Raw genomic sequence first — 115,343 nt, forward strand, 5'->3', positions numbered from 1 at the left:
CGACTACCTTTGCATCCACCTCCCACTTTTCCTTGCAAAAAACTTTAGAGAGCCAAGGTCTTCAAAAGGACATCACCCTTCTAGATATGAAATCCACAGACATTATGGCTGCTTGGCAGAGAGGCAATATCGATGGAGTTTATACCTGGGAACCCACCCTCAACAATATCCAAAAACAAGGAGGGCTTACCCTCCTTACCTCTAAAGATTTAGCAGAAGCAGGCTATCCTACCGCTAACATCATGGTAGGCCGAAAAGACTTTATCACGGATCATCCCAATATCACACAAACGCTCTTACAGTGCTTAAGCGAAGCTAAAACTTTTTACCACCAACAGCCGGATCAAGCAGCTCAACAAATTGCCAAAGCTTTGGAGATATCCCCAGAACTAGCTCAATTACAAATGAGTGGCGCTGACTGGCTTTCTCTTGACCAAGAAAAACAATATTTAAGCAATCCCACGCGGCCTGGAAAAATCTTTGATGTGCTCAAAAATATCAGTCAATTTCTCTATCAAACCCACATTCTTCCTAAAGAAGTCACGGATGAAACCATACATCAATTTATCAATGGCCATCTTTTAGAAAATCTTACTGAAAAAGGAGGCGAACAACATGAGTAAAGACTCCCTTGTCACTTGTCAAAATCTCACAGTCATCTATCCCAATAGCCAAACGATCATCTTAGACCACTTATCCTTTACCATTGAAAAAGGAGAATTTATCTGTGTCCTAGGACCTTCTGGCTGTGGTAAAAGTACCCTTTTAAACATCATCGCCGGTTACCTTTCTCCCACCAAAGGACAGGCTCTTTTTAAAGGGGAAGCTATTCAAGGTCCCTCCTGGCAACGCGGGGTAATGTTCCAACAGCAAGCCCTCTATCCATGGTTAGATGTTTTTGAAAATGTCGCCTTCGGATTAAAAGTTCGCCAGCAATCTACACAGGAGATTCAACAAAAAGTGCCCACTCTATTAAAAATGATCGGCTTAGAAGACTACACCCATGATTATATCTTCAACTTATCAGGGGGGATGCAGCAACGTGTTCAACTCGCTCGTGTCCTCGCTAACGATCCTGAGTTAATCTTAATGGATGAACCTCTAGGTGCTTTAGACGCCATTACACGAACAAAAATCCAAGCTTTACTGAGAAAGCTCTGGCATCAAGGAAATAAAACCTACTTCATGATTACACACGATATTGATGAAGCCCTATCCCTCGCTACCAAGATCATCGTTCTTAGCAAAAATCCTGGTCGAATCATCAAAACTTACCAAGTCAATTACACATCCAAAGCCTATACTGCCTCTCATCCGAATGAATATATGGATAATCGTTATTTACAATTAAAGGATGAAATTTACGATATGCTTGCTCAAGAATAAGTAGAAATTTTCTGAAAAGGATTATTTATTCAGTCTTAATTAACTGCTTTTTCCTAAGAAATTTAGTACAATAAAAGTGATAGTTCCTTTAATTTTTGATCAGAAAAGAGGTGTTTTTATTGCTCGATTTACGTTATTTGACTTTTTTAGAATTAGCGAAACATTTGAATTATACCAAAGCTGCGAAAGCTCTAAACTATACACAACCCACCATTACCAAACATATTCAATATATCGAAAATGATTTGAATACGAAGTTAGTCTACACCCAAGGACGGGAAGTAAAATTAACAGAAGAAGGGATCTACTTAAGAGATCGACTTTATGAGTTACTCGAAACCATCGATACCATCAAGCAAAGAATTGAAAAAAATAATAAAATTTCCATCAATCTTGGCACCAGTCGAACAGTTGGCGAATACTATATTCCAAACTATACTCCCCTACTTTCTCAAAACAAATTACACTTTAATTTGCTCGTTGAAAATACAGATACCTTGCTCAAAGCCTTAGAAGAGCGAAGCATTGACTGTGCGCTCATTTCTGGTCCGGTTTTTGAAGGAAATGGAATGTCTAAATTACCTTTCTTCCAAGATGAGATTATCTTAGTCTGTGATAGTCACCATCATTTAGCCAATAAAACCATCAATTTTGAAGATCTTTACCATCAAAAACTGATGATCCGCGAAAGAGGATCTGGCTTACAGCAGTCCTTAACGATTACTTTCTCCAATATGGGGGTCCCTTTTTCAAAATTTAACAACTTAATCTACATTGGAAATATCAGACTGCTCAAAGAGGTCCTTTATCAAGGCGAACGGATCGGTTTCCTCTATCGAACTTCCGCTCAAGCAGAACTAGACAGTGGCAAGCTAGCTCAAATCCATATTCGAAATTTAAAACTTCTTCAAAATTATTACTTAGTCTACTACGATAATAAAAAAGCACGCGCTCTCATCCATCAATTGCTCAAATATATTCAAGCAACCCCTAAAGAAAAGGCGATTAATCCTTAAAAAATTAACCGCCTTTTTGCTATTTATTTCAAAACAAAGAGAGGACGCACCACTTCATGAATCCGTTTAGAAATATAAGGATTATTCATGGTATACAAATGAATGTCGTCCACGACTTGCGCTCTTAAATCAACAATCTGGTCAACTGCTTCCGCTATCCCAACATCCCACATAGCAACCGAATTATCCCCATATCTCTCCAGTATCCGATGAAATTTAACAAGTAAATTGACTCCACAAAGGCTCACGATCCGATCGATTTGTTTTTGGCATGACCCCTGCTTTCATAAATACACAGATTCCAGCCGCCTTACATCATTCCTTGAAGTCATAGAAAAAATTATTGTCGAAAAAGAATTGCGCAATCAAATGATCTCCCCCTGCATCCCCCTTCTCTTTCAGATAGAGAATATCCTCTTAGCGCTAAAATACTCTCTATTTCCATAAGCTTGAGTTGGGATAACTTCTCTAGTACTTATTCTTTTTTCAAAATCATTCCCGGTAGAGGAAAAACCTCATAAGAAAAAACCGCTTATTCTTTAAATAGATCCTTTATTTTCATTTCTGACCTCCTTTACCGCTTGCACGAGATGACTGAGACTTTCCTTCGTTTCCTTTTCACCCCGTGTCTTCAATCCGCAGTCAGGATTCACCCAAAGTTTCTCAATAGGGATCTTATCCAACATCTTGTAGAGAGCGGTTTTAATTTCTTCTACAGAAGGGACGCGTGGGGAGTGAATATCATAGACCCCTGGCCCTACTTCTGTCTGGAAGTGGTTAGCCTTCAAGCCATCTAAAATCAATAAGTTTGAACGAGACGCTTCAAAAGTGATCACATCAGCATCCATAGCATCGATTGCTGGGATAATATCTGTAAATTCGCTATAGCACATATGAGTATGAATTTGGGTGCTTGCTTGCACCCCACTGTGCACCATTCTAAAGGCAGGGATCGCCCAATCTAGATACTCACTGTACCAGTCACTCTTTCTAAGAGGGAGTTTTTCCCGCAAAGCCGCTTCATCGACTTGAATAATCTTGATTCCATGAGCTTCCAAATCGAGGACTTCATCCCGAATAGCTAAAGCAATTTGATAAGCGGACTCTTTAAGGCTGATATCTTCACGAGGAAAAGACCAGTTTAAAATCGTTACCGGGCCCGTTAACATCCCCTTCACAGGCTGCTCTGTTAAACTTGCTGCATAGGTCGTCCATTTCACCGTCATGGCTTGAGAACGAGAGATGTCTCCCCAAATAATAGGTGGCTTCACACAACGCGTCCCATAGGATTGCACCCACGCTTTTTCGGTAAAGACATAGCCGTCTAACTGCTCGCCGAAATATTCCACCATATCATTCCGTTCAAATTCACCATGTACCAACACGTCTAAGCCGAGTTCTTCTTGAAGAGCAATACATTCTTTAATTTTTTGGCGATTAAACGCTTCATAAGTAGCTTGATCAATTTTCCCTTTTTTGAAGTCAGATCGATTCTTCTTCACTTCTTGTGTTTGTGGGAAAGAGCCAATCGTCGTAGTCGGTAAAATAGGGCCGTTAAAAGCTTCTTTTTGAATTTTTTCCCGTTCTCCAAAAGCAGGTTGCCGCGTAAATAAATCTTCTGTAATCGCTGAAGTTCTTTGGCGAACCTGAGGATTATAAGAATCTGGTCGATTCTCAAATAAGGCCTGATTCTTCAAATAACGCGCATCTTTCACATACTCCTCACTCTGAATCAACGCTTTTAAGTCACGAAGTTCCTCTAGCTTTTCTTCTGCAAAGGCAAAGTGTTTCCGATAGGTTGTTTTTAATTTTTCCTCATGCTTTAGGCTATAAGGCACATGAAGAAGAGAAGAAGAGGTATTTAAAACAACTTTAATTCCCCTATTCCGCCAGGCTTGAAGCTTTTCTAAAGTCAGTTGGTAATTATTCCGCCAGATATTCTTGCCATTGATCAAGCCTGAAAAAAGGAGTTTATCTTTTGGAAAGGAATGCTTATCTAATAAATCAAAATTTTGACGTCCTTCTACAAAATCCAGCCCGATCCCATCAAAATCTAAAGCTAATAGTTCTTCATAACAATCTCTCACATCACCAAAATAAGTCTGAACTAAGACCTTCACTTCACCCTTTTGCGCTAAGATTTCACTATAGAGTTCCTGAAGCAAATGAATATCTTCTTGACTGAGATCATACACAACATTCGGTTCATCCAATTGCACCCATCCTGTGCCTAAACTTTGGAAACCTTTCAGCAAGTCTTGATAAGCCACACAAATTGCTTGGACATAGTCCTCAGCCTTTTGACTGCCCACATATCTTAATTTCTTCAATAAGGTAAACGGACCAATTACAACTGGTTGCGTCTCAATTTCCAATTCTTTGGCCTCTTCATATTCTAAAAATGGCTTTTTGCCAACGAGTTTGACTTCTGTCTGATCGTCTATTTCAGGAACCAAGTAATGGTAATTGGTATTAAACCACTTCTTCATTGGGAGAGCCTTCACGTCCCCCTTATCTCCTTGATAACCTCTCGCCAAAGCAAAATAGGTGTCTAACTCACTGAGGGCTAAATTACGATAGCGTTCTGGAATAATATTGAACAAAACTGCCGTATCTAGTAACAAATCATAAAAAGAAAAATCATTCGATGGGATGAAATCTATCCCATTCACTGCTTGAAGTTGCCACTGACTCTGACGAATTTGACAAGCGGTCTTTTGCAGAGCTTCTTCTGTGATTTCTTGCCTAAAATATTTTTCTGTTTGGAATTTTAATTCGCGTAGACTCCCAACACGTGGATAACCAATAATGGATGTTTTCATACGTTCTCCCTCATTTCTAAAAATTTGCTGCTTTCGGTGAATCGCTTCATGCTTGATAATATAGCAAGCTGCCATCTAAATAGGTAATATCTGTTTTCTTCCGATTATTATCGTAGATCCCTATCAACCCTTCATTCTTCCAAATAAAAAATCACAAGCTTCCTCTGTTCAACAGAGTAACTTGTGATTTCCTATAAAAGCTTGTCTACTCCAGAAGAAAAGTCTTATTCTTTTTTCTTTTGCTTAGCAAGCATTCGTTCGTATAAATCATCATAGAAAGGTTTGGAACCTATCGCTTCTGACAGAGTATACGCCAAAAGACTAACTAAGGCTAACGCCAAATAATAATGGAAGGCGCCTCCTGTCATCTCCACGATCAGAACTACCGCTGTAATAGGGGAACGAACAATCGCTGCAAAGTGCCCACACATTCCCAACAAGGAGAAAATAAGCACCATCTCAGGCGCAATAAAGCCAAGATTGCAGAGAATACTTCCATAAATATTTCCCATTAAAGAACCGATCACTAACAAAGGAACCAAACTCCCACCAGGTGTTCCTGCCCCAAAAGCTAAGAACAAGAGAAGGAGTTTCACTCCATAGAAATAAACTAAACGCATCCAAGAAGGATTTCCTTGTAGAGGCATTAAAATAATGGATTCTCCCGCTCCAAAAAGCTCCCCATCCATCAAAAGAAAGAGGGCTGTCACTACAAACGGAAAAACAAATTTCAAATAATTATTGAAAGGAAGACGTCCATAGAACTCTTTCCCATCTACAATGACCACATTGAACAATACTCCAGATAAGCCGGCCAATAACCCTAAGACTACTAAATAGCCATACTGGGCTAAGCTAGTCACTTGGAAATTCGGAATATTAATCAAAGAGGGGCGATTGCCCATCCACAAATCTGAACAAAAAATAGCCGCAAATACTGTAAGGGCGGAACTCAAGAACACCCTTCGATTGGTTCGCTTATAAATTTCTTCCACAGCAAACAGCATGCCTGCCAAAGGCGCATTAAAGGCCACCGCTAGGCCAGCCCCCGCAGAAGCCCCTACAAAATATTTCTGTTCTTCCTTTCGCCCTGTAATTTCATGAACGGCTTGTCCAACTAAGCCCCCCATTTGAACAGAAGGACCTTCTCTCCCTAAAGTAAGCCCCGAGCCTACCGTCAAAAGACTCGTCAGGAACTTGAGAGGAAGCACCTTACGCCAATTAACACTCCATTTGTGTTCGATCAAGCCATAAATGACAGGAATTCCCGACCCTTTCACGTGAGCATCCTGTTGATCCATAAAATAGACCACAGTCGCTAAACCTACAAAGAGTAGCACAAAGCCTAACGAAGCTATCCAACTTCCCTGACAGACTTTAAGCAAAGTAGTCATTCCTTTAGAAAGATAATGAATACCTAACTTGTAGCAGGTAATCACTATTCCACATAGCACCCCTGTCACTAATAGCCAAAACAAAGTCGAAAGGTGAACAACTTCCATTTCTTCCTTCGTTTTCAAATTGTGTTCCAAGTTTTCCATCTCCTTTAATCTTGAATGTCTAACACAATTGGTGCGTGGTCCTGACGACTCCCAGAATCCACCATTTCTGATTGCACGACCTTATCTAAGAGCCGATCACTCACTAAGAAATAATCAATTCTCCAGCCTGAATTATTGATTTTACTGGTTTTTACGCGCTGGGCCCACCAAGTATACGCCCCCTCAAGATCAGGATGCAGAGTACGAAAAGTATCTGTAAAGCCCGCCTCCAATAAGTTCGAAAAACCTTGCCGTTCCTCATCTGTAAAACCTGCAGACTGATGATTATTTTCGGGATGAGCCAAATCAATCGGCTTATGTGCCACATTGAAATCTCCTGTAGCAATCACTGGTTTCTGGCAATCTAATTTTTGTAAGTACTTCCTGTACTTTTCATCCCAGACTTGTCGATCCGCTAACCGTTTCAACTCATTCCCCGCATTTGGCGTATAGACTTGCGTAAAATAGAAATCTTCAAATTCTAAGCAAATCAACCGACCTTCTTCATCCATCGGCGTCGGCGCTCCTATGGCCGGATAAGTCACCTCAAGCTTATAGGATTTCTTATACAGCGTCATATTACCAGCATAACCCTTCCTTGCAGGTTCTCTTGAACTCGTCCACACATAGTCATACTCCGGAAACCACTCCAACAAATATTGCTCATGCTTTTTTGTCGGCCCTTTAGGAGAAAGTTTCGTCTCTTGAATGGCAATCACATCCGGATCATAACCCTTAATCGTCTCCAACACTTTCCGTGATAACTGTGCTCTCGCTGAATCACTTGTCAAAGCCGCATTCAACGAATCAATATTCCAAGAAATAAATCGCATGCCTTCAAACTCCTTTTTATCCGTTTCCCTCCGCGATGACTTGAAGGGAATACACCATTCTATAAATCTAAACTCATTTGTTCATATTCTAAAACAGGGGGCTGATAGTCCCCCATCTGCTTCTCGATCCATGCCATCAATAAATGCACCACATACTCCTTTTCTTGTACTGTCATCTCACGATAAGGAGGGATATGATGCCATTTGGCTAAGCAACCTCGACAACAACATGCCGTTGCATGCTGAGCAAGGAAAACAGGATGCCCCTTCATGGGCGTTTGTTTTCCATCATTTTCCAGATAGGCAGGAGCTAACCGTTTGTTGATAAAATCTTCGGCATGTCGTTGAACAGTCACCATTCCCTTATGATACACATAAGCCTTATCAGCATCCGTCAAATGAAACCGCCGCCTAAATTTAGATTTTTCTAAACGTAGAAGCACGTCTTCAATTTGCATATTTCTGCCCCCTTTTTTCGCTTCTTCTAGTATAAAACGATTCCATCTTTTACGCACTTTATTTATTCGCTATCTGCACAAAAAATATCTCTCCAAAGATACAGTTGCACCTTCAGAGAGATATGATGAATAGAAATTAAGCTTTTTCAAGCCAGAAGTAACCGATGACTATACCGATGACAGCTAGTAACAGCCAGCCAAAACCTTGTTCAAAAAAAGGGAGGTAAGCATCAATAACAAAATCAACGTGGAATTGTTCAGATAGCACTGTCAAAATTGTTCCGATCAAAGTTCCCAAAGCTGCCCCCTTGAACACGCTGTCTTTCTTAATCCGATTGCCAAAGAGGGACAAGATCGTTAAAACAATTGTCACTGGGAAAGTCACAGTCAAGACGGGAACCGTCAATTTCACCAACATGTCAAATCCGAAATTAGCAATGATTCCGCTCAATAAGCATGCATAAAACACTAACCGCTTATAAGACATCTTAACAGGTAAAACTTCTTCAAAATAATTCGCCGTTCCCGCGATCAATCCAGAAGCTGTGGTGAAACATGCCAGCCCCACCGTAAGTGCAACAATCGTTCCTCCTATTTGCCCAAACAAGAGGGTGGAAATCTTATAAATCAACGTCGATTGAGAGGCCGATTGATCAAAAATTTGAGAAGACGTTGATCCCAAATAAGCCAATCCAAAAGTAATGAGCACTAACAACGCCGCACAAATAATCGTCGACTTCTTTACCACCTCTATCATCTCTTCTTTTTGACGATAGCCACGACTATAAGCGGTCGCAATAATAACCAATCCGAGATTTAAAGATCCAAATAAGTCCATAGAATGATAGCCCGTAATAATTCCCTCTTGAATCACACTTTCTGCATGCGGTGTCGCTGCCAATTCTCCGGCCGGTGTAAATACTCCCTTGAAAACTAATACGGCTATAGAAATTAACAAAATAGGCGTCAAAATATTTCCAATAATACTCATAACCTTCGAAGGAACCGCAGTTAAATAATAGACCAAAATAAAGAAAATAGCTGTAAAAATAAGCACAGACATCTTCGAATTCGATAATCCAAAGAGTGGAGCAATCACATCAAAGGTCGCTGCAGAAGAGCGCGGTACCACAAACAAGGGGCAGATACACAGCATGACCACCAAATTCAGAAAATGGGAGGCTTTTCCCCCGATGCGCCCAGTAATGGCACTCAATCTTCCGTCTGATTTCACCATCACGATAATCGCTAACATGGCCATTAAAATATCTGAAATTAAATAAGCTAAGGAAGCAGGCAACCATTGTTTGCCCGCAATCATTCCTAAATAAGGAGGAAACAAAACATTCCCAGATCCGAAAAACATTGCAAACAGAGCGAAGCCCATTACCAAAATATCATAATTTTTTCTCTTTTTCATAGGTCTCTTCTTTCTTTTTTAGAATTTACATAATACTCTTTTAAAAACACTTCTGAGTGCTAGCTCTTATAGTACCATTTTTTGACCAAAGAGAACACAAAATATTTTGAAATGTCTATACTTCAATCAATTAAAACTTATTAAATTCCTAAAAAAATTTGCATTAAACAAAAAAACACCTCTCTTTTGAGAGGTGTAAAGGAAAAAAACAAAAATGAAAGGATGAGCAACCTTTCGATTGCTACGTATACAGTGTACCATGAAAGTCAGAATAATGTAAGCCCTTTCAGTTTAAAAATATTAACTTTTTTATCTAACACCCCTTATTTTTTTGAAAAACAAGGACTTTTAGATACTGACTCTCTGGACTATGAGCAGGAGTAGGGAAATCTTCCCCAAGCCCAAAATGCTTGATCTCTTGTAAATGATTCCCTTGACTTCCTTGTAAAATAGCTTGACGAAAAGCCTTCAAGGAAAAGTTAGCAGCATTTGTTGAGCAAATCAAATGTCCTCCCTCATTTAACAAAGGAAGCGCGCCTTCGACTAAAGCCTGATAATCTTCTTTCACTCGGAAAATCTTCTTCTTATTTCTCGAAAAGCTAGGTGGATCCATGACAATGAGATCATAGGTTAAATGATGCCGCTTAGCATAGCGATAAAAGTCAAAAACATCCATCACATAAACGGCGTGGTCTTCACTTCTTATGCCATTAGCTGCAAATTGTTCAGCAGTCAACTCTCGCGTTCGATTGGCTAAATCCACACTACATGTCGAGAGAGCTCCTCCCATCGCTGCTGCCACAGAAAAAGCCCCCGTATAAGAAAATGTATTGAGTACTCTTTTACCGGCAGCTAGCTCCGTCATAAGGTAAAAACGAACCTGCCGTTGATCAAGAAAGATCCCTGTCATCCAGCCTTGGTTGAGATGGCAGCAATAATTGATCCCATTTTCTCGAATGAAAAGAGACTCTTCAGGGGGCTCACCGATCAGCTGTTCATGAGGGGTTTTAGCCGATTGGAAGCGATTCTTTCCTACCATCCCTCGCATTTCTGGATAAACCTTTTGAAAGGCGGCTACGATCTGTTGGCGATAGCAATAGATGCCCTGGGAATACCATTGCGTGACCACATAGCCGTTATACCAATCCATCGTCACGCCACCTAACCCATCTCCTTCGCCATTGAAGGCCCGCCAAGCATTGGTCAAAGGATTTGAAAAGAAAGCTTGCCTTTTTTCTCTAGCTTTTAAAAACAACTGATAGAACCACGCAGCGTTTAAATCTTCTTCATTTTTTAAACTGAGCACCCAGCCAATTCCCTTGTTCTGAGCTCCAAGGTAAGCTTTAGCAAAGCAGTGATTCTGATGATCAACTAACCCAATTACTTCGCCAGGCTGACCCTTGACCTCCTCAAGAAAATCTTCAACCTTTAACAAACAGTGCCCTGCCTTAATTTGTTCCTGGCTTTTCTTTTTTACACCATATTTCTTCATGTTTCTGTCTTCGTCCCTTCTTGAAATACTGATAGATATCGTAACTGAGATGGCCAAGAATAACCCCCATCGTATTAAAAATCACATCATCAATGTGGGCAACCCCCGTTTGAAAAATCAATTGAAAGCATTCAATCCCTAAACTTAAACTCATCCCGATCCCTACGACTCTAAAGAAAGAGTACCGTGTCCGCATAAAATAAGGGAGCCAATAGCCTAAGGGAATGAACCACAACACATTGCCGAAAAAGTTATACCAATAGGAGAAAGGCGAATCTGCCCCATATAATTTAATCGTATCTGAAAAAGGCAAGTAGTGTACCTGATTCCAAGGAATAGGATGGACCGGATGAATGGCCCACCACTTCCACTTATAGCGTAAAGCGGTTAGGTGAAGAAGAAGAATCACATAAGTCAAGAAAATAATGTTCCTCTTCCATTTTTTTAAAGGAAAAGTTCTCTGAGGAGACTTCTTCTTCCACCAGCTATACACACCCATCATCACTACTAACATTCCGAATACATAAAGTAAGGTTTTATCCAAGCTAAACAAAAACAGGCGAATTAAGGGAAGGTGATTAATCTTCCCCTCAAATAAAACCTCTAACTTTGATAAAACAACTCCTAATACAATCATTTTTTCCTTTCTTCTGTCCGCTCTTTATTCTCGGGCTGAGCCGGGAACATCAAGCGGAAGGTTGTTCCTTTTCCTTTTTGACTCGTCACATTAATCCTTGCATTATGGGCCTCCATAAGTTCTTTGACAATGGATAGGCCTAAACCAGATTCTCCATATAAGTTACTCTTTCTTGATTCATCCGCCTTATAGAATCTCTCCCAGATATTCTCCATTTCTTCATCTGTCATACCAATGCCTGTATCAGTAATCTCAATTTGACAGGCTCCTTCTTCAATATTCTTGGCTTCAATCTGAATAGTTCCTCCACTGGTAAACTGAATAGCATTATTCACAATATTGAAGATAATTTGTCTAAAACGGTCCAAATCTGCATACACTTGCGTCCCTTCTGCGACCTCTAATAAGAGCGTATCTTCCTTCTTGGCAGCTAACTCTTGGGCTTGAATCATAAAGTCTTCAAAAAAAGCCTTCAAAGAAAAAGTCACTGGCCGTAGACTAATTTCACGCGCACGAATTTTTTCATAATCAAGATTTTCATTGACCAAGCGAATTAAACGTTGGGTTTCATGATAGAGAAGTTTCAGTGATCGTTCTTCCTTGTCTTTTTTGAAAATATGGTAGCGTAGCCCTTCCAATAGGCCATTCATCGTGGTTAACGGGGTGCGTAATTCATGAGCAATATCCATAATTAACTGGTGACGAATTTTTTCTTGGTGATCAATCTCTAACTTAGAGGCCTGCAAACTTCCAATCATCTGATTGAAATCATTCGCTAAAGCATCAAATTCATCGTGCCAACGATGAGGATAGTCAATAAAGCTATACTCCCCTTGAATGACTGAATGTGTTGCCCGCCGCAAGCGGTTAATACGCCAAGAATGATAGCTTGCCAACATGTAGGCCAATAGAATTGCTAAAAGCGAAGCTACCCCTACTCCGCACATAATGCTTACCTTTAAATTTTGAACACTGTTATGAATAGTGGCCGCATCTTGACCAATCATTAAGTATCCCCTATAAGTCTGTGTTTTCTCATCTACTAATGGGATCGCCAAAGCAAAAGCATCTGGATTTTCCGCGTCAAATCCCATATCAAAAGGAACTAACCCATAACTCCCCTCAGAGAGCATCTTATGAATTTTGGGTTGATCCAACCGATAGTCTTCACTTTGATCCTTTTCATCGTCTATTATAAGCGGATACTGCCGTTGATTATTCGCATCATACCAATAAAATTTAAGATTAAAAGGTGCCTCCAACCAATCTCTTGTCTCTTCTAATAATTCAACAGATATCCTTTCGCCTTTAATATTTTGATAAACCATTTCCAGTTGAGAGGCTTCTCGGCTATAAATTTGATCCTTAGTAATCCGAAAAGTTACCATACCGACCGCCAAAGCTGTTACAAAAACGACCGCCGTAAAGGAGAGGACTTGTTGATACAAATACCTCACAAACTATTCCTCCGTTTCTTCATACTTGTAGCCGATACCCCAAACAGTCCGAATAACAGATGACCCCCGTTTTTCTAATTTTTGTCGTAATTTTTTTATGTGGGCATCCACCGTTCGTTCATCTCCATAAAAGGGGTCTTCCCAGAGTTGCTTGAGTAAATTTTCTCGAGTAAATACTTGTTTGGGATAGTGAGCAAAAAGTGCCAGCAAGTCGAATTCTTTCGGTGTCAAATTATTGATCGCCTGTCCATTAAATATTACCTCTCTTGTCGTCAAATTCATCTTTAACAACTTCGTCTCAATTAATTGATCTGCCAAAAGACTAGAAGGCGCTCCTGTCGTTTGCACCCTTCTTCTTTCCACCGCTTTTAATTTAGCCACTAAAGCCAACGGACTGAAAGGCTTAGTGATATAATCATCCGCTCCTAACCCTAAACCTAATACTTCATCGCTCTCACTGTCTCGTGCTGTCAACATGAGGATATACACCTTCTTGTTAGTGGAGCGAATCTCTCGGCAAATAGATACACCATCTTTAGACGGTAAATTCAAATCCAAAATAAGAAGATCTATTCTATCTTCATGAGATTTAAAAAAATCATAACCTTCTTGCCCATCGTTGACATAATCAACTTGCCAATTCTTTTCCTGTTCCAGAAACATGGACAACATTTCTGCCACATTTTCATTGTCTTCAATCATTAAAATTCTCATTCTCTCGCCTTCTTTCCCGTTTTATTCTCTTGTTATTATAGCGATAATGCGCACTAAAACCTAAGGAGGAGATTTAAAAAATAATCGTCCCTTTTATCGGACATATTCAATAACCCAATAAAAGGAGGTGAAATGATGAATCAAGTGCAACTGATCGGAAGGTTAGCTCGCGAAGTCACACTGACTGTTACAGAAAATCACAATAAAGTTTTCAAAAATGTCTTGGCTATCTCCAGATATGGTACCAACCAAGAAACTGATTTTATTCCTATTACTGCATGGAATGTTACCGCAAGTCTCTTTGAACAATATCTTCATAAAGGGGATGAAGTAGGAATTGTAGGATCCTTACGAAGTCATTCTTACCTCAATAAAAATCAACAAAAAGTTTCTTACACCGATGTTCTTGTTCAAGAAGTCTTTTTCTTAAAGAAAAAGCAAGCCGACAAACAACCCGTTCAAGAAGTCAACGTTGAAATTACTAAAGCTTAACTTTCCTAAAACTTTTCCTTCAAAAAAGGTCAGTTGCTCTTCACTGACCTTTTTCGTACTTTCCAGTCAAAGGCTTACTCCTCTTTTAAAGCTTCCGCAATTTGATTGAGTCTTCTTAAGCGATGGTTTACCCCAGATTTTGAAACCGGACCACTAGGAATTAATTCCCCTAATTCTTTAATCGTGGCTGAAGGATTTTCCAAACGTACTTGAGCCATTTCCTGTAATTTCTCCGGCAATTTTGCTAATCCTACACTATTTTGAATCCGCTGAATATTTCGGATCTGTCGGGTAGCTGCATCGATCGTTTTATTCATATTAGCATTCTCACAATTTACCATCCGATTTACCGTATTACGCATATCTCGCGTCACTCGAACATTTTCAAATCGTAAGATGGCTTGCGTTGTCCCAATCAAAGCCAAAAAGTCTGAAATTTTTTCAGCCTCTTTTAAATATACAATGTAGCCATGCCGCCGATCAGTTAAGCGCGCATTGAGCTTGTAACTATTCATTAATTTCTTGAGTTGCTTGGCTTGTTCTTGATCTTCACTATAGATTTCCAAATGATAACTCGAAGTTTCTGGATTATTAACAGACCCTCTCGCCAAAAAAGCACCTCTTAAGTAGGCGCGAATCGCTTCTTCACTTGAAATAATTCCTTGAGGAGCAATTTGCCAAAGGCTATCTTCTCCCATAATCCCTAATTCTTCTAGTAAACGTTCCACATGCGTCTTTACCCGCACAATATAAACATTATTCTTCTTTAGCTTCATTTTTTTTCGAACAATCACTTCACCATAACACTTAAAAAAATCTCTTAAAAGCGTATAGATCCTTTGAGCAATAGCGGCATTTTCGGTTTGGGCATTAATCGATAATTCTCTAGAAATAATTTGTAAACTCCCATTCATATGGATTAAGGCCGACAATTCTGCACGCGCCTCTTCCTTGTTCACAGTAAGTTGGGTTAATTCTTTTTTTACACTCGCTGCAAAAGAAATCATCTGCCTCTCCTTCCCTTTTTATAAATGACGATAAATTCTCATAATGGCAGCCACTAACTTATTTTGATCATGATAAATTCCATTTTTCCTCAAATCGAGAAAGTCTTCCGCTATAATCTGGGCAGAACTCTCTTTCAAACCTTGACGGTCATGTCTCACCTGAACCAAATAATCTAAAACTTCATTATGCTCAATATAATCATACGGAACAGTGAGGGAATTAATCAAGGCAACATCGATATATTTTCCACCTAAATGTTGATTAATTACCCGCAAATGATCTGCATCTGAAAAATGCTCCGTTTCTCCTAATTGCGTCATAATATTGCAAACATACGCCACCTTAGCTGGCGTAGTTTGAAGAGCTTGACGAATTTCCGGAATCACTAAATTGGGTAAAATCGACGTATACAAGGATCCAGGCCCCAATACCACAATATCCGCTGACTGAATAGCTTGAACAACACCTCGGCCTGCCTTCACTTCAGTCCGTTGAGAAATAGCTTCAGTTGCTACACGCACATCTACCCGTTCAATGGGGCGCTGATCGGCCACAATAGTAGTTTCTCCTTCTACACAGGAACCGTCTGCATAATAAGCTTGTAAAATCAAAGGATCTTCGCAAGCTGGTAAAACACGTCCATTCACCTTTAAAGCTCCACTAATTAATTTTAAGGCACTGTACACGTCTCCCCGCATCTCTGTTAAAGCAGCAATCACTAAATTACCAATCGCGTGCCCGGAGAATTCCTTATCTTTTGAATCGAAGCGATACTGAAAGACTTCCTTATAAATATTATCCACATTAGATAACGCCACTAAACAATTTCTTATATCCCCTGGAGGAATCGTATTTAAGGACGTCCTCAGCTTTCCACTGGACCCTCCATCATCGGCCACAGTGACTACTGCTGTTAAATCACAGTGAGCCTCTTTCAATCCCGAAAGCAAAATAGGTAAGCCAGTTCCTCCTCCAATAACTGTAATTTTAGGTGCATGATACGTACTTTTCCTCATGAATGATTCACCGTTCCTTGTCTCTTGTCCTTATCCCGATGTGAGAGATGCACACGATAATGCGTTTGAGTAGAAATATGATGCGCAATGCGACGAGCAAGCGACACCGAGCGATGTTGCCCTCCTGTACAGCCAATAGCAATCGTTAAGCTTGCCTTCCCCTCATCTTCATAGAGAGGGAGAGTAAAATCAATCATTTCTATGAATTTTTGATAGAACTCTTGGGTTTCTTTTTGTTTCATGACATAATCATACACTCTCTGATCTTCTCCCGTTAAAGGGCGAAGATCATCGATGTAGTGAGGATTAGGTAAAAATCTAACATCCATTACAATATCCGCATCAATCGGTAATCCATACTTAAAGCCAAAAGACATCACTTCTACGCTCAAAGTCTTTTGATTATTATGCGAAAATTCACGGATTAAAGTTTCTCTCAATTCTTTAGGTTTTAAGCTGGTCGTATCAATCGTAAGGTTCGAAAGCGTGCGAACAGGAAGAAGGCTTTCTCGTTCCTTACAGATGCCGGCTAATATGGTGCCGCCTTCTTGCTGAAGCGGATGATTTCTTCGAGTTTCTTTGTAGCGAGCGACTAAGTTCTCATCTCTTGCATCCAAATACACTACCCGCAAATCTACATTAGGATTCTTATAGAGGAGGGTCACCGCATGAACAAATTCATCGAAAAATTCCCGAGATCTAAGATCAATGACTAGACATACCCGCGAGATATCCTGAGATTTCTTGATGAGTTCACTCAAAGTCGGTAATAAAGAAGGTGGCAAATTATCTACACAAAAATAGCCCATATCTTCAAAACTTTGCAAAGCTACGGTTTTTCCTGCGCCACTCATTCCCGTAATGATCACCATCTGTATGGGTTGGATATCTGGCACTTTTTGATTACTTTGTTTTTCTTCTGTCATCCTTCTTCAGCTCCTTTTCCTAAATCCAAAGATAAGTAAAAAGTTGCCTCCTCTCTAGGAAACAACTTTTACTGGTTATATCCTTATTTTGATAATTCTTTCATTACTTGCGCATATCGGCTGACTTTTTCTTCTCCTTCTTCTTTAGAATCTGCCCTGGCGCCAATATAAAACTTGATTTTCGGTTCTGTCCCACTAGGACGTACAGCAATCCATGAGCCTTCTTCCAAATAATACTTCAAAACATTTGATCGAGACATCTCAAATGTTTCTACCTTACCCTCTGCATAACGTTTTTCTCCTGTGAGGAAGTCTTCTGTCCAAACCACTTTCGTATTTGCAATAGAAGATAAGTTCTCTTCACGTAAACCAGACATGATTTTTTCAATCTTTTCAGCCCCTGCTTGTCCTTCTAATTTCACTGGAATGGTCTTTTCTAAGAAATAACCATATTCCTTATACAAGTCCATCAAACCATCATAGACTGTCTTGCCTTGAGCCTTATAGTAAGCCCCAACTTCTGCAAATAAGAGAGCAGCTTGAACCGCATCTTTATCCCGGGAAAATGGTTTGATGAGATAACCATAACTCTCTTCAAATCCAAACAAGAAAGTATGCTCACCCGTTTCTTCATATTGATGAATCTTTTCAGCAATAAACTTAAAACCTGTTAAGGTGTTGACCGTTTCAATATTGAAAGACTTGGCAATGATAGCTGGAAGTTCACTAGAAACAATGGACTTAACAATAACGCCGTTAGCCGGGAGATGGCCTTCTTGCTTTTTAGCAGTCAAGATATAGTGAGTTAAGAGAGCACCAATTTGATTTCCAGTAATAATTTGGTAAGAACCATCTGGCATTAAAGCGGCAGCTCCCATCCGATCCGCATCTGGATCTGTTGCAATTAATAAGTCTGCGTGATGCTTTTTCCCGTAACGCACAGAATAAGTGAAGGCTTCTGGATATTCAGGATTGGGTTCATCCAAAGTGGAGAAATCTGCATTAGGCTCTTTTTGTTCCTCAACATAGATAATATTTTCAAATCCTGCTCTCTCAAGCATCTGTTCCATTAATAATTGACCCGTCCCTTGAAGAGGTGTATACACAATAGTTACCTTATCTTTCATATCATCAATGATAGCAGGATTAATAATGACTTCTTTTAATTCTGAAAGGTAAGCTTGGTCCACATCGTTTCCGATAACTTGATAGAGACCTTTTGCTTTCATATCCTCTAAGTCAGCAACCTCAATCTTTAACATATCGACATCTTTAACATAATTGACTAAAGCGTCTGCATCCTCTGGAGGCATTTGACCCCCATCTTGGCCGTATACTTTATAACCGTTGTAGTGTTTATTGTTATGACTCGCAGTCACCATAATGCCTGTAAAAGTATGTAAATGGCGAATAGTGAAGGATAATTCTGGAGTTGGACGAACACCTTCAAAAATATAGCACTTAATGCCATATTTTCCTAAGACTCTAGCCGCTTCGTTGGCGAATTCTAAAGAACGATGGCGTCCGTCATAAGCAATGGCTACCCCACGATCAATCGCTTCTTGCCCATAGTGCTTCATCACTTGAGCCAAACCTTCCGAAGCTCTTCTCACCGTATAAATATTCAACCGATTAATCCCAGGACCAAGTAACCCCCGCATCCCGGCTGTTCCAAAATTAATGTCTTTATAAAAAGCTTCTCGAATAGCTTCTTCATCGTTTTCCATTGCCGTAAGTTCTTGACGAACCGATGCGTCTAATTCATCAAAATTCTTCCATTTTTCATATATTTCTTTCCAAGACATGATAACACTCCTTTAAGTTTATCTAGTATCATTGTATCAAAGTTCAGTGTTTGTGAGTAATTGATTATTATAAAAAGGCAAATTAGAAAAATTAATGGAAAAAGACTATTCTATATCGTTTTTAGTTTTGCTCAGTGTTGTTCAAAGTTTCTACATACTGATAGACTTCTTGCCCGACAATTCCACCATCTCCGACAGCTGTTGAAATTTGACGAAGCTTTTTAGAACGAACATCTCCACAAGCAAAAATTCCCAGAACAGAGGTATGCATATCTTCATCTGTGAGAACCCATCCTTGGTCATCGGTGATGCCAAGATTTCGGAACCCTTCTGTATTCGGCAATACGCCTACATAAATGAATACACCGCCAGCAGGAAGATCCTGTTCTTCTCCTGTTTGGGTGTTTTTCACACAAACACTCGTTACTTTTTTGCCGTCTCCCTTGATCTCTGTAACGACAGCATTCCAAGTAAAGGTCATCTTCTCATTGGAAAAAGCACGGTCTTGTAAAATTTTTTGTGCCCGCAATTGGTCACGACGATGAATAATATTTACACTCTCTCCAAATTGAGTGAGATACAGTCCTTCATCTACTGCAGAGTCTCCTCCCCCCACCACTTGAATAGGTAAGCCCTTAAAGAAGGCACCGTCACATACTGCACAGTAGCTGACGCCTCGCCCTGTATACTCTTCTTCTCCAGGAACATCTAGGGTTCTATGTACAGATCCTGTTGCAATAACCACTGCCTTAGCTTGATAGGTACCGTTATCACACACCACCGTGTGATAAGGATTTCCCGGTTGGATAGATTGAACAAGCCCATAAATATAATCCGCACCAAACTGCATAGCTCCTTCATAAAATTTATTCGCTAAATCTGGTCCAGATACGCTCTTAAAGCCCGGATAATTTTCTACATTAGCTGTATTAATCAATTCTCCCCCAGGTACCCCTCGTTCTAATATCGCTACAGAAAGGTTGGCGCGCGACGTGTATAGGGCGGCTGTTAATCCAGCAGGTCCTGCTCCAATGATGATGACATCATACTTTTTTACTTCTTCAGTCACTAATCTTCCTCCTCAAGCAAGCTTTCTTCCAAACTTAAAAGGTATTTCTTTAAATCTTCCTGAACATCCGGATGTTTCAAGCCATAGGAAATAACCGTCTTCATATACTCTAACTTGTTGCCTACATCATAACGTCTTCCTTTGAACTCTAAAGCAAATACGCGCTGGGTTTTATTTAGGCGGTCAATGGCATCCGTCAACTGAATTTCATTACCCGCTCCAGGCTCTTGAGATTCCAATAAGGTGAAAATCTCCGGTGTTAATAAATATCTTCCGATAATAGCTAAGTCGCTTGGCGCATCTTCTGGAGAAGGTTTTTCCACAAATTGACGTACGTTATAAATGCCTGGTTTATATTCCGCTTCAGGATCGATGATTCCATATTTGGAAGTTTCTTCATGAGGGACACGCATGACAGCAATGTTAGAAGCAGAGGTTTCCTCATAAGCATTCATTAATTGTTTGGTCAGAGGGACCTCATCTTCCATCAAGTCATCCCCCAACATCACGATAAAGGGTTCATCCCCAACAAAGGCCTTAGCTTGCAAAACGGCATCTCCCAACCCTCTCGGATAAGATTGACGCTTGAAGAAAAGGTTTAAGCCAGTCGTTGATTGTACTTTTTCAAGGAGGGCATCTTCTCCCTTTTCATGTAAGTTCGCCTCTAATTCGATATTCGAATCAAAATGATCCTCGATCGGCCGTTTGGATTTCCCTGTAATAATTAAAATATCCTCAATTCCAGAAGCCAAAGCTTCTTCTACAATAAATTGAATCGTTGGTTTATCTACAATAGGAAGTATTTCTTTTGCCATAGCTTTCGTCACAGGTAAAAACCGCGTCCCTAATCCCGCTGCTGGAATAATCGCTTTTCTTACTTTTTTCATGATATCTCCTCATTACTTCTTTTGATCCTGAAAAGTGGATTCATTTTTCCCGGATCTTCCCATTAATTCTAGAATTGTTTCTCGTAAATTGCGTCCTTGGTAAACCACCTGATAGGTCGCCTCTGTGATTGGCATTTCAATACCTTGACTTTTGGCTAATTCATAGGCAGACTTCGTGGTATGGATGCCTTCCACCACCATCCCCATATGATCCAAAATTTCCTGAGTGGTTTTGCCTTGCCCAAGTTGGTAACCCGCTTGCCAATTCCTCGAATACTGACTCGTACAGGTCACAATAAGATCTCCTAATCCGCTCAATCCCGAGAAGGTCAAAGGATCCGCTCCCATAGAAACACCTAGTCGAGTCATTTCTGCCAGTCCTCTTGTCATTAGAGCTGCTTTCGCATTATCCCCAAAACCTAAGCCCATAAGTGCTCCACTACATAAAGCAATGATATTTTTCAAAGCACCGCCTAATTCCACACCAATCACATCGGCATTCGTATAGACTCTTAAATAAGTATTCATAAAGAGAGATTGAATGTGAGCAGCTGCTTCAAGATCCGAAGAAGCCGCCGTTATTGCCGTTAGATCTTTTTTAGCGACTTCTTCTGCATGGCTTGGACCAGAAAATACCACAGGTCCCCGATACTTCACTGACAAAAGCTCTTCTTTAAAAATTTGACTAATCCGTAGATGAGTCCCTAGTTCAATTCCCTTGGCTGCATGAAAGAGAACAGGCTGCTCCCCAGCTTGATTTTTCTTCAAAAAATAAGGGCAGCATTTCTTTAAAACCTCTCTCATGGCATTCGTAGGGACTACAAATCCAACCATTTCTCCAAAAGCGATAGCTTTCTCTAAATCGCTCGTCACTTGCAATTTTTCATTTAACAAAAGATTGGGAAGGTAGTGAGCATTTCGATGGGTTGTTTGAATCTCATTCACTTGCTCCTTGCGATACGTCCAAAGCATCACTTGGTGGCCATTCTCTACCAAAAGATTGGCTAGAGCAGTGCCCCAGGATCCTGCCCCTAGGATAGTAATTCGTGATTGTTGCATTCTAAAACTTATCCTTTCTATGACTTTCTTACTTTTTTAAAAGGCCCATGAAATTGAGAATAGTAAGGTGCTTTTTCCTGATGATATCTTCGATAAAGGAAAAGGCTTCCCCCCACTATAAACAAGATCAGAGACAACATTTGAGAGACTCTGAAAGGACCTAAATATAAGGAATCTGTTCGCAACCCTTCAATAAAGAATCGCCCAAAAGCGTACCAGATAACATATAAAAGCGCAGTATCTCCTAAACGTAAAAAGTTTTTCTTTCGACGTAAGAAAAGAAGTAAACCTACTCCCAGAAGATTCCAAACCGATTCATAGAGGAAAGTAGGATGATAATAGCTTCCATTTATTAACATTCTGTCCACAATAAATGAAGGTAAATGCAAGACTTCCCGTAAAAAACTTTCTGAAGCAAGTCCTCCATGTGCTTCCCTATTCACAAAATTTCCCCAACGCCCAATCGCCTGAGCCAACAAGAGATAAGGTGCTGCTACATCCGCTAAAAAACGCACAGAGAACCCCCACCTTCTTGCATACACATAGGCCGTTATTACAGCAGCAATAATGCCTCCGTAAATGGCTATTCCTCCATTCCAAATGGCAATAATTTGGCCCAGATGCTGACTGTAGTACTCCCATTCAAAAAGGACATAATAAATTCTAGCTCCTACAAAACCTAAAGGGATCGCCCACATCAATAAATCCATGACACGATCACTATCAAAGCCTTTTCTCTCCACTTCCCTAAGCGCTAATTCTACACTCAGTAACATCGCGCAAGCAATAATAATAGCGTACCATCGTACAGGAAGTCCTAAGAGGTGAAAAGCTACTGGATTAATTTGAATCATATTATTTTCCATGTTGTCCCTCTCGCCTATCTTCTGTTGAATTTTTAGCAATTAAATTTTTTAAACGTTCTTCAAATTCTTTGCCGGAATTATAGCCCATACGGTTGGCCCGAAGATTCATAGCGGCCACCTCTACAATATTAGAGAAATTCCTCCCGGTTCGTATAGGAACTGTAATGCGTGGGACTTTTACGCCAAGAACAGACACCATTTCTGGCTCACTTCCTAGGCGTTCATAATCTTCGCCATCTTTCCAAAATACCATATTGACAATTAAATTTAATTGTTGATTTTGTCGAACCGCCCCTGCTCCAAACAAGGTCATTACGTTAATAATCCCCAGGCCACGAATTTCAATCATATTTTGTAAAATAGGAGGTGCCTCTCCGATTAAGGTATATTCATCACGTTTATGGAGTTCAATCCGATCATCCGCTACCAAGCGGTGTCCGTTTTTAATTAATTCTAGGGCGGTTTCAGACTTTCCAATCCCACTTTCTCCGACAATCATAATGCCTAAACCATAGACATCAACAAGCACGCCATGCTTCGAAATACGTGGAGCTAACCGTTCTTGAAGAAAAGTCGTGATGTTAGAAAAGAGTTGCGTGGTCACTGCCCGTCCCTTAAGGACAGGAATATGATTCTCTCTAGCTGCTTGAAGGACCTCATATTCAGGCTTTAACCCTCGAGAGAAAATGAAAACAGGAGTATCTACTCTCGCCATCCTTCTCATCACCAATAACCGCCCATCGCTAGTCATTTTCGATAAATAAGAATGCTCACTGCGTCCAAACAATTGCACCCGTTCGGAAGGATAATAATTAAAATAGCCAGATAATTCTAATCCTGGACGAGAAATATCACTCGTTGTTATTTCTCGCTCTAAATATTCTTCACCAGAAATCACTTCCAAAGAAAGTTCTTCTTTTAATTCTCTGACTGTGACCACTTCCATACCGCTTCCTCCTTTTTGTGCATTTCTCGTTTATTTTACCATAGCTCTTAAAAATTTAAATCTCCCTTTTTCCACTTACCGATCTTCCCAATCCTTGGGAGGAAAAAGACGAAAGAATAGCATTTGAACTAAGCCATACACGGCTGCTAAAAGGCTGCCATAAAAGATACTATTGACCATAAAATATCTTTCGCCCATAAGAATAGCTGCCAAATAAAAAATAAAACCATTCAAAATAATCTTAAAGAACCCTAGTGTCACGAATGTTAAGGGAAAAGCAAAAAATTTTAAAACAGGATAAACTAACTTATACAAAACTGCAATAACAACCGCTAAAACAAAGGCAGTTTCCAGATTAGCTAGATACACCTGAGGCCATAAGAATTGACACATCTTGTACAGAGTAAAAGCTTCAATCATTAATCGAATCAGCCGGTACATCATGATTCTTCATCCTCCACTTTTTGGGCCTTCCGAATTCCTTTACGATTAAGGTCTCGATACATAGGCTCTTCTGATTCCCTTTTCTTTTTTTGATATTCTTGATCTTGGTAACGCCCCTTGACCTCTTGTACGCTTTCTCTAGGAATCAGTACCGCTAGGAGAGTATACAAAGCGCCTATGATTAAAGCATGCCGAGAGAATAACAGGCTTACTATTATAAAACCTCTTAACCAAATCGATGGAAAGCCAAAATATTGAGCAATCCCTCCACAAACTCCTTCTAATACAGAATCTGTTAACGAACGTCTTAACTGTTTTTTAGGCATATTATTCCTCCTTTTCCTGCTTACCTTTCTCATAAGATTACTCTTATTTTATCATATGTCCTTTAGAAGGGGAGAGTGTCCCCCTTTCTTTAGGGAATTTTATGAGTCTAATCCTACCCAACGGCAGCAACTTCCCTGAGGCGTCATTTGGACTTGTAATTGGACAGGAAGTTCTTGCTTCAACTCTTCTCGATGAGAAATAAGTCCAATTAAGCGTCCACTCTGCTGATGCAAATCAACCAAGGTATCCATGGCTTTTTGTAAATTTTCTTGATCCAAAGTTCCAAAACCTTCATCAATAAAAAGCATACCAACTTCTACTACCCCTGCCTGTTCTTGAATGATATCACTCAATCCCAAAGCGAGAGATAGAGCCGCTTGAAAACTTTCTCCGCCTGAAAGGGAATGAACACTGCGCTCACTCGCGCTGTATGCATCATAAACGTTCAAATTTAATCCCTTCGCCTGATTGCCTCCAATCTTTTCATCTGCTCGACGAAACAGATATTGCCCACTCGTCATCCGATAAAAATGGCGATTCGCCCTTTCAAGAATTCGATCAAAATACACGCCTAAAAAATAACGTTCAAAAGAAATTCTTTGACTTTGATTTAATTCCCCATTGGCTACTTCACTAAGCGTTTTTAATTGTCCATAAGCTTTCTCCTGACCATGGTAAGTGGCTTGCAAGTGATGAAATTGTTTAAGGGCTTCCTCCAATCGAATAATAAAATGTTCCGCTTGATCCACTTGTCCTTTTAGTTGGCTCACTTTTTTTCGATCTTGTCCTAATTCTTCTTGATAAGTAGCTAAAGTGCCTTGAACATGATAGTCTTGAAGAGATTTTTGATTTATCTTTTGACGTTGCTCTAATTCATAGACTTGATGCGAATAGGCAGACAAGCTCCTTTCTACCGCTGCCCAATCTTCCGTCAGTTCATGTAAAGCTTTCACTTCTTCTTCCTGGAGTTTGACCTTCTTTAAACCTTTTGAAATATCCTGAGCGAAAGAAAGTTGGGTATCTCGATTGAACGATAAAGCTTGATCCAAATAATCTTTCTGTGCCTTTAAAACGACTTCTTCTTTTGCTAACGTATGATCCTTATTTTGTAAGGCTTCCTTTTTATCCAAATAAAGTTTTTTCTGGGTTTGAACTTGGAGCAATTTGTCCTGTAAGGATTGTCTTCCTTCACCCGATAGCTTCTTCTTTAGAGTCATTAAATGCGCATACTTTCTGTCTTTTTCTTCTCGTCTTGCTTGACTTTGCCCTTGCAAACGCTCATAGCGCTGTTGGCAGGTCTTCGCTTCTTCTTGAAGTCTTTGATAAGCCGCTTCTAACTTCTTGCGTTCTTGAACGCCTTTCTGTGCTTGCTGAATTTTTTCTTCTATATTCTCTACAGCCTTCCACGCTTGCTCTTGGTCTTTCTTTATTTCTTCTTCGCTTTTAGAAAAACTTTTACTCTCTACTCTTCCTTTCAAGCGTTGAAGGACTTCTGCTTGTTCTTGATAAGCTACTTGCGCTTCTTTCATTCGCCTTTCTGCTTGATCTACATTCTCCGCTCTCACTGTTTCTTCTACTAATTGAGCAGGACGTGGATGCGTCCGGCTACCACATACCTGACAAGGTTCGCCCTCTGTCAAGTCTTCCGCCATGATTCCCGCTAAATTCCGCTGGTAAATCTGCTTCAATCGGACATACTTCTGCGCTTCCTGCTTAAAATTAACTTCTTTTTGTTGAAAAAGTTCCAAACTTTTTTGATATTTTTTTTGATCCGTAATTGCTTCGTAATAAGCCTGTAATTCTTCATCTAAGGTCTGACAAGTAGATCGGGCTTCTTGCAGAGAGAGAGGCAAAGTGCGAGACAGCTGCTCTTGTTCTTCTAACTGTTGAAGTGATTGGTCCCAGTTTTTCATTTGCTGCTGATAAACAGCCAAAGTTTCTTGAAGCTTTGTTGCTTCTTCTTCATCTCCTTGAAGTAACTGATCTAACTTTCCTACTTCTAAAGATTCATCATGGTAAGCTTCCCATTGACGCAAGTCTTCTTGCCATCTTTTTTCTTCTTGTTCTAATTGAGGCAAACTCTCTAACCGGTCACCCCACGCCTGCTTATCCTTCCTTTGCTCAGCCTGGGCGACCTCATGTCTTTCTTGACGTTGCTTCCACTTTTGAAGATCAGCTTGTAAGCCTTCCTCTTCCTTTTCAACCCTCTCCTTCTCCCTCAAACGTTGGTAAAGCGCTTGAGTATTTTGATAGATTTGATAGCGCCTGTTTTCTTCTTGGTACCACTCCTTCTTCTCATCTAAAGTAAGTGAATCTGACTGAATTTTGGCCGCTTCCTCCAAAATTTGAAGGCATTTTTCTTTATAGTTACAAGTTTGGAGAAGGTCATCTAAAGTTGCTTGAAGTTTCTCTTTCTTTTCTTGCTCTTGGCCAAGAGAAGTGGTTGCTTGATCAAATAAAGTTTCCAGATTTTCCCCAACTTTTCCCTGAGAAGAACTTTCCTGCAGAATCGTTTTCAAATGATCACTAACCAAAGTCATTTGTTTTTGTAAAGCGGTTAAGTCTTGTTTAATACTGTTATAATCTTCTTTCAGATTACCTTGAAAGACGTTGAGTTTTTCTGTATGAAAGATCTTTCTAAAAAGAGCTTCTTTCTCTCGACTCGAAGCTTCCAGCAACGTTTTAAATTCTCCTTGGGGTAATAAAACGATCTGGGTAAATTGATCCTTACTCAACCCCAGAATCTTCTCTATCTTTTGATTGAGCTCTTTATTTTTTCCTTTGATAAGCTGCCCATCACACATCACTTCAATGATTTCACTTGGATACTTTTTACTGCGCCCCTTTACCGCAGATGGCCCCTGCTGGCTAGGCTGCCGGTAGATTTCATATTGATGAGTGCCTTGCATAAAAGTTACCCGAACATAAGCCAAGTCCTGATCTGTGGCATAACGAGATTTCAATTCCCGCACTTCACGCGAACTTCCACTAGCGACCCCATACAGACCGTAAATTAAGGCATCGAAAATCGTCGTCTTTCCCGCTCCGGTGTCTCCACTAATCATAAATAAGCCATAACTGCTCACCCGATCAAATCGAAGGATAGTCTTTTGACGATAAGATCCAAAAGCATTCAATTCTAAACTGGCTAGTCGCATGACTCTCCCTCACTCTCTTCGGCTTCTTCCCAAGCTTTTTTGACATATTCCCATTGTTTTACGGTGATCTCTTGCCCGAGGACCTCTTGATAAAAGCTATCAAAAGTTTCTAAAGGCGTTTTCATCACCTTTTCCACTTGTAAATATCGAGTCACTTCCTGCAACTTTTCCTCTTGATAGAGAGAAGGATATTCTAAACTCATCACATGAGGATAATTTTCCCGTAATCGATTCATTCCCTCATGAATCGGATGGGCATCTTCCAACTCAAAATACACATAGTCTTCACTCTTATGCCTCATGGCTTCCTCAAAAGTTGTTGCATAGACTCTTAAATCATGTATCGGTTGAATCGGACATTTCTTGACATTGATAGCTGTTTTGGTCAAATCAATTTCCAAATAATGCTTATGGTGATTAGCTTCTGACTTCGAATACTTCAGAGGAGAGCCACTGTATCTCACCCGATCTGATTTCACTTTCTGTCCGCCATGAAGATGACCTAAAGCGACGTAATCAAAACCTTCAAAAACCTCTAAAGGGACATACTCTGTCATTCCAATACTCAACGGACGTTCAGAATCCGAATAGATGAGGCCGCCTCTTTCATCTTCTAAAGAATCAGCAGTCACATAGCCGTGATAAACGACAATGTTCAATCGATCAGGGTTCCACACCGAGCGAATCGCTTCCACTTGTTTCTGAGCAGCCTTTTGTAGACTCGTAATCGAAGAATCTTTATAGATTTCACGAATAAATCCATGTTCAGAAAAAGGCAACAAATAAATATCTGCTTCTCCTATCTGCACACACTCGGGTTGTTTTTGGGGCAAGCCTGCCAGATACACGCCCGCTTTTTGATAGGCAGCTTTTCCATAAGCGATCCTTTCCCCTGCATCATGGTTACCACTCATGACACACACTGGCATGGATAATTCATTCATCATTCTCTCCAGCAATTGATCAGCGGCTCTAACCGTCTCACGATTAGGCAAAGAGCGATCATAAAAATCCCCCGCAATGATAACCACATCCGCAGAGCTCGTCTTCCATTCATCAATTAGTCGATTAAAAACAATTATTTGATCAGCTAACATTGACCGTTCATTGACAATCTTTCCTAAATGCCAATCTGAACTATGAATGATTTTCATCAACATTCCCTCTTCCTAAAAAAGGGGGCAAAATCCCCTTTTTTCTCTACGCTTTCTTCTTATGAGAAGATGAAGTGAGTAAAGGTTTCAAATACTGACCGGTATAAGAAGCAGCTACTTGACTGACTTCCTCTGGTGTCCCTTGAACAAGTAAGCTGCCGCCTTTTTCGCCACCTTCTGGGCCTAAATCTACAACATAATCTGCCGATTTGATCACATCCAAATTATGTTCAATCACCAAAACCGTGTTTCCTTCTTCTACCAAGCGCTGTAAAACTGCTAGCAATCGTTTAATATCATGGACATGGAGACCTGTCGTCGGTTCATCCAAAATATACAAGGTCCGTCCGGTCGCTACACGTTGTAATTCACTCGCCAATTTCATTCTTTGAGCTTCTCCCCCAGACAAAGTAGGCGCAGGTTGTCCCAAGGTGACATAGCCTAGCCCCACATCGACAATCGCTTGCAATTTGCGTTGAATTCTAGGGATTGCTTTAAAGAATTCCAAAGCTTCTTCAATTTTTAAATCCAATACTTCCGCAATATTCTTTTCCTTATAGCGGACTTCCAAAGTTTCTGCATTATACCGCGTCCCTTTGCAGACTTCACAAGGGACAAAGATATCCGGCAAGAAATTCATCTCAACCTTTACAATTCCATCTCCCTTGCAAGCTTCACATCGGCCCCCCTTCGTATTAAAACTAAAGCGACCTTTTTGATAGCCACGCAATTTGGCTTCATTGGTTTGAGCAAACAAATCTCGAATGTCGTCAAAAACGCTCGTATAAGTTGCTGGATTAGATCTTGGTGTTCGGCCGATAGGACTCTGATCGATAGCGATCACTTTATCTAAATCCTCAAAGCCTTCAATGGACTGGACTTTCCCTGGGAAAACTTGCGCATGATTCAATTCTCTTAGTAGGTACTTTTTAATAATTTCATTGACTAAGGTCGATTTTCCTGAACCGGATACCCCACTAATGACATTGAAACATCCCAAAGGAAAGTCAACATCTATTCCCTTAAGGTTGTTTTCTTGAGCTTTTCGAACATGTAACCAGCCTTTATCATGAGGGCGTCTACTTGTAGGAACTTCTATTTGGAGCTTGCCGCTGAGGTATTGTCCCGTTAAAGATTCGGAAGACTTAGCCACTTCTTCCGGTGTTCCAGAAGCAACCACTTCTCCTCCGTGTTCTCCCGCGCCTGGCCCCATATCAATTAAATAATCACTCGCCCGCATGGTCTCCTCGTCATGTTCCACCACAATCAAAGTGTTGCCTAAGTCTCTCATCCGTTTCAAAGACTTAATTAAGCGATCATTATCCCTTTGATGCAAACCAATAGAGGGTTCATCTAAGACATACATAATTCCTGATAAATTAGATCCAATCTGCGTAGCTAATCGAATTCTTTGAGCCTCTCCTCCTGAGAGAGTGCCTGCTGAACGATCCAAAGTCAAGTAATCCAAGCCTACTTCTTCCAAGAAATGCAACCGGGCTTGCAACTCTTCTAAAATAGGATGGGCAATGTGTTCATCTTGCTTAGTTAAATGTAAAGTCGTTAAGAATTGAATCACTTGTCCAATCGATAAGGCAGTAACTTCAGAGATATCTTTTCCTTCTACTTTTACCGATAAAGCCCTTGCATTTAATCTCTTTCCCTGACAAGACACACAAGGGAGTTCTGCCATATACCGTCCCATCACTTCCCGCATCCGATGGCTGACGGTCTGTTGATATCGGCGAGCGACATTTGTCATCACCCCTTCGAAAGGCATATTCTTATCAGTCACCTTGCCAAAATCATTCGCATATTGGAAATGAAATACCTGATCATCCTCTGACCCATATAACAACAGTTGCTGCTGGCCTTCTGTTAATTTTTCAAAAGGCTGATCCTTTGGAATATGAAAAGCCTCACAGGCTTGCTGCAACATCGCCGGATAAAATCCGCTCGATTTAGAATTCCAAGGAACTAAAGCTCCCTCCTCTAAAGTCTTTGAAGGATCTGGGACAACCGCGGCTTTATTCACCTTCATTTTTGAACCAATGCCATCACATTCTGGACATCTCCCAAACGGCGCATTAAATGAAAACAAACGCGGCTCTATTTTTCCAACTGTAAATCCACATAAAGGACAAGCATAGTGTTCAGAAAAAAGGATCTCTTCTCCCTCAATCACATCTACTAAGGCATAGCCTTCTGTTAGTCGAAGCGCCGTTTCTAAAGAATCAGCGAGTCGGGCGCGAATCCCTTCTTTGAGCACAATACGATCTACCACCACATCAATATTATGTTTTTGTGCCTTATTTAAGGGAGGCAAATCTCCTATATCACATAATTCACCATCAATTCGAACTCTCACATAGCCTAATTGTTGGATTTTTTCTAAAAGGCGCTTATGTTGGCCTTTCTTTCCGTACACAACAGGTGCTAAAATCTGAAGTCGACTACGTTCAGGTAAAGCCAATACTCTCTCTAACATCTGATCCAAAGATTGACTTTCAATGGGCCGATGATCTGTTGGGCATACTGGATGACCTACACGGGCGTAAAGCAACCGTAAATAATCGTTAACTTCTGTAATCGTTCCAACCGTCGAACGCGGATTGCGATTCGTCGTCTTCTGATCAATCGAAATTGCTGGACTCAATCCTTCAATACTATCCACATCCGCTCGTTTGACATTTCCTAAAAATTGGCGTGCAAAAGCAGATAAACTTTCCACATAGCGTCTCTGCCCCTCAGCATATAAGGTATCAAAAGCCAGAGAACTTTTCCCTGAACCAGATAAACCCGTAATCACTACAAATTGATTTCTAGGAATAGTCACATCAATTCCCTTCAAATTATGTGACCGTGCTCCCCGCACGACAATCTCTTCTTTCAAAACTGTCCCTCCTTACTAACAGACGTTCATCAAACAAACGTTCTTAGGGGTATTCTACCATAATTCCCCCTTCTCCTAAACGAAAAGCTTCTCTCCTCTTAAATTCAAAAAACAGATCTCCCTAACAAAAGAAAGATCTGTTTTCTATATTTTTTAAGCTAATTCTATTTTTTAATGAAATCCAAGGCTTCTTGTAAATGGTTTTTAACTTTATCGATGCCTAAAACTTCCATCATCAAGCCAATCGAAGGCCCATGTTCAGAACCGGAAGTTGCTACACGAAGAGGCATGTAGAGATTCTTTCCTTTAATACCGGTATCTTTTTGAACTTGCTTAATGGCAGCCATCACTTGTTTTTCTTCAAACGGTACAATGGCATCTAACTTACTTTGGAAATCTTCAAGAACAGTCACTGCGGTTTCTTCATGAAGAATTTCTTGTCCTCTCTCATCAAAAGTTACATGATCTTTGAAGAAGAGCTCTGATAAATCAACGATTTCATGAGCATAACTCATTTCGTCCTTGTAAAGGGAAATCAATTTCTTTGTCCACTCTAATTCTTTTTGACCGGCTTCTTTGCTGATCCGTCCAGCGGCTTGAAGTTGAGGAAGAGCTAATTGGGCAACTTCTTCTTCTGTGGCCTTCTTCATGTAACGGTTATTGATCCATTGTAATTTCTTGTTATCAAATGCAGCAGGAGAACGGCTCAAGCGATTCGGGTCAAACATTTCAATAAATTCTTTAGGTGAGAAGATTTCTTCTTCCCCTTTTGGTGACCAGCCCAATAAAGTAATAAAATTAAACATAGCTTCTGGTAAGTAACCTAAGTCCCGGTATTGTTCAATGAATTGAAGAATTGATCCATCACGTTTCGATAATTTCTTACCTGTTTCTGAATTTGTAATCAAACTCATATGGCCAAAGTGTGGATGTTTCCAACCAAACGCATCATAAATCATCATTTGTTTAGGCGTATTGGCAATGTGATCATCCCCACGTAAAACATGTGTGATCTCCATTAAATGGTCATCAATAACAACGGCAAAATTATAGGTAGGAATCCCATCATTCTTCAAAATAACGAAGTCGCCACCAACATCTTCTCCGTGAATAGTAATGGTTCCTTTTACCATATCTTCAAAAGTATAGGTAGAGTTGTCCGGAATACGGAAGCGTACTGTTTCTGGACGACCTTCCTTTCTTGCTTGATCAATTTCTTCTGGCGTACGGTCCCGCCATTTACCAGAGTAACCAGGGGTTTGGCCGTTTGCTTTTTGTTCTTCGCGTTCTGCTGCTAATTCTTCTGGCGTGTCAAAAGCATAGTAAGCGGCGCCTGATTCGATCAATTGATCAATGTATTTTCTATAGATGTCATTACGTTCAGATTGGCGGTAAGGCCCATATTGTCCTGGATTTTCAGGAGATTCATCCCAATCCAATCCTAACCATTTCAAGTTTTCTAATTGACTTTTTTCACCGTCTTTAACATTCCTTTTTTGGTCAGTATCTTCAATTCGAATAATGAAGTCTCCACCCACGTGACGAGCAAATAAATAATTAAAGAGAGCCGTTCGTGCATTTCCAATATGTAAATATCCCGTTGGACTTGGCGCATAACGCACTCTAATCTTATCTGACATAAAATTGCATCTCCTCATTGTACTTAAAATTCAATCGTTCCTATTCTATCATACCTTTCCATGTTTTTAAAACAATCCATTAAAAATCCCCTTATTCAATAAAAAAAGTCCTTACTAGATGCCCAGTAAGAACTTTCTCGTTTAATATTTGGCTTTTTTATTTCAAAGTCACCGTACAAACAATATCACTAACTTGAACATGCCCAGATGCTTCATAATCTAAGTTAGCTATTTTATCTTGGCCATTCGTAAAAACTAAAGCGCAGGTCGTTGAAGCTTCTTCTGACTGACGAATCATTTCCACATCCATTGTGGATAGTAAGTCTCCCACTTCTACACGATCGCCTTCTTTTACATTGGAAGAGAATGGTTTTCCTTCAAGGTTTACCGTATCAAACCCTAAATGAAGGAGGACTTCTATTCCGTCATCTGTTGTAATTCCAATGGCATGCTTAGTTGGGAAAACAGTATTCACTCTGCCAGCTATAGGGGCTTTTACTCTGCCATCCGTTGGTTCTAAGGCAAAACCATCTCCTAACATTTTTTGAGCAAAGACAGGGTCGCTAACTTCTTCTAGTGGAACAAAATCTCCCTCAACAAAAGCTCTTACGTTCACTTTTTTAGGTTCTTCTTTCTTTCTCTTTAAGAATTCAAACATTTGCTTCTCTCCTTTTTATTGGTCCTAAACAATCGTTTCTTATCTGAAAAGATTTAAACATATCGTCAGAACAAATCTTTGCTAATGAAATCGGTTGCTTCCCTATTATTTTACCTGAATTAGAGAAAATACCACACATCATTTTGAGTAAAATTTTTCTTTTTAAAGACTCTGGCTTACTTTCTTCACACTCAAATATTTACATTTCTATTAATCATTTTTTAATATCGCATAAATTTATTGAATATGGTTCTATAAAATAAATAACCCCTTAACTCAAGTAGCTAAGGAGTTAAAATATTATTATTTTTATTTTCTTTCCTTAACAGGTAACTCTTTGTAACTTATAAGCTGGATATGATTTTGTTTTACCCATAATTTGATAACTTCATTATTAAAAAGGTTGGCATCTATGCATCTACCAATAGTCAAACTAGATTTTTTTAATAATCCAAAATCTACATAGCCTGGGTGACCTAATAACTCATACGTGCGATTAGACTCAATACTTTCTTTTGAAAAATTTAAAATTAACTCATCAGCATTTTGTATTTTTGGATATAAACAACATTTATGCGGAATTTCGTAATTCGTGCGATAATATATTTTCTCTTTTTTAGAAATATGTGTTAATTCTCTAATAGGCACTTTATATTTCACGGCTAGATCTTGAAGCACCTTTTCTCCTCCAGGCACTGCTTCTATGCCATGATGCGAATTAATATGATCTGGAATCTTGCCTGTTAATTGAATAAAGCGATTTATTTGAGCTTCACATTCTTTTTTTAACTCTTCTTCATTTATTTCTGATTGATCCGCAATTAAAATTCGCTTATTAAATGCTCCATTCAACTGAGTAATAGTATTCAAATGTTCGAGTATAGGCATTCCAACTGTAACATTCAAATGGATACCTAAAGATAAGGCAGAATTCTTTTTCCACATTCTCACCGCCTCTTCAGTATCCGGCATATTAACCATCAATGAAGCAGAAGTCATAATTCCTTTAGTATAGCTATCAATAATGGCTAAATTACATCCATGAGAAAGTCCAAAATCATCTCCATTAATAATTAAATTCATATTTACTATCCTCTATTTTCTTCTACGATGTCTTTTGATTTTTTATCATCAAACCCCAGTACAATTCCTAAAATTAATGCTAGAACAAAAGATATTCCACACCCTATCATGCCATGTACAAAATCTTTTCCAAAAGCTAATCCAGTCAAAAAATTAGTAGCTCCAAAGAAATAAATACTTACATGCAACATTCCATTCACAATACCTCCAACGAAGCCTGCAATAACTTGAATCAGCATTGCCTTTTTATATCTTAATAACATCGAAAAAATAGTTGGTTCACTAATACCACCTATAATTAAAGTTACCGCGTTAGCACTTGCTATTGCTTTTTGTTCTTTCTTACATTTAATTAAATAAGCAATAGCTAATCCCATTAAGGCATAAGATCCCGATTTAGAGCCCACTAAAATAATGTTGTCATAGCCCATTGTTGCAATCATTGTTGTAGCTAATGCAATTAAGGCTTGATGCATTCCAGTAGCTACTAAAAAATACCAAGCAGCTCCAATTAACCCAATCGCTAATGCTCCTACTAAATTATATAAAGAAGTAAAGAAATCAGCTAATAATTTACCTAATAAATTAGCTAACGGCCCGAGTATACAAAGCGCTAATGGTAACATAACTAATACAGTACAAGCAGGGACAAGAATAATTTTTAATGATCTTGGACAGTGCTTATCAAAAAAGTAGTAAACATATGACATTACCCAAACAATTAATATACTTGGTAAAAATTGGGAAGAATAATTAACTAATGTCATAGGAATTCCATATACAGAAAATGAAGCTCCTTTAGTTACTAACGCTATTAAGTTAGGGTGAATTAAAATAGCCCCTAACAATAAAGCGATCGGCGTCGATGTATTAAATTTTTTAGATGCCGCCCAAGCTACAAAAATAGGGAAAAAGTAAAAGCCACTATTTCCGACAAAAGTTAATAAAGTCATTAACGGCGAGGTGGCTGGTAAAAGATTAAGCATTCCTTTTCCCAACACAGCCGTAATTAACTTAATAATCCCTGATACGGTAATAATTGGCAAAATAGGTGTAATACACCCGGAAACAACATCAATAAGAATGTTAGGTAAATCTTTTATTTTTTCTGACAGGCTTCGCTTGTCGTTGCAAGGCAATTCTGTAGTTTGGTCTTCTATTTTTGTAATAGAAACAAAGTGTTTATATACTTTATCCACATTTTGACCAATAATAATTTGAAATTGCCCTGCAGAAAATTGACACCCTAAAACATTTTTAATATTTCTAATATTTGTTTGATTAACTAAACTTCTATCTTTTAAATTAAATCGTAATCTTGTCATGCAGTGGGTTACTGAAATAATATTATCTTTTCCTCCAATATCGGATAAAATTTCATTACATGTTTGCTCATAACTCTCCATAGCAAATTTCCTCCTAAAAAATAAAACCTAACTAAATTAAGTCAACTAATTTAGTTAGGTTATGCGCTTCTAAAGCTTACAATCCTTCTCTATCATAAAGTCTATTAATATGTAATATCAGATAAAGTAAATTTTCGTCATTTAATTTACAATTTAAATTACTTTCCAAATAATCACTAACAACCCTTACACATCTATAAACATCCTTAAAATCTCTCTTCATCTGATAAAAGAGTTTCTCACTGCTCTGATTTAACGTTCTTTGTTGATCTTTACATTTTATTAAATATTGAAGATGCATAACAAAACGTTCATAAGTAAAACTTTCTCGATCAATTACTATATCTAACTGATCTTCTATTAAAAAAGTAATATTATCTATTAATTTGGACATTTTATCCTTTTTTATTATTTTATTAGTCATAACTTGTGCATTAATAAAATGCATTGCTATATTAAATTTCTCTTCCATAGGCAGTCTAACATTTAAACGCCGTTCAATTAATTTCATTGTCCAATCTGACAACTTCAACTCTTTTTCATACAACCGCTTCAGTTCAAAAGCTAGCGGATTTCCAATGATTATACCCTGTCTACTTCTATATATAGCAAAATGTAAATGATCTGCTAATACAAACGCAAAAGAATCACTAATATCCGTCTTTAAATATACCTTTGCTTTATCCACTATTTCAACCGATACTTGAAACAAATCTTCAGAAACTTCATCCATTAAAGCAACTATAGAAGGATTAATATCATAAAAGGTTCTGTCCACCAAAGTCAAATCTTCCAACTCATAAGGTGTCTTTTTAAAACCTATTCCCTTTCCCAAGGCAATCAGTTCATTATTACTAGAGTCTAAACAAATAGCAACATTATTATTTATTTTCTTTATTACCTTCATTCTGTACTATCCTTTTAAAAGTCAACAACTACATATTTACTTTCGGTGATGCCTTAGAATAAAGTTACAATCCTAATAAATATTTTCTAATAAAGCAATATGTGCACGCTTTCATTATACTCCAAAAATTTTCCCTGTACACATTTTTCTTATACATCTCCAATTATTTAACATGACTTTTTCTTTTTAAAGACTCTGGCTTACTTTCTTCACACTCAAATATTTATTCCTTAAAATTAAACTTTCCCATTGACAGAAACCGCTTACTCTTGTATTCTTAAAGTACACGGGGAGCTAGTAAACCAGCTGAGAGGGAAGTGCGACTTCCGACCCACGAACCTGATACGGATAATGCCGGCGTAGGAACAATAAAGTGAAAGATCTGGCAACCGTATAGGGTTGTCTTTTTTGTTTTTAGTCACACAACTTTAGAAAGGAAATGTTCAATGACTCAATCATCTGCTTTATTTGATGGCTACGCTAACGCTTATGATCAATGGTTTATCACCAATGACAAAGTTTTTGTCAGTGAATTAAAGCTACTCCATCACTGTTTAAAAGATATCCCTCACGATAAAATTTTATCAATAGGATGTGGAAGCGGGCTATTTGAAGCTGCACTGCAAAAAGAATACGGCATCACTGTCGAAGAAGGTGTAGAACCTTCCACAGATATGGCTGATATCGCTAAAAAAAGAGGCCTTCATGTCACCATTGGCGATGCCCAAACCACTCCTCTCCCAAAAGAAACTTATGACATTGTTTATCTCAATGGGTGTTCTACCTACATTCCTGATTTAAAAACAGCCTATCAAAATTGCTTCAGCTCTATTAAACCAGGCGGTCATATGATCCTACTCGACGTTCCAACTGAAAGTGCTTATGGAATTCTTTACAGCTTTGCACATTTTGCTGGGAGCTATGATGATCCTGTCTTCAAACGTATTGCCCCAAGTCTCCCATATCCTATCGAACTCGTTCATTCAGGGATTTTCTATACAACTCCTGAAAAAGAAGACATCGTCAGAGATTATCTTCCAGTCCAATCTATTCACTACTATCAAACCCTAGTGAATGATCCTATTTATACTAACGACACCATTGAAGAACCTGTCGAAGGGTATGGAAAAGGTGGATACGTTGCCATGATTATAGAAAAATAGAGAGCCCTTTCTATTTACTCCTTTCAAAATAAAAACCTAACTCTAAAAGCTACTCCTTCTACTTTTAAACAAGTAGACAGAGTAGCTTTTTTTGGCTTCTAGTTATTCAGCTGCTAAATCCAATTGATCATGTAGAGCAGGGTTAGTCATCAATTGATCCATATCTTTATCCCCACGTCCCGACAAATTCACCAAAAAATCCTGTATTAGTCATTATTATTCTCTCCTTTCAATACTTATATTCCTACAGATCTAGGTGCCGAATGCCAATGAGACTACAAAAAAGCCGCATAAGTGCTATGCGGCTGCTTTTAGGGTTCACATCTGGCATAGACTCCCTTTTAATTGAGTCCGTCAATAAAGTGAGCCTAACCGATGAAAGTTACCTCACTTAACTATTGCCAGATTTGCCAGTCTTTCATTTGAAACTTCATGATGTGATCTCCTTACTTGTTTTTGATTGTCATTATTTTACAAAATAATCCTCACCTTCCTCAATAAAACAACTGACGGATATTTTCGATCGTGGGTGATGGTCTGAAACTCATATGAAGAAGAATGAGCTAAATAGTTTCTAACTTTCTTCATTTAAGGTAACTGTACAGACAATATCGCCAGCTTTGACACGACCAAATACTTCATACTCCAAAATAGCACCTTTTTCTGTACCATTCACAAAGACTAAAGCACAAGTAATATCTACATTTTCAGCTGAACGAATCGCTTCGATATCCATAGTGGACAAAAGGTCGCCTACCTCTACTTTATCTCCTACTTTCACATTTGACCGAAAAGGCCTTCCTCCTAATTCTACCGTATTAAATCCTAAATGAAGTAAGATTTGTAAGTCCTCCTTAGTCTTCATTCCGATCATATGATGGGTTGGAAATACAAGAGTTATCTCTCCTGCCAAAGGAGATTTTACTCGACCGTCTAAAGGTCTTAAAGCAAAGCCATCACCTAGTACCTTTTTAGAAAATCTCGGATCACTCACTTGATCAAGTGGGATAAATTCCCCAGCTACAAATGCTCTCACACTTATTCTCTTTTTGGATACACCCATTTTACCAATCTCCTTTTTGCCTACTTGTTTGATTGATATATTCCATCACAATTCTCTACTTATATTCTACCTTAAAACTGTTTACTCCGCTTGATGAATAGAACGATTCCAATAAAAAAGGATGAAGATCCCCCTAATTAGAGGATTAGCTTCATCCAAATTAAAAAGAAAGCTTTTATTTTTTAGGTAAGATTAATTCATCCTCTTCATGTTTCCCTTGAATTTCAATAATGAGGCCGTGAGGCAAACAAACAGAAATATCTCCTGGTTCATTAATCCAGCCCGTACGCACTGCTATTTGGTAAGGTGAATTATCTTCTTTGTCTCTAATGTATTCTCCGTCTTGTTCAATAATATTATACTCTCCCTCATGCGGATAATAAGTTTTTTCAATATGACCAGCATCTTCAGATAAAATAAACCGATCTACTTCTTCTCCATCAATTTTTACAATAGCTACCGGTGCATCCACCTTATCCGTATAAATAAAAGTAGTGATAAATAATGGGGTGAAAGACAACACGAGTGCTATCCCTATAAACAGAAAATCCCATGGTTTAAAGGTTTTAAATAACTGCTTCATGTGTTTTTTCTCATCCTAACTCTTAAATAATGTCACTAACCCCATTAAAATCACATAAAATCCTGCTAAAATAATATAATTCTGAATAGTATTAAAAAATAGCTTTGGATCCTCAGAATGTTGCGTTAATTGGTAGATCTTTTTCAATGAGAATGGTAACCCTAGAAAAGCGATTAGGCACCACCAAGGTAACCATCCAATAAATATAAAGCTTCCAAAAGATAGCCAAGCAAGCAAACCTAAAAACAAATAAAGATTTTCACTTTGCTTTCTACCTAAGTAATAGACTAGAGTATATCGCTCATTTTTAATATCTGTTTCCAAATCTCTTAAATTATTAGCTAACATGATATTAGATGTCAAACATACTAAAGGGAAGCTCATCCAAAATATTTTGAAAAAATTCCCCCAATTAAACATTACAGATACTGCTTGTCCAGTCCATTCACTCGTTAATAAATTTTGAAAATTCGAGGCATAAATAGCCAAATACACAATACCAAATCCCATAGTTATTCCAGAAAATAATTCTCCAAATGGCGTTCGAGAAATAGGAACAGGTCCGAAAGTATAAACAATACCAATGAAGAAGCAAACTCCTCCCATGAAAATTAACATTTTATCAGTTCTTAAAACTAAACTAATCGAAAAAAGAAGAGAGAGCGCTAAAAGTGAAAAAATAACTAAACTTGCCCATCTTAATGATAGACCTTCTCGTCCAATAACATTTCCTTTTCTTTTATAGGTATTATCCACCGCTTTAACATAATCCATCGTATTGTTAATAGCTGTTGTACACATATCAAATAATAAAGCGGCAATGAAAAATAAAAGACTATTTAAAAAGTTGAAATGATTAAAGTAGTACGATGCCCAAAAGAATCCAATAATCATCGGGAAAAAACTTGCTATTTTAGTTTTTAATTCCACAAATTCCAAAAATATTTTCAATTTATCATTCATTGTAATTGATACCCCTTATGGTTCACTTTAAAATGTCCCTTTAAGCCGTCTGTAACATACACTTTATGGTCTTTTGTAATAAATACAGCTTCTACACCATCTAGCTGATTAATAAACGCCATACCGTCTTCCAACCCGTATAGAAAGGCACTAGTTGATAAAGCATCTCCGTTCACAGATGTCTTTGAAAAAATAGTCACTCCTGACAAATTATTTTCAACAGGGTACCCCGTTTGGGGATTTAAGATATGATGATACTTCGTATCTCCCACCTGTAAATATTGCTCATAGATACCAGAAGTTACGACAGAACTATCTTTTACACGTTCACTTCCAATAGTATCTCCCCGCGTTTCATCAGGATTTTGAATTCCTATTCTCCAACCTTCACTATTAGAAGGAGATTTTCCTAAAACTAAAACGTTTCCTCCCAAATTAACAATAGCCGATCGAACTCCATGACGCTGCATAATAGCTTTTATTCCGTCTGCTATATATCCTTTAGAAATAGCTCCTAATTCAATAGCCATTCCTTTCTCTAATAACTCTACAGTATGCTCTTCTTCATTCAATTTCACTTTTTTATAATCGATTTTTTTTAAAGCTTCTTTGATTTCCCAATCTTCCGGCTTTCTGGCATCTTCTGATCCAATACGCCACAATCGAACAACTGCACCGATTGTAATATCTAATCTGCCATTCGTTTTTTCAGCATACTCGCATCCTTTTTTAATAACATCAAAGGCTGCATCACCCACTTTAACAGGGCCCTTACCTGCATTTTCATTGATTCTATATACATCGGACCCTTCATTATAAGTTCCTAGTTGATCTTCCATGTCTTTGATATAATCAAAAGATTCACGCATAGCTTGAATAGCTTGATCTCCATCGTGGAAAATTTGAATTTGACAAGCTGTATGCAACAAACTCTCACTTCTCTCAATAGGGGTTTTGGTCACTTTTAGTTCTCCGGTTTCTTCCCCTTTGTTGGAGAAAAAGAACCAACACCCTACCACGAGAATAACTATAAGAAATACATACCACTTACTGTGCTTCCTTAGTGAACGCTTCATTCATTTATCCTCTCTACATTCCGTGCTTCTTATCAAAGAAAGGTAGCCAATTGCTTACTAACAGGCTACCTCCTCCTCAAGAATAAAGTCGTATCATTTTAAATTTATTGACCAGAAAAAATTCGATCTAAGAGCGGTGCCAATTGATTAACTAAATCCTCTCCAAACGCCTTTTTTGTCCTATTTTTTGCTTTTAAGACGTATGACTTAATCAGCCGTTCCACGCGATCCAAAACTTTTTCTTCATCCATTAATGTTAGTAATTCTTTTTGTTGATCTTCTGTCCATTGCTCCCTAGATTTTGGAAGGATAGTAGCTAACCGCTCTTCTCCAATTCGGTCTCTTAAGATAAGAATAGGCGCCGTATAAATTCCATTTTTTACATCCTGTAATAAAGGTTTTCCTTGGCTTTGATTCATCGACCGAAAATCCGCTAAATCATCTAGTAATTGGAAAGCTAAACCAATTTGATTACCTACATAAAAAGCTTGTTTCAATTCATGCAGATTGGATACTGAGAAATCTAATCCCGATGCACATGCTAACCCAAAGATAAGTGCTGTCTTTCCTTGTATTCGTTTCAAATATTGTCTAAAAGAGCCATGCAAGTTATAACGATCTAATTCTTGGCGAATTTCTCCACGTAAAATACCTTCTATTCCGTATTTCGTAGTCAAAGAGAAATCCGCTTTTACATAATTCTTCAAAAAAAGTCTACCTGCATAGGCCAAAAGATAGTCTCCAGCATAAATCGCTATTCGATTACTTTTCTCAACTTGTAAAGTCGTAATACCTCTTCTTTCGGGAGATAAATCAATCACATCATCGTGAACTAATGTGGCTAAATGTAATATTTCAAGAGCTGCTGCTTTTTCAAAAACAGAAGATCTATCTTCGTTTTGATGGGCTGAAAAAATTAAACACAATCCACTCCGCAAGTATTTTCCACCGGCATCAATATATTGATCAATCTTTGCTTGAATATCCGGGACACTTACTTTTAATTGGGTATGCATTAAAGATCTCACTGCAAAAAGATCTGCATTGATCTTAGGATATTCTTCCCATATAGGATGAAGAAACGCTTCTCTTTTTACTTTTTGCTCCTGACATTCACTCAATGCTCTGCCACTCACTTTCTTTATTCTTGCAGATCATTATATCGACATTTAATCTTACCATAAATCCAATGATCCAAATGTTTTCCTATCCATGGCTGTAGCCAATGATCCACTCCAAATGCGCGACCAGAACCACCCATTAAAGCCAAAGCTACAACAATAAACCACATATTTACCCAATAAAACATACCTGATAAACAAAACATTCCAACAAGTACAATCGTTAAAGCACTTGTTAACCATACGAAAGCTCCGATAATTAAAGCCGCTCCAATAGCAATTTCTACTAAAGTCATGAATTTTTGCATGAATAAGGCCACATCTTGATTTGGCATCATGAATTTCATGATAGAACCAAACCATCTTGGCATTTCTTCTATGACTAATTTTGGTTGTTGTCCATAACTATAGTTAAGACTAAATATCCCTGGATCTGGTGCCGCTTGTGATGCACTACTTGTTGCCGCTTCACTTGCTCCACTGACTGCTTCCTTTAGCCACGGAAACGGAAAGACAATATCACTTCCAAACCAAGAATGCACCCCATGCCAACCAAACAATTTGGTCAAACCTTCATAGAGCCACATCGCCCCATAAAATAAGCGCATAGGTACAGACCATAAAACATTACCTTTATGAGAAATATGCCCTCTAAATAAGTTCCTTTGGTGTCGCATATCAAAGAATTCATGACGAACGTAAGCGCCTATGTTATAGAAGCTTCTAATAGAGAAGAAATATAATATATTACTCATGTGTTTCATAAAAGTAGCCATAAATCCACTGACATGATACTTATCATAAACATATGCCACACTATAGCGAGAACCGATAGAAACCATAAATCCATCATATTTTCCAGTGTATTCTTCCATTTCTCCACCAGATAACAATTGGCTAATATTATATCCCACTAACTCACCAGTTTGTTCAGCGGCTTGTACAATCTGTGGGACATACGCCCCGTCTTGAGAAGCATCTTGATAAGAAACAAGATCTCCTGCAATAAAAATATCATCATGTTCCTTAGCCTGTAGATATTGATTAGTTTCTACTCTATTACCTCTAGCTGTTTTTAAGCCCCATTTTTTGGCTAACAAGTTACCTTGCACACCTGCTGTCCAAATCGTGGTATAAGAAGGAAGTTCTCGTCCTGAATTTAAAACAGCTTTGGTTGAAGTAACTTCTGCAATACCATCACTGGTAATAATCTCAATTCCTAACTTGTCCTCCATGAAGCGCCAAGCTTTAGTTTGTTCCTTTGGTGTCACCATTTTTAATATTTGATCCATAGCTTCCACCAAATATAAAGAAAATTCTTTAGGATCTAATTTATAGCGTTTAGCCAATATTGGCATCCATTCTGCTAATTCTCCCACAAGCTCTACCCCTGTAAAGCCTGCTCCTGAAACAACAAAACTTAACATTGCCCGACGTTTAGCTTCATCCGCTTCTCCAGAAGCTTTGCGAACAGTTTTTTCAATATGCTCTTTTAATTTCTCTGCAGCATCTATGCTCCATAAGCTAAAGGCATTCTCACCAACACCTTTAATTCCAAAATCATTAGACTGTCCACCTAATGCCAAAACTAAATAATCATAAGAATAATTTTTGTCTTGACCAATTACTTGTTTTTTATCGTAATCAATATCAGTTACTTCGTCTGTAACTAAATGCACATTTTTAAGCTTACTGAAAATTCGACGCAAATCGTATTTTACAGCCTCTGGTTCGACACGATCTGCAGCTACTTCATGTAATTCTGTCATATAAGTCATATAAGACCGTTTGTCAATCAAAGTAATTTTTACTGATAAATCTTTTTTATACTTTTTAGCTAAAGTTCTTGCCGCAGATACTCCTGCAAAGCCTGCACCAACAATGATTATCCTTTTCTCCAAGTAAACCACTCCTAAAACAAATATTGTAGATACTTTGCCCGTTATTAAGTATACTCAACAATTGTGATCGATTTCAATAAGCTTGTTAAAAAAATATTAATTTTTTTGTCCTTTATCTGTCCCATCGTTACCTTTCTTTTTATTTCGTAATATTATATTATTAAACCGTTGAAAGGAGCATTGATCACCTTGAAAATAAAATCTCTTTCTTATATCTCTATGTTAGCTGCACAAGGGATAGTTATTGGTTTAATTGAAAACACTTTTCCTTCTCCTTTTGTATTTGCGCCTGGAGCAAAGCTAGGATTAGCTAATTTAATTACTGTGATTTCTTTATTTACTCTTCCATTTCCGCAAGTGGCACTATTAACTTTTGTTCGCGTCAGTCTAACCGCTCTCTTTTCAGGATCTGCATCTTCTTTTTTCTTTAGTCTAAGTGGAGCTTTATTAAGTTTACTGGTAATGTCCCTCATTAAAAAATTAGGTCCAAATCGTGTCAGCATTATTGGAATTTCGATTATGGGAGGAATTTTTCACAATATTGGGCAATTGATTGTTGCGCGTTTTATGACATCAACGACTCTAATCTTTAATTACCTTCCTATAATGTCGCTATCCGGTATCTTAGCAGGGCTTGTTGTTGGTATTGTGGGGAACTTACTGCTCTATAAACTCAAAAAAAGCTGTAAACTCCCTCATTCACTAACCACTCCTTTAAAGAATAATCCTTGGCTATAAATGCGTTTACATCTTTTTTTTTGAATGCTATAATAGACATGTGGTACTTTGCACAAATTCTTTTTATTTTAGGAGGCTTTTAAAAATGAAACGAGAGCATTTTAAATGGATACTTCTTCTTTTCACGTTTTTAATCGTATTAGCAGGTTGTGGATCTAGCTCTAAAGGCAATGATTCTGCGAAAAAATCCGATGCAAAAGTTGAAAAGAAGGACGATGCTAAATCTGGAGCAAGTAAAAAACAATATACCGACATTAAAGAACTAAAAGATAACTACGATATTGTTATTATTGGTGCCGGCGGAGCAGGTATGAGCGCTGCTATCGAAGCAAAAGATGCTGGCTTAAATCCTGTTATTTTAGAAAAAATGCCAGTTGCTGGTGGGAATACTATTAAATCTTCTAGTGGTATGAACGCTTCAGGAACAGAAGTTCAAAAAGCAAACGGCATTGAAGATTCAAATGACAAATTCTTCGAAGAATCCTTAAAAGGTGGCCATGGTGCCAATGATAAAGAACTCTTAAGATACTTCGTAGATCATTCTGCTGAAGCTATTGATTGGTTAAAGAAAAATGGCATTGTATTAGATAATCTTTCAATCACTGGCGGATCCAGCGTAAAACGTACTCACCGTCCACATGACGGTTCAGCTGTTGGTGGTTACTTAGTAGACGGATTACTTCGCAACGTTAAAGAACGTAAAATTCCTCTCTTTGTAGATGCTAACGTTACTGAAATTAGTGAAAAAGACGGCAAGCCAAATGGCGTTACAGTCAAAACAAAAGCAGGCGACAAAAAAATTACTGCTAAGAGTGTTATTGTAACAACCGGTGGTTTCGGTGCCAACAAAGATATGATCAAAGAACATCGTCCAGACCTTGAAGGTTACGTTTCTACTAACTCTAAAGGATCCACAGGTGACGGTATTAAAATGATCGAAAAACTCGGTGGCCAAGCTATTGATATGGATCAAATCCAAGTTCACCCTACTGTTCACCAAGAAGATGGTGCTCTTATTGGTGAAGCTTTACGTGGTGAAGGCGGTATTTTAGTAAATACAAAAGGTGACCGTTTTGTTAACGAATTAGATACACGTGATAAAGTATCCGCAGCTATTAACGATCAAGATGGCAAATTTGCTTACCTTATCATTAATAAAGATATCCGTGAACATGTAAAAGCTGTTGATTTCTATGAAAAGAAAGGCTATGTCAAGAAAGCAGACTCACTTGAAGATCTAGCAAAAGAACTCAAACTCCCTGCTGACGAGCTCAAGAAAACTGTTGAAAAATGGAACAAGGACGTTGAAGAAAAGAAAGACTCAGATTTCGGTAGAAAAACTGGTATGGAACGCTCATTAAAATCTGGTCCATACTTCGTCATTAAGATTGGACCTGGTATCCACTACTCCATGGGTGGCGTAAAGATTAACTCAAACACTGAAGTCCTTCATAAAGATACAAATAAACCTATTCCAGGACTATATGCAGCGGGCGAACTTATCGGAGGACTTCATGGTAAAAACCGTTTAGGTGGTAACTCTGTTGCTGATATCATCATCTTCGGTCGTCAAGCTGGTAAACAAGCTACCGAATTTGTTAAGAATAAGAAATAGTTTATTTATAACATTTGTGCAAAGAATTCACTTTATATCATAGATAAAACTAGAAACGGGAAGAGTATCTTCGATTATTAGATGACTATCTATCTCCAAAGAAAATCTAATAAATCTTTTAAAAAAGCTTTTAAGTATTTTCTTTAATGATACTCTTTTCCCGTTTTTTATTTTTTAGTTAGGAGTAATGGAATGGAATTTTCTTTTTCACCATTAAATTTATATACAAACTTTAAAGAAGCCTGTCAAAATCATCCCTCAACTTCAATGGTTTTTGATGAATTACTTCCTGCGTTTCCAGAAATTGGATATGAAACCACTTACGAAGAAGTTCACCAAGCTATTCTTAAAAGAGCCTATCAATTAAATCACATGAGACTTAAGAAACATGATTTCCTAATTATTTTCAAATCTAGTCGTTTTGACACTTATCTTTTAGCAGTAGCTGCAAGTTATCTTGGAATTATCCCTGTTATGATTTCCTATCACTTTAAAGAAGATACTTTAGCTGTCTTCCAAGAACGTCTGGATGATCCTTACATTATCTATGATGATGTAACTTCTCCTGTAATAGATAAACTTCAATCGCACAAAGCATTCTCTGTAAGAGATCTTGTCCTCGAAGATGAAGAACCTATTTCACAACAATTCCTTAAAGAAGATGAAATTTCTTATATTACCCATACTTCCGGAACAACTGGCATTCCAAAATTAATTTGTCACTCTGCGATTTCTATGGGCTGGCGAGTTTACTGGCATTGTCTAATCTTCTCAAAAATTGATCGCATCGATCGCATCGGATTCCTTATTTCACCTGTCCATTCCCGTTACAATATTGGGATTTCCTCACTGATGAAAATAGGTTATCCTCTCATGCCCTTATCCAATTCAAAATTATCTGTTATTAAGAGCATGCTAACTAAATATCCCGTCATTGCACTAGAAACTCATCCAAATCACTTCCTACAATGGCGTGTATTGACCCAAACCTGTCCTGAAATCTTCAAAACCGTTAAATACTATCATTCCACCTTTGATGCCATTAACAACCAAACCATGGTGGACTTCCTATCTACTTCTGGGCATAAGGAAGCTTACTTCCTTCAAGTTTATGGTCAAAGTGAATGTGGCCCTATGATCTTAAAAGTTCATACTCTCGATTCCTTAAAAACGGATGAAGGTCGAGATATGGGACAAGGTTTAGCTCCACTAACAGATGCGCGTATTGTTGATGAAAATAAAAATTTACTTTCAAAAAATACCCCTGGTCATATTCAACTTTTATCAAGAGGTCGTGCCTTAACCTACTACAAAGAAAATGAACGATTTAATGAAAATGTTGACGGCGATTGGTGGGACAGCGGGGATTACGGCTATATCAATGATGAAGGTCATCTCTTTTTACAAGATCGCCAAGTCGATCTCATTAAAAATATCGAAAGTAACCTTCAGTTAGAAGATTTCTTATTAGATCATCTCTCATTTTTAGCTGAAGTCGTTATTGTTAGAGATCCAGAAGGGAAACCGCAACCTATTATCGCTATAAATGAAGGTCAAACCTTTGATGAAGATGCTTGGTGGCAAGCTGTTAGTGATCTCCCTTACCTGAACAAACCAATTATTTGGGATTACGATCAATTCCCACGAACTGCCACAATGAAAATTCGTCGATTAACCATTGAATCCCAACTCAAATAAAATCTTTTTAGTGTTGAGCACGTCTAAATTTTACTCAACACTATTTTTTTACATAAAAAAACTCGCCTGCTCATTTTCTTTGAGCGAGCGAGTGAATGAAATTGTTTAATCTTCACTAACTTCTTTCAGTAAGGTTGCAATATCTTCTTTTAACCAAATAGTTCGTGAACGTATTGCGGAAGGAATCTTATAATTCTTTAAATTGACCGTAACATAAAGACTATTCTCCCTTTGCTCACACCACTTCCAAAACGGATGCTTGATCACTTGTGGCGCCATGTACCCACATCCTAACTCTAATAATAATAGCTTCTTAGAAGAATTTTCTTGTAAAAAAGTTTCAAAGCGTTCACGTTCTTTCTTAAACGCTTGATCTTCTACCATCCAATCCACATGATTTCTTCGATTTAATTCCATTTCGCCTCCACATTTAGGACAACGCGGAACGAGAGAAAGCGGAACTTTTCGATTTTTCGTTTCTCGGACCATCTTTCTCATGAGCTCGTTTACAGGGTATCTCTTAGGATGACATCCCTTTCGACATTGAATGAGATTATATTTTCCTTGAACATCAAATACCCTATGAGGATCAAAATCCGCTTTTTCAAAAGCATTGTCCGCATTAGAAGTAATAATGTGATAATTCTTGCCTCCCAAAATCTTTTTTAACCGTACAAAAGAGGGTCCCAAAGGCTGATCCAGATAATTCAATGCCACAAACCGGCTAAAAAAAGCCCAGTATTCTTGGATATCTTCAAAAGGATAAACAGAAGCTTGAAACATATCTAAAAAATGGTAGGCTTTAATAAAATCCGGAAAGGCCTTTTCAAATCTTTCCCCTACATAAGTAAAACCATCCGCAGCTCCCATACCTGCTCCAACCCCAACACATATGGCCTCAGCTTCATCTAAAACATTCACTAAACACTCTTTAGGCGAAGAAAAATTTTTCAAAGTTTCAAAAGTCACTCCTACTGCCTACTTTCTCTTGTTATTCAAATTGTCAGTTGCGCTCTTAGTATACTGTCCTCTTCTCCTGTATTCAAGTCAAAAACAAAAACAATTTTTTAAAATTAGTCTGAACACTCCGCCTTTTTTATGATATGATAGGACAAATAAAATTTTAGAAATGGGTTTCCTTATGAAAATAAAAACATCAGATATTTTAATTGTAGGCTTCGCCTTATTCGCTATCTTTTTTGGAGCAGGAAATCTTATCTTTCCTCCTTATCTTGGGTTTACCAGTGGGGAAAGTTGGCTAACTGCTGCACTCGGCTTTCTAACTTCAGATCCTTTTTTCCCCATTTTAGGAGTCCTTGTATCGATCATGTTAGGTGGACAAGCTAATGTCTTAGGAAAACGAATCCATCCTAAATTTGGAACATTATTAGCTGGAATTTCTATTCTATTAATCGGCCCCCTCTTCTCTGTGCCGAGAACAGGGGCAACCACACATGAAGTATTTGTCCAATCTCTCTGGCCAGGTATCCCTGCTTGGGTAACTTCTCTTCTCTTTTTTGGCTTAACAGCTTATTTATCTCTCAACCCAAGTAAAGTCATTAACCATATCGGTAAATACCTTACACCAATGATTCTTATTATCTTAGCTCTATTAGTTACAGTAGCTCTCTTTAATCCTTCAACCCCTTCTACGACTAGTCAGGTCACTCCTGTCTTCGCTTACGGATTCAAAGAAGGCTACCAAACAATGGACGCCTTAGGAGCTTCCTTATTAGCTAGTGTTGTCATGTCCGAGCTCCATCATAGAGGATACACCGATAAAAAAATGCAAATGAAGGCAGGCGCCCTCGTCGGATTAGTCGCCTTTGTATTGCTTGCTCTTGTGTATCTTTCACTTACTTATGCTGGAGCGAGTGTTTCTACTTACCTACCAAATCATTTAAATCGGACTACTGTATTTAGTGGAACTGTGTCCCTCTTACTCGGTAAGTTTGGACATCTCTTCATGGGAATCTGTGTGGCCCTAGCCTGCTTAACCACTGCTATTGGACTGACTTCAGCCTTCAGTAATTTCTTCATGAACGTTTCAAAGGGGAGACTTCCTTATCAAGGACTCACTTTGTTGGCTGTCAGTGTAGAATTTATTATTTCTCTAATCGGAACAGAAAAAATCATTATGTTGGCCTACTTTATTCTCACCGTCATTTATCCTATCGTAATGATTCTCATTCTTTTTTCCCTTTTCGATTCATCCATTGCCCACAGAGCGACTTATATCGGAGCGGTTCTAGGAGCCGGCTGTATTGGACTAATGGAAGCTTTTGCTCTGGCTAATCCAGCCCTAGCCAAAAGTCCAATTATTCAATTCGCCACTTCTCTTCCTCTTCATAATTACGGTTTGGAATGGTTCTTCCCTGCTTTAGGGCTCGCCCTTCTCTTTACCATAGGAAGCGTTTTGCACAAGTCTTTCTTTCAAAAATAATTTCCCTCAAAAAAGGAGTTAAGAAGCATTTGCCTCTTAACTCCTTTTACTTTCTTTTCCTGCATACACCTAACGTTCTAAAATTTAATATCAAATTCCTTGATTAAACGAAAAATTTTTTGCTTAAGGAAGAAATCACTCCTCCTAATAAGAAAAGACCAGCAGACATTATAATAATAGGAGAAATTCCTCCTTGTTCTAAAAGCAAACCAGACACCGTAGAGCCGATCATGATAGAAAAATTAAATGAAGAAGATTGTAAAGCGTTGGCAACTGCCGTCCCTTCTGTGACCTGACGAGCCGTTGAAGATTGAAACAGACTGCTTAAAGAGCCAAAAGCCACTCCCCAAAGTAAAAAAGCCAAATGAAACAAGAGAAGCGAAGACCCCAAATAAAATAAGAACATGGTCACTAAACCCGTTCCAAACATTCCACTCACCAATAAATGTAAGCGATGGTCTAAATAGCGCATAGCTAGCCCCACAGAAATAATCGATCCCACACCAAAGAAAATCTGAGCACTAGAAATTCCTGAATACGAAATATCTGCTACTAAATTCGTAATAAAGGTATACAAGCCATAATTAGCGGCTACCCCCAAAAAGGTTAACAGGAGTACCAACTGAACTCCGGAATTTTTCAACATGGTCAGAGGAGAATTGGCTTGACTTCTCTTTTCTCCTGGAACACTCGGTAAGAAAAGAGAACAGAGTATAGCAATACATAAAGCGAACAGGCCAATACTCAAGAATTCTACTTTAAATCCAAAAGTTAATCCAATCCCAGTCATTATCGGTTGACCAATAGACATTCCTATAGTAGTCCCCGACATAATAATAGCAATTGCCCTTCCTTCATTCTCCTTATCAACTAAAGCCATTCCGTAAGCGGTAATCATTGGCCACAAGGTTCCCGCACACATTCCCCCCAAAACTCTCCCTGCTAAGGCCAAAGGAAAAGAAGGTGATAAACTAATAATCACATTCGAAAGAGCAAATCCAATCAAGAGAATAGCCAAAAGTTTCTTGCGATTCCATTCTACTGTCCATGAAACCAAAGGAATTCCACAAAGAGCTGAAGCAATCGCATAAAAGCCTACTAAGCTCCCTGCTGAAGCCTTTCCTACTTGGAAATAATCCGCCATTAAAGGCAACACTCCAGATGGCATTAATTCTGATAAGATTGCCAAGAAAGTGATACTGGCCATTAAAATCAATAGCATGAGTGAAGCATTTTGCTTATTGCTTATCATAAACTTTCTCTTTTTCTAATAAATTGTCTTTTTTTAAACACCAAATTATTATAACAAAAAGGATCATTAAAAAAAATAAATTCTCTTCTTCCTTAAAAAATCAAAAAAGACCTTACAGAAATTTATTCGCAAGGTCTTTTCCTTTTTATAGGTGTAAGCCATTAATAGTTATTCTTCGTTTAAGGAAGCTTCGTCAAATACAACCTTAGAAATCTTATCATCAACGGAACGTGTGCCCATCCATGAGATCATTTCTTTCATAGAAGCAGTAATAGCATCTGTACCAGCTCTTAGAAGTTTACGAGGGTCATACCCTTTGCTTGATTTATCTAAGTCTTTGCCAGCTTCGATATATTCACGTGTAGCTTTTTGGAAAGCAAGTTGGAATTCGGTATTGATATTAATCTTAGAAATCCCTAAAGAGATTGCTTTCTTAATTTGATCTTGAGGAATACCAGAACCACCATGTAATACTAATGGGGTATCCACAGCGTCTGCAATTTCTTTCAAACGTTCAAAGTTAAGGCCTTCCCAACCTTCTGGGTAAACCCCGTGGATATTACCAATACCACAAGCTAATTTATCAACGCCTGCTTCAGCAAAACGAATAGCATCTTCAACAGAAGCTAACTCCCCGCCGCCTTGGTTTTCACCAATTTTACCGATTTCAGCTTCTACAGAAATTCCACGTTCATGAGCTAATTTTACGATTTCTTTTGTTTTAGCTAAGTTTTCTTCAACAGGTAAAGCATGACCATCAAACATAACAGAAGAGTAACCTAAAGCAATACATTCTTTAGCTGCTTCAAAAGTTCCGTGGTCTAAGTTCAAGATAACAGGAATATCTACATCCATGCTATCCATTTCGTTAAGAATTAAGTCTCTAACTAATTTATAGCCGCCCATATATTTAGCAGCACCTGTAGAAACTTGAATTAACAAGGGGGTTCTTGTTTCTTTAGCCCCTGTAATTAAAGCACGTGTCCATTCAAGGTTATTCGTGTTATACGCCCCTACAGCGTAGTGGTTCTTACGAGCATCCTTAAAAATTTCATTACCATTTACTAAAAAAGCCATTAAAAATACCTCCTATAACTTTTAGCACCTTCATTATACCGTATTAAATAAAATATTCACAGTCTATTTTTTTGATAGCCCTTTCATAATTTCAATAAAATTCTAAAATATTTTTCGTTCACTCACCAAAAACCTTATTTCATCCCGTTTCGAAGACCTTCCCTCTGTATAAAAATTTTTCATAAATCTTCCTTAAAAAGTTTGTAGCCTGCCTCACTCTTTCCCATTTATTGTCACTTCATATCTACCAAATACAAACCATAAAAGTCCTCAAAAACAACCTATTTGTTAGTCGTACCGTCCATTCATAAAAGAGTTTTATCACTTTTTATAAAAAATCACCAGACATTCAGTTGAAAAAATCTCTAATATCTATTACACTTTAGCTGAAAAACTTAAAACAACCTAAAGGCCAGCCGAACTCCCAGGAGTCTATGCATGTGGGTCGAAGACTAGCCAACTACGAACCACATAAAGAAAGGAAGTCTATTTATGACCCCAATGACACTTGACAATACTTTACTACTTGTTATCGATATCCAAGAACATTTTATTCCCGTGATGCCGAACGCCAAAGATTTTCTCACAAACGTTCACTTTCTTCTCAAGGCCTTATCTCCTCTTCCCCTAGAGACCGTTGTCACAGAACAATACCCTAAAGGCCTCGGAAAAACGATTGAAGAACTCCAACCTTACCTCAAAGATGCTCCCGTCTACTCCAAAACGAGTTTCAGTGCCTGCATTCCTGAAGTGCGCGCTCACTTAACAGATTCCATTAAACACGTCGCAATTGTGGGTATGGAAACGCCTATCTGTGTTGAACAAACTGTTCATCAATTACTCGCTGACTATCCAAAAATTCAAGTTCATCTTATCCGAGATGCCATTACAGGTAGAGATCTCCAAGACCATGAATGGGCCTTACAACAACTTCAACGGGAAGGAGCTTCCATAATTTCTATCGAAACTTTCCTCTATCGCTTATTAGGCGATGCGAAATCCCCTTACTTCAAGACGATCGCTAACCTCGTCAAAAATAGACACCACTCCCTTTAAAAGAGAGTATCTCATCTAAAAATAAACACAAATGAACCGATCCCAAGCGAGGGAATCCCCCTCTCACGCTTAAGATCGGTTCATTTTTTATAAAGCTTATCCGTCATTCAATACTTCACACCAGAAAGGACCTTTATAAGAAGACTTTACTCATTCTCTACAGCCAAACTTTCTCCTTCTTCTTTGGATAGCTTCCATCTTATGGCTTCTCTACGCTCCCCAATAAAGCGTCGATAAATCCCCTCTTGCGCCATCAATTCTCTATGACTTCCTCTCTGAACAATTCGCCCATGGTCCACTACAAGAATTTGATCCGCATGTTTGACCGTTTTTAAGCGATGAGCGATCATCACCACCGTCTTTTCAGCGGTTAGCGTCTGTATGGCCCGCATAAGTTCATTTTCGTTTTCAGGATCCACATTAGCAGTAGCTTCATCTAAAAAGATAATCGGCGCATCCTTCATCATCGCACGCGCAATAGAAATCCGTTGCTTTTCTCCACCTGAGAGGCTCGCCCCGCCTTCCCCAATAACCGTTTCATAGCCGTTAGGAAGACGTGAAATAAAATCATGGCAACAGGCTTTTTTAGCAACCGACTCCACTTCTTCCATCGTGGCATGCGGTTGACCGAAACGAATGTTATTCGCAATAGTATCGTGGAACAAATAAACAGATTGAAAAACAAAACTAAAATTAGCCATCAAACGATCCATCTCATAGGCTTTTACATTACGATCTCCCAACTTCACTGTTCCTGTCTCTACGTCCCAAAAACGAGCAAGTAAATGAATGAGCGTCGTCTTTCCACTCCCAGAAGGGCCTACAATCGCTGTCGTCGTCCCTTCCGGAATCTCCAAAGAAATCCCATCAATAATCTTCCGCTGATGATAAGCAAAACCTATCTCTTGAGCCGATAGATCATCCCCATCAGGCGCCAGACTTTCTCCTGTCAAATCCATCTGAGGCGTTGTCAAAATTTCTTGAGCACGATCCACACTTTGATCCACTACCCGAAGAAGGGCAGAGTATTGGCCAGCAGTTTCCAAACTCGCATAAATCATAAAGGATGCAATCACCATCACGATCGCATGTAGTCCGTCCATACTCCCCGCACAATAAAAACCACACGAACAAACGACCATCACGGTACCTATCATTTTAGCCATAAAACTTTGCAACGTGATCAGTGGGAGGAGGTTCATCTCCATGGCAATATTGGCTCTACTATTTTCACGAATGGCCGTATTCAATTCTTTACTCTTTACACCCGTTAAGTGATAGGCCTTCACTTCCGTCATGCCTTGAAGATATTCCAGCACCTTCTCTACTAACTTTTCATCTGCTTTCATCTTTCTTTTGGCTAATTTCCCTGCCACCTTTTGCAAGTAGCTATTCGTCAACAAAAACAGAAGAAAACCTCCCAAGACAATCCCTGCCAAGCGTCCATCCAATAAAAAAAGCATACCTATAATCAAGCTAGTAGTCAATAAGCCTTCACACACCAACATAATTACCCGGGCAGCTACAGTTTCGAGCGTTTCCATAACATTCGTTGTAACAGAAGTAATCTGGCCAAGGGTATTACGATTAAAATAGCCCATGGGGAGATAGCGTAAGTGCTCTGCAATCTCGATACGTTTGTTTGCACAGGTTCCATATCCTCCTTCTGTCTGCAAGAGAACGGCTTTTAACTGAGTAAAGCAAGCCCCTCCCATACTTACTAACATAATGCCTAAAGAAAGAAGGATATCTCTCGTTTCAACCTCTCCTTTTAGTAAAGCACTAACCATCACGGCGATCGCTGGGATCTTTAATGCTTCAAACATCGCTTGAAAAACACTCAACCAGATGGAAGTGATGAATTTGCGACGACTTTCCTCTCCACAAAAAGCCAAAAATTTTCGAATAACCCTAATCATGGTCTTTCACCTCCCTATGTGCTGCCCACATCTTCTCATAGAGACCATGCTGCGCTAATAGCTCATCATGGATGCCGCTCTCTTTGACACGTCCCTTCTCAATGACATAGATACAATCAGCCGCTGTCACTGTAGATAATCTGTGCGCAATCACAATGCGTGTCTTCCCCTGAGTTAACCTCGAGAGGGAGCGTTGAATCACTGCTTCATTTTCCGGGTCCGTATAGGCGGTTGCTTCATCCAAAATAATAATTGGAGCATCCTTCAACATTGCTCGAGCAATAGCAATCCGCTGCCTTTCTCCTCCTGAAAGATGGCTTCCGGATGAACCGACTACCGTCTCATATCCCTTCTCCAACTCCATAATAAAGGGATGGCAACCACTTTGTTTAGCCACTTCTTCTACTTCAGCATCTGTTGCATGGGGACATCCCATACGGATATTTTCTCGAACTGTCTGATTAAATAAATAATTATCCTGAGAAACAAAAGCCACCTTATCGGCATAAGCGTCGAGAGGAATGTCTCGAATATCGACATTTCCTAACAAAATCTTGCCGCGCGTCACCTCCCAAAGTGACACCATCAACCGAGCAAGGGTACTTTTCCCGCTACCCGATGGCCCTACCAAAGCCACAAAGCTCCCCTCAGGGATCACCATAGAAATTCCGTGCAAGACTTCTTCCTCTTGATAAGCAAAATGAACGTCTTGAAGCTCAAGCGTGTTATTAGTGGGGACCTGCCCTGTCGGGGGACGTCTCATTTCTGGAGCATTTAATAAGCCTTGAACTTCTCCTAAAATCGTCCCCATCTTCCTAAAGTCATCCGAATAACTCATCAAGGTAATAATCGGCGTAATGAGCCCTACAGAGAGAATCATAATCGTCACAAAATCTTCAGCCGAAAGACTCCCCCCTTTCACCAACAGCCCGCCAATAGGCAAAATAAAAACCATTGTAGCTGGCATAACAACCATAGCTAAGGTAAAGGGAACAAGGCAAGACCTCATCCAATCAATATAGCTATGTGCTGCTTCATATGCATCTCGCACAAATCGTTCATAAGACCGTTTCGTTGTCCCAAACACTTTGATGACTTGAATGCCGTTAATATATTCCACAGCTGTCGCATTGAGGGCCTTTGTTGCCTCTAACGTTCGCTGGTAAAAGGGTCCACTCCCAACCATCATGAAGTAAAAACAGCCCATTCCAATCGGCAAAGTCGCCAGAGAGGCAACTCCCATCCGCCAATTCAAACTAAAAATATATCCTAAAATAAAAAGAGGGACGAGTAAATTGGCGGTCACTTCAGGCACTATATGCGCAAGAGTCGTTTCAATGCTATCGATGCGTTCAATGAGCGTATTTTTAAGCGCTCCCGAACCGTATTCAAGTACTTCCCCCAGCGGCATTCTTGTTAACTTTTCCATACATCGTTTTCTCAGTTCAGCCAGTACGGTAAATGTTGCCTTGTGGCTAGTCGCCGTACTTAAGGCATGGCATAATACGCGTCCCAACCAAAAGACAGCAATCCATCCCCCCCTCAACAGATACGTCTGAAAAATACGCTTGCCTTCCATCAAATCATGAACAATCTCAACAATTACAAAATAAGGGGCCAAAGAAAAAGCCACCCCCACTCCCGCATAGATAACGCTTAAAAGGTATTGTCTCTTATGATGACCCGTTTGTCCTAACAGCCACGCTATGGGAGATTGGCTGTTTTGTTTTTCATCCATTCGTAACTCTCCTTGCATCGTTTAACACATTCATCCGCTTCCTTCAACAGCAACCAGACAGGGGCTAACCGTTTTTTATCTTTAAACAAATTTAAAGACGATTTTTAGCACCTTCATTATATCAAATAAAAGACAAGTCCTTTCACCTTTTGACGGATTCGTTACAGGCAGTCTTTCAGCGATAAGAATAACGCTCAGAAAACACTCCTTCTATAAAAACCTGCTAACAAAAGTCAAGGAGAAAAGTAAAATTAATTTTGCTTTTCTCCTTGTTAATTAGATTTTAAATTTGAGCACAACAAATAAACCGGTTACTATCGGCTTGTTTTAATTATTGTATTTTTAATTCTAGGCTGCTTTTAACACCTTCTTTTCTTGTTTTGATGCCATGACTTTTGCATAGTAGACTCTTAGGAATTTATTTAGTCCTGCAAATTTACATATTTTTTTATCTTTTCCATCTTTTTTTACCATATAAATATATATTTCATTTCCTGGATTTTTAGCACTCATCATACATTTCATAGCCTGGTAACCTACTTTTCTTAGTATTGCATTGCCTTTTTTTGTTATTTTTCTCTGTTCTGCTTTGAAATTACCTGATTCATACGGTGGCGAATCTATTCCTACAAAGGATATTAAACTTTTTTTATTTTTAAATTTTGATAAGTCGCCAAATTCTGCTGTGATTTGTACCGCTAATTTATCTGATATTCCTGAGAATTTCTTTGCTTCTTGATATTCTTCTAAGGGCTCGGCAATTTCTATCATTTGTGATAAAATAGTATATAGAATTTGATTTATATGTTTTATCAATTCTATTCCTTCTTGTATGTTCATTTTTATATATGAGCTACTAGAAGGTTGAGTTGAGATACTTTCCTCTGCGAGCTTGTATATGGATTTAGCTTTATCAGCATTAGGATGGTATCTCTTTTCTTTTGCCCAGTTTTTAAAATCTTCTATAAATTTATCTTCTGATTTTTCTAATACTAGGTTTTTATGCCACCATTTTTCTAAGAAATCTAATAATTTGTCTTTTGAAAAGTCTCCTGAAGCGTGGGGTATTAGTTTTTTTATTCCTGGAAATGTTTGGCTTATTGTTTGATCTATGAAGTTCATTTGATTGATTCTTAAGTCCATGTAATGCTGATATGATCTGTTTAATTCTTTTAGGACTCTGAAACTTTCTACATCTACTTTGTATTCTTGTAATTCTTTCCAATACATTAACCCATATTCTGCTATTTGTATGGCATCTATATTATCATTTTTTGCTTTTCTAAAGTTAAGAACTCGGCAAAACTGTTTCATTTTTAAAGGATTTACTACCGTTACAAAATATCCTTTGTCTTTTATTCATAGAGGATTGGAAGATGATATTTACCTGTTGCTTCCATGACTATTTTTACTTCTTCATTTAACGTATCTAGTTTCTTTAAAAATTCTTCTACTTTTGTTTTCTTAAGACGAACATCAAAAGGCTTCCATTTGTAGTTCCTACCTGCACCATTACACTCATTTTAGCTCGTGACACGGACGTTTTGCCCAACCTGCTTAACCGAATATGAATAATGAAGAGGTAGATGATAGTTTTTATAACGAATATTTTAACCCTAAAAGACGATAGAGTTTTTAATTTCTATCGCCAGTGATTATCTAATATTTATTTTTCTTTAAATTGATTTTATTGTATAGTTTAATAGTTCTATTAATCCAATTATAAAAAGTAAACTGGGATTCATAACAAACCCCAGTTTTATAATTAGCGTGTTCTTTTAATATAATTTTGTTTTAATCTTCTCCCTCTGCCCGTATGTTTCTCTTATCTTTAAATAACTAATATATTTCATCTTAATAATGTATTATAACACTTAGAGATATATACTTGCTATTTTACCAATCATTCAACTTACACTTCTGGAAATATGTTAACTTACTCTTAAACTTGCAATAAAAGTTTTATACCTTAACCAACTTCTATATTTTTAAAATCCCCAATAAAGTTAAAATACACATGAATTTCTTGCTTTCTTTGTTCCCCTTTTCTTCCTCTTGTTGCTTCATGGACGATTATTTTTTCAATGAACTCATTAATCATTGGAGTGGTTAGTTCTTCTATATCGGTATATTTCTTTATCATTTTTAGAAAATTATTGGTATCTATCTTGTTTTTATTATGGTTATCTATTTCTTCTCGACCGTTTTTAATTGTACTTTCTAACTCAGCCTGCTCTTCATAATATTTTTTATATAGCCTTTCAAAGTGCTTCTCGCTGATTTTCTTTAAAGCATAATTCTCCATCGTCTCTATTACCACATACCTTGCAATAGATATGTCCATTTCTTTCAATATCATTTTCTCTTAATACAAAATCTTTTAAGCTTTTCATAAACTCTCTCCTATATCGTAATTCATTTTTCTTGTTGAATTGTCATTAATATTTTTTGCCTGATCATTAAGATACCAATTGATTATCGTTGCCTTGTGATCTTGATAAACTCTGTTGTTTGCTTTCATATAAGACGAGAGCCTATCAATGTATTCACTAATTCTGCTTCCTAACTCATTTGTTAAGTCTTTGTATTCTTCAGTCAAAAATATATTTTTATATATTCCATAAGGCTTTTGCCCTTTATTAAAATCATTCTTTCTTAACTCATTATTACTAATATTGTTATAGTTACCTTCCGATTTTCGAAAATCTTGAAGTCTGTTATTCGGAGTTCTTGAATTCCGATTATCGGAAGTCTGGACTTCTACTTTTCGGAAATCTGCATTTCTACTGTTTGGACTGGAGAAAACACTCATAAAATCTTTAACATAAATCCTATTTGGTTTTCCAAGTCTTTGTCTTTTCTTTTCTATTAATCCAATTCCTGATTTTGTATCAAGCTCATTCATAATTTTTAAGGCTTTATCATTTGCACAGTTGAATTGTTCTTTAATAGAATCCATTGTGTAATAAATAAAAACTTTTCCATCTTCATCTATCCAGCCGTTTTTATATGAAAGGCCAATTCGATTAAGCATATATGAATACAAAACTTTAGCTTCAATGGAAATGCTCTCAGAAATTTCATCTTCCATTAATACCATAGGTAACCTAATGAAGTTATACATCTCTGATTGCCTATTATAAAAATAATCAAAATTCATTCCTACCTCCTTTCTTTAAATTAAAAAAGAGCAGCCTTATTTAAGCTACCCTTATAGAAAGTATAAAATGGGTTTTATCTTATTATATTTTTTTGTGCCTCCTCATACCAGTTGCAAAACTACTCTTACGTTCATGTAATTTTTTTGAGTCTTTTTGACGTATCCTTCTTCATCTTTATCAAAGACAAAATGCTTATAAAACTGCTTAAAATGCAGGATTTCTAAATTTACATCTTTTGTATCAACGCTATAGTCTCCACATGGATTGAGAGAACGGGTAGTATAGCTACACTTTTTAACGATAGGAGGGGACTATCGTTAAAAAGTTTGAGAATCTATTTTCAACAAAACAATTTTTTATTCTGGTAGAAAATTAAAGCACCTTTTTGTAATGATCCCCAAAAGTTAGATTTTTGGTCCAACTTTTGGGAGCACTACATTAGTTAATTAGGTGTTTTTAATCAATAATTCGATTATAAAACTTACTTGCAATAATATTCGATTGCCTTGTTGACAAATACTGATGTCCCTTCGCCTGCAAACGCATCTATATTTTTCGTAAAATCACCACCAGAAGCATACATCTTGCCAAGTCTGGATAAAATCTCATTCGAGCACTTATAGAAATTAGCTGTAATAAAGTCCTGCAGTTTCTTTACCAAAGCCTGAACTTCAACTGAATCGCTGGGTTGTGATTTTACCTTGCCAAATTCTGCAAAAATCAGCATGAGTTGTTGATGGAGCATTTTTGTTTCCTCGCTGTTTCTCCTTTTTTCTTTAGCTTCAAATTCCCTGAATTCCGGTGTATCTCCCCAATACTCTTTTGCCTGTTTGGCATACTCATCAATTTTGCTTGTGTCAAATGCTGTAAAGTTCATACAGTTACCTCCTAATGCTTTTAATCCCTTTGCAAAAAGAATTAAATTTTCCAAATGCTCTTTTTTCAAGATTAATAATTTGATCTGTTGTTCCAGCACTAAATCTTTGTCGAAATGCTCACTGGTTATTATTTCTTTAATTTCTTTGAGCGGAAATTCCAAAGCTTTAAACAGCAAAATGGATTGTAGTACCTTTAGATCCTCATCACCATACAACCTATATCCTGACTCCGAATAAGCGGACGGTTTTAACAAACCGATTTTGTCGTAATACTGAAGAGTACGAATACTAATTCCTGCTATCTTGCTGACTTCATTCACTGTTTTCACTATCTCATCTCCTTCCTTATCACTAGAATAAAGTATTACGCAACGTCATAGTCAAGTATTTTTGCTAGCGTTGCTGTCTAATGCTCAACCTAAGACTGTTGTATTTATACAGCTTCAATCGGCAAACCATGAGTTCCGATTGACACCTGTCACATCTTTTCTGAGTTAATAGTTATGACGTAGATTTGAAATACTTAGGATTGATTCATCCTAAAATATAGGGTGTAATCTCCTTAAAAGGAGGCTATCGTTATGAATGTAAATACAGATACGCTGATTTCAATTTCTGAAGCCAATCAAAACTTCTCAAAGGTTGCTCGTCTTGTCGATAAATACGGCTCAGCTGTAATACTAAAAAACAACTCTCCGCGCTATGTGATTTTAGAGTTCCCTAAAGCCGATGAGGTTTCTGCTCCAGCTGATGATGAGGTCATGGCTTTGTCGGATATGTTCATCAAAAAGAATACAAAAGTCTATGAGGAATTAGCTAAATGAAGTATCTAAACCAAGATCAAGTAGTTAGACTTCATCAAGCTCTGATTGAAACAAGTAGTGGCTCGTTAGGTATTCGTGATGAGGGAATGCTCAACTCTGCGCTAAAACTCCACTACAGACTTACATTTGAGAGCATTTTTAGAACTTGTCAAAGTCTACCTGACCTACAAAGCCTACCTTTTATTTTATCTTTCGAGCTGTATTTTCCCACTTCACAGCCTGGGTGCAAAGTGGCGAATCGAAGTGCATGAGCGATTAAAACATAATTCGCTGAGCTTGCTCAAAGTTGAAAGCACAGTGTGCTTTCAACGCAAGCGAAGTACGTTAACATCCTGTTCACTCGACCCTAGAGCGTTGATATCTTCCCTCATACAGCCAAATCACGCTCAAAAACCGCGAAAACCCAGCTTAAAGCCGCTTCGCATTAAACCTTTTAACGATAGCCCTCGCAAACCCCTGCTACACAAGGACTAAAATGCACCCATCTAATCAGCCTCCTGCATCTTATAGCACGGTGAAGCGCCGTGACGGTGGGAAGCACCACTTATTTTTCTCGTTTGAGTTTGAACATAAAAATAGCAGATAAAGGGAAGGAAATGAATTTACACCACTTTTAGGACTTGACCTATGAAATAATTAATCGTTCCATTTTCAGTTAATATATATAGACCGAGTCCAATAAACACGACAGGTACAATTACTTTTTCGTACTTTTCCACAGTCTCTCCGATAGCAGAAATTGAGGCGAGATTTTGAGATAATTTGCATAGAATCAAAATCCCTAAGGCAAATATTACTAAACTTATACTAATCTCAATCAAACTCTTTCCTGTAAAATAGGGGATATAAATTCCTAAATTATCTCCACCCATTGCTACTGTTAAACTTGTAAATGCTAAGATTTTTGATCCATCTCCGGTAATTTTCCCTTCGATATCTTCTTCATCAATATCTTCATCCACAAAAATTGCTCTTATACCAAGACCTAGCGGAATTAGACCAAGGAGTCCGATAATCCAATCTTGTGGAATAAAATTTAAAAAGTAAGCGGCAATAAGACTAGCCAGTACAAGCAGTCCTGTACCTAAATACTGCCCTACATAAATTGATTTCAAACCTTTCTTTCCTTGACTAGCGAATAAAATAGTCAAAACAACTAAGTAGTCAATGGATGTAGAAACAAAAACTAATAAAGCGGATACTATTGTTTCCATTATTTCTCCTTTCAAAATGTTTAATGTTTATAGCCAATCAAAATTGACTGCACACACATTGTGCCTCGGCAGTTGCCAATGGAGACATTTTAAGAAATAACTTCACAATTTTCCCACCTTTCCTTGAAATATTACTTGTGAATTTTACTTAAATTATATGATTTTGTCAAATATGCTGATAGATATCCACGCAAACTGTGAAGATTGAAAATATATAAAATTAGATAGACCAAACATTATTCATCTAAATAAAGCCATTGTTTTCAAAAGTCTTATAGTCTATTATTTTATTTTCTTGACAACAAACAAATTGATTCTAAATAGATTGAGAGAACGGGTAGTATAGCTACACTTTTTTGAGTGCCAAGCCACTAATATAATTGTAATCTTGATAATATTATGATACTTTTTTGATAAAAGGAGGTTGATACTATGATTAATATTCGCCCAGTTTCTGATTTAAGAAACAAATTTCCAGAAGTAGAAGAAATAGTTATAAATTCAAATACACCAGTATTCCTTACAAAAAATGGTTATGGAACTATGGTTCTAATGAGCATCAAACAATACTCCACTCTCACTGACGACATTGAAAGAAAACTCGACGAAGCAGATACTTTTGCCGCAAACACTTCTACGCGTCTTTCTAAAGATGACGTCTTTGATAGCGCAAGGAGAAGGATTAATTAACACGAGAACACCCCTACTACAGGATTAGCGTACGCAACTTTTCTGTTTTTTACATTGTCATCGACGACACTATGGAAGTGCGCAGACTTCTATATTCAAAACGAAATATTGACGCACTACTGGAATAACTATTCCTAATGACTATCATTATTATGCTAGCGAGTATTGAAAAGGCTATCGTTAAAAGGTTTAAGATTGGCTTGATAGCTTGCTTTTTGAGCATAAAAATAGCCTAGAGGAACTCCCCTAGGCTGACTTTTGTAACATTTCAAACACTCACATTCTTTTGGCTTTTACGATGCCCTTTCAATATCCACACTAATCTCTGATTTAAAAGTTACGCTGAACCTGTCCTCGTAAACTTTTATTTTCTTGATGTACTTTCTTACCAGCTTCTCGTCATACTCACTAATATCGTGACGCTCACTTTTCAGAAAATCTTCCATTTCTCTGATTCGTCTTTTAGCATCTTCTTGACCTGCTTTTTCTATAAGAAGCTGCTGTTTCTTACCTTTCAGTTCATCAATCTCGTTGGCAGTTTTCGTATATAGTTTCATCACGTGTTGGATACAATGAAACCTTAGCTTGGAACTCTAAAACCTTTTTAGGCATCAAAAAAGACGGTATTACTACCGCCTTAATTATTTACACATAACGCTTTTAAATTTCCATTTCTTCTAAATCTTTAAGCGATTTGCCATCTTCCGTTTTCCAGTCGGTCTTACCGTTTGTTGTCATTCCTAAAACAAATGAAGCGGCATAAGATGGACTCTTAAATAAATAATTCTTGGTGAGCTCACCGTCTTTAATTTCGTTATTTTGTTTGCACCGCTGTCTTAGCTCTTTTATGGTATCTGGGATAGCATTAGAATCTGTTTCTTCAATCTGGCTTCTTGCTAATACCACAAATCCCTCGCTCGTTCGTTTGCAATGTGCTTCTATGGTTTTATGCGATCGCTTAATCTTTCGAGAAAGACTTAATAACAGTTCATTATCGTCTTGCTCTTCAACTACAGCTGCTTGTGTTTTTATTAAAGGCACAAAAATCTTATATCCTAAAACACCAAGCATCATCTTAAACTGCTCAACATAAACCTCTAACTCCGCTTCTTTTTCTTCCGTCACATTACCAGGGTTAGGATCATTACCATTCCTTACTTTGTAACGATTAGTATCAATAGCAAGGTTAGTAAATTTGTTTTCAAGATAACTTATTTCCGTTGGTCCCCAAGAATTGTCACTTGTCGTAAACATAACCGCTTCACTAAAGTAAAAATCGTCTTTTAGGTGTTCATTAACTCTAAAAAGAACACCTTCACCGTTTTTCCTGATACCAGCTTGACCGATGTATACTTCATCCTCATCATTATCATTCTTGCCAAACAAAAAATAAACACCGCACTGCTTGAGTTGCGTTCTATCCTTACATTTATCTAGATAAGTTCTAGGAACTTTATAAGCTAAACCACTCCAACTAGGAAGCGTGCATTTAATACGCCCTGTAACCTCGCCGTCCATTAAAAATAGGTTAAAAGTTTTACTATTACTCATAGGAAATTCTCTCCATCGATACTCAACTAATACTATTATACTCAACATGTAACTCTTTTAACAGCAAAAAAGCACGTCAGCGACTTGCTGATATGCTTTTATTTTGCCTTGTAACATTTCCTATAAGCTTAACACTTTAGTTCTGTTTTGCTCCCATCAAGGAAAGTAAACTCAACCTTTCCATCGTGATGCACGGTTAGATAGTCCAGGAAGCGTTTTGTCAAGTACCTTTTTATATTTATGGGCGCTTTTTCTATAGGATATTTTAACTTTGGGGCAAAGAAAAACAGTAAACCTATAATTTACTGTTTTCTAAAAAATATTTTTTATTATCTATTCTACTTTTCGTAAATATAAATTATAAATCCATGACACTATACCACTTATCAAAATAACTCCGATTATAGAAAATCCTGAAGCTTTATTTAAATATCCCATAAAAGTTAATAAAAAAAAACTATTCCCAATAAAACTGTTTGAATAAAATATCCTACCATATGAGCCTTAGCAGTAATTAGTAATTCCCTTTCATCAGTTTCATTTATCCATTCTTGCTTTTTCCCAGAAATTGAAAATAAATATACCCCACTAACACATAGAATAAAAGCAACAACAGAAAATCCAATCCAAGCAATATCCATTCTTGGAAATATCTGTAAGATATCTTTCTTAGCAAATAGTATTCCGCCAAGTAAGGCAAATAACGCACCAATACAAATAAATAGAACAGCTACTTTCTTACCAATCTTCATTTCATATTCAATTTTATTTTTCATCTTATTCCTCCTCATAAATAAAAATATCTTCAATGGTCAAACCGAAATACTTAGCAATTTTAAAAGCTAAAATAATTGAAGGATTATATCTTCCATTTTCTAAAGAACCAATCGTCTGCCTTGATACCTCCAGAATAGAAGCTAACTCCTCTTGCGTTATTCCATTTGCTTTTCTTATTTCTTCAAGTCTGTTCTTCAGATTAAACCACCTTCTTCAAATGACAAGCTAACTTTACATATAGTATAATCATTATTTTCAAAAATGTCAAGTATACTTTCCTTTTTTCTAAAGTTGAAAATCTTTATTCTTGCTCTGTTTTAGTTCCTTTGAATTTTCCTGTAGCTGCTCTATACATGTTTTAACTTTTTCTGCTTGTTCTACTTCTTCCCTTATCTCTAATATTTGATTGTAAAGGCTCTTTTTCTCTTTCTTCAAAGTGGTAACTTCTGTTTCCCATTTACTGATGGCTAAGGTCTTACTTTCTCCTAAATGTTCTTTGAGATATTTCTTAGCACTTTCAAATAAAATGATTTCTGCTGTATGCTCGTTGTAAAAATCTTCCTGTTTACTGTTCTTTAGTTTGGTATGGGCTTTGTAGGTTTCCTTGTACTTCAAATATTTTTCTGATTGGTCGATGAGTTGTGTTTTTTCATCAATCTTCTTTTCGGTATCTTTTAAGGCTCTTGTGGTCTTATAATTCTTATCTCGTAAATTAGTAATGCCCTCTTTCAGTTCAGATAATGAAGTGATGTTTTTCTCTTTGAGTAGCTGATAACTCTCAATATATTTTTCTAAGCCTGCATTATTCTTATCTGCATTTTTACGGATAAGATTTTCAAAAACGGACAGCAAATTTTCTTTGGATGGGAGGGGGGACTTTGTATTCTCGTTTTCTGTTTTTTCCTCTTTTCCTATTCCTCTTATCCAATTTAGTAAGGCTTTTATTCTTCTTGAGATTTCTCTTAAAATCGCATTTTGATGTTTGATTTCTCGGTTGATGTTTCCTCTATCGGTGGTTATACCTTTCTTCTCCATTTGACTTGCCGATACGCCTAAATGAATGGTCGGTATTTGCTTTATGCCTTGCCTTTGAAAAGAACAGTGATCCACTTTTTCCTGTATATTATTTTCTTCCAAATATTTGTTGGTAATATCCGCCCATGCTTTTCGCCACTCTTCCGCTTTTTCTTGCTCATTCCAATCGACTGTATTGATTTTTTTGGTTTTGTAATTGCCGTTTTGGAGTTTTACTTTTTCTCCGTTTTCATCAAGGATATATTCCTTTTTTGATTTTGCTCCCCACCATGCTAAGCCATACGTTTTTATCGAACACTGTTAACAAGTCCTGCTTTTTCAAATCCTCGATAAAATATTCAACCTCATCACGTCTTGCTTGCTTGTCAACAATGATAGCTTTGACTTCTTTAAGTCTTGATTCTACGGTATTAAACCTGTTCACTAGACTCGTATATTTTTTCTCCCACATATGATACAGTACATTTCCTTCTGCATAAATTTTCCCACTTCACCAGCTGGGTGCAAAGTGGGTGCACCTTTTAACGTTAGCCCTCACTAAGCCTTGCTACACAAGGGCAAACTTGCACCCACTTAATCCACTTTTGACATCAAAACAGACACTCTCCACGCGGATTGAGAGCACGGGTAATATTTCTGCCCTTTTTAACGATAGGAAAAATCCCAGTATCAATATAGTCCTGTTTTTCTACCTGCTTTATAATCTTCTTCAAAACCGATTAGGTTATACTTTTTATAAATTTCATATCCAAATGCTGTAAATGCAATACCTCCTTGCTACCACTAAGTTAACAAATTTTACAACACTTATAATAAGTAAAAGTGCATCTTTCTATCAGGTATGTCAACCATTCCTGAAATCGGAAAATTTCTTTAGCCTGAAGCTTTATACAGTCTTTTTGCGTTGTGTATAATAGGTCTTTAGAGATTGTGACTTACCATTTTTAAATTTTGTTGCCTTTGTTTCAACATTGAAGTATATTATCAACAATAGGAGGTACAAATTTATGGATAAAAATGAAAATATTAATTTACCTACTAAGGTAACTATTACTTTAGATCTTGACAAATTGTACAACGAACTAAAAGAAAATGGTTGGAAACCTGATCGTGTGGCTAAATACTACAAGCATTACATCCTTAAACATATTAGTAAAGAAGATACTATTCTTGGACCTGATGAAAGCGTGAGATATCTAATTGATCTGCTGACCACAATTTCATCCCGTCATTTCCTATCAATGATTGAACCAGGTCCTGGTAAAGACGCTCTTATAAAACGTGTTATATACGAATATGAAAAATAACCCCCTTATTTTTTCAAAGACAAAAGTCTAACTTTTTTGGGGGCACATCACATTTACATCTGATGACTATTTCTTAGTTCTAAGTAATATTGTTTATTCAGCTCCTATGGAATTTAAAAAATCAATAAGTGTTTTTCCTAATTCTTCGTTTTCTTTTACTGGTTTTATGCATTTTTTAGGAATGTAGTAGAATTTATTGTCTTCGTCTCTTAAAACTATGAAATTTTTTTCTTTGCCTTTAGGGCAATTATTTTCTCCGTATAAAACTCCGTAATGAGATTGATTTTTATAAGTATTTCTTACTAGCATAATTTGTTTAATTTCTTTTTCTTTTATTACTCCCTTCAAAGCATCATGTGGGTGAAAATTACCCGTAGTTATATCTACGTTATAATTGTTAGAATGTATTTTAGCTTTTTTATATTTTTCTTCTCTATTTTTCTTACTTATGATATCAAATAAGCGATCATCTCCTAAGAAATCATCTTCTTCATAATTTTTCAAATCTATTATATCCGTACTTGTATTTGTATTTAAATCATCTTCTGTAAGTCCAAAAGTATATGGCATTAAAAAAATTTTGTTATATTTAATCCCGTAAATATCCACATTATTTTTTAGATCTATTACCCACCAATATAAATTTTTTAATAATTTTGAATTAGATGCTCCTCTACGCATGTTAATTTTATTTTGATTTGTTGCAAATTTACTTAAATCCTTATTCAACGTTTTTATCTCAGAATATGCTTTTCTAGCATTATTTATTTCAGCAGTTAACTTTTCTGTCAAATTATTGTTACCCATAATAAACTCTCTTTTCTTCTACATAAAAAGCGGGTGCAAAGTGTGTTCATTTTATTTCTTAAACAATTCTGAATGTGTACCCAGCCTATATAACATCAAACCAAGAACTTCATTCTTAATTTCATAAACTAAAAGCCAATCCGGTTCATTATGACATTCTCTTGTTCCGCTATATTTTCCAGACAGACCGTGATCACAATATTTAGCTTCTAGCACACCACCGTCAGCTAAAACATCAATTACTTTTAAAAGACTATCCGTATTTTTATTTTGTTTCTTAGCTAATTTAAGGTTTTTTTTGAACTGGTTCGTGAATTTTACTTCATATTTCATAAATCAAGAGCTGCCTTAATATCTTCCATATTTCGATAACCCTTTACACTAGGATCAGACGCAATCCGTCTACCTTCCTCAATAGCAGCAATCGTTGTATCAGTCGGAGTCTCTAATTTAAGAGAAAAAGGAATCCCGTTCTCACGAATAGTTGTTCGCAAAAACATGTTAATCGCTGTCGTCATATTAAGCCCGAGTTCTGAGAAAATCTTATCAGCTTGTTCTTTAATTTCCTTATCTGTTCTGATATTTAAATTCGTAGTAGCCATATACGATACCTCCCTTTACCTCCCTTTTCTTTTATCATACTCAAATATTAGTTTATATTCAACACGTTGTCATTACAATACATACAATACATACAATTTAGGTAAGCTAAAGTCATTCAATAATCTTTCATTTATACAATTGAATAAATTAGACTATCTTATCGATTAAGCACGTATTATGCTGTAAAATTGATTGTTTCAAAAAAGAGAGCCCTAACAAAATCTTCAAACCAAAAAAGCATATAGGAGAAATGCACCATAGCTCAACTAAATATTACATTAAACTAATATCACTACTCAATCCTCAGTCCCCAAAATAAAAGCTCACTCATCGCTATCAGCACTTTTACGATAGCCCTCGCTAAGCCTTGCTACACAAGGGCACATTTGCACCCGGCTAATCAGCCTTTGACATCAAGCAAACACTTTCCACGTGAGAGGTCGCTTTTTAGCCTATACATCACTCAGCTTTCGTAATAAGTCAAGTATTGATAAACCACCTAAGGACTAAAAGAACACCCCCTAAAGTAAAAGAACACCCCCTTGTATAAATCGCACACACCCCATAAAGCAAAAAAGACACCCCTAAAAAAGAAAAAATCTAGCGTCAATTCACGCTAGACTTTCATTCACGTTCTTCCGTTTCGCAAGCCTACAATAAACCCTTATTTACAGTGTTCTTCTAAGCAACAGCCACCAAACTTTGTATCATTTCCTGTAAAGTTATCTCTAGTTTCATCACGTGTTGGATACAATGAAACCTTGCCTTTGAACTCTGAAACTATTTATAGGAATCCTGAAACTTTAACTTTCCATTCTGAGTTTTAACCTAACACTTTTAAATCTAATGCTTGGTATTCCTTCTACTATTTACGGCTTATATCTGAGACTATACTTCCAGCAAATCATAGAAAGTCCGCTCATCTATGATTTCTATATCTTGCCCCTCAAGTTTTAACTTTTCTGCTTTCTTATGCTTTGAAGACTTCTCACCTTTAAGAATTGCATTGTAGTCATTGTCACCAAGTATCAGATAGTTAGTCTGCTTATTCACGCTATTATCTAAGATACCGCCGAGATTCACTACAAGCTGCATAGCATCTTTTCGAAGCATTTTCTCAAGCTTACCGGTGAAAATCACATGTCGATTATAGAAAAATCCACCTTCATCAATGACCGCTTCAGTAGGCTTAATAGCTTTGATATCTATTCCTTTGCCGCCGTGGCTTTCGCCGGTGATCCATAAATCTTCAATAGCGAGATTCTTCTCAGCCATACCGGCTTTTACGGCATCGTATAATTCTTTTGTTGATACACAGTCTGATAAAGCACGATGTTCGTTATTATGTAAGCCTAAGTAGTTAGTTAAATCGGAGAGTCTATGATGCTTCAACTCAGGATACAGTTTACGAGCAAATTGCATCGTATCCATATACCGGTTAGTCAGTTGTTCCTTAAAGCCTGCGTTCAAAAAACGCATATCAAAAGAAGTGTTATGACCAAGGATAATGTCATCACCTATGAACGAGAGTACATCCGTTTTAACACCGGCTATAGATGGCATGCCTTCCAGCATGTCATTAGTTATTCCTGTTAATGCTGTAATAAAACCATCTACTTCTGTACTCGGTTTAATCAACTGATCATAACGATCTACAATTTCATTATTCCTGACCCTTAAAATACCAATTTCAATAATTTCATCGTAATACGCAGATAAGCCGGTCGTTTCAGTATCTAGCACACAATAATCATCAATGAGTTGCTTAGTGTAATTTGAGTTTGAATTGGACATAAAAAGCACCTCCTTCATCTATTGAAATCAGTCTAGCACTTATTATATCTTGAAAGCTAAGTGCCTTAAGCATAAAAACAGGTCGATTGTAATAATTGACCGGCTGTTTTAACTATTTTTTATAAAGATTTTGTCAGCCTTTTTCGCGCAATTACTACCGTTAGTGTATCAGATTAACTATTAAAAAACTCAAGAATTAGATGCAATTATTTGTAGCATCATTTTAGATATTTCTTTTGGAGACGGGCGATTTTCCATTTGCATCCATTCGGAAAGAAGATTCCAAAGTGCACCGGCACTGACAAGCAGTGCAGCTTTCTTTTCAAAGATGCTATCGTACAAATTTTGATTTCCACGAACGGTGTCATAAATCACAGGTAAGGCCCGATTGAATTCTTCCAGCAGATAATAGAACAGATGATTCCGCTGCAAAAGACGCAAAAAGTTGATCTGTTTCTCCCAAAAGGTAAAAAACACTTCCACAATCTGCTCCAGTGTATAGTGCCTGTCTTTTTGAAAATAAGTAATGTAGTCCTCACATCTTTCTAAGAAGCATTGCTGTAATACCTGCTCCTTCGAATCAAAGATCCGATAAAAAGTTCTCCTTGATAAAAGCGCATGTTCGGCGATTTCTGTTACGGTAATACGAGCGTAGTCTTTTTGGCTCATAAGATCCAACAAGGACTGCATCAACCATTGACGGGATTGCTCAGCGATGGGATTCTTTTCCTTTTCTACCAAACTCATTTTGGTCCTCCTGTCACACTTTTTCGGGATTGTAGCACTTGAACTTCTTCCATTAACAATCATGTCTTTTTGAATATAATATAAATTAGAAAGTGACACAAGTGAGACAGATAAAGGAGGCTCAATTTTATGAATACAATAAATACGATTGTTTGGCTGTTCCCGGTTATTTTTATGCTGCATGACTTCGAGGAGATTATTTTTGTGGAGGCATGGAAACGGAAATATAAAAGAAAAATACAAACAACAAAAATGAAGAAGATTCCATTTGCCGATTTGGGAAGCACCCCGTCATTTTCCATTGGTGTATTGATTGAATTTTTCATTATTTCAGCTTTATCGCTCTCTGCTTGTATCTTTGATTGGTACTTTTTGTGGCTGGGATTATTTTTTGGATTTACCATTCACCTGATTGTGCATTGTATGTTGGCGTCGCAATTTAAAGGCTATGTACCCGGAGTGGTCACCGCAGTCCCGTTACTTCCGTTTTGCTTTTATATCCTTTGGGTCTCAAATGAATTCCTTTCTTTTACCACAGCTCAATTATGGATCAGTTGTGTAGTAGGCGCTATTTTGATGCTCTTAATGGTGGCTGTTTTGCATAGATGTATGAAATCGTTTGAAACTTTTATCAAGAAGTGGGAAGTTTAATTACCCACAAATAGCAAATTTTTAAGGAGGTCTTTTGCATGGAGTTGGAATTTAAACAAGGTATGTATCACCTAAATCCTGATCCTAATTTTAACTTTCAGCTTAACCGTGTCATTCTTTGGGATGGAGGGAATTTAAACGATGTGATGCAGGCTGCCAAAAGGATTACAGACAGCACAAGCTGGAAACAGGAAATGATTTACCTTGGGGATCATGCACTCTCTCAAAACAGAATCCCTCAGGCAATTGCATATTACCAGATGAGCGAATTTTTTGATGGAAATCCTGGCAACAAGGAATACTATATAAAAGCCACAGGACTGTTTTATGAGTATTACCATTCTTATTTCGATGAGAGACGTGTCCAGAAAATTCAAGTTCCATATGAAGATGTTATGCTGCCAATCATGGTTGCAAAAACTCAAAAACAATGTAAGGGCACCATTCTTTTACACGGTGGTAACGATTCATGCTTTGAGGAAATGTTTTTGCCGATGTTATATCTTTCTGAACACGGGTATGATGTATATCTATTTGAAGGTCCTGGACAAGGCAACGTTCTTCGTGTTCAAGGTAAACACTTTACATATGCTTGGGAACGTCCGGTCAAAGCAATATTAGATTTCTTTCACTTGAATGACGTCATTATTATTGGTGTTTCTTTGGGAGCTATGCTGGCCCTGCGTGCTGCTGCACTTGACAAGAGAATTACAAGGGCTGTATCTTGGTCTGTTTTTCCGGACTTTCTTGACGTGGTTCTCGACCAAATACCAAAAAAGGTAGCCGGTATCGTTCGGTTTATGTTGAAACATAATCTTCGCATCGTTCTCAGCCCTATTCTTTGCATGATGAAATTGATACGGAAGAATGACCCATTATTTCAATGGGGTGTCAATCATGGAATGTACGCCTATGGAGCTGACAGCATTTATGATTATCTGAAGAAAGTGAGTAAATATCAGATTATGGATGTGGCCTCCATGATTGAACAAGATGTATTGATTCTTGGTGCCAACCAAGACCACCTCGTTGATTACCGAATGATCGGCAAAGAAATCAACGCACTTACCAATGCGAACTCTCTCACATTTCGCCTTTTTACTGAAAAAGAAAATGCGGGAAATCATTGCAATTTAGGAAACGCCAAACTGGCTTTAGATGTGATACTGCAATGGTTGACATTTTTAAAACAGCGTGATTTAGAAGTTAGGAAGAATTGAATTCATTTCAAGAATCTCATGTACATCTATCCTATTATACTCAACGTGTAACTCTTTTAACAGCAAAAAAGCACGTCAGCAGCTTGCTGATATGCTTTTATTTTGCCTTCTAACATTTCCTATAAGCTTAACGCTTTAATTCTGTTTTGCTCCCATCAAGGAAAGTAAACTCAACCTTTCCATCTTTATGCACGCATAGATAGTCAACCATGCTAAGCCAGACGTTTTCATCGAAAACTGTTAACAAGTCCTGTTTTTTCAAGTCCTCGATAAAATATTCAACTTCATCATGCCTCGCTTGCTTTTCAACAATGCGAGCTTTTACTTCCTTAAGCTTTGATTCTACAGTATTGAACCTGTTCACTAGACTCGTATATTTTTTCTCCCACATATGATACAGTACATTTCCTTCTGCATAAATTTTCCCGCTTACAAGGTGGGTGCAAAGTGTGCGCACTTTTTAACGTTAACATCCTGTGCACTCGACCCTAGAGCGTCGATATCTTCCCCCAAACAGCCAAACTGTGCTCAAAGACCGCGAGAACCCAGCTTAAAGCCACTTCGCATTAAACCTTTTAACGATAGCCCTCGCTAAGCCCTGCTGCACAAGGGCTCATTTGCACCCGGCTAATCAGCCTTTGACATCAATACAACGGTCTCCACATGCGAAGTTTGTGGGAAGAGATCCACGGGCTGAACGTCTCCCATTTCATACCCTGCTTCCACAAATTTGGCACAATCTCTCGCCAACGTTGCAGGATTACAGCTCACATAGATAATTTTTTGAGGACCTACTTCCAACACTTGCTCTTTAAATTCATCACTTAATCCTTTCCTTGGAGGATCAACGACCAATACATCCGCTTGAATGCCCTGACTCACCCATTGCTTCATCACTTGACCGGCATCTCCCGCCTCAAAATGCGTATGGGTTAAGCCGTTCCTCTCCGCGTTCTCCTTCGCCATGCGGATGGCATCTTCTACAATTTCGACCCCATAAACAGCCTTAGCTTGTCGAGCGAGCGCTAAAGAAATGGTTCCAATGCCGCAGTAAGCATCGATGACGGTTTCTTTTCCTGTTAGTTCTGCCCGCTTTAAAGCTTCTTGATAAAGGCGTTCCGCTTGTGGGGTATTCACTTGAAAGAAGCTTCGACTAGATATTGAAAAAGTCAATCCCAGCATTTGATCTTCATAGACATCTTGCCCATAGAATACTCTTTGTTTGTCACCTAGAATCACATTGGTTTTCTTTTCGTTTTGATTTAAAATAATGCTCTTGACTTGAGGAACGACCGCTGTTAAGTCTTCGACAATTTTCTTTTCCTGAGGCAATTGTGTCCCATTAACCACCAAAATAATCATCAGTTGACCGGTATAATAACCCTGACGTACAACAACATAACGCAATAAGCCTTGGTGGTTGGTCTCCTTATAAGAAGAGATCGGATAATGATTTAAAACATCCATTACTTTCTGTAAACAATCATCAATCTCTTGACTTTGAATATGATAATTCTGAATAGGGAGAATGACATGAGAACGTTGCCGATAAAAACCTGTATAAAGCGCCCCTTCATCTCCAGCAATAGGGACTTGGGCTTTATTCCGGTACGCCCACGGATTCTCCATCCCTATCGTTTCTAAAACTTCTCTTCCTTGATCCAAACCAAACTTATGCAAGGCATTAATGACTTGCTGCCGCTTAAAAGTCAGTTGAGCAGGATAAGCAAGATGTTGCAGCGGCATCGTTCCTGTCCGCAAACCGTCCTCATCACGTAAAGGAACTCGGCATGGCGCATCATTGTAGCGCTTCTCCACTTTTGCAAAGCCGTAACGCTTTAAGGCCTTTAATACCTTCACTTGACATTTTTCAGAAGGAAGAGCATTGGCAATAAATAAAGAATAATGATCTACTTTCGCAACACCTAATCCTTCATAGGTCAAATCTTCAATCTCTACTTCATAGCTTTTATTTTTTTCTACTGGAATTTTTTGATCAACGATGTCCTTTCGTGTCATTCATTCTTCTCCTTATCTTTGCTTACTTCTTACAAAAAAGTCTCTGCTTTTAAGTATCCTCTTTTCTAAAAACAGAGCGTCTCGTTTCTAATCTTGAGTCACGTGAACAAGCTTTCTCTCAAAAGGATCTTTCGAAAAGCCTTGCTCCAAAATACATTTTGCCCATTCTTTTGCTCCAAATAAAGAGTGATCTCGGTAATTTCCGCAAGAATCTCTTCGAACGCCTTGGACGTCTTCAAAGTTACTCTTTAGGATCTTTCTGAGGACCTTCGTATAGGCAATTGCCACTGTTTCAGGACTAACTTCTCCCCATATAATTAAGTAAAACCCTGTCCGACACCCCATCGGAGAAATATCGATCACCCCTTCTAGATAATCCCGAATATAGGCAGCTGACATATGTTCAATCGTATGTAAGGCAGCTGTTGGAATCGTTACTTGATTCGGCATGGTTAAACGAATATCCAATTTTGTAATTTTATCTCCATTTTTGCCTTCTTCTCTCCCAGCCACACGCACATAGGGGGGCTTTACTAAATCGTGGTTCAACTCAAAGCTTTCAACTTTAGTCATTTTTTTCACTCTCCTTCAATGCTTTCAGTGCTATCATATCATATTCTTCACTTGGATAAAAAAACTATTTATGCCACAAAAAAAGCACCTATCCCATTCTCAGATAGGTGCTTCAATGAGCCACTTTCTTAACGTTTGTCTAATTCTTGTTTCAATAATTGATTCAAGACTTGCGGGTTGGCTTTACCCTTCGTTTGTTTCATTAATTGGCCAACCAAGAAGCCCATTGCTTTCTTCTTACCTGCTTGGTAATCTTCCAAGGACTGTGGATTAGCATCAATGATGGCATTGATCATTGGCACTAATTGGCTAGGATCAGAAATTTGAACTAATCCTTCTGCTTCCACAAATTCTTTCGCACTACCGCCATTATCAGCTAAGTGTTTGAAGACTCGTTTAGCAATCTTAGAAGAAATTGTTCCATCTGCAATTAATTGAATCATTTCTGCTAAATTTTCAGGCGTTAAGCCCAATTGATCTAACGTTTTTTCGTTATCGTTCATATAAGCAGAAACTTCACCCATTAACCAGTTAGAAGCTTGTTTAGGATCTGCTCCTAAACGAACACATTCGTCAAAGAAATCAGACATGACTAAAGTTTGAGTTAGGACCATAGCGTCATAAGCTGGTAAATCAAATTCTTCCACATAACGTTTCCGACGTTCTGCTGGCATTTCTGGAATATCTTTGCGGATGGTTTCAAGCCATTCTTCACTCACCGTAAATTCAGGCATATCTGGTTCTGGGAAGTAACGATAGTCTGCTTCGCCTTCCTTCACACGCATCAATACCGTTCGTTGATTGTCTTTGTCCCAACGAAGTGAAGATTGGACCACACGATCCCCACGGTTCAACACTTGCGCTTGACGTTTTTGTTCATAAGCTAATCCACGGCGAACATTAGAGAAGGAGTTGAGGTTCTTGATTTCGGTTTTGGTTCCGAATTTTTCTTGACCATATGGGCGTAAAGAAATATTCGCATCACACCGCATAGAACCTTCTTCCATCTTCACATCGGACACATCAATAAACATCATAGTTTCACGAATTTTTTCTAGGTAAGCATAAGCTTCTTCTGGAGAGCGCATATCTGCTTCAGAAACGATTTCAACTAATGGGGTCCCTTGACGGTTGAGGTCCACATGAGATTCTCCATTTTCGTGAATGGACTTCCCAGCATCTTCTTCCAAGTGAATACGTTCGATACGGATTCGTTTGGTTTCCCCATTTTCTAATTCAATATCAACGTAACCATGTTCCCCTAAAGGACGATCTAATTGAGTAATTTGATAAGCTTTTGGGTTATCTGGATAGAAATAGTTCTTCCGGTCAAAGGCTTGGACAGGATTGACTTGACAATGTAATGCCATAGCTGCACGCAAGCCAAATTCAATCGCATGCTTATTCACAACAGGTAAAACCCCTGGATAGCCCCAGTCAATCACATTCGTTTGTGTATTTGGTTCTGCCCCAAAACTTGTTGGCGTTGGGGAGAAAACTTTTGATCTTGTTTTTAATTCAACGTGGATTTCTAATCCAATCACTGATTCATAATTCATCGTGTATCCTCCCTCTATTCTGGATGTTTGGTATGGTAGTCAGTAGCTTGTTCATAAGCATAGGCTGCTTGATATAAAGTTGATTCATCGAAGTAATTACCGATTAACTGTAACCCGATTGGTAAGTTTTCATCATCAAACCCACAAGGAACTGAAATACTTGGTAAACCTGCTAAGTTCACTGGAACAGTTAATAAGTCTGCCATATACATTTCGATTGGATCGGCACTCTTTTCACCAAAAGCAAACGCTGTAGAGGTAGTAACAGGCCCTGCGACAATGTCATAGTTAACAAATAATTCTTCAAATTGACGACGAATTAAGGTACGAACACGTCCAGCTTTTTTGTAATAAGCGTCAAAATATCCTGAAGAAAGTGAGAAGGTCCCAAGCATAATTCGCATCTTCACTTCATTCCCAAAGCCTTCTGAACGACTACGTACGTAAAGATCTTCCAAATCTTCAAATTCTTTGGCACGATATCCGTAACGAACCCCATCAAAACGTTGCAAGTTAGAAGAAGCTTCAGAAGAAGCAATAATGTAATAAACAGGAATCCCATATTTTAAGAGTGGGAAGTGAACACGGTCCACACTAGCTCCTAATTCTTCTAATTGTTTAATCGCTGCTTCCACTTTTTCTTTGACAACTGGGGCTACCCCTTCATCCATAAATTCTTCAGGAACAGCGATACGCAAACCTTTGACACCATTTTTTAATTTTGCGGTGAAGTCAGGGACTTCAATATCTGCCGTCGTGGAATCCCGTTCATCAAGCCCAGAAATTGCTTGTAATAGGATAGCGTTATCTTCTACGGTCCGTGTCATTGGCCCAATCTGATCAAGAGAAGATCCAAAGGCAATAAGCCCCCAACGAGATACACGTCCATAGGTAGGTTTCATCCCCACAATTCCGTTATAAGATGCAGGTTGACGAATAGAGCCACCGGTATCACTCCCTAAAGAAGCCACCACTTCTCCTCCAGCAACAGCTGCTGCAGAACCACCAGAAGATCCACCAGGAACACGTTCTAAGTTCCAAGGATTCCGACTTGGTCCAAAATAAGAGGTTTCTGTTGAAGACCCCATAGCGAATTCATCAAGGTTCAACTTACCGATCATAATTGCACCAGCAGCTTCCAATTTTTCCATGACTGCTGATTGATAGACTGGGATAAAGCCCTCTAAGATATGGGAAGAAGCTGTAGTTTCTACGCCTTCTGTAATAATATTGTCCTTAATCCCTACTGGAATTCCTTGCAAAGGACGATCCGTAGAATACCCTTTTTGATCAGATTTTTCAGCAGCCTTTAAGGCGCCTTCTTCATCTAAAGTCAAAAAAGCATGATAATCTGTATCTAAATCTTTAATTCGTTGAATCGTTTGTTTTACCAAGTCAACCGCGGTAATCTCTCCGTTGACGAGTTGTTGATTCAAGCTAACAATTGTTTCATCAAAACGCCCCATGCGAATTAATCCCCACTTTCATCAAAACTATCCGGTACCACAATCATCCCCTCTTGATGACTTGGTACGTTCTTCATTATTAAATCACGATCGATTCCCTGAGAAGGGATATCTTCACGCATCACATTTTGTAATTTAATTCCATGTGTCATAACCGGCACATCTTCCGTTTCTACTTCTGATAGTTGGTCAACCATATCAAGAATTTCAGTAAAACGTTGATTCATTGGGCCGACTTGTTCTTCAGAAAAAGATAACTTTGCTAATTGCGCAACATGTTTAAATTCTTTTTCACTGATAGACATAATTGCCTCCTTTTAAATTCTTTCCTACCAATAGAAATTGGATTACTTTACTAGTTTAACATAACTTGAAGCGCCTTTTCACTCTGATGTGAAATTTTCTCACCTTCTTCAAAAATTACCATTTCTCTAATATACGACATATTGGAATTGTCCTTGGCCGGCTCCTCTACTAATCGTCGCCGCTAAATGACCAGCACTTTTGACTTTGATACTCATTTGAAGATCTTTCGGATAGATCGCCTCCAAACTCGCAATCGTATGTTGAACTAGCGCAATATTTTCTGTATATCCCGCAAAAGGGACGTTAATCGTAAAGTCTATCCCAATTAACCGCTTATTATCATACAAGCCCACACCTACTAAACCACTTAATTGTGGGAAAAAGGACTCAATCTCACTCCTAAATCGAGTAAAGGAAGCATTATCCTCTTCTTTGGGTGGAGTATCTACCCCATAGACGATAGATTGACGATTATAGTCTACCCAATTGCCAAGTGAGTTACCGGCATTTGCAACCGACTCTGCCATAAAATTTCCCCCTGCCATACTGTCACTCTTTCGATTATAAAAGAGCGCAATTTGAACCGGTACTTTTTTGTATTCTTCTTGCTGGCGAATGCGCTTCACTACTTCCTCAGCTAAGTTTTTCCCTGATTGGAGGGCATCTTCTCTTGAAATCGCTACTTTTTCTTCTTTTCCATCTGAACGGAAGGTATCCTCACAATTCATCGCTAGGGCAATCGTAATGGCTTTTAACTGATACTGATCGTTATCCTTTTGCAACAAATTATATTCCAAAATACTATTCAGTGGACGTGGCTTAAATTGGTTGCGTTCCTTAGCGTTACTTGCTTCTGGATTCAACCCTTCTGGATTTTCCTCACTTTTCGGCTTCAACCATTTAGAAAGGGTATCTTCGGACAAAAGCGTCCCTTCCCTTAAAGTGTATTGCTCACTCGAGTAAGTGTTTTTCATCAGTTCATACAATCCACGTTCTAAATTTTCAATATTGGCCTGAGTGGTTCGACTGGCTAACATACCACGACTTTCACTCAATGGATATTTCCCATCTGATAAAGCAGCCGGATAATAAGAAGCAGATAAGGTACTTTTATTGGTTTTCATTTTACTATTACTTTCATTTGTCGTCTGTGACTGCCCCGCTACACTTTTCGAGAGAGAAGCTGATTGACAAGCGCTTAATAAACATAACATCGAGAGTGCAAGTCCTGTGATCACTTGTTTTCGTTTTTTCACCGTTATACTCCTTCATTCCTTAATTTGCTACTAATTGTACCACGAATTTAAGAAGGAAGAGACCCTTCTAAGTACTGAATCGTCTCGGATTCATTAAGAATAGGGATGCCAAGATGCTGGGCCTTGGTTAATTTGCTACCTGCTTCTTTCCCACTTACTACAACATCTGTGTGTGCTGAAACCGATCCCGTCACTTTTCCTCCTTGGCTTTCGATGCGTTGCTTAGCCTCTTGACGCGTGTAGTGTTCCAACTTCCCAGTTAACACTACCGTTTTCCCTTGGAAATAAGAAGCCACCGCCGCAATTTCCTCAGAAGAGGCTCCTAAGTAAGTCATATTCAAGCCGTCTTGTTTGAACTCTTGTAAAAGATGTTGAACCGAAGGATTGGCGAAATAAGTCACCAAGCTATCTGCAATAATCTCACCAATTCCCTCTATTTGGGCCAAAGTTTCCTTATCAGCAGCTTGAATGTCTGACATTTCGCCCAAATATCTGGCAACATCCCTCGCAGCTTTACTTCCTACATGCCGAATCCCTAATCCAAACAACAAGCGTTCCAACGAATTCTTCTTGCTGGCTTCAATGGCTTCTACCACCTTATGAGCCTTCTTTTCTTGGATCTTATTTAAAGACATCAATTGATCCTCTTCTAAATGGTAGAGGTCACTTGGCGTGGTCACCAAACCTTGGTCATACAATTGTTCCATCAATTTTGGCCCAACCCCTGAAATATTCATAGCTTGCCTAGACACAAAATGATTCAATCGCTCTTTGGCTTGCGCCGGACAAGAAGGATTTATACACCGTAAAGCGACCTCTTCTTCCAAATGGACCAAAAGACTCTGACAAGTCGGGCAATGGATAGGTTTAGTATAAGGCTTAGAGTCTTTCGTTCGATAATCCGGTAAAACTTTAACCACTTCAGGAATAATATCGCCCGCTTTATGGATCATCACTTGATCATTGAGGCGAATATCTTTGGCTTCAATCAGATCCATATTATGTAAAGAGGCACGTTGAACCATAGATCCCGCTAATAAAACAGGTTCCATGACTGCTGTCGGAGTCACAACACCTGTTCTTCCCACTGTCCATTCAATTTCTTTCAATGTCGTTTGAACTTGTTCAGCTGGAAATTTATAAGCGATGGCCCATTTAGGCACTTTTACCGTATAACCTAGGGTTTCTTGATCATTAAATCGATTAACTTTCACAACAATGCCATCGATATCGTAATCAAGTTGGTGGCGTTTGTTTTGGATTTCTTCAATAAATTGCCAAATTTCTTCCTTCGTTTGGCATAAACGATAGAGAGGATTTACCCTAAAGCCCCACTTGGGATATTGAGTAAGCAAATCTAACTGACTTTTAATCCCTAACTCTTCTCCTAACACGCCTGTATAAAGAAAAACATTTAACTTCCTTTTCGCCGTTACCTTAGGATCTAGTTGCCGAATACTTCCTGCAGCTGAATTTCTTGGGTTAGCAAAGGTAGCCAAGCCCTTTTCTTCTCTTTCTTGATTTAACCGCACAAAGGCCTCTTTAGGCATATAAATTTCTCCGCGCACTTCAAGCGAAAGCGGCTCTTGTAAGTGCAAGGGAACAGAAGGAATAGTTTTAACGTTATGGGTAATGTCTTCTCCCATATGGCCGTCTCCCCGAGTAGCCGCCCGAACTAAACGTCCCCTTTCATATTGAAGAGAGACCGACAAGCCGTCAATCTTGAGTTCACACACATAGGCGCACTGCTCGTCTAATTGATCTTCGACATTATCTAGCCAGTCTTCCAATTCTTTACGACTAAATACGTCTCCTAAAGAAAGCATCGGTCGATCAAAAACGACTTTCTCTAATTGGGTATCCAAGACATCTCCTACACGTTGAGTTGGAGAATCTGATTGAACTTCTTCAGGATAAGTGGCCTCTAGCTGTTCTAATTGGCGATATTTTTGGTCATATTCTGCATCGGTCACACTCGGTTGATCCCACACATAATATTCTTTCGCATACTGATTTAACTCTCGGACGAGCTCTTTCATTTTTTTTAGATCTTCTGCTGAATTGGTCAAAATTCTTCCCCTCTTCTACTTCCAGATTGGAGCATAAGCAGCTAATAAACGTTTAATGCCTTGCCCCTTAAAGGCAATATCTAATTCTTGATTATTTCCTTCTCCGTTTACCTTGACGACTGTCCCTTCTCCAAACTTCTTATGCTGAATCTTATCTCCAACAGCAAAGACTAATCTTTCATCCTTACCTGCTTTGGATGTAGAGGGAACTTTTTGTTGAAAGATAGACCGCTTAGGCTCTTTGCCCTTTCGTTTATGGTTAAGATAGTCTTGTGTCGTTTTAGCTTGTCGATCTTTGAAAGCATACTCTCTTTTTCCAAAGGAATAGCTGATCGCTTTCTTTGGAATCATGGCATTGGGATGATCGAGCAGATCACTTGAAATCTCTGACAGGAAGCGTGAGGCAGGATTCATTTGTGTCCGCCCATAAAGCACCCGTGTAAAACTATTACTCAAGTACAATTTTTTCCCTGCCCGCGTAATCCCCACATAAGCTAATCGACGTTCTTCTTCTAAATCATCTGGATTTTCTGAAGCACGAGAGAGAGGGAACAAGCCTTCTTCCATCCCAATAATAAAGACCACGGGAAATTCCAATCCTTTGGCTGAATGAAGGGTCATTAAGGTCACTTCTCCCAAGTCATCTGTGAGATTTTCTTGCATATCCAAATCCGAAACCAAAGCTAAGTCGGTAATAAAAGCAAGCAATACATCTTGATCTACAGATACAGAAGAGGAGGGGAGTGAGACTTTTTGTAATTCTTCCGAAGTAAACAAGGAATCTTCCTCTTGATGAGCGATTAAAGAGACTGGCTCGACTACTAATGGCGCACGACCTTCTTCATCTAAAAGAATATTTCCAATCATCCCTTCATCCTCTTTGAAGCGCTGATCGAACTCTCGCGTGACGGAAAGAAATTCCTCAATATTTTCAATACGTGTTTCTGATTCTAAAGTATGTTGCTTTTTAAGATCGTCTAAATAGCCACTCTTATCTAAGACTTCTTTCGTTAATTCTGTAATAGAGAGGTCTGCCCTTTTCTGATTTATAGCTTGCATAAATTCTGCAAATTCTCTCAATGAGCGAGCCGCTTTTCCACTAAAAGGCAGAGGTTCTTTTAGACTTGAGGCTTGAAACAGACTCACCCCCCTTTCAGCGGCATATTGACTTAATTTATTAAGAGAGGTGGCCCCAATCCCTCGCTTAGGGACGTTAATAATCCGATTAAAACTGAGGTCATCTAATGGATTGGTCAATAAGCGGAGATAGGCTAAGATGTCTTTGATTTCTTTACGGTCATAGAATTTTAACCCGCCTACCATCCGATAAGGAATATTCGCTTTCACTAAATTTTCTTCCATGACACGCGATTGAGCATTGGTACGATAAAGAATCGCCATATCGCTGTATCTCTGATGGTTTACCTTAACTTCTGACTGAATCTTTTCAAGGACAAAGTGACTCTCATCTTGTTCATTCTGTGCACGATAATAAGTGATCTTATCACCTAGGGGGTTATCCGTCCACAAAGTTTTATCTTGCCGATTGCTATTGTTCACAATTACCTCATTAGCAGCTTGTAGAATACGTTTCGTCGACCGATAATTTTGTTCCAAACGAATCACAGTGGCTGTGGGATAATCCTTTTCAAAGGATAAAATATTTTCCATGTTCGCTCCCCGCCAACCATAAATACTTTGATCGGCATCCCCAACCACACATACATTTTCAAAGTATCCGCTTAAAGCTTTGACCAATCGATATTGTGCTTCATTGGTATCTTGATACTCATCGACATGAATATATCGAAATTTCTCTTGATAATACCGCAAAATTTCAGGTTGCTCTTCAAATAAACGTACAGTATAGAGAATCAGATCATCAAAATCTAAAGATTGAGCTTCCATCAACCCCTTTTGGTAAGCTTCATATACTTGGCCTACCATTTCTTCTATATATCCTGTTCTTTCCTCTTGGTAGTCCTTAACAGAAAGGAGGTTATTTTTAGCATCAGAAATCTGAGAAAGAAACATCTTAGGTTTGAATTGCGTACTGTCGATATTTAAATCTTTCAAAATTCGCTTAATTAAATTTAATTGTTCTGCTGGATCCGCAATGGTAAAAGACCGTATTAATCCAATAGCTTCCGCTTCTCTTCTTAGAATGCGCACACACATGGCATGGAAGGTAGATACCCACATGCCTTCAGCCATATCTCCCACGAGCTGATCTACCCGTTCTTTCATTTCTTTTGCAGCTTTATTCGTAAAAGTGATTGCCAAGATATTCCACGGATTAACTTCTTTCTCTGCCAAAATATACGCCATTCGGTGAGTAATAACCCGTGTTTTTCCACTGCCGGCACCTGCCATAATTAATAAAGGACCTTCCGTATGCTGGACGGCCTCTTTCTGCTGAGCATTCAATCCCTTTAATAAATTTTCGCTAGCCAACATGGCAAACCTCCGTTCTTTTAGTACCATACTAGTCTATCACGTCTCTTTTATCGGTTCAAACCTTACTATGTGCTTTAGAACTTCCACTTTATTCCTCATTTAAAAAATAAAAAACTTCCTTTTTTTTAAGACGTTTCTTGCTTAAAAACACTCCGCAAAAAGCACTCATTCCTGTTTTGTCGAATCGCCCGTTTGGATCTTAAAAATAACCTGATAGAGATTCTATTCTTTATGTTTCTTTTTTGACAAAAGGTGGTACGATAGAACAAGTAAAGATGCAAATTCCAAAAAAGGAGTGAGGAACGTGAGCATCAAGAAATTGGAGACTAACATCACCCAATCTACCATACCAGAGGAAATTGAAGTCTTAAAAAGCTTACTTGATGAAACTACCCATAAAATGGTGGGGGATCAAATTTTCAAAAAAATTCAAACCCTCGTCACCCTATCTCAAGAAGCGAACTACACCCAACTTGAAAAAGAGGTCACTCAATTATCCAATGACGAAATGGTGTTCGTCTCTCGTTATTTTTCCATTTTGCCACTTTTAATTAATATTTCAGAAGACGTTAACTTTGCTTATGAAATTAATTACCAAAATAATAAAAGTGAAGACTATCTAGGCAAGCTTTCTCTAAGTATTGATAAAGCTTCTCAAAGTAAAAAAGCTCAAGAAATTCTTGAACACATTAACGTGGTTCCTGTCTTAACAGCGCATCCCACACAAGTTCAACGAAAAACAATTCTAGAGCTAACCAGTCATATCCATAAACTGTTAAGAAAATACCACGATGTCAAAGCTGGTGTTGTTAACCGTAAAAAATGGATTACTGATTTGCACCGTTACATTGAAATCATTATGCAAACCGATATTATTCGTGAGAAAAAATTAAAAGTTAAAAACGAAATCGAAAACGTAATGGTTTATTACAACAACTCTTTGATCCCTGCTATTACGAAACTAACGTCAGAATATAAACGTTTAGCAACAGAAAAGGGACTCTCCTTAACCAATCCCAAACCTATTACGATGGGAATGTGGATCGGGGGAGACCGGGACGGGAACCCTTACGTGACAGCAGAAACCTTACGCTTATCAGCTTCTGTTCAAAGCGAACTCATTCTGAACTACTATATCGAAAAACTATCCAAACTTTATCGGACTTTTTCTCTCTCTACTAATTTGAGTAAAATCAGTCCAGAAGTAGAAAAATTAGCAGAGTTATCCTCCGATACTTCTGTCTTTCGTGAAAATGAACCTTATCGAAAAGCCTTTAATTACATTCAATCTAAACTTATTCAAACCTTAATTGAATTAAAAACAGGCTCTTCACTTTCTCAACGAATTTTAGAAAACAGCCAAATTCTCAATGCGAATACTTTTGCTAGTTCTAAAAATGCAAGCGTCATTTCGAAGTATCTTCAAACGAAATTTTCAAAAGTTTCTACGACTCTCCAAGTAGAAAAACCAAGCTATAAAACTGCTCAAGAATTCAAAAACGACCTTTTAACTATTAAGCAGTCCTTGCTCGACAATGGTGATTCTGCTTTATTAACAGGCGATTTTAGTGAATTACTCCAAGCAGTAGATGTCTTCGGATTCTTCTTGGCAACAATTGATATGCGTCAAGATTCCAGCGTCAATGAAGCCTGTGTCGCTGAATTATTAAAATCAGCCAATATCGTAGAGAATTATAGTGAGTTACCTGAAAGAGAAAAAATTAAAGTTCTTCTTAAAGAATTAACGGAAGATCCTCGTACCCTCTCTTCCACACATGCTGAAAAATCTGAACTCCTTAAAAAGGAATTGGCTATTTTCCAAACAGCCCGCTATCTCAAAGATAAATTGGGCGATGAAGTCATTAAACAACATATCATTTCTCACACAGAAAGTGTTTCTGATATGTTCGAATTGGCCATTATGCTTAAGGAAGTCGGCTTACTCGACAATCAAACGGCTCGTATTCAAATTGTTCCTCTCTTTGAAACGATTAAAGACCTTGAAAACTCAACCGCAATTTTAGCAGAATACCTCGATTACGATATCGTTAAGAAATGGGTAAGTGCTAATAAGGACTACCAAGAAGTCATGCTCGGTTACTCAGATAGTAACAAAGACGGTGGCTATCTCTCCTCTGTATGGTCTCTTTATAAAGCTCAAAATCAATTAACGGCTATTGGAGCAGACCGAGGAATAAAAGTCACCTTTATTCACGGTCGTGGGGGCACTGTTGGACGTGGGGGTGGTCCATCTTATGAAGCAATCACCTCTCAACCTTTCGGCTCCATCAAAGACCGCATCCGCTTAACCGAACAAGGCGAAATTATTGAAAATAAATATGGGAACCGAGATGTTGCCTACTACAATTTGGAAATGTTAGTTTCAGCTACCATCAACCGTATTGTTCCACATAAGGCTACAGATTCTGATGAAATCGAAGCCTTTGATGAAATCATGGAAGATGTGGTTACTTATTCAAACAAAGTGTACTGCGATTTAGTCTTTAATAATCCTTACTTCTATGACTATTTCTTTGAAGCTAGTCCGATTAAAGAAGTTTCCAGTTTAAATATTGGGTCTCGACCTGCTGCTCGCAAAACCATTACAGAAATTACTGGACTTCGTGCCATTCCTTGGGTATTTTCTTGGTCCCAAAGTCGGATCATGTTCCCAGGATGGTATGGCGTTGGTTCTGCCTTCAAACACTTCATCGAAGAAAAAGACGGGAACTTAGAAAAACTCCAAAAAATGTATGCCAAATGGCCATTCTTCCACTCTCTTCTCTCCAACGTGGATATGGTTCTCTCTAAATCTAACATGAATATCGCTGCTCAATATGCTAAATTAGCCAAAACACAAGAAGTTCGTGATATTTTTACCATCATTCAAAAAGAATGGCAAACAACAAAAGAAGTCATCCTAGCTATTGAAAAACATGATGATTTCCTAGAAGAGATTCCTTCTCTTCACGCCAGCTTAGAATATCGACTTCCTTACTTCGATGTTTTAAATTATATTCAAATTGAATTAATCAAACGTCTACGTCATGATGAATTAGACGAAGGATATGAAAAACTGATTCATACCACGATTAATGGGATTGCAACAGGGCTTCGCAACTCTGGTTGATGCTTATATAAACTTCAAAAATTCAATAAAAAGACCTCCGATAGTCCTTCAACCGTTCAGGTTGAAAGGCCTCGGAGGTCTTTTTTATGATGTAAAACTTTTTATTTCAACTCTTGTAATTCTTCCACCGCTTGACGATGTTCTTCTTTAATCGCTTGTAACGTTTCTGGTTGAGTTAACAAATCTAACCCCGTCAAAGCTAAAAGAGTTGCAGCAATTCGGATTGAATCCAATCCTTTTTCACTTTTAGCTGCTTCTACAAAGGCTTCAGAATGCCCCGGTACCTCCTTATCTGAAATGGATAAGAAAGGTTGAATGGTTGGAACAGCATAAGATACATTCCCCACATCAGAAGAGCCGTGTGCTTTTTCATCAGGTTCTTCGACTTCATTCCCTCTTATTCCTACTTCCTCACAATGACTAAAGAATAAGTCATCAAAAGATGAGGTAAGAACCATATCATCCACTTTATTCTGGAAGAGTCCAAATTTGAACTCTGCTCCAAACGAATGTGCTGCCCCTTCAGCCACACGTTTCACTTTTTCACGCACTTCATCTAAATTCTTGCGATTATCTGCCCGAACATAGAATCGCCCTCTTGCATAATCAGGAATGACGTTAGCCGCTTTTCCGCCATCTAAAATCACCCCATGAATACTGATATTGTCGTGACAATGTAACCTTAAGGCATTGATCCCATTAAAAGTCTCAATTAAAGGAGAGAGAGCACTAATCCCATCTTCCGGTGCTGCCGTAGCGTGAGAAGATTTCCCAAAGAACTCAATATCGACCGGATCATTAGCAAGTAACCGACTAGATTTCCCGGTTGTTGCACTTGGATGAACACAAAGCGCCGCATCTACATCCTCAAAATATCCCTTTTTAACAAAACTTTCTTTTGCTGAGCCGTTCTCTCCGCCTTCTTCCCCAGGAGTCCCATAGACTCTAATTTCGCCACCGACTTGATCCACTACTTGCTTTAAAGCAGCAGCTGCCAAGCAAGAATAATTGCCGAGGAGATTGTGACCACAACCATGTCCAACCCCTTCCAAAGCATCATATTCTGCTAAAAAGGCAAGAACTGGTCCGGGCTTCTTTCCCTGATAACGGGCATCAAATCCTGTAGGGTGTCCAGCCACATCTTTCTTTACTTGAAAACCTTCTTTTTCCAATTGATCAGCCAAAATGCCTTGAGCGTAGTATTCATGGTTACTGGTTTCTGGATGAGCATGAATTAATAAAGCATTTTTTTGATAAATAGGAAATTGCTGTTCTATATATTTCTTAATAATAGTATCGTTTGTCATGACCTTTCATCCTTTCCTCGCATTGATGGGCTTATTTTCTTCCGAATTGTTCCCAAGCAGCAATACTTGCCCCTTTAGAAGTTTCTTCAATGACTTTCTTGGTAGACTCTTGTTGGTAGGCAGTGACAATTTTAGCAAAAATAGGATTATCTTTATCTTCTTTCTTAGCAACAATAATATTCACATAAGGTTTGGAACGTTCGTCTACTGGTTCTAAAAAGAGAGCATCTGATGTTGGATTTAAACCAGAATCTACCGCATAGCCACTGTTAATCACTGCAATATCGGTATCTTCTAAGGAACGGGCTGTTTGAGAAGCATTCATTTCTTTAATTTTTAATGGCTTATGATAAGCAGTAATGTCATTTATAGTAGGGGTAATTCCTGCTTTATCATCGACTTCAATAAAACCTGCAGATTCTAATAGAATCAAAGCACGACCACCGTTCGTCACATCATTAGGGATAGCAACTGTTGCGTTATCTGGAATATCTTTAATATCTTTATATTTATTGGAATAGATTCCTAAAGGGGCCACAACGGTATTCCCAATAGAGACAAGATCTGTTTTAAATTGATCATTATATTTATCCAAGAAAACTTGGTGTTGGAAAGCATTTAAATCAATTTCCCCTTGTGCTAAAGCTTGGTTGGGTTGGTTATAATCTGTAAATTTGACATACTCTAATTGAATCCCTTCTTTATCTAAAGAATCCTTAAGACTATCAAATACTCGTGTATCATCTCCTACGACACCCAGTTTAACTTTATGGGTATCCGTTTTAGATTGTCCGCATCCCGCTAAAGCCACCAAACCTAAAATACTTACTACTACCTTTTTCCATGTCTTCATATTTTTTCCTCCTTAAATTCCTATCCATTTTTGATAAAAAAAGGCCCTCTACTGCTTACACAGTAAAGGACGACGAATCGTGTTACCACCTTTTATTCGGAGTTCAAAACTCCCTCACTCCAACAGCAAAAGTTTGCGATTGGTGCTCAGGTTATCGGTTGAGCTCACCGAGATAGTCTACTTATCGACTCGTCTTTCCTCAAAGGCCATCTTCAATGCTGGTTTTCTTGGCCCTTTTCACCCTAACAGGCCTCTCTACAAAGAATCCACACATTTACTTTCCTCATCAATGGACAAGTTATCTTTAAATGTTGAAACTAGTTTATCATCCTCTCTACTCTTAGACAAGCCTTCTCCTGATACCAAGTATTCATCATAACCTATCGGAAAAATTGATCACACCTTTTTATATAATATCTAAGTAAAATTGATTTCCCACATCCAATCCTAACTGTGTAAACTTCAGCCGCCCATCTTGAAGCTGAAGGAGTCCCGTTTTAAGGTGTTTTTGAACGGCATAGTCGTACTTCTTGAGAAAATCAATTCCAAATTTTCTATTTACTTCTTCAATCGACAACCCTTCAATCAAGCGCATATTTAGAATGATATACTCTTGTTCTTTTTCTTCTAGACTCAATTCCATGACAGAATCTGTAGCTATCGGGAGCTGTCCAGCATCAATAGCTTGAAAATAAGTAATAAAATTATCAACATTATCGAATCGCTTCAATCCAATATTCGAAGAAGCCCCTAAACCTAGACCAAGATAATCTTTTTGTGTCCAATATTTTTTATTGTGCTTCCCCTCATAGTGTGGCAAAGCAAAAGAAGAAATCTCATACTGATGATAGCCGGCTTTTTGAAGTTCCTTTTGAAGCAAATGATACATCTTTCGATCGGTTTCATCATCCACCATAGTGATTTTTCCAGATTCTCGCCACTTATAAAAATTTGTATGAGGTTTATACATCAAAGAGTAACAAGAAAGATGTTTAGGTTTTAAGGCAATGACGTTAGCAATATCCTTTTTCCAAACATCCATACTTTGATAAGGATTAGAGAACATCAAATCCAAGCTAAAATTGTGACATCCCATCTCTTTCATCAAAGCCACTTTTTCAAAAACAGTTTGCTTATTATGCAACCGTCCCATCATTTTTAAAACTTGATCATCAAAAGACTGAACCCCCATGGAGAAGCGATTAATTCCAGATTTTAAATAAGCCTCTAAGTGTTCCCTAGTCACAGATTCTGGATTCATTTCAATCGTAATTTCTGCATCTTCTGCCACTGTAAAGCAGCGCTTCACACTATCCATGAGCTCTGTCACTTGTTGGGCACTCAAATAAGAAGGGGTACCTCCCCCAAAATAAACCGTATCCACTAAACGCTTTTCGTCCTGATGGAGTGCTATTTCTCTTTTAAGATAATCGACATAACGTTGACGTAATTTGTCCTGATTATCAAAGGTTAAGAAAGCACAATAATTACATCGCTTTTCACAAAAAGGGATATGCAGATATAAACCGAGTGTTTGCACGTGTTATCCCCTCACTTTTCCGCTAACATTCTAGCATACTTTGTCTTCTTTCTGATATAAGAAAACACCGCAAATTGCCTTATAACAATTCACGGTGTCCACTTTTCATTAACCCCCAAGATAAGCCTTTTGAACTTCTGGAGAGGCCAATAATTCTTCTCCTGTCCCAGAAACAGTAATTCGTCCCAATTCTAAAACATGCGCCCGATCAGAAATTTCAAGAGCCGCCTTGGCATTTTGTTCAATTAATAAAACCGTTGTTCCTAGTTTTTTATTAATCGTTTGAATCATTTCAAAAATTTGTTGAATATAAATAGGTGCCAGTCCCATAGAAGGTTCATCCAACAACAAAAGTTTTGGTCGAGCCATTAAAGCTCGTGCCATCGCTAACATTTGCTGTTCTCCACCCGATAAAGTGGCTGCATCTTGCGACAGCCTTTCTTTTAAAATGGGAAAAAATTCAAAATATTTTTCCATATCTTCTGCGATTTGATCGCGATCTTTACGCGTATAAGCTCCCATTAATAAATTCTCTTTCACCGTCATTCCACTAAAAACATGGCGCCCTTCTGGAACTTGAGAAATTCCGAGTTTTACAATTTGAGCAGAAGTCATGGTCTGAAGAGAATGCGAATCATATAATAATTCTCCTTGAGTAGGCCGAATTAAACCAGAAATCGTTTTTAAAATCGTAGACTTTCCAGCGCCATTCGCCCCAATTAAAGACACAATTTCTCCTTCATGAACAGTAAATGAAATCCCCTTAATCGCCTGAATCATGCCATAAGAAACCTTCATATCTTTAATTTCTAACATACTAAACACCTCCCAAATAGGCTTGAATAACCTTTGGATTTTGTTGAACCTCTTTTGGAGTTCCTTCAGCTATAACCTTTCCGTACTCTAATACATAGATCCGTTCGCAAATATCCATAACTAAAGACATATCATGTTCAATTAAAACCACACTAATTTGAAACTCTTTTTGAATCATTCGGATTAATTTTTTTAAATCTGAGGTTTCATTAGGGTTCATTCCTGCAGCTGGTTCATCTAAAAAGAGAACCTTGGGATGAGTGGCTAAAGCCCGCACAATTTCCAAACAACGTTGTTGACCATACGGCAAATTCTTAGCTTTTTCATTTTTGTAGTCTTCTAAAGAAAAGAGAGCCAATAACTTCACAGCTTCTTCTTCTAACGCCCGTTGGTTACGATAGAACTGAGGTGTCCGTAATAGAGAATGAACGATTCCTACTCCTTGTTTAGAGTGCATGGCCATTAACACATTATCTAAAACCGTTCGATTAGCAAAGAGGCGAATATTTTGAAAGGTTCTAGCAATGCCTAAATCTGAAATTTTATAAGGTTTCATTCCTGAAATTTCGGTAGTCCCACCATCAGAAGCTAATAAAATTTTCCCACTTGTTGGCGTATATACCCCCGTAATCAAGTTAAACAAAGTCGTCTTCCCTGCACCATTAGGTCCAATTAATCCCACTAATTCCTTTGAATTCACATGAAGAGAAACATCCGATACAGCGGTCAATCCTCCGAAAGCTTTGGAGACTTTATCCAGTGTTAAAATTGACATGCTATTCTCCCTCCCCTTCTTTAACTTTTTCTTTTGAAAATATTTTAGGCTGATTAAAAAATTGCCCGAATCGTACTTCAAACTCTCCCATTAATCCCGAAGGCTTAAAGATCATAATCAATACCAAAGCTAGGGCGTAAATAATCGTTCGTAATTGCCCAAACGGTGCCAAAAAAGTATTTAAAAGTCCCAATAGAATAGAAGCTACAAAACTTCCTGAAATAGAACCGATACCTCCAAAGACCACAATCACTAAAATATCGATGGATTTTTGGAAGGTGAACTGTGTAGGATTAATTACCCCAAAATAACAAGCATATAGAGTCCCTGCAATACTTGCAGTCACTGCTCCTAAAACAAAAGCAATCGTTTTGTAGCGGGTTGTATGAATGCCTACTGATTCTGCCGCAATTTCATCTTCCCGAATAGCAATCGTCGCACGTCCCGGACTGGAATAAATATAATTAACCACCAAGAGAGTCGTTAAAACCACAAAAACATACATCGTAATCCAGGTCACACTTCTTGGAATTCCAGAAATTCCAGCCGCTCCATTTGTTATATCGAGGTTCATAATCGTAATTCGAATAATTTCTGATACACCAAGAGTGGCAATCGCCAGGTAATCTCCACGCAACCGTAAAGTCGGAAGTCCAACAATCAAAGCGATCACAGCCGTTAAAAGAATCCCCACTAATAAACCTGCCCAAAATCCCATAGGGTCAGTAACTTTTTGAGTCACAATTGCTGCTGAATAAGCTCCAATCGCCATAAATCCTGCATGCCCTAGAGAGAATTGACCAGCATAACCGACCACTAAATTTAATCCTACAGATAAAATAATATTAATAGCGATATTCATCATAATGTTTTGTGTATAGGCCGTTACCAAACCCGCTAAATAAGTGATCATCACGCCTATAAAAACAGCAACAATTACGCCTATCCAAGAAAGTGTCGGTTTCGTAAAAAAGGCCTTGCTCCAAGAATTTTCACTTTTAAACATTCATTTCACCTACACTTTCTCTACTTGATTCTTGCCCAACAAGCCGGTGGGTTTGACTAATAAAATAACAATTAAAATGGCGTATACCACGGCATCTTTCCAAGTAGATAATCCGATCATTGCCACAAAAGTTTCAACTAACCCAATAATAAGGCCCCCACACATCGCCCCAGGGATAGATCCAATTCCACCAACCACTGCGGCCACAAAGGCCTTCGTCCCGATATTCACCCCCATTAAGGGAGACAATGAATTATAATAAATACCGACTAACACACCAGCTGCTCCAGCTAAAGCAGAACCAATTAAAAAGGTAAAAGAAATAATCGTATTCGCATTAATCCCCATTAATTGAGCTGCTTGATCATCTACTGACACCGCTCGCATCGCTTGCCCTAATTTCGTTTTTTGAACAATCACTTGCAGAGCTATCATTAAAACAATAGTGACCACTAAAATTAATAATTGTTGAGAGTTAATAGAAAAAGATCCAAAATTAAGCGAAAGAGCAGGTAAATCAGCTGGAAAAGCTCTGACTTCTGGCCCTTTTAAAGCAATCATTACATTTTGAAGAAGCATAGATACCCCAATAGCCGTAATCAAAGCAGCAATCCGTGTAGACCCGCGCAAAGGTTTATAAGCAATCCGCTCAATAATCACTCCTAACAGGGCTGTAAAAATCATAGAAATAATCAGTGCAGAAAAAACACCTACCCCTGCGGTCGTTACTAAGGAAAAGCCCACAAAGGCCCCTACCATATAAATATCTCCATGAGCAAAGTTAATTAGCCCTATGATTCCATATACCATGGTATAACCCAAAGCCATTAAAGCATAAATGGATCCTAAAGCAACGCCGTTCACTAGCTGCTGTATTAAATTACTCAACGCTCTCACTCCTTCAAATGATTACTTTTACAATCATGAATATAACCATAATCGTCTTATGTCCTCTTGTCAATGTCCTTCAACATTTTTAAATATCTTGCAATAAATAATAGATAAAAGGAGTAAATAAAACTCCTTAAATCAATTACTTTGCTCCCTCTTATTATTTAGGGTCAATGGCTGTTGACTCCACGACTTTGCCTCCTTTTACTTCTTGAATAAACACTGTTTTCGATGGGTTATGCCATTCATCCATAGAAAAAGTTCCAGTTACTCCTTTAAAATCTTTTGTTTGAGCCAAAGCTTCTCTAATCGCGTCTTTTTCTGTCGAACCTGCTCGCTTCATCGCATCCATCGCTAAGTGAGCTGCATCATAGGCTAAAGCAGCAAACATATCAGGAGCATTTCCATACGTTTCTTTATATTTTTTAACAAATTGTTTCACTTCGTCTGATGCATGCTCATTTTCAACAAAGTGAGCTGCGTAATAGATATTATCCCAATTCTCTATCCCCGCTAATTCTATGATACCTTTATTTCCAAATCCATCTGGTCCTAGAATAGGTACTGTAAGCCCCATCTCACGCGCTTGCTTAATCAAAGGTCCCGCGTTTTCATAATACCCAGCAATAAAAATCATTTCTGCTCCTGCTTTTTTTACATTTTGAAGAATCGCTTGAAAATCTTTTTCTTCGGATACATAGCTCTCTTCCTGAATCACTTGTCCTTTAAAATACTTCTTAAATTGATCGGTTAAATTTTGACCATAATCAGAAGAATTATCTTTAATTACTGCAGCTGTTTGATAGCCTTTCTTGTTGGCAAATTCCGCTAAAGATCCACCCTGTAAAGAGTCTTTAAAACAAATTCTAAAAATGTAATCCAGTACCTTACCAGACTTATCTTGAGTAATATTGTCGGCTGTTGCTGTCGCCGAAATCAAAGGGATTTTTTCTCGTTGAGTCACAGGAATTTCTGCCAAAGTATTATTGGTAGTAGAAGGCCCTATGATAAGATTGACGCCATCACTGACCAATTTTTCTGCACCAGCAACTGTCTCTTCTGTCGTTGACTTATTATCATAAGAAATATACTTCACTTGCCTCCCATTCACTCCACCTTGCTGATTCTTCTCTTCGATAGCCAGTTTCACAGCACGATCTTGAACCACACCATAAGCAGATATTGGTCCAGATAATTCCCAATTTCCTCCGATAACAATCTCATCAGATTGCTTTTTTGACAAACTTTCTGACGTTTGGGTTAATGATCCACAGCCCGATAAAGTCATAAAAATACCTACCATCATGACTAGACTTTGCCACTTTTTCTCCATAAAAATACCTCCTTAAAAGATGATATTTTATAGTTTATAATAGTCTGTCAATTCTGTCAACCGCGCCCACTTTATCCTTTTTGGACAACTTCTGTTTTCGCTACTTTTCCATTTTGTAATTCTTGGATATAAACTTCTTTAACTGGATTATGCTCTTTATCGAAGGAAAATTGTCCGGTCACTCCTTTAAAATCTTTAGTTTCAGCTAATGCTTTTTGAACCTCTTCTCCTTTTGTAGAATTAGCACGTTTCATCGCATCAATAACTAAATAAGTGGCATCATACGCTAACGCTGAAAAATGATCAGGAACATTTCCGTAAGTTTCTTGATATTTTTTCACAAAATTTTTAACCACTTGTGGAGAATTTTCATCATGTAAAAAATGTGTAACAAAGAAAACATTATTAGCATTTTCTTTTCCTGCCAAATTGACTAATTCTTGATTACCAAATCCATCTGGTCCTAAAACAGCTGTATTCATTCCCATTTCACGCAGTTGTTTGACAATTAATCCTCCTTCTTGATAATAGCCAGCTACAAATACCACATCCGGTTCTTGTTTTTTCAAATTGGTGAGTAGCGCTCTAAAATCAGAATCCCCAGAAGTATAGGCTTCTTCCCCGACTACTTCTCCTCCATTTTCTTGAAAAGTTTTTTTGAAATCTTCCGCTACATTTTGTCCGTAATCAGAGGAGTTATCTTTTAAGATAGCAGCTTTTTTCCAGCCTTTTTGCACAGCATATCGCCCTAAAGCTTGACTTTGATAAGAGTCTTGAAAACACGTTCTAAAGACATAATCGAATAAATTTCCATTTTTATCTAAGGTTAACCCATTACCGGTAGCTGCAGGAGCAACCATTGGAACTTTAAAGGATTGAGCCACAGAAATCTGAGCTTGGCAATTTCCCGTCGTATCTGAACCCACTAGCGCATCTACATCTTCTTTTTCTACTAAACGGGTTGCTTGAGCAGTTGATTCTGCATTTTCAGATTTGTTATCCGCTGACAAATATTCTATTTTTTTGCCTAGAACACCGCCCTGATCATTTAATTCCTTGACAGCCAACTTCACCCCATTGTCATGTGGAATACCATAAGCAGAATATTGTCCAGATAAGGCCCAATTCCCACCAATTTTTACGACATCTTTATTACTTCCTTTATTGGAAGACGTTTGCGTAATAGATCCACATGCCCCTAACATTAAAACAGAGCTGACAATGACAACTACTTTCTTAAAACCTTTCATAACAAATCATCCTTTCTCTTAACATGACTTCATAAGATATCTCATCAATAGCTTAGGTGTTGGCCAACATTTAAGCAAATCAATTACATCGAATAGCAAAGAAAAAAGCCACCCATTCTCTTAAAGAATGGGTGGCTTTCTGTTTTATCCAAGTCCCATTCTTTTTCAAACACGAATAGGACTTAGACTGTTTAATTTTCAAACAGCGTTAAGCCCTGGATTTAATAATAATAATAATGTTTTGACTGAGACTGAACATGGATAAAACTTCCTTTTCGAAATAATCTTATGTTTATACTAGCAACTTATTTTCTTAATTGCAAGACTTTTTTGAGATTATTTGCTTGATTTTCCTCAAAAAAGAAAAGACTCTCTCAATCGAAGCCTTCTCTTCTTACAAAAATCAACGAATCATATACCAATCTAAAAAAATTAAAATTAGCCTTATTCCACGCCTTTTAGGGCTTCCACCATATCAATTTGTTTCAGTTTGATATGCATAATTCCTATCACGATTTCCGTAAAAGTAAACGTTAATACAGTCGCTATCAAATAGGAAATGCCGTGAATGCGGTGAGGAAAAATCATGGTATCAATTTCTACAGTCTCTAAAATATATACCGTTAACCGCAAGCCTCCGCAAAGACCTAACATAATTCCAATGCCTGTCATAATCAGTAATTCTTTGAAAATATAGAGGGTCATTTCATGAGAAAATGCACCTAATACCTTGATAGTGGACAACTCTAACAGACGTTCAGAAACATTAATATTGGTCAAGCTGTACAAGACAATAAAATCTAGAACGGCCGCAGCAACAATCAATATTAAAGTGACGGTATTTAAGGCCTCTAAAGTATCCTTAAAAGCTTTTTGGAAGGTTTGCGTATTGCCTACCCCTACAATGCGATTATCACTTTTTAAAGTTTCTGCCACTTGATTAAAAGCTTCAAGTTGTTTTAACTGAATCACAGCACTGTTTGCTAGAGCTTCTTTCCCTAATTTTTCCTGATAATAATCTTTAGACATGATACAAGAATGCCCAATGTAGGCTTCTACAATTCCCTTAATCGGTAAATTCACCACTTCTTCTTTATCATTCATAAGTGGCAACTCATCCCCTACTTTTAAATCGAACAATTTAGCTAATTTTTGTGTCACCAAAACTCCATCTTTAGGTAAATTCAAAGGACTTTGATTGTTACTATCCGACAAAGCGTAATAATCTCGGTAATTAGAAGAAGCGTCGAGAACTTTTAATTGCACATTTTGTTGGGCAATTTGGCCGGCTGGCGTGTGCCAAGTCTCTATTCGTAGAGGTAGAACATCTGCTACATTTTTCGTTTGATGAATAAACGTATTAACTTGATCGACATCCTCAGCCTGAAGGTCACTCGCATATTGTACTAAACCATCATAAGATTCTACGACATTAAATTGCCGATAAGCCAAACCAGAAATAGAGTCTCCAATACCTAATCCTGTAATAACCAAAGCTGTGCATCCCATCACGCCTAGCACCATCATCAGATTTCTTCCCTTGTAACGAAAGAGATTTCGTAAAGTAATTTTGTTTAAAAAACTAAGTTTGTTCCATAAGAAACGGCATTTTTCAATCCAAATGTGCCCCCCTACTTTCGGAGCTTTTGGTCTCATTAATTCTGCTGTCTTTTCTAGTAAAAGCGAATGTATCGTCACAAAAACAGGCCCTATTGTCGTTCCTAGTCCAATAGCTAAAGAGAGAAAAACATCCTTCCAGTAAACCCCATAAACAATCTCTGGCAAAGGATACATCATCGCATACGATTTACAAATAATCCATGGAAAAAGAAAATTTCCGATGCTTCCTCCCACAAGAGCCCCAAAACATGTTGCTGTTGACGCATAAATGAAAAATTCCATCGCTATATCCACTTGACTATAGCCCAAAGCTTTTAAAGTTCCCACTTGGAGACGTTTTTCATCAACCATTCGCGTCATGGTTGTGTAAGACACCAAAATAGCAACTAAAAAAAATAACCATGGAAATACTTGAGCTATGGCTGCTATTCTATCTGCATTTTGTCCATATTCTTTCACACCGGGTAGATGAGAACGATCGTTGATAAAATACTTGGGCTCTGAAAGGGTTTGTAATTGTTTTTCTTTTTCATCTATTTGCGCTTCTTGCCGATTCAATGCTTCTTTCGCTTTATCTTTTTCTTTCAAAGCAGCCTTTAAAGTGTCCTCTTGCCCTTGTATAGCTAATTGCTCCTGTGCTGCATTTAAAAAGGCTTCTTTTTGCCGAAGCTGCTCTTTCGCTTGACAAATGGTCTGTTTGGCTTGATCCAAAGGTTCTTGGGCTTGTCGCTTTGTTTCTTTTAAGACTTCTGGACCTCTATCCTTAAAAGCCTCCTCTAGTTGAGATTGACTCGCTTTAATTTTCTCCTTATAGGATTCGCTATAAGCCTTCTCACCTTGAGCAGCTTGTACCCGAATAGCAAAAGCGGAATCATATTCCCCCACTAAGTCCTCAGGATAAACAACCGCAAAAGCGTTTAAGTGGCCATTTCCTATCTGAGTATATCCTCTTTCTAAACGATCCATATACAAAGGGGAGTAAAGAATTCCAACAATTACAAATTGATCCTCTTTAAGCTGAGGAGCTTTGGGATCATCTTTCACACCCATTGGGTTAAAGGAGAGTTTCTGGCCAATTTGAAAAGTTGATCCATATTCCTTCACAACTTTAGCATCTACTGCAATTTCTCCTTCTTTTTGCGGAAGTCGCCCTTCCTTTATCCACCATTTGTTAAAATTTCCTGGCATCTGTTCAAAATCAGGGAAAATATGAAAAAGTAATTCTGTCCCTTCTGATTGTCGATCCACTGTCTTATAAGGCAGGTAGTCAATGCCTTCTACACGCTCTATCCGTTCCCTATCTGCCTGTCTCAGTCCAAAGGTAGATTGCACACTCAGATCTTGAAGATGATGCGTCTGGTAATATCGATGAGCAGAAATAAGCATATCAGGCGCAGCTGCACGAATTCCAACAAAGAAACCTATCCCTAAAAGAATAATTCCAAGGAGGGCCAAAAAACGCGGCCAAGTCTTTATAATCTCTCGTCTTGCATTTTTTAATAAAGTTTTTTTCATTTTTACCACGCAATCTCTCGTACTGCTTTAGGGGAATCTTGTAATAAAACACCTTCCACCTGACCGTTTTTAATTTTAATGACCCTATCTGCCATATCCGCAATGGATTGATTATGTGTAATGACTACGACTGTCGTTCCATAATGACGCGATTGATCAACTAATAGTTGAAGAATCTGTTGGCCTGTTGCATTATCTAAAGCACCAGTAGGTTCATCACATAATAATAATTTGGGATTCTTAGCAATGGCTCTTGCAATAGACACTCGCTGTTGCTCTCCGCCAGAAAGTTGCGCTGGGAAATTGTCTGCTCGATCACTCAACCCTACTTGCCTTAAAACTTCCTCTGCACGGAAGGATTCTTGCGCAATTTGTTCCGCCATTTCAACATTTTCTTTCGCTGTAAGATTAGGAATCAAATTATAAAATTGAAAAACAACCCCCACATTATCTCGACGATATAGGGTTAACTGCTTCTCGTTATACTTTGCAATATCCTTACCCGCCACTAACACTTGCCCAGAAGTGGGTAAATCCATACCACCTAGAATATTTAATACCGTTGATTTTCCCGCACCAGAAGGTCCCAATACCACCACAAATTCCCCTTCTTCAATCTGAAAAGAAATTTTGTTATTAGCGATAACTTGAGATTCTCCTTCTCCGTATATTTTGCTTTCATCTACTAACTCAATATAGCTCATCTCCTACACACCTCCTTAGGGTCTTTTCGATTTTAGTATAGCAATATAATCCCCTTTAATAAAAGGCCTATTCGTTTTATTTTCTTTCCACTAACTGGCCAAAAGCACCAATCACTAACGCATAAAAAGCTATTCCCACACTTTCCAAACCTACTTGATAGTACACACTTCCTATAATTCCGATAACCAATAAAAGATAAAGGCCTGCCAAAAATTTTCGTAATCTTTTTAACATTCTCATATATTGAAGTAAGAAGATAATCAAAGGGACACCCCATAAAAATAATCCCATTTTTTCTGAAATCACATATAATAAATCCGGCATAATCGGTAAAGGAAGTCCTCTCAACAATCCAAATAAGCTCGTTTTCAAACTTCCTGCCGTCACAGAAAAACTAGATAATAATTTCACCCGAATAAAACTCGAACCAAAATAACCATACAAACATAAAGCAGTCATCAAGAAACTTACATATGACAAAGAAAAATGTCTTTCCTTGTTTTCTTCAACGGCTTCATCTTCCGAAGGTATCTGCTTCTTATGTTTTTTCTGCCGCACGTTTTGAAGGGTTTGTCTCAACTTCCGATTCAGAAAAATTTCTTTCTTAGCATTTTTTTGACTTATCACATAGGTCCAAGCCATAATCCCTACTAAAAATACAAATTCGACCATATGAAATCCATTTTTAACGAGAAGGGCAAAAAGAATCAGCAACAATATGCCATAAAGATACCTATTCTGATCTACAAAGCTTCGAATGGCTTTGATCAAATTTTTTGAGTGGCCTGTCCGACTTTGCCGTCGAGACATCCTTTCTTCTTTCAAAGGGAATTGAGAGTAAGGAGGGATTTCCTCTTCTTTTTTCGGTATAAAAATTCGAGTTCCTTCTTCTTTTTTCTCCATTTCCTCTACAACTTTTTCACCACACGCCATACAATACTTAGCGTCTTTTCCTAATCGATGTCCACAATTTTGACAATACATAAACGTCTCCCTTTTCTCCCTTCGACATAAGAAAAATAGCCTTCATTTTTCGTCAAATGGAGGCTATCTTCGAATCCTTTAGAGATTAAACTTTTTTAGCAAAAATCATTTTCCCAGCATTAGTTTGAATGGCTGAAGTGACTTCCACATTTAGAATTTGATCCATTTGATTCTTAGCATCTTCTACAACAATCATCGTCCCATCATCTAAATAGCCTACGCCCTGTTGCCGCTCTGTCCCAGGCCGAATGATACGTACACTCATTTGTTCACCTGGAACCAAAATAGCCTTCGTCGCACTGGCCAATTCATTTAAATTAAGGACTTTAATTTTGTGGAAATGGCTCACTTTATTCAGATTATAATCATTCGTAACAACTACCCCATCTACTTTCTTCGCAAGAAGCAATAACTTCAAATCTACCTCTTCCTCATTAAAATCTCCTGGATAGAATTCAACCGGCATAATATTAGAATTTTGAATTTCATTCAAAATATCTAGTCCTCTTCGGCCTCTGACACGCTTAGAGGCATCTGCCGAATCTGCAATATACTGCAATTCTTTTAAAACAAAGTTAGGAACAAGTAAGGTTCCTTCAATCACTCCAGTTTTAATAACATCTAGAATCCGACCATCAATAATAACAGATGTATCCAAAATTTTATATGGATGAAAATTCGTGACCTTTCCTTCTAAAGAAAAAGAACTAGGAACCACAGCTGGTAATTGAGAATTTCCTTTTCCTTTGCTCTCTTTTTCTCTGTCTTTAAAATTGAAAGCCCGTATATTCTTAAAGAAAATCAAAATATCTTCTCGTTTTAGTCGGGCAACGCAATATCCTAAAAAAGCTAAAATAATTGCATTTACAATCGGTAAAATATTAGAAATGATTGGAATATCCAAAGCCGTTAACGGCACATTAACTAATAAAGCTAAAATCAAACCGACAATAATTCCTAAACAAGAAAGAAGAATATTAGAAACAGATAAATTCTGAATATCCTTCTCCAGCTGACAGACAAATCGTTCTTGCATGGGTTGAAAAAATGGAATAAGAACAAAGAAAATAAGTGCACCCAATAAACTATTCACCCAGGCACTTTTAAAAAAAGTGTTTTCTATATTACACCAGGTCCAAACTATGGGGAAAAAATAATATCCCAGGGCACTCCCAAGAAGTACCCAAAGTATATTCATTACTTGAACTCCTCGCTTTTCTTTTTGCATTCCTTTCACCTACCTTTCATTGATATAATATTTACTCTGCTACCGTGGGAAAACGACCTGAAGAACCTGCTTTAAAGTCTTCGCTCCCAAGACTTCGATTCCTTTAGGTTTACGAAGTCCTTGACAATTTCCATAGGGGACAAAGATACGCTTAAAGCCTAATTTTTCAGCTTCAAGAATTCTTTCTTCAATACGAGAGACTCGCCGAAGCTCTCCAGTTAATCCGATTTCTCCAACAAAACAATCTGTTGGTTGCGTTTCTTTTTCAAAATAGGATGAAGCCACAGCCATTGCAATAGCTAAATCAATCGCCGGTTCATCCAGCTTCACACCTCCTGTTGATTTTAAATAAGCATCTTGATTTTGTAACATTAAATGAGCACGTTTTTCTAAAACAGCCATCAGTAAAGTCACGCGCGAATAGTCTAACCCTGAAGCCGTTCTTCTTGCATTTCCAAAAGCAGTTGGCGTTAATAAGGCTTGAATTTCAGTCAATATCGTGCGTGTCCCCTCTAAAGAAGCAACAACAGCTGACCCATTCGCACCCACTAAACGTTCCTCTAAGAAAAGCTGACTAGGATTTACAACTTCTTCTAATCCAGATTCTTTCATATCGAATACACCAATTTCATTGGTAGATCCAAATCGATTTTTGACAGCTCTTAATATTCTAAAAGTATTGTGCTTCTCACCTTCTAAGTAAAGAACGGTATCCACCATATGTTCAAGAATACGTGGGCCTGCAATATTTCCTTCTTTAGTCACATGCCCTACCACAAATACCGCAATATTATCTTTTTTAGCTATTCGCATCAATTCAGCCGTAGCTTCTCTCACTTGACTCACAGATCCTGCCAAAGATTCCGAGTGAGGATGCACCATGGTTTGAATAGAATCAATAATCACAAATTCCGGCTTAATCTCATCGATAGCTGATTGAATTAAGACCATGTCCGTTTCTGAATAGACATAGAATTGTGCCGAAGAATAACCCAATCGATCAGCCCTTAATTTAATTTGATGAACACTTTCTTCCCCTGAAACATACAAAACCACATGTTCCATTCGGCTGAGTTGTTCAGCAACTTGAAGCAAGAGGGTGGACTTCCCAATACCAGGATCCCCTCCAATAAGTACCAAAGAACCAGCGACTAAGCCGCCTCCTAATACCCGATTAAGTTCCTCTAATTTTGTTTGTACACGAGACTCTTCCTTCGCTGTCACTTGATGAAGACGTTGTGGCTTTTCTTTAGACAATGAATAGTGACTAGCCGATTGGATAGGTTGCCCCTGTATGACTTCTTCTTCTAACGTATTCCAAGCTTGACATTGAGGACATTTTCCATACCATTGTGGAGATTCATAACCACATGCTTGACAAGAATAGATCGTCTTTGCCTTTTTAGTCTTAGCCATCCCTATCCTCCTGCGTTCTCTTATTTTCCGGAAGATCCAAATCCTCCCGTGCGTTCTTTGAGTTCTTCTTGCTCATTTTCTATCGTTAAGTATTTTGTAAAAATTCCTTGAGCGATGCGCTCTCCCTTCTCTATTACAACATCTTCCAATCCAAAATTAATTAATTGAACATAAATATGACCTTCATTATTAGGATTATTATAATAATCACTGTCAATAATTCCTACACTATTAGGAAGCATTAACCGTCTTTTAAGGGGATTAGAAGAACGAGAAATCAATTGGAGATATTCATCTTCTGGTAAGCGACATTTTAAGCCAGTAGGTACCAAAGTTGGCTTAAGTACTTCGCTGTCAATTTCTTCTTTTCCACTAGCCATCGCTACTGCCGTTTTCCAATAAGAAGGCACAGTAATTGTTTCTGCCGCTTCAATATCATACCCTGCAGATGCTTTGGTCGCTCTTTTAGGGAGATGAATCCCTAGACCTTCATAAGCACCAACTACTTCAAAAGCTCGTTTACTCGTCATAAAAATCTTAGTCTCCTTTAAAAACAAGAAGTTATACTTTTATTTTAACATTTTCTTCTTCAATTTAAAACTCATCCTCCTAAGCTTAGTAAAAGCCTAAGAAAGCCCTTAAAAAATTTTTATCAAAAATATTTTCTCTCATCATTTCTAGGAAAAAAGCGATCCAAAAGATCGCTTCACTAAAAATGATTTTTTTACAAATCAACCTATTTACTCATCTATTAAATGAACACCTTTAAAAGGTTTACCACTTACAAAATAAACTTTTCCATCTGATGCTAATAACACGTCTTCTGTCATATTTAAAAATAGACCATGTTCAACAACTCCTACTAAATGAATCAATTCATCAGATAGAGCTTTTGGATCTTCAATATGTTTCAAATCGAGGTCAATAATATAATTATCATTATCTGTATGAAATAATTTGCCATCTACTTCCCGCATACTTGGACAATAGCCCTTTTCTTCAAAGTAATGGAACAGATGTGTATATCCATTTTTGACAACTTCTACAGGCAATTTAAAAGCACCTAAATAGGGAACCCGTTTTCTCTCCTCTGCTACCCACACAATTCGTTTGCTGTAAGAAGCTACAATTTTTTCCTCAAGTAAAGCGCCTCCGCCTCCCTTAATCCCATCACAAGCTTCCGTAAATTCATCTACCCCATCAATCGTTAAATCAATAGCCTCTACTTCATCAATTTCCAAAACTTCGATACCTAACTGCTCAGCTTGTTGAGCAGAACGAATAGATGAAGAAACTGCCCGAAGAGACAAGCCTTCTTTCTGTACTCTTTTTCCTAATTCATCAATAAAATACCAAGCGGTAGAGCCTGTTCCTAAACCAACAGTCATATGATCTTTTACTAAATATGCCGCTTGTCGACCCACTAATTCTTTGTTGTTCACCTAACATATCCTCCTCTTCATTTTTCAATCTTATTATACCAATTTTCTTTCAAATTAAAAATTCTTGTTGTTTTTGAAAAAGCCAAACCCTCTAAACTCTTCTTTAGAAAGTTTGGCTAAATTTTTAAAAGGAAATCAATAATTAATTTGATGTAAAATTAATCGATTAATCCACATCCGAAAATATTTGTGGACTGTTGCATAATCCTGCTTTTTTAAACCTTCAATAAGCGGTGGATAAATAGCAGACATCATTTCCTGTTCCTTTAAGAAGGTCTTATGATGCTTTTCCACACGTGAACGATAGATATCATACAGATCCGAAATCGTATTTAATAGCACTTGTCGAAAATAATGATTAGAATGGTAACTCGCTAGCAAATGAAATAATTTCAACTTAGAGTCATAGTAAGAAATATAATTATCTTCCTCACAACATTTTTCTAATTCATGCTCTATATTAATAATAGCATCTATATCTACTTGAATATCTTTATCTTGCATTTGCCTCAACAGCTCTGAGATAAGTAATTCAACAAACTGTAAGCGATCAACAATCGCTTTAGTGTTTAAAGTGGTTTTGGAAACAATCGCACCTTTATAAGGTTCAATCCGAATATATCCATCTTCTTCTAGCATTTCCATGGCACTACGTATAGGGGTCCGACTCATGGCTAATTTCTCTGCGAGTTCTATTTCTTTCAGATGAGTTCCCGGCAAAATAACGTTATTATCTATTTGTTCTTTTAGATAATTATACGCCTTTTGGGTGTAATTGATTGATCTAACCATTTCCATCCTCCTTATAGAATTGTCTTACCTACATTTTATCATTTCAGAGGATATGTTCAATATCTTCCTTTTGTTTATTTTTGATAGTCAAAGCGATAGAGTCTATATTCCTCAATCAAGCGATTAAGTTTATTATGGTAATTAGGATCTGTTGCGTATCCTGCTGTTTCTAATGCTTGTGTGGCGTTTCTATAATTTTTAGATTCTCTAACTTTTTGGTACAAATTTGCGTTCCAAGACGTCCCATTTTTTATTAAATTTCCATGATCCTCTACAGAACTTTTCCAATTTGGATACACTACAAAAGCATCAGAGACTTCTATCCAACCTTGCTTTGTGTATTCTTTAGTCACTAATCTTACCTGCGGCTCCTTTCCTGAAGCCTTTTTTCCAAAAAGATTATGATATTGACTGGCCAACTGACTTCTTCCAAAATCAGATTCTAAAATGGCCTGAGCCACCACGACACTAGGTAGAACTTTTGATGTTTTATAGTTCATCACGGCATAATTTCCAATTTCATTGATAAAAGCTTCTTCTTGAGAAGTTAGAGTTTTCGCATTAAAATGCGCATCAAAAAAATGAGCACGAGGTAAGTAGTGGCTAAGACAAACTATCATCAGCAAGCAAAAAAGCCAAGCTCCCAATCTTTTTTTCACATATTTTCTTTTTAAAGCTTTCTTCTTTTTGCTTTTCTTTTGACTCCAGCCCATTATTAGTCTTTTCCCCCTTTCTTTCCACTTTTCTCACCTAATATTTTCTTCCTTAATCTGAAATTTCGATAAACTTATAAGTTTGTTGCCCCGTCAAAGGATCAATAAATAACTTCTTCAAACGAGGATGATGTAAAGTAGCTAAGGCTCTCGCATACATCGTTGAAACGCCTGCTTCTTGAAGGAAAAGGGATTCTGCTTTTTTCATATCTTCTAAACGAAGATTATTATCCTTCGCATGTTCAAATTTAGCTTGATGAACATAGTAATCGTAGTTAGTGTTTTTATATTTTCCAAAATTATACTTGGAATCCGAAGTGAACAAATCTAGAAAAGTACTTGGGTCAAAGAAATCGGGCCCCCATGATGTTCTTGCCATATCATAATCTAACTTGCCCAAAGTAGGATATAAACTTTTCGCAGGAACCGTTTTAATTATTACTTTAACTCCTGGCAAACTTTCCTGAATCTGTCCTTGTAAATATTCCGCGGTTAACTTAGAGGATTCATCATCTACTGCTAAATATTCTAATTCAAATTGATCTTGTCCTAATTCCTCTTTCGCTCGTTCAAGATAAGTTCTAGCTAAGGCAACATCCTTTTTTTGTTGATCGGAAACTTCTTCTGTATAATCTTTGCCATTTTCTAATTTCACCAAATTTGTAGGTGTAACAGTTCCTAAAGGAATCGATCCATCTCCAAGAACTTGATCCGTAAGTGGTTGTCGATCGTAAGCATGAGAAATAGCTAAACGTAAATTTTTATTTCTTAACAAGGACTTCTTTGTTTGATTCATAGTTAAATACACAGAAGTATTCTGTGGAACAGATACAAAATAAGGATTCTGAGCATATTGTTTCGCATATTCTCCTCGCAATTGTACCCAGTCCAATTTCCCAGCTTCAAATAAATGAACCCCTGTTGCATCTTCTTTAATCACTTGAATATTGATTTTATCCACATGAACATTATCTTTATCCCAATAGTCCGGATTTTTTTCATAAGACCATTTCAAAGTCGACCCTGTCCAATCTTTTAAAACAAAGGGCCCGTTATATACCATTGTTTCTGAAGACGAGCCAAATTTATCGCCAAATTTTTCTATTGCTTTTTGATTATGTGGAAGATACAAAGCATGCGCCAAAAGATCTAAGAAATAAGGGATAGGACGATCCAATCGAACTTCTAACGTATAATCATCTAAAGCTTTTACTCCTAAGGTTTCCATAGGAGCGTGCTCATATAACACTTGATGGGCATTTTTAATCACATTATCAAAGAAATATGCACCGGATGCTCCAATCTTCGGATCACACATTCTTTTCCAACCATATTCAAAATCTCTAGCCGTTACAGAATCGCCACTCGACCATTTCGCGTCTTCTCTCAAATGAAAAGTATACGTCATCTTATCCTCTGAAACTTCAGGATCTTCTTTGACCAAAGCTTTTTGAAGTCGATTATTTTCATCAAAGCGATATAAACCTTCTTGAATATTTTTCAGCATCGTAAAAGTATTCGTATCGACAACAGTCGTCAAATCACCAGAAGTTAATTCTGCAATCATAGCAAGATTAACTTCTTTCTTATGCGTTGACGATTTCGAAGAAGAACAACCTACAATAAAAAATAAAGCAACCAAAATTAGGGGGATTAAACGGTATTTTTTTCTCATCTTCTTAACCTCCTAAATACCTCTATTTCTACCATTATACTATCAAATATACGATTAAAGAAAAAATAGGCTTCCAGCCGTCATTTTTCTACAAAAAAAGCAACTTCAGCAGCTGCTTTTTTCTGATAAATATTTATTCAAAAGTAAATCCTTCCGCTTCATCCATCACAATAGTGGTAGAAAAATACGTTTTAAGAGCTTCTATAGTGTAAGCCGTATCCTTAACCCCTGCTGTTTCATAAGCAGAGTGCATGGCTAATTGAGGGATTCCAATATCCACCGCATGTACAGAAACTTGTGTGTTCGAAAGATTTCCTAAAGTGGAGCCTCCTAACTTATCTGATCGATTCGCAAAATGTTGAACAGGAACCTGAGCTTTTTGACAAACCATTTCAAAAACAGCCCGGCTAAATCCATCTGTTGTATATTTTTGATTCGCCATTTCTTTGATTTCTAAGCCACGATTTAATTGTGCATAGTTGCCTTTATCTGTTAATTCTGGATGATTGGGATGCATAGCATGTCCATTATCAATACTTACCAAGAAAGATTTCGCTAAGGCTCTATGATAATCTTCCTCAGTCTTTCCTAATGCTCGGTTTAAACGTTTTAAGGTATCTTTTAGGACAGTGGACATTGCGCCTTGTTTGGTATTCGATCCTACTTCTTCGTTATCAAAACAAGCGAATACATTGATCGTATGTGAATTTCTCCCAGATAAAAAGCCCTCAAAATTCGCAAAAGTTCCTTGTAAATCATCCAACTTAGGAGAAGAAAGGAACTCTTTCTGATACCCCCAAATAGTTGGGCGCTGACGATTTACTAGCAAAAGATCATAGCCTAAAATTGCTTCCTCTGTACAGTGAACTTCCTGAGCTATCATTTTCAAAAAGTCGCTCTTTTTCATCTCACCTGCAGAAAGAAGAGGACAGAGATCAATCGCACGATTTAGTCCTGTGATCGCATCTTTATCTCGCGTTAAATGAATAGCAACATTCGGAATAAGTAACAGATCGCGATCAATAGCGATCAAACGACTTTCAACTTTGTGATCAGAGCATTTAACTAGAACACGCCCTGCTAAAGACAGTGGTCGATCTGTCCAAGTAGCATCCATTGGGCCACCATAAGCTTCAACATTCAACCGTAAATAATCAGCAGGTCCTTCTAATTCTGCGACTGCCTTTACCTTAAAAGAAGGATTATCTCCGTGAGAAGCACTCATTTGAAAATGATAGTCCTTTAAATCTGTTCCCACTTGAAAAGCAATCACTGTTGAATGGTTACGCATGGTGTAATATTTCCCACCTTGCTTAATATCCCATTTCTCGCCTTCTTTCAAGTAATGATAGCCTTCTTGATCTAGGCGTTTGTGAATTGTATCAGCAGTGTGATACATTGTTGGGCAAGATTGAATAAAGTCTAATAAATCTTGCGCTTTCTTCAGAAAATCCATTCCTATTCCCACTTTCTGTCCTGATATCTCCAGGTATCATCCGTCATAAAGCTTATTATACCCTTTCTCTCCCTTCGACAAAAGGAATTTATCCATTAAAAAAGGGGCACTCTTCTGTGTCCCTTTGCTTTTATTGAAGGTATTGACTAGCTGATTGACCAGCTAATCGTCCAAACACAATAATTTCGCCAATAGAGTTTCCACCGATACGGTTCGAACCATGAATTCCCCCAACAACTTCACCACAAGCATATAAGCCTAGAATAGGTTCTTGAGTTCCTTGGTGAAGGACTTCCGCTTTAGTATTAATCTTTACTCCCCCCATTGTATAGTGAATACCCGGTGCAATCTCAATAGAATAATAAGGAGCACGGTCTAGTCGATGCAGGCCCGTTGTTCGTTGAAAAGCTACGTCTTCTTTTCGATCAACAAAGCCATTCCAAGTTTGTAACGTTTCTTTCAAGGCTTGTGCAGGAACATTAATAGCCGCAGCTAAATCTTCCACACTCTCTCCTTTAATCACATAGCCTTTATAATCATAAAACTCAATAGCTTTGTTTCTCTCTCTTACGCCTTGATCAAAAATTAAGCGCGCTTTTTGTTCTGGTAAAGAAGTAATCGCGGAAGAAACAACGTCTCTTGTTCCCATCTCATTGACAAATCGGCGCCCTTTAGCATCTACCATAATAGCGCCTTCCCCACGAACTGCTTCTCCAATCAAAATTCCTTGATCTTGTTGAACTGTTGGGTGGACTTGAATTTTTCCCATATCTACGGAATAGCCGCCTGCTTCTTCAGCTAAGCGGATACCGTCTCCTGTAATCCCTGATCCAGAAGTAGTAATATAGCCTCGAAGGTCAGGTCTAACAGACTCAATCATTTGGAAATTAGCACCAAACCCACCGGAAGCTAAAATAACTGCTCTACAAGCAACTTTTCTAACCTCATCATTTTGTTTTACTTGAAGGCCTATAATTCGACCCTTTTCAAGAATTAAATTTAGAGCTTC

102 protein-coding genes, 3 pseudogenes and 1 riboswitch (2 of these 106 only partly in view) are annotated in these 115,343 nt (G+C 37.9%); of the genes and pseudogenes, 17 read left to right on the forward strand and 88 right to left on the reverse strand.

All coding sequences use genetic code 11. The annotated features are described in order from the left end of the window. The 3 genes from AWM71_RS02500 to AWM71_RS02510 all read left to right on the forward strand — a co-directional run. Positions 1-623, forward strand: the 3' portion of a protein-coding gene (locus AWM71_RS02500) for a taurine ABC transporter substrate-binding protein (protein ID WP_060776515.1). 448 nt of this gene lie to the left of the window's left edge; the window shows 623 of its 1,071 coding nt (coding positions 449-1,071); its start codon lies beyond the left edge, outside the window; it ends in the stop codon at positions 621-623. Continuing rightward, positions 616-1,386: an ABC transporter ATP-binding protein gene (locus AWM71_RS02505; RefSeq protein ID WP_060776516.1), complete on the forward strand. Its 771-nt coding sequence runs from the start codon at positions 616-618 to the stop codon at positions 1,384-1,386. The genes AWM71_RS02500 and AWM71_RS02505 overlap by 8 nt, the downstream gene beginning before the upstream one ends. Positions 1,387-1,505: 119 nt before the next feature. Next, on the forward strand, positions 1,506-2,402 hold the full coding sequence (locus AWM71_RS02510) for a LysR family transcriptional regulator (protein WP_060776517.1): 897 nt from the start codon (positions 1,506-1,508) through the stop codon (positions 2,400-2,402). A 23-nt stretch (positions 2,403-2,425) separates the two neighbouring features. Here the strand turns inward: AWM71_RS02510 and AWM71_RS08420 are convergent, their stop codons facing one another. From AWM71_RS08420 to AWM71_RS02555, 11 genes are all read right to left on the reverse strand, one after another. Beyond that, entirely contained in the window at positions 2,426-2,662 is a 237-nt protein-coding gene (locus tag AWM71_RS08420) for a methylenetetrahydrofolate reductase (protein ID WP_417859208.1), read from the reverse strand. A gap of 55 nt (positions 2,663-2,717) precedes the next feature. Beyond that, entirely contained in the window at positions 2,718-2,813 is a 96-nt protein-coding gene (locus AWM71_RS08650; protein ID WP_417859210.1) for a methylenetetrahydrofolate reductase, read from the reverse strand. A 128-nt stretch (positions 2,814-2,941) separates the two neighbouring features. Next, positions 2,942-5,224, reverse strand: coding sequence for a 5-methyltetrahydropteroyltriglutamate--homocysteine S-methyltransferase (metE, locus tag AWM71_RS02515; RefSeq protein WP_060777437.1), 2,283 nt, complete (start codon positions 5,222-5,224; stop codon positions 2,942-2,944). 224 nt (positions 5,225-5,448) lie between these two features. Beyond that, positions 5,449-6,756, reverse strand: coding sequence for a ClC family H(+)/Cl(-) exchange transporter (locus AWM71_RS02520; RefSeq protein ID WP_201783958.1), 1,308 nt, complete (start codon positions 6,754-6,756; stop codon positions 5,449-5,451). A gap of 14 nt (positions 6,757-6,770) precedes the next feature. Beyond that, complete coding sequence (locus AWM71_RS02525; protein WP_060776518.1) at positions 6,771-7,598, reverse strand: exodeoxyribonuclease III; 828 nt, start codon at positions 7,596-7,598, stop codon at positions 6,771-6,773. A 59-nt stretch (positions 7,599-7,657) separates the two neighbouring features. After that, a complete protein-coding gene (locus tag AWM71_RS02530; protein ID WP_060776519.1) occupies positions 7,658-8,056 on the reverse strand; it encodes a DUF4186 domain-containing protein in 399 nt (132 codons plus the stop codon). A gap of 136 nt (positions 8,057-8,192) precedes the next feature. Further along, positions 8,193-9,476 carry a branched-chain amino acid transport system II carrier protein gene (brnQ, locus tag AWM71_RS02535; RefSeq protein ID WP_060776520.1) on the reverse strand — a complete coding sequence of 428 codons (1,284 nt, stop codon included), beginning with the start codon at positions 9,474-9,476 and terminating at the stop codon, positions 8,193-8,195. Positions 9,477-9,789: 313 nt separating this feature from the next. Beyond that, entirely contained in the window at positions 9,790-10,968 is a 1,179-nt protein-coding gene (locus tag AWM71_RS02540) for a class I SAM-dependent rRNA methyltransferase (protein WP_060776521.1), read from the reverse strand. Continuing rightward, the gene (locus AWM71_RS02545; protein ID WP_060776522.1) at positions 10,925-11,605 is read right to left on the reverse strand and encodes a VanZ family protein; all 681 of its coding nucleotides are present in this window, start codon (positions 11,603-11,605) and stop codon (positions 10,925-10,927) included. The genes AWM71_RS02540 and AWM71_RS02545 overlap by 44 nt, the downstream gene beginning before the upstream one ends. Beyond that, on the reverse strand, positions 11,602-13,062 hold the full coding sequence (locus tag AWM71_RS02550; RefSeq protein WP_060776523.1) for a sensor histidine kinase: 1,461 nt from the start codon (positions 13,060-13,062) through the stop codon (positions 11,602-11,604). Before AWM71_RS02550 ends, AWM71_RS02545 begins: the two co-directional genes overlap by 4 nt. 3 nt (positions 13,063-13,065) lie before the next feature. Next, entirely contained in the window at positions 13,066-13,776 is a 711-nt protein-coding gene (locus AWM71_RS02555) for a response regulator transcription factor (RefSeq protein ID WP_060776524.1), read from the reverse strand. Between the two features lie 132 nt (positions 13,777-13,908). Here AWM71_RS02555 and AWM71_RS02560 point away from each other — a divergent pair, with 132 nt between their 5' ends. Beyond that, positions 13,909-14,268 carry a single-stranded DNA-binding protein gene (locus AWM71_RS02560; RefSeq protein ID WP_060776525.1) on the forward strand — a complete coding sequence of 120 codons (360 nt, stop codon included), beginning with the start codon at positions 13,909-13,911 and terminating at the stop codon, positions 14,266-14,268. A 74-nt stretch (positions 14,269-14,342) separates the two neighbouring features. On the opposite strand, the gene whiA is transcribed toward AWM71_RS02560, so the two are convergent. The 19 genes from whiA to AWM71_RS02655 form a co-directional block, all read right to left on the reverse strand. Continuing rightward, entirely contained in the window at positions 14,343-15,272 is a 930-nt protein-coding gene (gene whiA / locus AWM71_RS02565; RefSeq protein ID WP_060777439.1) for a DNA-binding protein WhiA, read from the reverse strand. Between the two features lie 21 nt (positions 15,273-15,293). Further along, entirely contained in the window at positions 15,294-16,292 is a 999-nt protein-coding gene (locus tag AWM71_RS02570; protein WP_060776526.1) for a gluconeogenesis factor YvcK family protein, read from the reverse strand. Beyond that, complete coding sequence (gene rapZ / locus AWM71_RS02575; RefSeq protein WP_060776527.1) at positions 16,289-17,218, reverse strand: RNase adapter RapZ; 930 nt, start codon at positions 17,216-17,218, stop codon at positions 16,289-16,291. The genes AWM71_RS02570 and rapZ overlap by 4 nt, the downstream gene beginning before the upstream one ends. An 83-nt stretch (positions 17,219-17,301) precedes the next feature. Further along, positions 17,302-19,023 carry a phospho-sugar mutase gene (locus AWM71_RS02580; protein WP_060776528.1) on the reverse strand — a complete coding sequence of 574 codons (1,722 nt, stop codon included), beginning with the start codon at positions 19,021-19,023 and terminating at the stop codon, positions 17,302-17,304. A 121-nt stretch (positions 19,024-19,144) separates the two neighbouring features. Next, entirely contained in the window at positions 19,145-20,092 is a 948-nt protein-coding gene (gene trxB / locus AWM71_RS02585; RefSeq protein ID WP_060776529.1) for a thioredoxin-disulfide reductase, read from the reverse strand. Continuing rightward, positions 20,092-20,979, reverse strand: coding sequence for a UTP--glucose-1-phosphate uridylyltransferase GalU (galU, locus tag AWM71_RS02590; RefSeq protein WP_060776530.1), 888 nt, complete (start codon positions 20,977-20,979; stop codon positions 20,092-20,094). Before galU ends, trxB begins: the two co-directional genes overlap by 1 nt. Positions 20,980-20,991: 12 nt before the next feature. Next, positions 20,992-22,038 carry an NAD(P)H-dependent glycerol-3-phosphate dehydrogenase gene (locus AWM71_RS02595; protein WP_060776531.1) on the reverse strand — a complete coding sequence of 349 codons (1,047 nt, stop codon included), beginning with the start codon at positions 22,036-22,038 and terminating at the stop codon, positions 20,992-20,994. 17 nt (positions 22,039-22,055) lie between these two features. Further along, positions 22,056-22,904 carry a prolipoprotein diacylglyceryl transferase gene (gene lgt / locus AWM71_RS02600; protein ID WP_060776532.1) on the reverse strand — a complete coding sequence of 283 codons (849 nt, stop codon included), beginning with the start codon at positions 22,902-22,904 and terminating at the stop codon, positions 22,056-22,058. After that, positions 22,894-23,850, reverse strand: a complete 957-nt coding sequence (hprK, locus tag AWM71_RS02605; protein WP_060776533.1) for an HPr(Ser) kinase/phosphatase — start codon at positions 23,848-23,850, stop codon at positions 22,894-22,896. The genes lgt and hprK overlap by 11 nt, the downstream gene beginning before the upstream one ends. Positions 23,851-23,925: 75 nt before the next feature. After that, positions 23,926-24,294 carry a phage holin family protein gene (locus tag AWM71_RS02610; protein ID WP_060776534.1) on the reverse strand — a complete coding sequence of 123 codons (369 nt, stop codon included), beginning with the start codon at positions 24,292-24,294 and terminating at the stop codon, positions 23,926-23,928. Continuing rightward, positions 24,291-24,620, reverse strand: coding sequence for a PspC domain-containing protein (locus AWM71_RS02615; protein WP_060776535.1), 330 nt, complete (start codon positions 24,618-24,620; stop codon positions 24,291-24,293). Before AWM71_RS02615 ends, AWM71_RS02610 begins: the two co-directional genes overlap by 4 nt. A 99-nt stretch (positions 24,621-24,719) precedes the next feature. Then, positions 24,720-27,779 carry an AAA family ATPase gene (locus tag AWM71_RS02620; RefSeq protein WP_060776536.1) on the reverse strand — a complete coding sequence of 1,020 codons (3,060 nt, stop codon included), beginning with the start codon at positions 27,777-27,779 and terminating at the stop codon, positions 24,720-24,722. After that, positions 27,770-28,933, reverse strand: coding sequence for an exonuclease SbcCD subunit D (locus AWM71_RS02625; RefSeq protein ID WP_060777440.1), 1,164 nt, complete (start codon positions 28,931-28,933; stop codon positions 27,770-27,772). The genes AWM71_RS02620 and AWM71_RS02625 overlap by 10 nt, the downstream gene beginning before the upstream one ends. A 46-nt stretch (positions 28,934-28,979) precedes the next feature. Continuing rightward, on the reverse strand, positions 28,980-31,823 hold the full coding sequence (gene uvrA, locus AWM71_RS02630; protein ID WP_060776537.1) for an excinuclease ABC subunit UvrA: 2,844 nt from the start codon (positions 31,821-31,823) through the stop codon (positions 28,980-28,982). 164 nt (positions 31,824-31,987) lie between these two features. Further along, complete coding sequence (gene gltX, locus AWM71_RS02635) at positions 31,988-33,463, reverse strand: glutamate--tRNA ligase (RefSeq protein WP_060776538.1); 1,476 nt, start codon at positions 33,461-33,463, stop codon at positions 31,988-31,990. A 157-nt stretch (positions 33,464-33,620) separates the two neighbouring features. Further along, entirely contained in the window at positions 33,621-34,121 is a 501-nt protein-coding gene (locus AWM71_RS02640) for a PTS sugar transporter subunit IIA (protein WP_060776539.1), read from the reverse strand. Between the two features lie 309 nt (positions 34,122-34,430). Next, positions 34,431-35,204 carry a ChbG/HpnK family deacetylase gene (locus tag AWM71_RS02645; protein ID WP_060776540.1) on the reverse strand — a complete coding sequence of 258 codons (774 nt, stop codon included), beginning with the start codon at positions 35,202-35,204 and terminating at the stop codon, positions 34,431-34,433. 5 nt (positions 35,205-35,209) lie between these two features. Then, a complete protein-coding gene (locus AWM71_RS02650) occupies positions 35,210-36,610 on the reverse strand; it encodes a PTS transporter subunit EIIC (protein ID WP_060776541.1) in 1,401 nt (466 codons plus the stop codon). 76 nt (positions 36,611-36,686) lie between these two features. Then, the gene (locus AWM71_RS02655; protein ID WP_060776542.1) at positions 36,687-37,517 is read right to left on the reverse strand and encodes a PRD domain-containing protein; all 831 of its coding nucleotides are present in this window, start codon (positions 37,515-37,517) and stop codon (positions 36,687-36,689) included. A gap of 277 nt (positions 37,518-37,794) precedes the next feature. Then, positions 37,795-37,901: riboswitch (TPP riboswitch) on the forward strand. Between the two features lie 62 nt (positions 37,902-37,963). On the opposite strand from AWM71_RS02655, the gene AWM71_RS02660 reads away from it, so the two are divergent. After that, positions 37,964-38,680 (forward strand): class I SAM-dependent DNA methyltransferase, encoded by a 717-nt coding sequence (locus AWM71_RS02660; protein WP_060776543.1) that lies wholly within the window; start codon positions 37,964-37,966, stop codon positions 38,678-38,680. A 574-nt stretch (positions 38,681-39,254) separates the two neighbouring features. Here the strand turns inward: AWM71_RS02660 and AWM71_RS02665 are convergent. From AWM71_RS02665 to AWM71_RS02690, 6 genes are all read right to left on the reverse strand, one after another. After that, complete coding sequence (locus tag AWM71_RS02665; RefSeq protein WP_060776544.1) at positions 39,255-39,743, reverse strand: PTS sugar transporter subunit IIA; 489 nt, start codon at positions 39,741-39,743, stop codon at positions 39,255-39,257. A gap of 175 nt (positions 39,744-39,918) precedes the next feature. Then, positions 39,919-40,326, reverse strand: coding sequence for a NusG domain II-containing protein (locus AWM71_RS02670; protein WP_060776545.1), 408 nt, complete (start codon positions 40,324-40,326; stop codon positions 39,919-39,921). 15 nt (positions 40,327-40,341) lie between these two features. Then, positions 40,342-41,289 carry a UbiA family prenyltransferase gene (locus tag AWM71_RS02675; RefSeq protein WP_060776546.1) on the reverse strand — a complete coding sequence of 316 codons (948 nt, stop codon included), beginning with the start codon at positions 41,287-41,289 and terminating at the stop codon, positions 40,342-40,344. Beyond that, on the reverse strand, positions 41,286-42,365 hold the full coding sequence (locus AWM71_RS02680; RefSeq protein WP_060776547.1) for an FAD:protein FMN transferase: 1,080 nt from the start codon (positions 42,363-42,365) through the stop codon (positions 41,286-41,288). Before AWM71_RS02680 ends, AWM71_RS02675 begins: the two co-directional genes overlap by 4 nt. A 104-nt stretch (positions 42,366-42,469) precedes the next feature. Next, the gene (locus tag AWM71_RS02685; protein WP_060776548.1) at positions 42,470-43,501 is read right to left on the reverse strand and encodes a polyprenyl synthetase family protein; all 1,032 of its coding nucleotides are present in this window, start codon (positions 43,499-43,501) and stop codon (positions 42,470-42,472) included. A gap of 5 nt (positions 43,502-43,506) precedes the next feature. After that, the gene (locus tag AWM71_RS02690; protein WP_060776549.1) at positions 43,507-45,387 is read right to left on the reverse strand and encodes an NAD(P)/FAD-dependent oxidoreductase; all 1,881 of its coding nucleotides are present in this window, start codon (positions 45,385-45,387) and stop codon (positions 43,507-43,509) included. 189 nt (positions 45,388-45,576) lie between these two features. Between AWM71_RS02690 and AWM71_RS02695 the strand changes: the two genes are divergently transcribed. From AWM71_RS02695 to AWM71_RS02705, 3 genes are all read left to right on the forward strand, one after another. After that, entirely contained in the window at positions 45,577-46,125 is a 549-nt protein-coding gene (locus tag AWM71_RS02695) for a Gx transporter family protein (RefSeq protein ID WP_308299423.1), read from the forward strand. Positions 46,126-46,210: 85 nt separating this feature from the next. Continuing rightward, positions 46,211-47,740 (forward strand): flavocytochrome c, encoded by a 1,530-nt coding sequence (locus tag AWM71_RS02700; RefSeq protein ID WP_060776550.1) that lies wholly within the window; start codon positions 46,211-46,213, stop codon positions 47,738-47,740. 192 nt (positions 47,741-47,932) lie between these two features. After that, on the forward strand, positions 47,933-49,438 hold the full coding sequence (locus tag AWM71_RS02705; RefSeq protein ID WP_060776551.1) for an AMP-binding protein: 1,506 nt from the start codon (positions 47,933-47,935) through the stop codon (positions 49,436-49,438). 105 nt (positions 49,439-49,543) lie between these two features. Here AWM71_RS02705 and AWM71_RS02710 read toward each other — a convergent pair whose 3' ends face one another. After that, on the reverse strand, positions 49,544-50,407 hold the full coding sequence (locus AWM71_RS02710) for an SIR2 family NAD-dependent protein deacylase (RefSeq protein ID WP_060776552.1): 864 nt from the start codon (positions 50,405-50,407) through the stop codon (positions 49,544-49,546). A gap of 172 nt (positions 50,408-50,579) precedes the next feature. Between AWM71_RS02710 and brnQ (AWM71_RS02715) the strand changes: the two genes are divergently transcribed. Further along, on the forward strand, positions 50,580-51,881 hold the full coding sequence (gene brnQ, locus AWM71_RS02715) for a branched-chain amino acid transport system II carrier protein (RefSeq protein ID WP_060776553.1): 1,302 nt from the start codon (positions 50,580-50,582) through the stop codon (positions 51,879-51,881). Positions 51,882-51,984: 103 nt separating this feature from the next. Here brnQ (AWM71_RS02715) and AWM71_RS02720 read toward each other — a convergent pair whose 3' ends face one another. Both AWM71_RS02720 and AWM71_RS02725 read right to left on the reverse strand, forming a co-directional pair. Then, on the reverse strand, positions 51,985-53,133 hold the full coding sequence (locus AWM71_RS02720; protein WP_144428620.1) for an MFS transporter: 1,149 nt from the start codon (positions 53,131-53,133) through the stop codon (positions 51,985-51,987). A gap of 168 nt (positions 53,134-53,301) precedes the next feature. After that, the gene (locus AWM71_RS02725; protein WP_060776554.1) at positions 53,302-54,210 is read right to left on the reverse strand and encodes a class II fructose-bisphosphate aldolase; all 909 of its coding nucleotides are present in this window, start codon (positions 54,208-54,210) and stop codon (positions 53,302-53,304) included. 492 nt (positions 54,211-54,702) lie between these two features. On the opposite strand from AWM71_RS02725, the gene AWM71_RS02730 reads away from it, so the two are divergent. Continuing rightward, positions 54,703-55,266 (forward strand): isochorismatase family protein, encoded by a 564-nt coding sequence (locus tag AWM71_RS02730; RefSeq protein ID WP_060776555.1) that lies wholly within the window; start codon positions 54,703-54,705, stop codon positions 55,264-55,266. A 146-nt stretch (positions 55,267-55,412) separates the two neighbouring features. Here the strand turns inward: AWM71_RS02730 and AWM71_RS02735 are convergent, their stop codons facing one another. The 7 genes and pseudogenes from AWM71_RS02735 to AWM71_RS02760 form a co-directional block, all read right to left on the reverse strand. Beyond that, positions 55,413-57,185, reverse strand: coding sequence for an ABC transporter ATP-binding protein (locus AWM71_RS02735; RefSeq protein ID WP_060776556.1), 1,773 nt, complete (start codon positions 57,183-57,185; stop codon positions 55,413-55,415). After that, positions 57,178-58,923, reverse strand: a complete 1,746-nt coding sequence (locus AWM71_RS02740) for an ABC transporter ATP-binding protein (protein ID WP_060776557.1) — start codon at positions 58,921-58,923, stop codon at positions 57,178-57,180. The genes AWM71_RS02735 and AWM71_RS02740 overlap by 8 nt, the downstream gene beginning before the upstream one ends. Positions 58,924-59,271: 348 nt before the next feature. Then, the gene (locus tag AWM71_RS02745; protein ID WP_256379442.1) at positions 59,272-60,282 is read right to left on the reverse strand and encodes a transposase; all 1,011 of its coding nucleotides are present in this window, start codon (positions 60,280-60,282) and stop codon (positions 59,272-59,274) included. Between the two features lie 610 nt (positions 60,283-60,892). Then, positions 60,893-61,228, reverse strand: coding sequence for a DUF4368 domain-containing protein (locus AWM71_RS08565; protein ID WP_158320029.1), 336 nt, complete (start codon positions 61,226-61,228; stop codon positions 60,893-60,895). Next, positions 61,218-61,316, reverse strand: a pseudogene (locus AWM71_RS08430) (ATP-binding protein); the annotation flags it as partial. The pseudogene AWM71_RS08430 and the gene AWM71_RS08565, both read right to left, overlap by 11 nt. Further along, positions 61,313-62,083: a replication initiator protein A gene (locus AWM71_RS02755; RefSeq protein ID WP_060776559.1), complete on the reverse strand. Its 771-nt coding sequence runs from the start codon at positions 62,081-62,083 to the stop codon at positions 61,313-61,315. The gene AWM71_RS02755 and the pseudogene AWM71_RS08430, both read right to left, overlap by 4 nt. Positions 62,084-62,565: 482 nt before the next feature. Further along, positions 62,566-63,291 carry a MerR family transcriptional regulator gene (locus AWM71_RS02760; protein WP_060776560.1) on the reverse strand — a complete coding sequence of 242 codons (726 nt, stop codon included), beginning with the start codon at positions 63,289-63,291 and terminating at the stop codon, positions 62,566-62,568. Positions 63,292-63,543: 252 nt separating this feature from the next. Between AWM71_RS02760 and AWM71_RS02765 the strand changes: the two genes are divergently transcribed. Further along, positions 63,544-63,786: a prevent-host-death protein gene (locus AWM71_RS02765; protein WP_004106718.1), complete on the forward strand. Its 243-nt coding sequence runs from the start codon at positions 63,544-63,546 to the stop codon at positions 63,784-63,786. Between the two features lie 602 nt (positions 63,787-64,388). Here the strand turns inward: AWM71_RS02765 and AWM71_RS02775 are convergent. Next, entirely contained in the window at positions 64,389-65,000 is a 612-nt protein-coding gene (locus AWM71_RS02775) for a CadD family cadmium resistance transporter (RefSeq protein WP_004111717.1), read from the reverse strand. 432 nt (positions 65,001-65,432) lie between these two features. Here AWM71_RS02775 and AWM71_RS02780 point away from each other — a divergent pair, with 432 nt between their 5' ends. Together AWM71_RS02780 and AWM71_RS08600 are read left to right on the forward strand one after the other, a co-directional pair. Beyond that, positions 65,433-65,690, forward strand: a complete 258-nt coding sequence (locus AWM71_RS02780) for a type II toxin-antitoxin system Phd/YefM family antitoxin (RefSeq protein WP_060776561.1) — start codon at positions 65,433-65,435, stop codon at positions 65,688-65,690. A 2-nt stretch (positions 65,691-65,692) separates the two neighbouring features. Next, a pseudogene (locus AWM71_RS08600) lies at positions 65,693-65,818 on the forward strand (type II toxin-antitoxin system RelE/ParE family toxin); the annotation flags it as partial. 165 nt (positions 65,819-65,983) lie between these two features. On the opposite strand, the gene AWM71_RS07860 reads toward AWM71_RS08600, so the two are convergent. The 5 genes and pseudogenes from AWM71_RS07860 to AWM71_RS02795 form a co-directional block, all read right to left on the reverse strand. After that, entirely contained in the window at positions 65,984-66,250 is a 267-nt protein-coding gene (locus AWM71_RS07860; RefSeq protein WP_201783968.1) for a site-specific recombinase, read from the reverse strand. 100 nt (positions 66,251-66,350) lie between these two features. Then, positions 66,351-67,241, reverse strand: a complete 891-nt coding sequence (locus AWM71_RS02785) for a GIY-YIG nuclease family protein (RefSeq protein WP_060776562.1) — start codon at positions 67,239-67,241, stop codon at positions 66,351-66,353. A 443-nt stretch (positions 67,242-67,684) separates the two neighbouring features. Next, positions 67,685-68,017, reverse strand: coding sequence for a hypothetical protein (locus tag AWM71_RS02790; protein ID WP_236701143.1), 333 nt, complete (start codon positions 68,015-68,017; stop codon positions 67,685-67,687). A gap of 1 nt (position 68,018) precedes the next feature. Continuing rightward, the gene (locus tag AWM71_RS07865) at positions 68,019-68,216 is read right to left on the reverse strand and encodes a helix-turn-helix transcriptional regulator (protein WP_076003161.1); all 198 of its coding nucleotides are present in this window, start codon (positions 68,214-68,216) and stop codon (positions 68,019-68,021) included. Positions 68,217-68,303: 87 nt separating this feature from the next. Continuing rightward, a pseudogene (locus AWM71_RS02795) lies at positions 68,304-69,320 on the reverse strand (MobA/MobL family protein); the annotation flags it as partial. A gap of 740 nt (positions 69,321-70,060) precedes the next feature. Here AWM71_RS02795 and AWM71_RS02800 point away from each other — a divergent pair. Then, positions 70,061-70,360 (forward strand): hypothetical protein, encoded by a 300-nt coding sequence (locus AWM71_RS02800; RefSeq protein ID WP_006731133.1) that lies wholly within the window; start codon positions 70,061-70,063, stop codon positions 70,358-70,360. Positions 70,361-70,453: 93 nt separating this feature from the next. Here the strand turns inward: AWM71_RS02800 and AWM71_RS02805 are convergent, their stop codons facing one another. The 5 genes from AWM71_RS02805 to AWM71_RS02825 form a co-directional block, all read right to left on the reverse strand. Then, entirely contained in the window at positions 70,454-71,041 is a 588-nt protein-coding gene (locus tag AWM71_RS02805) for a hypothetical protein (RefSeq protein ID WP_082632794.1), read from the reverse strand. A 177-nt stretch (positions 71,042-71,218) separates the two neighbouring features. Then, on the reverse strand, positions 71,219-71,500 hold the full coding sequence (locus AWM71_RS02810; RefSeq protein ID WP_060776564.1) for a type II toxin-antitoxin system YafQ family toxin: 282 nt from the start codon (positions 71,498-71,500) through the stop codon (positions 71,219-71,221). Continuing rightward, positions 71,497-71,769, reverse strand: a complete 273-nt coding sequence (locus AWM71_RS02815) for a type II toxin-antitoxin system RelB/DinJ family antitoxin (protein ID WP_060776565.1) — start codon at positions 71,767-71,769, stop codon at positions 71,497-71,499. The genes AWM71_RS02810 and AWM71_RS02815 overlap by 4 nt, the downstream gene beginning before the upstream one ends. Positions 71,770-72,658: 889 nt before the next feature. Next, positions 72,659-73,564: a 3'-5' exonuclease gene (locus tag AWM71_RS02820; RefSeq protein ID WP_060776566.1), complete on the reverse strand. Its 906-nt coding sequence runs from the start codon at positions 73,562-73,564 to the stop codon at positions 72,659-72,661. Between the two features lie 189 nt (positions 73,565-73,753). Then, on the reverse strand, positions 73,754-74,311 hold the full coding sequence (locus AWM71_RS02825) for a TetR/AcrR family transcriptional regulator (protein WP_004111734.1): 558 nt from the start codon (positions 74,309-74,311) through the stop codon (positions 73,754-73,756). A 129-nt stretch (positions 74,312-74,440) separates the two neighbouring features. On the opposite strand from AWM71_RS02825, the gene AWM71_RS02830 reads away from it, so the two are divergent. After that, the gene (locus tag AWM71_RS02830; protein WP_004111736.1) at positions 74,441-74,962 is read left to right on the forward strand and encodes an HXXEE domain-containing protein; all 522 of its coding nucleotides are present in this window, start codon (positions 74,441-74,443) and stop codon (positions 74,960-74,962) included. A gap of 38 nt (positions 74,963-75,000) precedes the next feature. Next, a complete protein-coding gene (locus AWM71_RS02835) occupies positions 75,001-76,182 on the forward strand; it encodes an alpha/beta fold hydrolase (RefSeq protein ID WP_060776567.1) in 1,182 nt (393 codons plus the stop codon). Positions 76,183-76,309: 127 nt separating this feature from the next. On the opposite strand, the gene AWM71_RS02840 is transcribed toward AWM71_RS02835, so the two are convergent. From AWM71_RS02840 to AWM71_RS02880, 9 genes are all read right to left on the reverse strand, one after another. Next, complete coding sequence (locus AWM71_RS02840) at positions 76,310-76,639, reverse strand: hypothetical protein (RefSeq protein ID WP_236701144.1); 330 nt, start codon at positions 76,637-76,639, stop codon at positions 76,310-76,312. 170 nt (positions 76,640-76,809) lie between these two features. Further along, positions 76,810-78,201, reverse strand: coding sequence for a 23S rRNA (uracil(1939)-C(5))-methyltransferase RlmD (gene rlmD, locus AWM71_RS02845; protein ID WP_060776569.1), 1,392 nt, complete (start codon positions 78,199-78,201; stop codon positions 76,810-76,812). Between the two features lie 87 nt (positions 78,202-78,288). Then, the gene (locus AWM71_RS02850; protein WP_060776570.1) at positions 78,289-78,774 is read right to left on the reverse strand and encodes an S-ribosylhomocysteine lyase; all 486 of its coding nucleotides are present in this window, start codon (positions 78,772-78,774) and stop codon (positions 78,289-78,291) included. A gap of 128 nt (positions 78,775-78,902) precedes the next feature. Then, entirely contained in the window at positions 78,903-80,333 is a 1,431-nt protein-coding gene (gene gatB / locus AWM71_RS02855) for an Asp-tRNA(Asn)/Glu-tRNA(Gln) amidotransferase subunit GatB (protein ID WP_060776571.1), read from the reverse strand. Between the two features lie 14 nt (positions 80,334-80,347). After that, positions 80,348-81,799 (reverse strand): Asp-tRNA(Asn)/Glu-tRNA(Gln) amidotransferase subunit GatA, encoded by a 1,452-nt coding sequence (gatA, locus tag AWM71_RS02860; RefSeq protein ID WP_060776572.1) that lies wholly within the window; start codon positions 81,797-81,799, stop codon positions 80,348-80,350. Between the two features lie 5 nt (positions 81,800-81,804). Further along, positions 81,805-82,104 (reverse strand): Asp-tRNA(Asn)/Glu-tRNA(Gln) amidotransferase subunit GatC, encoded by a 300-nt coding sequence (gene gatC, locus AWM71_RS02865; protein ID WP_060776573.1) that lies wholly within the window; start codon positions 82,102-82,104, stop codon positions 81,805-81,807. Positions 82,105-82,230: 126 nt separating this feature from the next. Next, entirely contained in the window at positions 82,231-83,361 is a 1,131-nt protein-coding gene (locus tag AWM71_RS02870; protein WP_060776574.1) for a CamS family sex pheromone protein, read from the reverse strand. A gap of 47 nt (positions 83,362-83,408) precedes the next feature. After that, entirely contained in the window at positions 83,409-85,400 is a 1,992-nt protein-coding gene (gene ligA, locus AWM71_RS02875; RefSeq protein WP_060777443.1) for an NAD-dependent DNA ligase LigA, read from the reverse strand. A gap of 45 nt (positions 85,401-85,445) precedes the next feature. After that, positions 85,446-87,887, reverse strand: coding sequence for a UvrD-helicase domain-containing protein (locus AWM71_RS02880; protein ID WP_060776575.1), 2,442 nt, complete (start codon positions 87,885-87,887; stop codon positions 85,446-85,448). Between the two features lie 304 nt (positions 87,888-88,191). Between AWM71_RS02880 and ppc the strand changes: the two genes are divergently transcribed. After that, positions 88,192-91,017, forward strand: a complete 2,826-nt coding sequence (gene ppc, locus AWM71_RS02885) for a phosphoenolpyruvate carboxylase (protein ID WP_060776576.1) — start codon at positions 88,192-88,194, stop codon at positions 91,015-91,017. Positions 91,018-91,118: 101 nt separating this feature from the next. Here ppc and AWM71_RS02890 read toward each other — a convergent pair whose 3' ends face one another. From AWM71_RS02890 to AWM71_RS02990, 22 genes are all read right to left on the reverse strand, one after another. After that, complete coding sequence (locus AWM71_RS02890) at positions 91,119-92,324, reverse strand: M20 family metallopeptidase (protein ID WP_060776577.1); 1,206 nt, start codon at positions 92,322-92,324, stop codon at positions 91,119-91,121. 31 nt (positions 92,325-92,355) lie between these two features. Further along, complete coding sequence (locus tag AWM71_RS02895; protein WP_060776578.1) at positions 92,356-93,177, reverse strand: MetQ/NlpA family ABC transporter substrate-binding protein; 822 nt, start codon at positions 93,175-93,177, stop codon at positions 92,356-92,358. A gap of 406 nt (positions 93,178-93,583) precedes the next feature. Next, entirely contained in the window at positions 93,584-94,717 is a 1,134-nt protein-coding gene (hemW, locus tag AWM71_RS02900; RefSeq protein WP_060776579.1) for a radical SAM family heme chaperone HemW, read from the reverse strand. Positions 94,718-94,825: 108 nt separating this feature from the next. Beyond that, entirely contained in the window at positions 94,826-95,533 is a 708-nt protein-coding gene (locus AWM71_RS02905; RefSeq protein ID WP_060776580.1) for an ABC transporter ATP-binding protein, read from the reverse strand. A gap of 1 nt (position 95,534) precedes the next feature. Then, positions 95,535-96,308, reverse strand: a complete 774-nt coding sequence (locus AWM71_RS02910; RefSeq protein WP_060776581.1) for an ABC transporter ATP-binding protein — start codon at positions 96,306-96,308, stop codon at positions 95,535-95,537. Position 96,309: 1 nt separating this feature from the next. Continuing rightward, positions 96,310-97,314, reverse strand: a complete 1,005-nt coding sequence (locus AWM71_RS02915; protein WP_060776582.1) for a branched-chain amino acid ABC transporter permease — start codon at positions 97,312-97,314, stop codon at positions 96,310-96,312. Between the two features lie 9 nt (positions 97,315-97,323). After that, complete coding sequence (locus tag AWM71_RS02920; protein WP_082632785.1) at positions 97,324-98,202, reverse strand: branched-chain amino acid ABC transporter permease; 879 nt, start codon at positions 98,200-98,202, stop codon at positions 97,324-97,326. A 163-nt stretch (positions 98,203-98,365) separates the two neighbouring features. Continuing rightward, positions 98,366-99,538 (reverse strand): ABC transporter substrate-binding protein, encoded by a 1,173-nt coding sequence (locus tag AWM71_RS02925; protein ID WP_060776583.1) that lies wholly within the window; start codon positions 99,536-99,538, stop codon positions 98,366-98,368. A gap of 71 nt (positions 99,539-99,609) precedes the next feature. Beyond that, positions 99,610-100,788 (reverse strand): ABC transporter substrate-binding protein, encoded by a 1,179-nt coding sequence (locus tag AWM71_RS02930; RefSeq protein WP_060776584.1) that lies wholly within the window; start codon positions 100,786-100,788, stop codon positions 99,610-99,612. A 444-nt stretch (positions 100,789-101,232) separates the two neighbouring features. Continuing rightward, a complete protein-coding gene (locus AWM71_RS02935; RefSeq protein WP_060776585.1) occupies positions 101,233-103,923 on the reverse strand; it encodes an FtsX-like permease family protein in 2,691 nt (896 codons plus the stop codon). Positions 103,924-103,925: 2 nt separating this feature from the next. Next, complete coding sequence (locus tag AWM71_RS02940; protein WP_060776586.1) at positions 103,926-104,627, reverse strand: ABC transporter ATP-binding protein; 702 nt, start codon at positions 104,625-104,627, stop codon at positions 103,926-103,928. Positions 104,628-104,703: 76 nt separating this feature from the next. Further along, on the reverse strand, positions 104,704-105,612 hold the full coding sequence (locus tag AWM71_RS02945; RefSeq protein WP_060776587.1) for a zinc ribbon domain-containing protein: 909 nt from the start codon (positions 105,610-105,612) through the stop codon (positions 104,704-104,706). 85 nt (positions 105,613-105,697) lie between these two features. After that, complete coding sequence (locus AWM71_RS02950) at positions 105,698-106,840, reverse strand: PIN/TRAM domain-containing protein (RefSeq protein ID WP_060776588.1); 1,143 nt, start codon at positions 106,838-106,840, stop codon at positions 105,698-105,700. Between the two features lie 39 nt (positions 106,841-106,879). Next, the gene (gene radA / locus AWM71_RS02955) at positions 106,880-108,256 is read right to left on the reverse strand and encodes a DNA repair protein RadA (protein ID WP_060776589.1); all 1,377 of its coding nucleotides are present in this window, start codon (positions 108,254-108,256) and stop codon (positions 106,880-106,882) included. Positions 108,257-108,276: 20 nt separating this feature from the next. Beyond that, on the reverse strand, positions 108,277-108,786 hold the full coding sequence (locus AWM71_RS02960) for a dCTP deaminase/dUTPase family protein (RefSeq protein ID WP_060776590.1): 510 nt from the start codon (positions 108,784-108,786) through the stop codon (positions 108,277-108,279). A 210-nt stretch (positions 108,787-108,996) separates the two neighbouring features. Further along, on the reverse strand, positions 108,997-109,698 hold the full coding sequence (gene rpiA, locus AWM71_RS02965) for a ribose-5-phosphate isomerase RpiA (RefSeq protein WP_082632786.1): 702 nt from the start codon (positions 109,696-109,698) through the stop codon (positions 108,997-108,999). A 135-nt stretch (positions 109,699-109,833) separates the two neighbouring features. After that, positions 109,834-110,490: a GntR family transcriptional regulator gene (locus AWM71_RS02970; RefSeq protein WP_060776591.1), complete on the reverse strand. Its 657-nt coding sequence runs from the start codon at positions 110,488-110,490 to the stop codon at positions 109,834-109,836. Positions 110,491-110,564: 74 nt separating this feature from the next. Next, positions 110,565-111,149 (reverse strand): glycoside hydrolase family 73 protein, encoded by a 585-nt coding sequence (locus AWM71_RS02975; protein WP_158320030.1) that lies wholly within the window; start codon positions 111,147-111,149, stop codon positions 110,565-110,567. Then, the gene (locus AWM71_RS08235) at positions 111,094-111,240 is read right to left on the reverse strand and encodes a hypothetical protein (RefSeq protein WP_158320031.1); all 147 of its coding nucleotides are present in this window, start codon (positions 111,238-111,240) and stop codon (positions 111,094-111,096) included. Before AWM71_RS08235 ends, AWM71_RS02975 begins: the two co-directional genes overlap by 56 nt. 15 nt (positions 111,241-111,255) lie before the next feature. Next, the gene (locus AWM71_RS02980; protein ID WP_060776593.1) at positions 111,256-112,878 is read right to left on the reverse strand and encodes a peptide ABC transporter substrate-binding protein; all 1,623 of its coding nucleotides are present in this window, start codon (positions 112,876-112,878) and stop codon (positions 111,256-111,258) included. A 133-nt stretch (positions 112,879-113,011) separates the two neighbouring features. Continuing rightward, complete coding sequence (locus AWM71_RS02985; RefSeq protein ID WP_060776594.1) at positions 113,012-114,334, reverse strand: M18 family aminopeptidase; 1,323 nt, start codon at positions 114,332-114,334, stop codon at positions 113,012-113,014. A gap of 130 nt (positions 114,335-114,464) precedes the next feature. Beyond that, on the reverse strand, positions 114,465-115,343 hold the 3' portion of the coding sequence (locus tag AWM71_RS02990) for a flavocytochrome c (protein ID WP_060776595.1). The gene runs 471 nt beyond the window's last position; only the last 879 of its 1,350 coding nucleotides appear in the window; its start codon lies off the right edge, out of view — the gene reads right to left on this strand; the stop codon is at positions 114,465-114,467.

This window comes from Aerococcus christensenii (assembly GCF_001543105.1).
GTDB lineage: Bacteria > Bacillota > Bacilli > Lactobacillales > Aerococcaceae > Aerococcus > Aerococcus christensenii.

Excerpts from the sequence above, each read along its gene's own strand:
- gatC (WP_060776573.1), bottom strand. The coding sequence starts at position 82,104 with ATGTCTATCAGTGAAAAAGAATTTAAACATGTTGCGCAATTAGCAAAG.
- AWM71_RS02560 (WP_060776525.1), top strand. The coding sequence starts at position 13,909 with ATGATGAATCAAGTGCAACTGATCGGAAGGTTAGCTCGCGAAGTCACA.
- AWM71_RS02790 (WP_236701143.1), bottom strand. The coding sequence starts at position 68,017 with ATGAAAAATAAAATTGAATATGAAATGAAGATTGGTAAGAAAGTAGCT.
- AWM71_RS02950 (WP_060776588.1), bottom strand. The coding sequence starts at position 106,840 with ATGCAAAAAGAAAAGCGAGGAGTTCAAGTAATGAATATACTTTGGGTA.
- AWM71_RS02580 (WP_060776528.1), bottom strand. The coding sequence starts at position 19,023 with ATGTCTTGGAAAGAAATATATGAAAAATGGAAGAATTTTGATGAATTA.
- AWM71_RS02755 (WP_060776559.1), bottom strand. The coding sequence starts at position 62,083 with ATGAATTTTGATTATTTTTATAATAGGCAATCAGAGATGTATAACTTC.
- AWM71_RS02610 (WP_060776534.1), bottom strand. The coding sequence starts at position 24,294 with ATGATGTACCGGCTGATTCGATTAATGATTGAAGCTTTTACTCTGTAC.
- gatA (WP_060776572.1), bottom strand. The coding sequence starts at position 81,799 with ATGGGGCGTTTTGATGAAACAATTGTTAGCTTGAATCAACAACTCGTC.
- AWM71_RS02910 (WP_060776581.1), bottom strand. The coding sequence starts at position 96,308 with ATGTCAATTTTAACACTGGATAAAGTCTCCAAAGCTTTCGGAGGATTG.
- AWM71_RS02640 (WP_060776539.1), bottom strand. The coding sequence starts at position 34,121 with ATGTTTGAATTCTTAAAGAGAAAGAAAGAAGAACCTAAAAAAGTGAAC.
- AWM71_RS02540 (WP_060776521.1), bottom strand. The coding sequence starts at position 10,968 with ATGAAGAAATATGGTGTAAAAAAGAAAAGCCAGGAACAAATTAAGGCA.
- AWM71_RS02820 (WP_060776566.1), bottom strand. The coding sequence starts at position 73,564 with ATGTCCAATTCAAACTCAAATTACACTAAGCAACTCATTGATGATTAT.
- AWM71_RS02625 (WP_060777440.1), bottom strand. The coding sequence starts at position 28,933 with ATGAAAATCATTCATAGTTCAGATTGGCATTTAGGAAAGATTGTCAAT.
- AWM71_RS02765 (WP_004106718.1), top strand. The coding sequence starts at position 63,544 with ATGAATGTAAATACAGATACGCTGATTTCAATTTCTGAAGCCAATCAA.
- AWM71_RS02680 (WP_060776547.1), bottom strand. The coding sequence starts at position 42,365 with ATGAAGCGTTCACTAAGGAAGCACAGTAAGTGGTATGTATTTCTTATA.
- AWM71_RS02665 (WP_060776544.1), bottom strand. The coding sequence starts at position 39,743 with ATGGGTGTATCCAAAAAGAGAATAAGTGTGAGAGCATTTGTAGCTGGG.
- AWM71_RS02830 (WP_004111736.1), top strand. The coding sequence starts at position 74,441 with ATGAATACAATAAATACGATTGTTTGGCTGTTCCCGGTTATTTTTATG.
- AWM71_RS02970 (WP_060776591.1), bottom strand. The coding sequence starts at position 110,490 with ATGGTTAGATCAATCAATTACACCCAAAAGGCGTATAATTATCTAAAA.
- AWM71_RS02670 (WP_060776545.1), bottom strand. The coding sequence starts at position 40,326 with ATGAAGCAGTTATTTAAAACCTTTAAACCATGGGATTTTCTGTTTATA.
- AWM71_RS02525 (WP_060776518.1), bottom strand. The coding sequence starts at position 7,598 with ATGCGATTTATTTCTTGGAATATTGATTCGTTGAATGCGGCTTTGACA.
- ligA (WP_060777443.1), bottom strand. The coding sequence starts at position 85,400 with ATGAAAGAGCTCGTCCGAGAGTTAAATCAGTATGCGAAAGAATATTAT.
- AWM71_RS02775 (WP_004111717.1), bottom strand. The coding sequence starts at position 65,000 with ATGGAAACAATAGTATCCGCTTTATTAGTTTTTGTTTCTACATCCATT.
- AWM71_RS02940 (WP_060776586.1), bottom strand. The coding sequence starts at position 104,627 with ATGAGCTATATTGAGTTAGTAGATGAAAGCAAAATATACGGAGAAGGA.
- metE (WP_060777437.1), bottom strand. The coding sequence starts at position 5,224 with ATGAAAACATCCATTATTGGTTATCCACGTGTTGGGAGTCTACGCGAA.
- AWM71_RS02895 (WP_060776578.1), bottom strand. The coding sequence starts at position 93,177 with ATGAAGACATGGAAAAAGGTAGTAGTAAGTATTTTAGGTTTGGTGGCT.
- AWM71_RS02880 (WP_060776575.1), bottom strand. The coding sequence starts at position 87,887 with ATGTTGGCTAGCGAAAATTTATTAAAGGGATTGAATGCTCAGCAGAAA.
- AWM71_RS02725 (WP_060776554.1), bottom strand. The coding sequence starts at position 54,210 with ATGGCTTTTTTAGTAAATGGTAATGAAATTTTTAAGGATGCTCGTAAG.
- radA (WP_060776589.1), bottom strand. The coding sequence starts at position 108,256 with ATGGCTAAGACTAAAAAGGCAAAGACGATCTATTCTTGTCAAGCATGT.
- AWM71_RS02675 (WP_060776546.1), bottom strand. The coding sequence starts at position 41,289 with ATGAATGATAAATTGAAAATATTTTTGGAATTTGTGGAATTAAAAACT.
- AWM71_RS02980 (WP_060776593.1), bottom strand. The coding sequence starts at position 112,878 with ATGAGAAAAAAATACCGTTTAATCCCCCTAATTTTGGTTGCTTTATTT.
- galU (WP_060776530.1), bottom strand. The coding sequence starts at position 20,979 with ATGAAAAAAGTAAGAAAAGCGATTATTCCAGCAGCGGGATTAGGGACG.
- AWM71_RS08565 (WP_158320029.1), bottom strand. The coding sequence starts at position 61,228 with ATGGAGAATTATGCTTTAAAGAAAATCAGCGAGAAGCACTTTGAAAGG.
- AWM71_RS02555 (WP_060776524.1), bottom strand. The coding sequence starts at position 13,776 with ATGAGAATTTTAATGATTGAAGACAATGAAAATGTGGCAGAAATGTTG.
- AWM71_RS02925 (WP_060776583.1), bottom strand. The coding sequence starts at position 99,538 with ATGGAGAAAAAGTGGCAAAGTCTAGTCATGATGGTAGGTATTTTTATG.
- AWM71_RS02835 (WP_060776567.1), top strand. The coding sequence starts at position 75,001 with ATGGAGTTGGAATTTAAACAAGGTATGTATCACCTAAATCCTGATCCT.
- AWM71_RS02705 (WP_060776551.1), top strand. The coding sequence starts at position 47,933 with ATGGAATTTTCTTTTTCACCATTAAATTTATATACAAACTTTAAAGAA.
- brnQ (WP_060776553.1), top strand. The coding sequence starts at position 50,580 with ATGAAAATAAAAACATCAGATATTTTAATTGTAGGCTTCGCCTTATTC.
- AWM71_RS02915 (WP_060776582.1), bottom strand. The coding sequence starts at position 97,314 with ATGTTTAAAAGTGAAAATTCTTGGAGCAAGGCCTTTTTTACGAAACCG.
- rlmD (WP_060776569.1), bottom strand. The coding sequence starts at position 78,201 with ATGACACGAAAGGACATCGTTGATCAAAAAATTCCAGTAGAAAAAAAT.
- hprK (WP_060776533.1), bottom strand. The coding sequence starts at position 23,850 with ATGGAAGTGGTCACAGTCAGAGAATTAAAAGAAGAACTTTCTTTGGAA.
- AWM71_RS02935 (WP_060776585.1), bottom strand. The coding sequence starts at position 103,923 with ATGAAAAAAACTTTATTAAAAAATGCAAGACGAGAGATTATAAAGACT.
- AWM71_RS02730 (WP_060776555.1), top strand. The coding sequence starts at position 54,703 with ATGACCCCAATGACACTTGACAATACTTTACTACTTGTTATCGATATC.
- rapZ (WP_060776527.1), bottom strand. The coding sequence starts at position 17,218 with ATGACAGAAGAAAAACAAAGTAATCAAAAAGTGCCAGATATCCAACCC.
- AWM71_RS02720 (WP_144428620.1), bottom strand. The coding sequence starts at position 53,133 with ATGATAAGCAATAAGCAAAATGCTTCACTCATGCTATTGATTTTAATG.
- AWM71_RS02595 (WP_060776531.1), bottom strand. The coding sequence starts at position 22,038 with ATGCAACAATCACGAATTACTATCCTAGGGGCAGGATCCTGGGGCACT.
- AWM71_RS02545 (WP_060776522.1), bottom strand. The coding sequence starts at position 11,605 with ATGATTGTATTAGGAGTTGTTTTATCAAAGTTAGAGGTTTTATTTGAG.
- lgt (WP_060776532.1), bottom strand. The coding sequence starts at position 22,904 with ATGGAAAATAATATGATTCAAATTAATCCAGTAGCTTTTCACCTCTTA.
- AWM71_RS02905 (WP_060776580.1), bottom strand. The coding sequence starts at position 95,533 with ATGTTAGAAATTAAAGATATGAAGGTTTCTTATGGCATGATTCAGGCG.
- AWM71_RS02650 (WP_060776541.1), bottom strand. The coding sequence starts at position 36,610 with ATGGAGAGTTATGAGCAAACATGTAATGAAATTTTATCCGATATTGGA.
- AWM71_RS02655 (WP_060776542.1), bottom strand. The coding sequence starts at position 37,517 with ATGAAGGTAATAAAGAAAATAAATAATAATGTTGCTATTTGTTTAGAC.
- AWM71_RS02800 (WP_006731133.1), top strand. The coding sequence starts at position 70,061 with ATGGATAAAAATGAAAATATTAATTTACCTACTAAGGTAACTATTACT.
- brnQ (WP_060776520.1), bottom strand. The coding sequence starts at position 9,476 with ATGAAAAAGAGAAAAAATTATGATATTTTGGTAATGGGCTTCGCTCTG.
- AWM71_RS02785 (WP_060776562.1), bottom strand. The coding sequence starts at position 67,241 with ATGAGTAATAGTAAAACTTTTAACCTATTTTTAATGGACGGCGAGGTT.
- gltX (WP_060776538.1), bottom strand. The coding sequence starts at position 33,463 with ATGTCAGATAAGATTAGAGTGCGTTATGCGCCAAGTCCAACGGGATAT.
- AWM71_RS02945 (WP_060776587.1), bottom strand. The coding sequence starts at position 105,612 with ATGTATTGTCAAAATTGTGGACATCGATTAGGAAAAGACGCTAAGTAT.
- gatB (WP_060776571.1), bottom strand. The coding sequence starts at position 80,333 with ATGAATTATGAATCAGTGATTGGATTAGAAATCCACGTTGAATTAAAA.
- AWM71_RS02700 (WP_060776550.1), top strand. The coding sequence starts at position 46,211 with ATGAAACGAGAGCATTTTAAATGGATACTTCTTCTTTTCACGTTTTTA.
- AWM71_RS02815 (WP_060776565.1), bottom strand. The coding sequence starts at position 71,769 with ATGGCTACTACGAATTTAAATATCAGAACAGATAAGGAAATTAAAGAA.
- AWM71_RS02985 (WP_060776594.1), bottom strand. The coding sequence starts at position 114,334 with ATGGATTTTCTGAAGAAAGCGCAAGATTTATTAGACTTTATTCAATCT.
- AWM71_RS02740 (WP_060776557.1), bottom strand. The coding sequence starts at position 58,923 with ATGGATGAAAAACAAAACAGCCAATCTCCCATAGCGTGGCTGTTAGGA.
- AWM71_RS02930 (WP_060776584.1), bottom strand. The coding sequence starts at position 100,788 with ATGAAAGGTTTTAAGAAAGTAGTTGTCATTGTCAGCTCTGTTTTAATG.
- AWM71_RS02960 (WP_060776590.1), bottom strand. The coding sequence starts at position 108,786 with ATGACGAGTAAACGAGCTTTTGAAGTAGTTGGTGCTTATGAAGGTCTA.
- AWM71_RS02735 (WP_060776556.1), bottom strand. The coding sequence starts at position 57,185 with ATGATTAGGGTTATTCGAAAATTTTTGGCTTTTTGTGGAGAGGAAAGT.
- AWM71_RS02530 (WP_060776519.1), bottom strand. The coding sequence starts at position 8,056 with ATGCAAATTGAAGACGTGCTTCTACGTTTAGAAAAATCTAAATTTAGG.
- AWM71_RS02850 (WP_060776570.1), bottom strand. The coding sequence starts at position 78,774 with ATGACTAAAGTTGAAAGCTTTGAGTTGAACCACGATTTAGTAAAGCCC.
- AWM71_RS02780 (WP_060776561.1), top strand. The coding sequence starts at position 65,433 with ATGATTAATATTCGCCCAGTTTCTGATTTAAGAAACAAATTTCCAGAA.
- AWM71_RS02615 (WP_060776535.1), bottom strand. The coding sequence starts at position 24,620 with ATGCCTAAAAAACAGTTAAGACGTTCGTTAACAGATTCTGTATTAGAA.
- AWM71_RS02810 (WP_060776564.1), bottom strand. The coding sequence starts at position 71,500 with ATGAAATATGAAGTAAAATTCACGAACCAGTTCAAAAAAAACCTTAAA.
- AWM71_RS02505 (WP_060776516.1), top strand. The coding sequence starts at position 616 with ATGAGTAAAGACTCCCTTGTCACTTGTCAAAATCTCACAGTCATCTAT.
- AWM71_RS02805 (WP_082632794.1), bottom strand. The coding sequence starts at position 71,041 with ATGCGTAGAGGAGCATCTAATTCAAAATTATTAAAAAATTTATATTGG.
- AWM71_RS02620 (WP_060776536.1), bottom strand. The coding sequence starts at position 27,779 with ATGCGACTAGCCAGTTTAGAATTGAATGCTTTTGGATCTTATCGTCAA.
- AWM71_RS02890 (WP_060776577.1), bottom strand. The coding sequence starts at position 92,324 with ATGACAAACGATACTATTATTAAGAAATATATAGAACAGCAATTTCCT.
- AWM71_RS02660 (WP_060776543.1), top strand. The coding sequence starts at position 37,964 with ATGACTCAATCATCTGCTTTATTTGATGGCTACGCTAACGCTTATGAT.
- AWM71_RS02570 (WP_060776526.1), bottom strand. The coding sequence starts at position 16,292 with ATGAGGAAAAGTACGTATCATGCACCTAAAATTACAGTTATTGGAGGA.
- AWM71_RS02645 (WP_060776540.1), bottom strand. The coding sequence starts at position 35,204 with ATGAATTTAATTATTAATGGAGATGATTTTGGACTTTCTCATGGATGT.
- AWM71_RS02825 (WP_004111734.1), bottom strand. The coding sequence starts at position 74,311 with ATGAGTTTGGTAGAAAAGGAAAAGAATCCCATCGCTGAGCAATCCCGT.